The sequence below is a fragment of the Paenibacillus sp. AK121 genome (assembly GCF_019042715.1).
GTDB classification, from domain to species: Bacteria; Bacillota; Bacilli; order Paenibacillales; family Paenibacillaceae; genus Paenibacillus; species Paenibacillus polymyxa_C.
Map to the genome: position 1 here is coordinate 115,344 of NZ_JAHPJM010000011.1, position 89,040 is coordinate 204,383.

Below are 89,040 nucleotides of genomic sequence, written 5' to 3' on the forward strand. Positions count from 1 at the left end.
ACAGTCCTTGCAGTGTGCGCTGGATATCTGTAATGGATTGTTGCATGCGCAGGCGTTCGGTCACCTTTTGGATAACTGCGATAATTTCCAGTCGATTCAAGGGCTTGGCAATATAATATTCAATACCTAGCGAGTACGCCTCACCGATCATGTTTTTGGATTCAATCCGAGAAATCATAATGATTTTTCCGCTAAATTGATCACCAAGTGCACGCACGGTCTGAATGCCGTCACGAAGCGGCATCAGCAGGTCAATCAGTAACACATCAATTCGGTTCAACTCCAGCAGGCTGCTATTCACGTAGGAACCGTCCTCCGCTTCCCCAACGACCTCCCCTAAACCCTCGTCTTCAATAATGTCTGCCAGCATAGAACGAATCCCCTGATCGTCATCTACTATATAAAAACGCATCCGGGCTATCTTCCTTTCTCCGTCAGTTTCCGTAAAGGCAATATGACTCTAAAAGTGGTCTGTGATCTATCTGTGTGCTCATCTTCATTTTGTAGTAGTTCAAGCGTTCCATCAAGGCTCTCCGCGACTTCACGCACATAAAATAAACCCATGCCGGTCGAAGGTTGTCCTCCCTCATCATACTTGGTCGTGTATCCCGGTGTGAAGATCATTTCCCGTTTACGCTGAGGAATACCTGGACCGTTATCGGTGACACTAAAGGATATTATATCCTCTTGTCCCGGTAGAAAATGAATGGAAACGTCAATCCTTCCACTGTCCTTCATCGCTTCCACTGAATTGGATGTCAGGTTGTTAATCAGCGTGAGAACTGTATAAACATGCAGTTTGGGCAACAAAGGATCGAAATTCAGTGTGAAACGGATAGACTTGCCTAGCGATTGGGCGTATTTGCTGTTCGTTCGGACGATCAGCTCGCCAAGTTCCTGTGAAGTCATGTAATGCACGTCGCTTTCCGAATCAATGAGCTTGGACAAACCGGCAAAGATCCGCTGGCTGTCTTTTTTAATCTCATGGACCTGTCCGGAAATACGTAGCGCCTGTCTGGCGTAATGCTCTCTATCTTTCAGAGATTCATCCTGCTGCAGTTCACGGTAGAGCTCATAGCTTTCACGGGTAATTTGCTCTGCGTGCGATAGAGTTTTGCCTAACTGGACTGACTCCTCGTACAGGTCCGACACCAGAAGTAAAATTCGCTCTGTCTGCTGTCTTTGTGCCTCTTCATGCTGAACAGATTGATTTAATCGAATCATATTATAGAACCCAAGCACGAAGAAGCTGCGGATCATGGCCATAAAAGCCACTTTGCTGATCTTCATGATGTCCCAGAAATCGCCGTCAATGCTTCGCCGGACACTAAGTTCCGCCACACTTGCGGCAACCTCAATCCCCACCGAGAGGAGGCCTACGCGCAGTGCGCGGTAAGGCTCGGCATTAATGTTAAGGACCTGAAAGAGCAGGCCATAAACCATGTAATAAAAAAAGGTAGGTCCATGCAAGGTCACCAACGCTTCAAAGGAAGACCCGGGATGGAGATAATGATTGAGTAAAATGCGAAAAGCGACTACTGCGATCCCGACAAGCACACCCGATAGTGCAGGCGGAATTTGACGTATGGATAACAGAAAGAAAAAAAACACAGGCGTACCGAAGCTGAGACGAAATGTATTATCGAACGGGTGAATATTCAACTCACCTGCCAGTGGTACAAAGATAAGCATCAGCAGGAAAAGAAGGGTATTTAGCTTCATCCCAATTCACCTCCGGATATTTGTTTCAGAAAGGCAATGTAAGATAAATTCACAGGCTCAACATTAATGTTTGTGAATTTATAGAAAAAAAGAAATACATATGTAGATAACTGTCGGTTTTTATAGTTCGGATTGTAGTATAAATAACATCATTTGAATATTAAGAGCTGCATACTGCAAAAATATACAAACCAGCCAGGGGGGACATGAAGTGAAAAAGATTAATTTAACAATGCAAATCTTTATCGGTCTGGCTTTAGGTATTATTGTTGGTGCCTTATTTTACGGCAATTCAGGGGTGGAAGTCTACTTAAAGCCGATCGGTGATATTTTCATCCGCTTAATTAAGATGATTGTCGTACCTATTGTGATCTCAACGCTCATTATCGGTGTAGCCGGCGTCGGAGATATGAAGAAACTGGGGAAACTCGGCGGGAAGTCGATTCTGTACTTTGAAATTGTAACAACCATTGCAATCCTGTTTGGTCTGCTTGTTGCCAATCTGGTTCGACCCGGTGAGGGCGTGGACATGTCCCACCTGGCCAAAAGCGATATCCATTCCTATGTGGAGACTGCAGAAAAGTCTGGCCATAACTTTATAGATACAATTGTGCATATTGTACCTACCAATGTTATTCAAGCTCTGGGCGAAGGAGATATGCTGGCTATTATATTCTTCTCCGTGTTGTTTGGACTAGGAGTAGCTGCGATTGGTAACAAGGGCAAGCCTGTGCTGAACTTCTTTGAAGGTGTAGCCGACGCCATGTTCTGGGTAACCAATCAGGTTATGCGCTTGGCTCCGTTTGGCGTATTTGCACTGATTGGAACGACAGTGGCCAAGTTTGGATTAGCTTCGTTATGGCCGTTATTGAAGCTTGTCCTGTCAGTGTACGGCTCCATGTTACTGTTCATTGTGATTGTTTTTGGAATTATCGCCAAGCTTTGCGGTACCCGTCTCTGGACCATGGTTAAAATTTTGAAAAGTGAGCTGTTGCTTGCGTATTCGACGGCCAGCTCGGAAAGTGTCCTGCCTAAGATCATGGAGAAGATGGAGAAATTCGGATGTCCGAAGGGAATCACGTCCTTTGTCATTCCGATCGGATATTCTTTTAATCTGGATGGCTCCACTCTGTATCAGGCACTAGCTGCCATTTTTATTGCCCAAATGTATGGCATTGATATGCCGATCACGACCCAAATCACGCTTGTACTCGTACTGATTATTTCCTCCAAAGGGATTGCTGGTGTGCCGGGTGCTTCCTTTGTCGTGTTGCTCGCTACGCTGGGAGCAGTGAATCTCCCGCTGGAAGGTCTGGCCTTTATCGCTGGTATTGATCGTATTCTGGATATGGCGCGTACGGTAGTCAATGTTTTAGGGAACTCACTTGCGGCTGTAGTCATGTCCAAATGGGAAGGCCAATATGATAAAGAAAAAGGCGAGGAATACGTTGCCTCAATTAAATAAGATACATTGAACCGTATAGTGGATAAAAAGAGCACCTTTGCGAAGTAATGCAGAGGTGTTCTTTTTGTTTCCAGACTTGTTAACACACTTCCTTTTTCGACATTTTTCGATGTTTTTTGTATGGATATATAGGTATATGGGCATGAAAAATAAGCCTTAGTACCTATGTGATTATAGAATTATTTATAATGATTCTTAATAAAATACCGATATTAAATTATACCGTTTTATATATTGGCTTAGAAGGGAAGATCATGCATGTTTCTCAAGAAAAATGAGTCTCAATCACTTGCTCCTTTAGTAGAAGAAAGCCGCAAACTTTCACAGAGAATACAGCAAAAGGATTATGCTGCTGCAATACAAGTCTCCTCAGCATCTCCTGAGGTTCAAGAAATCGCAAACAATGTTAACCAAGCGATAGAGTCCATGAAAAATGATGCTCAGCATGTTGATATCCGTTTGAAGCTTGTTACCAAGGCGATAGAGATTGGATTATGGGACATGGAGGTCATTGCGGGTGATCCTGTCAATCCCAATAATACGTTCACATGGTCGGAAGAGTTCCGTTCTATGCTGGGATACCAGAGCGAAAAGGAATTCCCCAATGTATTGGACAGCTGGTCATCTCGACTGCACCCCGAAGATTATGACAGGTCTTTGGCAGAATTGTCTGATCATTTGCTGGATTTTACGGGAAAGACGCCATATGACGTACAGTATCGTTTGAAGCTGAAGCATGGAGAATACCGCTGGTTCCGGGCTACCGGAACGACGATCCGCGACGAGAAGGGAGTGCCGCTTCGGATTGCGGGCGCTCTGCTGGATGTGCACGATCAGAAGATTAAATCGGAGGAGCTTCAGGCGCTAGTTACAAGATTTGATCTCATCAATCGTGTTTTGGTGGAGGCACCCTATGACGTCATTCTGGTGGATGGAGACATTGAGCACCCGGATAATGTATTTTGGTGGTCCCAGCAATTCCGCAACACCTTGGGCTTTACAGACGAGAAGGACTTTCCGAGTGTATTAAGCAGCTGGAGTTCGCGTATACATCCTGACGATGCCGAACATGCAGTTAAGGCTGTAGTCGATCATTTAAATGACTATTCAGATCGTACGCCATATGACATGGTATGTCGCTTACAAAGTAAAAATGGAGAATATCGCTGGTATCAAAACAGTGGAAGAAGCATACGCGATAGCAGAGGAGTACCTATTCGCATTGCCGGAACAATCCGTGATATCACAGTAGAAAAGGAAAAGCAGGCTGTGGCGGATGAGCTTACGCTCAAAATCCAGCATCTCTCTGATTCCATTACAGAAATGGTGAACGGTGTTAACTCGGTTAGTAACCAGGCACAGGAATTGGCTACGGCTCAAGAGCAATCGACAGAGGCAGCGAACCAAGCCAAAGTCAGTGCAGAAGAGACGCAAAATATTTCGAACTTCATTAAAGAGATTGCAAATCAAACGAATCTGCTGGGTCTGAATGCTGCAATCGAGGCATCGCGAGCAGGCGAGCAGGGACGTGGTTTTGCAGTCGTTGCAGATGAAGTGAGAAAACTTGCCATCCATAGTGCTGATGCGACCGGGAATATCGAGACCAGCCTGGACGAAATGAAAACACTCATTGAGCGAATTCTGCACAACATCGGGAACATGTCTACGCTGACACAAACACAAGCCGCGCTAACGCAGCAAGTGAATGCATCTACGGACGAGATCAACAGTATGTCCAAAGCTTTGTTGGATTTTGCGAGAACGATGTAAGATCTCGTGCTAATAACTAGGCCGAGCCATAGGCTCGGTCTCTTTACTGTTTTTGGTAGATGAACTATACTTTTTGACGATCGATCTAAAAATGACCTCATAGTAACTTCATGTGGAAAAGAGGAAACGATTTGAGCCTACTTAGTTCAATATTGGTTGGAATTGTAGCGCTGGAGCACGTGTACATTTTAGTGTTGGAAATGTTTCTGTGGACGACTCCACGCGCGATTCGTACGTTCGGTACCTCAAAGGAACTGGCAGGGGTGACCAAATCCCTGGCAGCCAATCAGGGGCTGTATAACGGATTTCTGGCTGCTGGATTGGTGTGGGGCTTGGTCTATCCCGATCCTGTGATCGGGCGGCAAATCCAATTATTTTTTGTCATTTGCGTGGTAGTGGCTGCGGTGTATGGTGCATTAACGGCCAATAAGTCTATTTTATTAAAGCAAGGCCTGCCTGCCATTCTGGCATTGATCAGTTTGCTGGTCTTCTAAATGACACTCTTAACGGGTGTCTTTTTTGCTCATTCGATCACATTTCGTTCACTAAAATGGGCATGGGACAAGGATAGCAGCGATACCGGCGAGCTGAAAGAAATTAGTCCCGGCCATTATGTGGCGTACCCGGTTGGCCGTTAGGTTAAGATCGATGGTACGGTGTACATAACCCATAGGAGGTAAAAAATGATGACTGAATCGACGAAAAGAGTACGTATTTCCCAGTGGGACGCGCTCATGCTGGAATCTTTACGTTCATTAGGCTGGTCCCATGAGGAACTCATCCATCGGGCGCAGCAAAATGAGCTGCCAACGGACGGACAGTTTGATTATACGGAACTGGCCACCGGGCTGGCGTCCAAAGAGCCGGAGGTGTTTGTCAACGCGGTAACAGACGGGTATCAGATCAAATATAATACGATCCGTGGCATTCGTTCGTGGATTGCCGTGGCGCTCGGGCGTGAGCCTGAGCTGTCTCTGGAAGAAGGAAGCGAAGCTGTAACATCCGAACTGACGCAGGCTGAGTATGATCGGCTGGAGCAGGTGCTGTCGTTAGGCTGGGTCATTCAGGAAGCACGTCCCGCGACTGGCGATACTGCAGGATTGTACCGAATTGTGCCTGCTGCAAAGACGAATTAAATCGTGGGGAGGGAGTAACCCACTTTACCAGAAATTGAAACGGGCTGGCCAGGGAGGCCAGCTCGTTTTTTAATGCGATTCTTCTTCATCATTTTCATACTTGAGAAGATACGGTTACGGCTTGGCGCCTCATTCACAACCTTTCCATCTTTTCTCATACGGATATCATCGATTGAAATGATTAAAAAGGTTACATTTTTCACCATATATGACCGATAAAAGTATAGTAGTATTTATATTTTATGGAAAGTGAGGAAAGGGGATATTTTAAAACTGATGAGTGAACAAGAAATACATAGGAGTGAATATGGAGGTGGGACGATCGTCGCTGAACCGAACGCAATTTCACCACGTCCACAAAGAATTGTTTTGACCCTGGTTGCAGGATTGGCTTTCTTGATCTTTAGTTTCTCCCTTTCTCTAATCACAGGCATATTCCCTATCAGCTATGCGGAGTTATGGGAAGTTTTGTGTTCTTCCAATCCCGATCCCATATTAAAGGAAGTTGTATACCAAACTCGTATGCCATTTGCCTTGGATATGTTGTTGCTCGGAGGATGTCTGGCCGTATCAGGAACTCTTTTACAATTACGAACAGTTAATCGATTTGCATCACCAACCTTAACCGGACTTATGCCTGGGGCAATGGTGGGGCTATGTGTTGTCCTTTTATTGGGATTAGACATAGACTCTTTTGGTAGTATGGCCCTTTGTATTGCAGGAGCGGTATTTGGGGGATTCATTGTATTTAAATTAAATAGAATCCGTTTCATTCGAGGGCGGTCTGCGGGAATTCATTTATTCATGATTGGTTTCATTATGGATGTAGCCCTTCGTTCAATCTCTGGGTTTATTGTGCTACTTGGAGAAAATCAGCAAGAGTGGGCAATTTCTGTGGGAGGCTGGGGAATAAGGGAAGGATCATTCACGTTTTGGCTTGCCTTGGTTACACTTCTCGTTGCAGGATCTGTCTCCGCATTCCCCAAGCAGCTTAGACCACTGTACATTCCCTTTGCAATGGTGTTGACCGCCGCTACGGTGTGGGCGTGTGGTGCCATCGGATATATAGGACTTATTGTGCCTTATTTCATGCGTTGTATGATAGGAAACCGTCCGCGGCTTCTCATTTTAGGCTCCGTCCTTTGGGGTGGCGGGTTGTTGATGCTGGCCAAAGTCATTTCCGCTAGAATCCATGAGCCGGTTGGGTTGCCCTTAACCCCGGTGCTGGCCTGCGTTGGCATACCCTTCTTGGTCTTTATGGTGTGGGGCGAATGGAAAAGAAGCTCTCTGCTTGAGAAGTACTAGATTTTCAAACGTAATATTTACCGGACAGCTAGACTGTTATCATACTGCTCTGCCAGCTCATCATACTCTCTTTTTTATGCTATATTTTATACATAAATAAAATAATCAGAGGGTTGAGGTGCAGCATGACATCAATGACTATTGTCGAATCATCCGTCAAACCAGGATTAACAGCTTTTCAGGCAAGTGCCGAAGATCAGGCTGAGGTTCACGAGTTAATTTTAAAGACGGCTAGATGGCTGCACAGCAAGGGTTCCGCGCAATGGGGCAAATTACTAAGAGGAGAAGATGACCACAATCTGGGAGGCGCTATTGCACGCGGAGAAGTGGTTATTTTCCGAACGTCAGAGGATCATCGCTTGGCAGGTGCAGTAATTTTGCAGCAGCAGCCCAGTGCTTGGGATAGTAGATTGTGGGGATTAGAGGAGACAGATTCTGAGGAAGGAACTTCCGTATATCTGCATCGTTTGGTTGTAGATCGAGATAATAGTGGGAAGGGACTGGGCCGTGAGCTCATGCAGTGGATTGAGCAAGGCATCCGTTTTGCAGGCAAGGATCGAATCCGTCTAGATTGTATTGCAGGCAATGACAAGCTTAGCGGGTTTTACAAACAATGCGGCTATACTTATATGGGCGAAACGAATGGCTATAACACTTTTGAAAAGATGCTAATAAAGTCATAGAAAAACGAATCCTAATTGAAGGAATACAAAAGAAGGAAGCAGGTGATCTGCATTCTTCTTTTTTTGTTGTGCAGACCTTTACGTCCTCGTGATGTCTTTCTTCTGGGTTGCTGTCATGTCAGAGCCACTCAAAAGAAAAAAAATTATATAAAAATGAAAATGGGGATATCGCGCTTTCTCCTTCTACATATGATGATAGGGAAAGTTTTGTAAGCGCTTCAAAAAAAGGGTGATATACAACCATGCGAAGCTACAGGAGGCGGTTAAGGTGGATAATTACATGAGCTGGATAAAGATTGGATTTTTCCTCAGCGTTCTGTTTTTACTTGCAGCGGCATGCAGCACTTCTCCCAAGATAGAGAACACAGCTGGGCAAAAAGTGCGGCTTACGATGCAGGTTTGGGGTAATCCTGCGGAGGTGAAGGTGTATCAGCGGGCACTGGATGCATTTGAAAAAGAGAATCCGAATATCGAGGTTAAGCTGGTACCTGTACCAGGAGACCAATATGAGCAAAAGCTGTTGACACAGCTACAGGGAAGTCGCGGACCAGATGTCTTTTATTCCTATGAATCGACGATGGCGCGTTTGATCGGAGCAAAACAGGTGCAGCCTTTGGGTGAATTTTTAAAAAGTGACGCAAGTGACGTGAAGGCCGAGGATTTTCCGGAAGGATTATGGGGGCCGGCCAAGCGTGATGGGGAAATCTATGGAGTCACTCCTGACTCCAACCCGATGGTCATGTACTACAACAAAAAGGTATTTAAGGAAGCAGGTGTGAAGACACCGCAGGAATACTATGATGAGGGTAAGTGGAACTGGGACGCCTTTGAGGAGGTTACATCCAAGCTGAAGGCCGCCGGAAAGCAGGGCTATATTGCGGAAAACTGGTGGGCTCACTGGTATTCATGGGTGTGGTCGAATGGTGGCCGGATCTTTGATGAACAAGGCAAATATGTGCTGGACCACAATGAAAAGGGTAAGGAAGCCTTCGCTTTCATGCACGATATGGTGAAAAAGGGAAATGCGGTATACCTTGGTTCGCTTCCGAAGGGGCAGGGGGCAGATGCCATGTTCATGTCCAACCAGGTCGGCATGCTGGCGGCGGGAAGATGGCTGGAGCCCTTATTTAGCCAAAATAAAAGCCTTGACTTTGATTATATCTACTGGCCCTCCAACACTGGTAAAAATGAGCCTGTCGCCATCCCGGTTGCATATGTAGCTGTAAACAAAAATAGTCCGCATGTGCAAGAGGCCATGAAACTGGCAGCCTTCTATGTCTCTGTGAAAGGGCAGGAGGAGCGGCTGGTTGAAGGTGGCAATGCCATGGGTACGCTTGCTGCCGCAGACGAGAGCATCATGAAAAAGGCGACGATTGAGCACTCAGGCTATCTGACTGAGGGACGAAATAAAGGGCATGCGTATGGTTCTGCGTTGGCGTATGATGCACAGGTGCCGGGGTTGAACTCCGATATCACGGAAACCATTGACCTGATGTTCCTGGGCAAGCAGGATGCTGCGACAACCATTGAAAAGTTGAATCAGATCATATCCGAGGCGGTCAAGTAAACACGGGATCGGCCGTGACCAGGGAGGAAGGTGACAAGATGCAGAAAAAGCATCAAGCGCTGTGGGGCTATCTGTTCATTGGCCCCCAGTTTCTTGGTCTGTTATGTTTTTCGCTGCTGCCCTTGCTGTATGCGTTTTACTTAAGTTTTGTCAATTGGGATGGTTTCGGGGTACCTTTGTTTGTCGGCTTGGACAATTTTAAAGGTCAATTATCTGATCCTGATTTTTGGAAGGCACTTATCAATACGGTGTACTATATGGTGCTGGTCATCCCGGTGGGGATTGTGTTGGCTCTGCTCGTAGCCATCGTGCTCAATAAAGTAAAGGGCAGGGAAATCTATCGCTTGTTTTTTTTCATGCCTGTCGTAACCAGCTCGGTATCGGTTGGGGTCATCTGGATGTGGATACTGAACGGCGAATTCGGCATTTTAAACCACTTGCTGCGAGCGATTGGGATTACAGGCCCAATGTGGCTTACCGATACGCATTGGGTGATCCCATCGATTGCTCTACTTAGCATATGGCTGGGACTGGGATACAACATGGTCATTTTTTTGGCAGGCCTCCAGGGCATCTCCAAAAGCTATTACGAGGCAGCCGAAATTGACGGGGCCAGCAAGTTCCAGCAGCTAAGGTATATTACATTGCCGCTATTGTCACCAACGACCTTTTTTGTCACCATCATGATGGTTATTAGCTCTTTTCAGGTGTTCGATCAGGCGTTCGTCATGACAAACGGTGGGCCGGCCAAAGCAAGCTATACGCTTGTATATCACATTTACGATCAGGCATTCATAGATTTCACGATGGGAGAAAGTGCGGCAGCGGCGATGATTTTATTCGTGATCATTCTCATATTTACACTGCTGCAATTTAAAATGCAAAAGAGGTGGGTGCACTATGGAGATTAGTTGCAGAGGCAGGATGTTCCTGCGCCATGTGCTGCTCGCTGTCGGCTCTTTAATCATGTTTTTTCCATTTCTGTGGACCATCCTCAGTTCTCTAAAGGATATCTCTCAAATTTTTGTCGTTCCGCCGCAATGGATTCCTGATCCGTTTGTATGGAGTAACTATCCGGCTTCGCTGGAGGCCATGCCCTTCGTGCAGGCGTACATGAATAGCTTTTACATTACGTTTATCATCGTGACAGCAACGTTGATTAGCGCTTCTATGGCGGCGTATGCTTTTGCTAAAATCCGTTTTCCAGGTTCGGATATATTGTTTATTTTGTTCCTCGCTACGATGATGGTGCCTAGGCAGGTAACGATGATTCCGTTATACTTGGTGATGGATCGTATCGGTTGGCTGGATACGCATTGGTCGCTGATCGTACCTGGAGCCTTGTTTAATGCATTCGCGGTGTTTTTGCTCCGTCAATTCGTCATGGGTATTCCACGTGATCTGGAGGAAGCAGCAGTCATGGACGGGGCGGGATACATTCGCATTTACTGGAGTGTCATTCTGCCACTCGTTCGTCCAGCATTGGCGGCGATCGGAATTTTCACCTTTTTGGGTGCCTGGAATAGCTTTCTTGATCCACTGATCTATCTCAATACACCGGAGAAATTTACAGTTCCGCTTTTGCTCAACAATTTCAAAGGACTATATACCGCCGATTGGTCACTGATGATGGCAGGCACCACCATCTCTGTCGTTCCAGTGCTCATCGTCTACATCATTGCCCAAAAGCAAATTATTGAAGGCATTACCTTAACAGGCATCAAGGGGTAGGGGCGTTTCCCTACTCCTTTTTGTGCGATTTCCGATACTGTAACGGAGTACGCCCGGTGAAATGCTTGAATACACGGCCAAAGTGAGCAATGCTGTCAAAGCCCGTTTTTTCAGCAATGGCGGTCACTTTCCAGTTCGTTTCCTTCAAATACGCCCGAGCCTGCTGGACCCGTACATCTTGAAGATACTCGACCAGGGTAAAGCCTGTGGTCTGCTTGAAAATACGGCACAGATATGTGCTGCTAATATAAAAATGTCCTGCCAGTTGCTCCAACGACAGCTTCTCGGCATAGTGGGCATGCAGGTACTCAATCACCGAGTACACACGTTGCTGCTGCTCGCTGCGTTCCGGCGCTATGGTGTCAGGAGCCGCTGATTGTATGCGGCGGATTCGGATCAGTAGCTGTAGCAACAGGCTTTGAAGATACATATGACGGTATGCATGCTCTTGATGGTATTCATCCAGCATTTGCTGGAACAGATGCTCCAGCTCGCGTTGTTCTTCCGCGGAGGGGCGAAGCAAAAAGCTTTTTTCAGGCAAAAGCAGGTGGCTCTGATCGCTGGATGGAGTAACAGACGTGGACGAGGCTACAAACGCTTCATCAAAGTTGATTAAAATTCGCTCATGGCTGCCGCTCCCCTTGTTACTCGTACGGTGAAAATCATGTTTGCTAATCCAGATCAGATCGCCCTTTTGTAGCGCGTATACACGTTGATTAATGTAATAGTAGCGCTCTCCTGCCAGCAGATAATAGATTTCATGCGCTTGATGGACATGGTCGGCAGACATGCTAAAAGGCACCATCCGAAGCGCTTGCTCGATGGCAAAAAGGGGTGTAGCGATCATAGCAGCGTTCTCCTTTATGAAAGCATTCATGAGAATAATATATGCATACTTTTTGGATGAATTCACAATAAAAGCGAAGATTTTGCTCTTTCTTATACTATAAAATATAAGTAATTCATGTAAAGGGTGTGAACCAATTGGCTAAAATCAAATATGCGCTTGTGGGCACCGGAGGAAGAGCTGAATTTTTTTACGGTGAGGTTGTTACCGTTTTTAAAGATACATCAGAGCTGGTCGCGTTCTGTGACGTCAATCAGACGAGAATGGATTATGCCAATCGGCTGTTGCAGGAGAAATACGAACACCATCCGATTTCAACCTATAAAGCCCACGAATTTGACCGAATGATCGCGGAGACGAAGCCGGATATCGTCATCGTCACCACCATTGACCGGGTGCATCATCGGTATATTATCCGGGCGATGGAGTTGGGCTGTGATGTCATTTCCGAGAAGCCGATGACGGTCGACGAAGACAAATGCCAAGACATTCTGGATGCCATAGACCGCACGGGACGGAAGCTGCGCGTCACCTTTAACTATCGCTATGCCCCGCATAATACGAAAATCCGTGAGGTTATCATGGATGGGACGCTGGGTGACATCTTGTCAGTCAATTTTGAATGGCTGCTGAATACCCAGCATGGCGCAGATTATTTCCGCCGCTGGCACCGGGACAAGCGCAATAGCGGCGGTCTGCTGGTGCATAAATCGACGCATCATTTTGATCTGATGAACTTCTGGCTTGGCTCAAAGCCGGAGACGGTATATGCGATGGGCGACTTGAAATTTTACGGCCGGGAGAATGCGGAGCAGCGTGGCGTGACGGAGTTCTATCAACGCGCTTACGGCAGCAAGGCGGCGGAAAATGACCCATTTGCCTTACACCTGGATCGTAACGAACATCTAAAAAACATGTATCTGGATGCGGAGCATGAGGATGGGTACGTGCGGGACCAAAGCGTATTTGGCGACAATATCAGTATCGAGGATACGCTGAGTGTCATGGTGAAGTATCAGAATAAAACGGTAATGAACTACTCACTCAACGCTTATATGCCTTGGGAGGGCTTTATCATCGTATTTAACGGCACCAAAGGACGGATGGAAGTTCGGGTATCCGAGCAATCCTATGTTAATTCCGGTGGCAGCAAGGCAGATGAGGGGGCGTTAAAAGAGAAAACCATCACGATTTATCCTCACTTTGCAGCACCTTACGAGGTCGAAGTAGAGGAAGGCGTGGGGGGACATGGCGGAGGAGATCCAGTCATGCTGCGGGATATTTTCGATAAGCCGGCAGAGGATCGGTTTCATCGTGCGGCCTCTCATATCGATGGCGCGTGGTCCATTTTAACAGGCATCGCCGCCAACCGCTCTATGCGTACAGGCCAGCCGGTGAAGGTGGAGCAACTGGTGCGATTATAACGATTGTAAGCTAGGAAGCACCTTTAATAACAAGAAGCCCCTCTATTCAGATGAACAGAGGAGGCTTCTTGTTTGTATTATATATAAATGCACTTTACATCGTAGGGCACTATATTTTATTATTTATCGGCCTTCAGCTCACGGGTTCCCAGTTGTTGTACAGGACGATGGTTATCGGGAAAAATGGCAGCAAACTGTTTAATTTGGTCTGCCGACATTTCAATAGGCTGTTCCAATACCGTCCAATTCACATGTTCTGTGCATGGCGGGGTAGTCAGCGACCCGTTGTAGCGAACGGAGTGTAGGTCTTTTGGCAGCAGCGTAGCAAGGTTTATTTCTCCCTCCAAGTTCGTTTCTTGAGAGATACCTTTTGGCAGTTTGGACCAGATGCGATTGAAAGCCTTGTTTTCTTTGCCGCTTTGAATAAGAACGCCTAAGACGGCTGTGCTTCCGGTGTCGCTTTGATGAACAAAATGAAGCTCCATTTCAGCATTTTTACCATCTATTTGGTGTTCACTTGGATGATGAAAATGAAACTGCTTTAGAGTGAATTTTGTGCCGTCCACGACAATATCATTGCTGGGACTAGCTGCATTGACTTGGACGGTGTGTCCATTATTCAGTATGGATACTTTAGTGGTTGAATAATGAACCTGTAGCGGTTGCTGCGTATGCGAAGCTTCCAGATGGGAATGCTCTATGTTGATGGGAGATTGTTCCTGACCATTACCACAAGCGACAAAATCCTTTTCCAGCTCCCCCCAATGCTCGGGTCCTTCATCCCCTTCGTAGGACCAGTGCGGGCTTTTCTGAACAACTGCATGTACGTTGTTAGCGGATGATGATGATGTTGCGCTAGTAGTACTAGAAGTGGCGGATGGTGTACATCCTGTTACCGACAATGCCAAGATGATGGAAAATATGCTGAACAAGCAACCTCTCCAGTGTTTTTTCATGTTTCTTTATCCTTCTTCCAAATAGATTATGTGAAACTTTTTACATTGTAAATTATTGTACAAAGTTCCTGCAAGGGTACAAGGACTTAGGAAAAAGGTAGAACTGGTTGCTTATTATTACCGGGTGTAGAGAGAATAATGGAGTGGTGAAATATTTGTTTGTCCTCTTTGGGGGAAGTAACTATAATAGTGGGGTGTGCATTACAAAATAATTCCATATCCACTCAAAGGAGAGATCTACATGAAAGCAGCGATTGTTACAAAAGACAAGAAAGTTAGTGTAGAAGAGAAACCTTTGCGCTCCCTGAAACATGGGGAAGCGTTAGTCCAAGTTGAATATTGCGGGGTTTGCCACACAGATTTACACGTAAAAAATGCAGATTTCGGTGATGTCACAGGCAGAGTTCTGGGACATGAAGGTATTGGGAAAGTCATTGAATTAGGTGAAGGAGTAACCAGCCTTAAAGTTGGCGATCGCGTAAGTATTGCCTGGATGTTCGAAAGCTGCGGTCACTGCGAATATTGTTTAACCGGACGAGAAACTTTGTGTCGTGAAGTTAAAAATGCCGGATACACGGTAGATGGTGCAATGGCAGAACAATGTATTGTCACAGCTGACTATGCGGTCAAAGTACCAGATAATCTTGATCCTGCTGCTGCAAGCAGTGTAACTTGCGCAGGGGTTACAACCTATAAAGCTGTTAAAGTGAGTGATATCAGACCAGGACAATGGATCGGTATCTTTGGTATTGGCGGTTTGGGTAACCTGGCTGTACAATACGCAAAAAATGTGTTCAATGCTAAAGTTGTAGCCTTTGACATCAGTGATGAAAAACTCGAACTGGCCAAAAAAATTGGTGCTGACTATATTGTTAACAGCATGAAAGAAGATCCAGTCGCCCGAGCTAAGGAATTAACCAACGGTGCTGGTCTGGATGCAACCGTAGTTACTGCTGTTGCCAAAACACCTTTCAACCAAGCCATTGACGTTGTAAAGGCTGGCGCGCGTGTCGTAGCTGTAGGTCTTCCAACCGATAAGATGGATCTCGACATTCCGCGTCTGGTTCTGGACGGCATTCAAGTAATCGGCTCCTTGGTCGGTACTCGTGAAGACCTTAAAGAAGCATTCCAGTTCGCTGCAGAAGGTAAAGTTGTACCTCTTGTACAAAAACGTCCGCTTGAAGACATCAACGAGATCTTCGAAGAGATGGAGCATGGCAAAATCCAAGGACGTATGGTCATTGATTTCACAAAATAAAATGATGTCCAATTCGTAACTCTTGAGAATTCTAAGAGAGAGAAAGCGCCTGCTGATCTATTGCAGACGCTTTTTTTTGCTTTACAGCTTATTCAGAATATTATCCTCCAAAACCGCGGATTTATCCCCGTATTCTTTAATAATATGTCTTTCTCCCCAGGCACAAAGTGAATCCAAAATGCTTTTCAAACTACATCCATATTCACTAAGCTCGTACTCCACTTTGGGTGGAACCTGATTATAGCTAATTCGATTGACAATGCCGTCTTCCTCTAATTCACGAAGCTGTTGAGTCAGCATTTTTTGTGTTATAGAAGGCATCATTCGCTTTAATTCACTTGTCCGCATTTTTCCATGGGTCAAATGACACAGAATCACACACTTCCATTTTCCCCCGATTACCTCTAATGTCGCCTCAACAGAGATATTGTATTTTTTCTTTCCCAATGCCGATCCCTCCGTGTATGTCAGCAGTAGGGTACTTTTTGGTACCTATATCACTAAAAAGTACGTACTGTTCATAATTGATTGAATAACTCATAATAACATCTGCTGGTCGAAGATTACTACAGATAGGAGTGAAAAACATGTCGCCAGAATCCAAGCGAAGTATCTGGCCATTACTGGCTTTAGCCGTAAGCGCCTTTGCCATTGGGACAACCGAGTTCATCAGTGTAGGACTGCTTCCCCTGATCGCTGAAGACTTGCACATATCCGTAACGATGTCCGCACTAACCGTAACGCTGTATGCATTAGGGGTTACCATTGGGGCACCTGTGTTGACCTCATTAACATCGAGTGTTCCTCGTAAAACGCTGCTGCTGTGGATCATGATTGTATTTATAGCAGGCAACAGCCTTGCAGCGGTTTCTAGCGGAATCACCCTGCTGCTGATTGCACGTGTAATCTCGGCGTTCTCCCATGGGGTGTTCATGTCCATCGGGTCCACCATCGCGGCCGACCTTGTTCCCGATGATCGGCGGGCGAGTGCTATTTCTATTATGTTCTCTGGCTTGACCGTTGCCACCGTCACAGGGGTACCGTTGGGCACCTACGTTGGGCAACAATGGGGTTGGCGGGCTGCATTTATGGCCATTGTGGTCGTCGGTGTTGTGGCCCTCATTGCCAATCTGATTCTGCTGCCCTCTACGCTTCGAAAAGGAAATAAGACTCCTTTCAGCGAGCAGGTCAAACTGGTTACGAATGGTCGCTTGCTACTTGCATTTATCATTACTGCCTTGGGATATGGTGGCACATTCGTCGTGTTTACTTATTTATCTCCATTACTTCATGACATAACCGGTTTTGGACAAAATACGGTAACGCTCATTCTCTTATTGTATGGAATCGCCATTGCTATCGGGAATGTTATTGGTGGAAAAGCTGCGAATCGCAGACCGCTTTCAGCTTTATTTTACATGTTTCTCATTCAAGCTGTAATTCTGTTTCTGCTGTGGTTTACCGTGCCATTTCAAACAGCAGGCCTGATAACGATTTTCTTTATGGGATTGCTTGCGTTTATGAATGTGCCTGGTCTACAGGTATATGTAGTCATGTTAGCCGAACGTTTTGCACCCAAGGCTGTCGATGTCGCCTCTGCTGTTAATATTGCGGCCTTCAACGCAGGGATCGCAATTGGAGCATATGTGGGAGGAATGGTGACGGATTCACTGGGTCTCATGCATACGACTTGGGTCGGTGGGGTAATGGTTTTTGTTGCGGTTCTACTGACAGCCTGGAGTCGTATGCTCGAAAAAAGGGATACAACCGCCTTGGTAGGCTAAAACTTTTAAAAAATAGAGAGGAAGATATACAATGACACAAAACCTACAAAGCACAACAACATTGCACAACGGAGTTCGTATGCCTTGGTTTGGCATCGGGGTATTTAAAGTGGAGGAAGGTTCAGAGCTGGTTAATGCTGTAAAGGCTGCTGTAAAGCATGGCTACCGCAGTATAGATACAGCGGCAATCTATGCGAATGAAAACAGTGTAGGACAGGCTATTCAGGAAGCCCTCTCGGAGAATAATCTATCCAGAGAAGATCTGTTCGTCACGTCCAAAGTGTGGAATGCAGATTTAGGCTATGAAGAGACACGAGCCGCTTATGAAGCAAGCCTAGACAAGTTGGGACTGGACTATCTGGATCTATATCTGATTCATTGGCCGGTTCAAGGGAAGTACAAAGAAGCATGGAGAGCTTTGGAGTCCTTGTATAAAGAAGGACGGATTAAGGCAATTGGAGTCAGCAACTTCCAAATTCATCATTTGGAAGATCTCATGAAGGATGCAGAAATCAAGCCAATGGTCAATCAGGTGGAATTCCACCCGCAATTAACTCAAGCCGAGCTGCTGCAATTCTGTCAAAAGAACAACATCCAAATGGAAGCCTGGTCCCCGCTCATGCAAGGCCAATTGCTCGATCATCCGGTACTGCAAGACATAGCAAACAAGTACGGTAAATCGGTGGCCCAAGTGATTTTACGCTGGGATGTACAGCAAGGAGTCGTCACTATTCCCAAGTCCACCAAGGCACATCGAATCGTTGAAAATGCCGATATTTTTGACTTTGAATTGACGCGTGAGGATATGGATCAAATTCAGGCGTTAAATGCCAATCTTCGGGTAGGTCCTGATCCGGATAACTTCGATTTTTAAATTCAGTTCAACATGAACCGCCGTTTCCTTCTTCATGGAAGGGACGGCTTTTTTGTATGATGAGTTTGGAGCTACAGCAATCCAATCCCGCCATATGGTATTATAGATTTATGTAAAATGAGAAGTTTTGGACACTTATGAAAATGAAAATCTCCGGGGGACCTCATGAATAAGACGATTGCAGATATAGCCCAAATGGCTGGTGTATCCAAGAGCACGGTATCCCGTTTTTTGAACGGTGGGTCTGTCAGCCTGGATACGAGACGTAAAATTGAAAAGGTGGTCAAAGCCACGGGGTATGTGCCCAATACCTTTGCCCAGAGTCTAAAGGCAAAACGAACCAACATTATCGGAACCGTCGTGCCACGGCTGGATTCTTTTGCCACATCCCATACGTTAATGGGGATTGACGAGGAGCTGCGTTCCCAGCATTACCAGATGTTGATCTCTAATACGAGTCAGGATGTAAAACGTGAAATCGAAGCGATCTATGAGTTCGCACGGCAAAAAATTTCAGGTATCATTCTGCTGGCTGCTCAAATTACAGACGACCATCTGACCGCGATTCGTGACATCAGTATTCCGGTATTGCTGGTGGGCCAACAACATGAGCAGATCCATAGCCTTATCCATGATGATTATCGTGCCGGATATGATATCGGTGCATATGTCCTGTCACAAGGCCACCGTGAAATTGCCTATGTCGGTGTGACTGAAAGGGATGTTGCTGTCGGTGTGCAACGCAAAGAGGGCTTTAGGCAGGCTGTTCGCGATGCATTACCTGCTGCGTGTTATACGGACGAGGCGATGCGAGCCGCAGGATATGATATCAGATACTATGAAACCGGGTTTAAAATGTCCGATGCACGGATTGCTGCATCCGCCATTTTGGACCAATTCAAACCATCGTTAATGGTGTGTGCTACAGATAATATCGCGCTTGGGGTAATCAACGCGGCTTATTCCAGAGGAATTACCATTCCGTCGGATTTGTCGGTAACTGGCTTTGGGGGATACGATATTACGGAGGTCATTCACCCTGCGCTAACGACTGTTCAATATCCGTATATGGAGGCTGGACGTGTAGCAGCACAAAATATTGTACGGCTGGTAGAACATAAAACGGTAGAGCGAGTAACAGTCATGGATTATTCCCTGATTGAAAGAGAAAGCGTTGACAAACGTTAAACAGGTGGATTATAATTTCTTCGAAACCGGTTCCATTTTACTCTTGCACAATTGGAATCGGTTGCAACTCCATGGATGAGTATTTTTTTAATCGTATAGGAACCGGTTCCGTTATAATATTTTTTCGTTAATTTGGAACCGGTTCCCTAAATCTAAGTTTTTAAAAAATGAGGTACACCTATGAAAATGACAAAAGAACAAAAGTATCGATTGATCGAGCAGGCAGAGCCCGGTGAAATAGCGAGCTTGCAGAAAAAGGTGGAGCAATGTCAGTGGCGACAGTCGTTTCATATCCAGCCACCGACAGGTTTACTCAATGATCCGAATGGATTTTCATATTATCAAGGTGAATACCATTTATTTTATCAGTGGTTCCCGCTCGGAACCGATCATGGGATGAAATATTGGTATCATTTGAAATCCAAAGATTTGGTCACATGGCATAGTGCAGGCATTGGCATCACACCTGGGGACGATTTCGACTCGCATGGGGCTTATTCCGGCAGCGCGCTAGAGCATGAGGACAAGTTATACATGATGTATACAGGAAATACAAGAGACGAAAACTGGATTAGACATCCTTATCAATGCATGGCTGTGATGGATGAGAGCGGTCGCATTACCAAGTGGGAGCATCCTGTTATTGACCATGTACCAGAAGGCTATACAGATCATTTTCGTGATCCCAAGCTGTGGAAGGACGGCGATAGTTTCTATTGTGTGATTGGTGCCCAGAGAACGAATTCAACAGGCTGCGTTGTCCTTTATCGTTCAACCGATCTTCATACTTGGCAGTTCGAGGGGGAACTGAACACCGGGCTGGAATCGTTTGGATATATGTGGGAATGTCCGGATTATTTTGAACTGAACGGAGCAGGGGTCTTGGTCTTTTCTCCACAGGGCTTGGAGCCTTCAGGGGACGAAAACCACAACATTTATCAATCGGGCTACGTCATCGGCAAACTGCTGAATACAGAGACAAGAACACTGGAGCATGGCGCATTCCACGAGCTCGATAGAGGCTTTGATTTCTATGCACCACAGACGATGATTGACCCGCAGGGGCGGCGTATTATGGTGGCCTGGATGGGGCTGCCGGATATCGAATACCCGACAGATCCGAACGGATGGGCCCATTGTCTGACGTTACCGAGAGAACTTACGCTTCATGAGGGGAAACTCTTGCAGCGGCCAATCCCAGAACTAACCACATTGCGTAGAAATAGTGAGGATCGGGTAGCTGATACGTTATCTTCAGAGAGCAAAACCTATGAAGGATTTAAAGGTACAGCGTATGAGCTGATCTGTGAAGTAGATCTTTTGGATGCGAAGGCATTTGGTATCGAATTCCGTGCGAGTGAGACGGAGAAAACGGTGATAAAATATAACGCCGTCAGCCGCAAACTTGTATTGGACCGTTCGCAATCGGGTGAGCCTGTAGCCGCTGAGTATGGTGAAGTGCGGCAGTGTGCATGGGATAAGGATCATATCAAACTTCATCTGTTTGTGGATACATCTTCGGTTGAGATTTTCATCAATGATGGGGAAGAAGTGTTCACCAGTCGTATTTTTCCGCACCCAGAGAGTGACGAAATACGCTTTTTTGCCGACAAGGGAGAGGCTCTCTTCCAAGCGGTAAAATGGAATTTTACATGAGTAGGCTAATTCATCAAGTGGATCGTTAATCATCAAACATAACGGAATGAACGAGGGGATGAACATCATGGCGGAAAACAGAGAGATAGCTAAAGAAGTGATCGAGGCGATCGGTGGAAAGGAAAATATCGCTTCGTTTGCTCACTGTGCAACGCGCTTACGAATTATGGTGCATGATAAGGAGAAGATTGATCAGAAAAAAGTTGAAGAGATCGACAAGGTTAAGGGTGCTTTCTTCAATTCAGGTCAATATCAGATTATTTTTGGTACAGGAACGGTAAATCGGATTTTTGAAGAGGTTGAGAAGCTTGGCGTGACGGGTTCATCTAAAGAAGAGGTGAAGAGTCAGGCGAAAAAGGAGGGCAACGTCTTCCAGCGGTCCATTCGTACCTTTGGCGATGTGTTTGTACCGATTATTCCAGTGCTGGTCGCTACGGGGTTGTTCATGGGACTGCGCGGTTTGCTTACTCAGCCGCAAATTCTCGCTCTGCTCGGTATGACGCCGCAGGATATTTCACCTAACTTTTTATTATATACACAGGTATTAACGGATACGGCTTTTGCCTTTCTGCCTGCGTTAGTCGCATGGTCAGCCTTTAGAGTATTCGGCGGTAGTCCGGTGCTGGGTATCGTTCTCGGTCTGATGCTGGTAAACCCGGCTCTCCCTAACGCGTATAGTGTTGCGGACGGCTCAGCTCATCCGTTGACGATGTTCGGATTCATTCCAGTGGTGGGCTATCAGGGCTCAGTATTGCCAGCCTTCTTCGTGGGTTTGATCGGAGCCAAACTGGAGCGGGCGCTGCGTAAACGGGTGCCTGAAGCGCTGGATCTGATTCTGACACCGTTTTTAACACTGTTGATTATGATCACTTTGGGACTGTTTGCTATCGGTCCAGTGTTCCATTCACTTGAAGAATGGGTGCTGCACGGAACAATATTTGTACTTGATTTGCCTTTCGGTATTGCAGGGATCGTCATCGGCTTTTTGCATCAGATTATCGTCGTTACAGGTGTGCATCATATATTTAATTTTCTGGAGATCCAACTGCTTGAAAAGAACGGCGTAAATGCCTTCAATGCTATTATTACCTGCGCAATGGCTGCACAGGGAGCTGCCTGCCTGGCGGTTGGTCTGAAAACGAAGGACAGCAAGCTGAAAGCGTTGGCGCTTCCTTCTTCGTTCTCTGCTTTCCTGGGGATTACAGAGCCGGCTATCTTCGGAGTCAATCTGAGATATATGAAGCCTTTTGTCATGGGTCTCATCGGCGGAGCGGTTGGTGGTTTTATTGCTTCAGTCTTCCATTTGGCGGCTACAGGGATGGCGGTTACAGTTATTCCGGGTACGTTGCTCTACATGAACCATCAGCTTCCGCTTTACATTTTGGCGAACTTGGCTGCTATGGCTGTATCTTTTGTCCTGACTTGGATGTTTGGCTTTAGCGATAAAATGCTGGATAAAGTCAAAACAGCGGGTTCCTCCAAATAATATCATCCAGTCAGCCCAAATACACGCAGATTTATCGCGTAAGTATAATGATAATGGTCGCTTTTACATGAATTCCATGTAGGGCGACCATTTTTTTATCTATGATATTCCGCTTCAGGCTATCAGATTAGACGATGGAGGAACGTTCATCCAGAAATTCGGACGGCGAGCAGCCTGTTAAGCGTTTGAAGATCCGATGAAAATAGGAAACATCGCTATAGCCCACATACTCCGAAATTTCACGAATCGATAGCCGCGACTCGGTTAGCATGTAGATGGCGGTTTTAATACGTTGCGTATGTACATGCTCGCTAATCGTTTGGCGTGTGACCTCACGCAGCAGTGTCGCCGCATAGTTGGGGGTTTTGCGGATGGCGTCGCCAAGCTCTTCTTTGGTTACCTTTTCCCTGTAGTGATTCTGAATATACTGTTTCATGTGTTCCACATGCCGCTCTTTATCGCAAGAAATGGCGCCTTTGTCCCATTCCTGGTTCACATAAATCATGGCCTCGGTCAGCAGACAGTCAGCCATCAGAGTATAGTAGCTTGGGTGTTCTGTCCATTGATAATACATCGATTTGATCCGTTCATGCAGCATATCGTAGCATCCTGGTTTGATTAATAACGGCTTGTTTGTGTTCAGTATAGGAAGTGTACTGTTCGTACATGTTTTGCGGCAATGTATCACATACTTGGTATGGAAAAGCGTAGGAATACTCTTTCCATAGTAGTTCAGATGAGCGGGTAAAAGCAGTGCTTCACCCTTGCCAAGAATGAACTTGCAATCGTTCACCCAATATACACATTTGCCAAAGGTGACCAAGATGAACAGTAAGTCATCGTGGCTGCTATTTGTGCCAGCCTTTTCATACCAGTCCACACCGTTGTCCTGCCGTATATCCATCAATGTAATCACGAAACTCACTCCCCGATGTCTTCAACATTCACTATACTGTAGTACATTCATCATACTATAGTTCATAGTCTTGGTGCACGGGTACAGGTAGAATAGAAGCATATAAGTTTAATGTAGATAGAGAAGCAAAGTGGAATAGAAACCATACAGTAAAGACATTCAGGAGGATGACATTACTATGCTTAAAACGAAAATTATTTGTACTATGGGACCTGCCTGTGACTCCATTGATTTGTTAAAAGAAATGATCCAGGCTGGTATGACGGTAGCTCGCTTAAACATGGCTCATGGGGAGCTGGAGGATCATGTTAAACGTATTGAAAATGTAAGACAGGCAGCGAAGGAAATGAATACCTGTATCCCTGTCATGATGGATATTAAAGGACCGGAAATACGGATTGGCAAGCTGAAAGAGGCATCTGTTCTACTGAAGCCAGGCAGCCAGCTCATTCTGACCACGGAAGAGATTTTGGGGGACGAGCATCGTATTTCGGTGAATTACCCAGATATGCCGAAGGATATCAAAACAGGTGACCGCATTCTCATCGACGACGGTTTGGTTGATTTGACTGTAACCTCCATCGAAGGAACCGAGATGATTTGTAATATCGTAAGCGGCGGTATTTTGAAGCCGAGAAAAGGTGTGAATCTGCCAGGGATTCATACAACTCTTCCAGGCGTAACAGAGCGCGACGTGAAGCACATTCAATTTGGGGTGGAGCAGCGTATCGAGCTTATTGCGGCTTCTTTTGTGCGTAAAGGCGACGACATCCGTGAAATCCGTGAGATTTTGAAGGGACATCATGCCGAGCATGTACAGATTTATTCCAAAATTGAAAATGCCGAAGGCATGGAAAACCTGGATGATATCATCGAAGCTTCGGACGGTATTATGGTAGCTCGTGGCGACCTGGGCGTGGAAGTGCCGATTCAAGACGTGCCTGTGATGCAAAAAGAAATGATCGACAAGTGTAATCTGGTCGGTAAGCCCGTTATTGTCGCTACTCACATGTTGGAGTCCATGCAGGTGAACCCGCGTCCGACGAGAGCTGAAGTTAGTGACGTGTTCAATGCCGTTATGCAGGGAGCTGACGTAGTGATGCTGTCGGGCGAATCTGCTGCAGGTAAATACCCTGTTGAATCCGTACGGACCATGGCTGCGGTAGCTGCCAGTGCAGAATCCCAATTGGATTACCAGGAGCAGTTCGATAAGCGCAGAGCACGCCAAAGCACCAACATTACTGAAGTCATTAGTCAGGGTGCGGTGAGTTCGTCTCTGGAGCTGGATGCCAAAGCGATTATTACCTCGACTGCCAGTGGATTCACGGCTCGTATGGTGTCCAAATATCGTCCGAAGGCACCGATCATTGCGGTTACTCCGAATAACACAGTATTCGCTAAAATTTGCCTCTTGTCCGGTGTATTCCCGATTAAAGGGGATAAGGTAGCCACAACGGATGAAATGTTCGAATCTTCCATCCGTAACGCGCTGAATGCAGGCTATATCCAAAAAGGAGATACTGTAGTCCTGTCAGCAGGTGTTCCTGTAGCTGAGGCGGGCACTACCAATCTGATTCGGGTATATCAAGCGTAAGTTACATCAAATACAGAAAAGGCGCTGATCCTCTATGGGTTCAGCGCCTTTTTGATGTTCGGTCGTGTCCTAGGCTTATAGCCCGAACACACTTTTGGCAACGACTTGTGTCAGTTCTGCCTTATGGGCTTGGTATTGCTCTAGGGTAATGCTCTTATTGGCCAGTCGTTGATCCAACTGCTCCGTCAACTGAGCTACCTGTAGATCAACGATAGCCTGAGCATCCTGATTATGGGTTTGTGCAATATCAGCCAAGGTTTGACCATTATATAACGCATCATATAATTGCTCATCAGAGGATATACCCAGTGTTTTCAACAAGTCATCATCCTTGGAAGCTTCATTGTCCTGTACATGAAGGGCTCTCTCTGGAGCCAGTGCAGCAGCATTAGTCCGACTTCCCCAAGTGGATGACTGCCCAATAGATAACGCCAGCAACAGTGTGCAGATGACCAACATTCGTTTTCGATTCATAAGTGTAAATCTCCTTTTGTGTTTCATTAAATTTCTGACGGGGTGGAACGGTATATGGATATCCAACGGGAGTGATGTTTATGCCTTTAGCCCATCCGGCCTATGTAGTTACCAGATTCTTAAATACATCATACACGCCCAATCTTAGCGCCAGCTTAATACTCGTTTAAAATAAACTAAAAGAGAAGATTGTAAACAGGTAGCGCTAAAAAAATTCGCAGATGACAAAAAGAGGATATGAAAAAAACCTCCTTCACAAAAGTGAAAGAGGTTTTAGACAACTACATCAAATTACAATTTAGGGTTTTGCCCATACTTATTGTCGCCAGGCTGACTGTCTAGACATGTGAATACAAGCAGCACAATGCTCCCAAAAGGAACCAAAGCGATCAGAATCCACCACCCGGTTTTGCCCGTGTCGTGTAGTCTGCGGAAAAGAACTGCCAGAGACGGTAACAAAACAGCCAAGCCATAGATAAATGACAATACGAAAGGAAGTCCTAAGAGGAAATCCAACAAGTATAATACCAGGCCAGCTATCGCATTGAACAAAGTAAACATCCAGTATTCTGTACGTCTTGCTCTACCTTGGAATCCTACATAGTTTTGCAGCACTTTTAAATACCATTGCATAAATTTTCACCTCCTCATAAAATGTAAATATTTGTATTACAATTATCATAAAACAGTTATTTTTAAATATATCGGCAGGTAACACATAGGATTTTACTTGTCAAATTATAACTTTAAACTAGGAATTAAAGCAACACATTTATTAATGTTAATAATTAAATGAATTATTTATAAAAATATAAAATTACATATTGAATTTTCTATACCCATTGAATAATATAGAGATACGATTACCATCTGGTTTGAATCGTCCTTCTTAATAGAAGGAGGTTTTATTTTTCGAATTATTTGAAAGCGCTTTAATACAAAGGAGGAGATGATCAACATTTAATTTGAGAGTGAGGAAGTTAATACAAACATAATCCTGACCGTCTTATTCATTATTGTTTTATGTTATCAGGAATGTTCAAAACGAGAGGAGATTGATTTATGAAGCAATTATTTGTTCGTAAAGTAACGGCCGCTTCTCTGGCAGGTGCGCTGTTGTTGCCTGCTTCTCTGGTGGGCGCCGAGTCAACACTCAATTCAGATACAGCTGGGATTCAAAGTGTGGAGCAAACTTCCCTTCAAGCTCAAGGTCTGGAAAATGTTTTAAGCCAAAGTAAAAAGGCCGTCTCCTTCAAGGAGACTTCCGTACATGATCCATCCATCCTGAAAGTGAAAGACACATTTTACATTTTTGGCTCACATCTGGCGGCTGCCAAGTCCAAGGACCTTATGAATTGGGATACAATTGCGACAGGTGTGGCAAATGGTAATGCATTGATTCCCAACGTCAAAGAGGAATTAAAGGAAGCGCTGGATTGGGCGCAGACAGACACGCTGTGGGCAGCGGATGTTATTCAACTGGCGGATGGCAAGTTCTATATGTACTATAACGCTTGTAAAGGCGACTCCCCGCGTTCAGCGATGGGCCTAGCGGTTGCTGATAAAATTGAAGGACCTTATAAGAATAAAGGGATTTTTCTGAAATCGGGCATGTGGGGGCAACCGAGTGAAGATGGGACGATCTATGATGCAACCAAGCATCCCAATGCCGTAGACCCTGACACTTTCTATGATAAGAACGGCAAGCTGTGGATGGTATATGGCTCCTATTCCGGAGGCATTTTCATTTTGCAGATGGATGAAAAAACAGGGAAGCCTCTGCCAGGCCAAAGCTACGGGAAAAAGCTGACGGGCGGTAACCATGCTCGTATGGAGGGGCCGTACATACAATACAGTCCACAAACGGACTACTATTACTTGTTCCTGTCCTATGGCGGATTGTCAGCGGATGGCGGATACAACCTGCGTGTGGCTCGGTCCAAAACACCGGATGGCCCTTTCTACGATGCTGAGGGCAACGACATGATCAAGGTTAAAGCGAATCCTGATAAACCTCTTTTTGATGACGCTTCCATTGAGCCATATGGTGTCAAGTTAATAGGTAATTACTTGATTCCAAGAGAAATTGGCGATCCGGGAACAGGGCTGGGTATGGGCTATGTGTCGCCTGGACACAACTCGGCTTATTATGATCCCAAGACGAAAAAGCATTTTGTCATTTTTCACTCCCGTTTTCCGGGGAGAGGCGAGCAGTTTGAAGTGCGTGTACATGAAATGTTCATGAACGCCGACGGTTGGCCTGTAGTTGCTCCTTATCGCTATACAGGAGATGAGGATTCACTGAAAAAGCTGTCAGAGAAGGATGTCATCGGTCAATACTCGTATGTAGATCACGGGAAGGAAATTTCGGCCAATATTAAGCAAGCCGTTACCGTCAGTCTGGATCGCGGTGGCAAACTGTCTGGCGGAGTGAACGGTACATGGAAGCTGGGGGCAGACAATCAGCTGGAAATTACAGCAGATGGTGCGAAATACAAAGGGGTATTCCTGCGGCACCGGGATCCAGACACGGGAGCCAAGACGCTTGCTTTTACCGCATTGTCCTCCAAGGGTGTTGCGGTATGGGGTTCGCTAAAGCCTGACCTGAAGGCCAGCAAGATTGTAGCTGCGGTGCAGAAGGATTTGAGTCTAGGCGATACGAGCAACGTTTTTTATGATCTCACGTTACCTACTCAAGCTGCACAAGATACTACTATTTCGTGGGAATCTTCCCGTCCCGAGATTATTTCTGTCACTGGTGAAGTGTACCGTCCAGAAGCCGGTTCTCAGCCTGCAGCAGTTACATTGACAGCGACTATTAAAAAGGACAAAGCTACTGCAAAGAAAAGCTTTACAGCCATTGTTCCTGAACAGGCTCAGGGTCCTCAACTCGCACGTTACTCGTGGAGTGAGGATCAAGGAACCTCGGTTGTCGACAGCACATACAACCAACTCGACGGTAAGACCTATGGCGGTGCCACATGGGACAAAGACGGGAAGCTTGGCGGTGCTCTTAGCCTGAACGGCAAAGATGGTTACGTGCAGCTGCCCAATACGGTAACCGATGCGAAGGACTTTACCTTTTCCGCTTGGGTGAACTGGAAGGGCGGAGCAGCTTGGCAACGGATTTTTGACTTCGGCAACGGCCAGGCTCGCCATATGTTCCTCACCCCTTCCCAAGGAAGCGGTGTACTCCAGTTTACAATCCATGAAGGTACGGATCAGAGCTTGCTTTCCAAATCATCATTACCGCTAAACCAGTGGACCCATGTGGCGGTTACACTGGAGGGGAATACAGGGAAGCTGTATGTAAATGGTGAAGAAGTAGCTGTAAATGACGGTATTACCTTTAACCCCAATGAGTTGCTGACGAACGAGGCGTATCTCGGTAAAAGCCGCTTTGTTGCCGATGCCTACTTTAACGGTAGCCTGGATGAGGTACAGTTATATAACAAAGCGCTGACAGCAGAGGAAATTAAAGCACTGGCGGATTTGTAATTAAAATGAGCAAATAAAGCAGAAGATGAACTTTTTCTCAAGAAGTTCATCTTCTGCGCAACGTTGTGTATATTTATTTCTTGATTACTGGTATAATAGGAGGTAATTGCGGATATAATGTTTTAAGTAGGCGTTGATGATTCACTCTTGTCTGATGAAGACAGGTTGAAGCAGCAATAGATGACATGAGCACTCTGCATAAATTAAATTCTCCAGTGCTTGCGTTTTCAATACACTTATGGTAATATGAGTATATTGAAATTGTGACCTGAGATTCACATATTGTAGAGGGTTATTGTTTTAGGTTGAAATAACCTTGTGCAATATGTGAATTTTTATTTGTAAAAAATAAAGGTCATATAAATATATTTTGGAGGTAATTCCATGCAAACAGGTACAGTTAAATGGTTTAACGCAGAAAAAGGTTTCGGTTTCATCGAAGTTGAAGGTGGAAGCGATGTATTCGTACACTTCTCCGCAATCCAAGGCGAAGGTTTCAAATCTTTGGACGAAGGCCAACGCGTAGAATTCAACGTAGTTGAAGGAAACCGTGGACCACAAGCTGAGAACGTTGTAAAACTGTAATTTTAAATTACAGCCTACTTCAGATGCCCCGAACATAGCGTTTGGGGCATTTGTTTTTATCTGTTCACAAGACCGTTTTTGAACTGATTACATCTTATCGCTTTATAAATCATGAAGAAAGAGGGATGTTTATGTACAATTCACGGAAAAAGCCAATGGATGAGATTCCTGAGGAAATAACAACAGTTTGGAATTGCGCCAGTGATACATGCAACGGCTGGATGCGGGATAACTTCGCTTTTTCTGTCGAGCCGACATGCCCCATTTGCGGTTCTGCCATGGTGAAGGGCGAGAAAAAGCTGGCTGTTTTGAATAATACGAGCTTTAATCATACCAAACAATCCTAAGCGGATACATGTTTGTAGTGAAAGATGCCCCATAGCCATAACGGCGCTGAGGCGTCTTTTTTGTTTTTCTGAAAACAGGCTTTCAATTAGGGTGTAAAGAGGATGGGGATAGTATGCTCAGTAAGGTGGAATTAAATTCAGGTAGTGCTTCATAAAATACACCGTGACCACTTCGTTCGAAAGGAATAAGCCTGGAACCGGCAATTCCTTTTTGAGTTTGGATCGCTAGGGGGAAGGGGCAGACCCGATCCAGCTTGCCGTGCAGAATCCACGTAGGCACGTGTATACATGGCAAATCGGGCCGTAAATCAGAGTCACGCAGTGAATACAAAGTACAAGCCATGCTATGAACCGACGCTGCGAAGCCCTGATCACGTAACCAGTCACGTAAACTCTGGCTGACAGGATTGGCGAATAACATTTCGCCAAATGATGTTACCAGTTGCGGGCGATCTGTATAGGCTTGTTTGATGAGTTTATCTACCTCAGCGACAGGAGTACCGTAAGGAAAGTCGCTGGTAGGGGTAAACCGAGGCGTGGCAGCTCCGATCAAAATCAGCTGGTCAACACCCCATCCCCGGTGCCTACTCATGTAGCGCGTAACAATAGCTCCCCCCATGGAAAAGCCGATCAGTCGTATATGGCTTAATTGAAGGGCCTGTATAACAGCCAGGAGATCGTCTGCCAGTCGATCATAATGGTAGCCATGCCATGGTCGATCAGACTTCCCGAACCCCCTAAGATCTACTTGAATACAGCGGTATCCGTAAGCAGGCAACAGGGCAACCTGGTATTCGTACATTCGATGGTCCAGCGGCCAGCCGTGCACCATCAGAACAGGGATGCCTTCTCCTATATCTTCTACATACAGCTTAACGCCACGTTCCACTTCAATATAATATCCCATGATGCTCCCCCCCTTTAAAAATCACGAAATTTTGTTCTCTCTCACATATATGTAGCCAGGGCTTAGCTCATTCGAAAAAGGGGTTAGCTCGTCGCTATGTAGGTATAAAATTAGTAAAATATGTATGTCATCCTGCATGGGGATAGGATATACTTATGGAATGAAACAGCATTGGGAGAGTGGAACAATGACACCATCAAAAACATTAAAATGGATTACGGGCGGATTGGAGCTATTTTTTGCTATTCCTGTTTTAGGCGGGCTGCTCGTCATAAATTCTGCGTATACTGTATTGTTCTTTATGTTGATTTTCCACATTGTTACGTTGGTGCTATCGGTGACTAATAAAGAGGCTTATTATGGATCTATTTTAGGGATCGTGACCTCAGTTGTTGGGTGGATTCCATTTGTGGGCTGGTTAATGCACTTGCTCTCAGGCATATTTTTGATGATTACCGCAGCCCAACAGCCGCGAGATCACTATCGTAATCGCAATCCCTACGATGATTATCGCTACTAGGGTCAATATCGCGCCGAAATGATGAAAGATCCTGTGGAACAGGATCTTTTTTAGTTATGAAATCTTCCCATGATTATGGTGTTGTAGTAATGACCATCTGAGAGAATCTTGTCGTTTTTTAATAACCCTTCGATTTCAAACCCATGCTTTTTATAAAGCTCAATAGCTTTATTATTGGTTTCCAAAACTTGTAGAGTCATTTTCTGGATACCGTTGGAGTCTGCCCAGGAAATAGATTTTTTCAAAAGATTCGTACCGATTCCATAACCCCAGAAATCCTTTAGTACACACACACCGAATTCAACTTTATGAGCGAATCGACGCAGAAGATGACCTTCACATCTTGAAAATCCAACGACTTTATCATGAACGACCGCAACTAAAAATAGATTTTTGGCATGCTCTGTATCGGCTTTAATAAGCTGTTCAAAACCGGATGTACTTATGAATGCTTCTCCCTTCTCTCTGTCTAAATTTTCAGTCTCTCCATCAATTAGCACGCGGATTTCCGACAAGTTCATCGCATCCTGAATCATAGCCGATCTGATGGTATAGCTTACTCCTTGTACATTAAATTCCTGTTTATTTATTTTCATTACATACTCCCTTTACCTGAATCAGGATAAAAAATGTGATCTCTGGTTTATGTTAGTTTACCACATATTGTATGTAATGCATGAAAAATAAGCCTGTCCTCTTCTGTTGTATCGCAGTAGAGGACAGGCTTATTCATTCTCGATCCGTACAGGGAAGCCGGATGGAGATTTTATTATTATGGAGTGGCTGTATCAGATTAACAAATGGTTTTTACGAATATGACTTATCGAGCTACAGCTTTTGGAAAACAGAAGCTGTAGCTATTCTTGCTTAGCAGAGGCTTTAGCTGTATTTGTTTTGGCGGGAGCCTTGGCCGCCGCATCTGTTTTAGCAGGAGCTTTACCTGTTTCTCCTTTAGCCCCGTCTACTGGTGGCTTAGAGGGCTTAACGCCATTCACCATATCGGTAATCATTTGCTTCAGGTTGGAAACACGTTGATTATATTCGCTTGCGGTAATCTTGCCGTTTTGTTTTTCCGTAGCGAGTTTTGACTTCATATCCGAAACCATCACATCAATCACGGAGTTTACGCTCACGCCTTGTGCTTTGGCGATCGTAGCAAGGGATTTACCGGCTTTCAGCTGTGTATCCAACTGACTGGAGGACAATTTTAATAGTTTCAGGAGAGCCTTTTTCTCAGCATAGTTTCCTCCTGCGATTTGTGGACCGTTAGCATCGCCGGGGTTTCCCTTAGGTGCCTGTGCTTTGTTTGCAGTGGAAGCCTTATCAGGTGTAGTTGAAGCAGCATGGGCTGCGCTTGTGGAGTACAGCGCTCCGCCTCCTAAAAATGCCAACGCCAACGTTCCGGCCAAAATTGCTTTCTTGGTGCTCTTCATCTTCATTTTCCACCTTTCGGTTATGGTTTGTTTGGTACGTGATACATCATAAGGGATTAACTTGAATGCTATCTGAGCGCAAGCTGAGCATTTACTGAATGAAATTTGGATGGCAGGACTAACTAACATTTTAACGAATTGTACTTGTATTAAGTGTATTAAGTGATATAATACACTACAGGCACGATAGATACAGCCTAATTAGGGGGAAACACCCATGGAAGAACAACGGGTTGGCTCGTTCCGATTTTTAATTGACTTTAGCCAGCCATTATATGAACAAATATTAAATCAAGTACGAAGCTCCATTGCTAAAGGGGAGATCGAAATGGGAAGCAAAATGCCATCTGTTCGTGATCTGGCGCAGGAATTGCGTATGAATCCGAATACTGTGATGCGGGCGTATCAGGAGTTGGAGCGGGACGGATTGACTGAGAAGCGGCGCGGCCTGGGTACGTATGTAACTTCGTCCAGTGAACGGATTGCCAGCTTTCGCGAACAATTGGCTATGACGTATATAGACCAGTTTCTCGGACAGATGAGCAGCCTGGGATTATCCTGGGAAGATGTACAGCATTATATAGAAAGCCGACAGGACGAAGATCACGAGGAAGGAGGCAAAAAGGCATGACAGAGTCTGTGGTAACCGCAAAGAAGCTGATAAAGCAATATGGAAATAAAAAAGCATTAGACCAACTGGATGTCGTCATTCCGACAGGACGTATTGTAGGTGTGCTTGGGCCCAATGGATGCGGGAAGTCCAGCTTCTTTCGAGCCATCACGGGGTTGATTCAGCCGGACGGGGGCGAGCTTCAGGTGCTGGGCCAACAGCCAGGCTGGGAAACCAACCGGAATATATCCTATCTTCCTGACCGGGCACGCTGGTATCCCAATCATACAGTTCAGCAGACGCTGGAATGGGGGAAGTCCTTTTTGCCTGGCTTCAATATAAAGGATGCCTATAAACTTGCTGACCATATGGATGTGGAATTGGAGCTAAAGATGGCCGGGTTGAGTCGCGGACAGGAGGCACGTGTGCTGCTGATTCTGTGCCTGGCACGAGAAGTACCGCTTATGATCCTGGATGAACCTTTTGTAGGCATAGATGTTCTCTCTAGAGAAGCGATCGTAGCTGGGATTATTGATTATTTGGAGGATCGGCAACAATCCATACTCATTAGCACACATGATATTCAGGAAGTGGAAGGCTTGTTTGATTACACGGTCATGATGGACCGCGGGCGAGTAATATGGTCTGGTGAATCGGATGATCTGCGTGCAGAGCATGGCTCGCTGAATCAGGTGTTCCGCAATTTGTACAAAAGGGAGTGGAAGGCGTGAATTCATCCGGGCTGTTCAAAGATTTAATACGCCATGAATTTCGGAATAAAGGAAGTTGGAGAAAGCAAAGCCGTAATCGACTGCCCAGATCGTGGAGACTTGTATATTTCTCACTATTTCTAATTGCGGCGTTCGCGATTTCCTTGTACTTCGCTCTTCACAACCAACTCGAATTGACAAGGCTGTGGTATGTCACCCTGGGCCTGCCGTACATGATCGTTTTTATGGGTGTGGGAACACTCAGAAGAGAATGGGAAAATGATACCTACGGCTGGTGGCTGACCCTTCCTTATCCGCGTATGTGGTTGATTAGCGCCAAATGGATTGCTGCTATTTTACAAACCATTGTCGTGATATTGATCCTGTTTGTGGTAGGTTCTCTATACGCGCTGTTTATCTCATCGACCATACAGGCTTATACGTTTGCGGATGCAGCGTCTTTTATGATAGTCGGCTTGAACTGGTTTGTGATGATTATTGGTTTTACTCCGTTGGTTATTGCGGTGGGTCTGCTGACGGCTAGTACCAAATACAGCACTTTGCGGCCACTTAGCCCGATTCTGTGGATTCTTTTGATGGGTGGAGGGAGTATCTTTTATTGGTCAGGCGATCAGCGGATTTATGAGCAGTTTGATCGTGTCCAAAACGGACATTGGTTTCCTTTTACCTGGCATTTCCCGGTTGCGGTGTTGATTAGTTGGGTTGCTGCATATGCATTGATTCGCTTGAACGCTTATTTGCTGGAGAAAAAGCTGTCGATTTAACTTTGGATAAATGACTATATATTAGAAAGGAATTTCACCATGACGACAATCTTTATTTATGCGTTGATGGCTGTTCTGGTGGGGCTAATGATCTGGTTGAGAACCAAGAGACGAAGGGGCCCGGTAAAAGGAAATGGATTCCGGATTTTGCTTCCCATGTTTATTGCTTTCCCAGCTATGATGATATCGGTATATCAATTGATGCATATTCCTGGTCAAACGTACGCGCTCCCCGCCTTTTGGGAACTGTTGGTTGCTGGGTTATTAGGGGCTCTGTTTGGCTACGTTATTTTGCTGCATACGGCCTATGAAAGACGGGATGACGGTCTCATCTATCCCAAGCCGAACCAATATTTTAAATATATTATTATCGCTATTATTTTGATTCGCGTTGTTCTGACCCAATACCTCAGTAGTCTGGGTACGACCGAAATTAGCATGCTGGCTATTACGATGGCGCTGGTATATATCTCAATCTGGCGAATTGGGAGCTTTATCAAGTTCCGGAGAACGTTGTCCGTATAACAATATTAATGAGGTTAATAGCGGCTTTCTATTCAAAAAGCGTCTATTCGCTTGGTGATAGGAGCCGTTTTTTTGAGCTAACTTTATTAGTGCATGTTATTCATAATAAAATTATGGAGAGTATCATACATTGTTATTGCTTTCCATATCCTTTATTCTAAGGTTTGTGGTTTGCGTGGCAACAGTCATAAGTATAAAAATTCAAAGGAGGGTTATTAAGGTTTCAAATGATTTAAATGGGGTTTAAAGTTAGATAGGGGGGAATGTTTATACTTCCGCGGTTAACTGCAACTATATTGGTTACATAAAATTTCATTTCATACTCTATTTTACAGGTTGAGAGGGGCTTACATTCATGAAAAAACATACGGTTACTGCTGCGCTTGCTGGCTTGCTTGTTCTGTCTTCTGCTGTACCGGCTTTAGCAGCCGACGTAAAACCTGCCACGGGTATTCAGGTTTGGGTAGATGGCAAGAAGGAGGCTTACAAAATTGCGCCTATCGTGAGAAACAAGCAGGTGTTGATCCCCCTGAGACAGTTGGCCACCAGTTTAGGAATTCCACTGGACGCCAAGCATATTACATTCAATACGGCGCGTCAAAGTACGACGATTCGTTATGATCAAGCGACGGTTGTACTAGTATCCGGCAGTCCGGAAGCACAAATCAACGGGATTAAGGTACCACTGTCCACCTCGACCATCTTGACCAAGCAAGGGGTAACCTATGTGCCGGTCGATGTCGTCAAAGAAGCGTGGGGCAAGCAAGTGATTTGGGATCCGGCCAGCCAAACCTTGCAAATCGGGGTGAGTAATAAGGATAAGGTTGTAGAGATTCTGAAAAGCTTTGAAACGGGTAATACGAAAGCAGCTGAGGCTTGGATCAGCAAAGATCAGTACATTCAGCATAATCCGAGCTTTGCTAGCGGGAGAGATGCCTTTTTGCAAGGGATTAGCCAATCGAAGGGAGCCAACGTACTGGTTGAAGTCCAACGGGTTATTCAGGACGGCAATGATGTAGCAGTACATTATAAAAAGTCTATTGCAGGGAAAACGAGTATTGGTTTTGATATTTTCCGCTTCGATAGCAATGGTAAAATTGTTGAGCATTGGGACAACATGCAGGACTCAGCTCCAACCAATCCAAGTGGACATACCATGATTGACGGAACAACACAAATCACGGATCTCAACCAAACCGAGACGAACAAAACGCTGATCCGCAAGTTTGTAGATGATGTGCTGGTTGGCAAAAATCGTGCAGCATTGGAAAGCTATTATAGTGGGGATCAGTATATTCAGCATAATCCTCTTTTTGGTGATGGTGTATCCAGTCTGAAGCAAGCATTATCGGCAGCAGGTCAGGGAGCTTCTATTGGATATGATCAGGTGCATATGGTTCTTGGAGAAGGCAACTTCGTGCTGGTTGTAAGTGAATTGAAATCTCCTAAGGGGACTTCAGCCGCTGTCTATGATCTGTTCCGTGTAGAGAACGGCAAAATAGCCGAGCATTGGGATGTAGTTCAGGAGATTCCAGCTAAAACAGAGTGGAAAAATACGAACGGTAAATTTTAAAAAATGCACATATAGTGCGATCTGATTGGCACTGTCCAGACCGTCCGGTTCCTGTTAAAATGGTGCAAACATAGATCAGGGGGATGACGGTGAAAGACTTGAAGCAACGTGTGGGTTGCCTGCATGCGCATCACTCGAATATAGCTTATGTGGAACGGGCTTTTGCTTCTTATGAGGTGGAACTGGTACATTTTGTGGAACCGGGACTTATGCGCCGGGTCTCATCGGACCGGCACTTTTCTGCGGATGATGCCAGTCGCAAGGTAGAAGAGCAACTGAGTTGGATGTCTCAAAGCGATCTAGACGTTATTTTGATAACGTGCACGAATTATATTGCTTTGGCGGAGAAAGCTCTAGGGGCCGTGTCTACACCAATAGTCGCACTGGATGAACCCTTTTTTCATGAGATGTGCGATGATTTGCTGCCACGAACCTTGGTATTTACGAATCCAGCTACTGTAGAGGGCACGATGAAGCGTCTTTATCATACGGCCACTCTATTAGGCAAGCCGGAACTCTCTTCACTGATAGAGGTCAAGGTGGTGGAGAGCGCTTTTGAACTGATTATGCAGGGACGTAAAGATGAGTATGAGGAATTGCTGGTTCGCTCATTGCATGAGCTGAGGAATGCTGATCCAGGCAGAGAGCTGGCTGTCGCACAGTTATCCATGGTTGATGCTGCTTTGCAGGTGGAGCTGGAGACAGGGCGGACGATTGCCAATCCCTTACGGTCGTTGGCGAATTTAATTAAGGTTTTGTTAGGTTAAATAAGCACAGCTAAAAGAACTTCCAACCCATTTTTGGGACAGTGGAAGTTCTTTTTTTGGAGTGGGTGGGGCACCTTTGGCTGTTCATCAGAGATTCTGTTGGTCCTGGAAGATGAATGCTGCGCCTGCCGATTCTCTTTGAACAAGCGTAACGTATAACCGTTCATGCTCCACGTCTTCCCCGGCAATGATTTTGAGAACCTGTTCGGCGGCTACAGCGCCCCATTTTCGTTTGGAATAGTCAATCGTTGTCAGCCGGGGCTGAATATATTGCGCCAGCTCGATATTATCAAAGCCGACGATATGAACATCCTTGCCAATGGTAAGCTCTGACTGAGCCATTCGATTATAAAAGCCTACGGCCATTTCATCATTGAGACAAAATACGGCTACAGGCTCCGAATCCTGGTCAGCCTGCTGCTGTAAAATGATCTCAGCCGCATGCTCGCCGCCGGATTTCTCGAAATTGCCGCCTATTTCGACCATCTCGGCGACACCGCTGCGTTCAATGGTCTGCTTGACCGCCTGCATCCGCTGCCAGGAATCATAAGAACCTTCTGGTCCGGTCACAACATATAACTTGCGGTGTCCCAATTCCAATAGATGCTCTATTGCAAGCGCGGCACCTGCTTTGTTATCCAGCAGCACCTGATTAATGTTAGGATGATTCAGTTCACGGTCCAATACGACAATTTTATGTCCCCGCTCGGCGTAGTTCAGTAGCTCCTGACTATCAAACGTCTGATCCAGTACAATGGCTCCGTCAATCATGCGTTCTGGCAGCATTCGATGTGATTGCTTTCCGCTGCATACAATGAGGTCATAGCCCTTGCGGTTCAAAATTTCCTTGATGCCGTACAGCAAATCTCCATAAACATCTCCGCGAAAATCAGTCAGGAATACGCCAATAATTTTGGTTTGCCTTTTTTTGAGATTCCGTGCGGCGGCATTTGGCACATAGTTAAGCTCTTTGGCAATGGCCAAAATACGTGCGCAAGTCTCTTCTGTTACCTTATCGCTACCGTTCAAAGCATATGAAACGGTAGATATGGAAACGCCCGCCTGTTTGGCGATATCTTTAATGCTGACCACAGCGTCACCTCCTTGTGTCCGTCTTATATCTGCTATTGTATATTCATTATTAACCACATATCTATTCCAAATGTCGTAGTTCTACATGTAAGCAGCAAAGGGCGATCCCGCAAGATCGCCATCCCTTTGTTGCTTATACCTGATTTCGCTTATGCATCATTCGATTTTATAAAATAATCTCGAGGCGGTGTATACCATCATGTTCTGCTAACGCCTGCTCGAAAGTCTCGCGTTTGATGCGTAAGGCACCGGAACGATAGCGATTATCATTGGCTGGCTCACTTTCCAGAGGAACACCGTTCAATACTGTACGGCCTTGCTCACCGCTCGTATGCTCTTGCAGCATGCGGTAGACGAAGGTGATTGGCTTTCCTGCAAAGGAAAATTTAAATTCCAATCCGTCGAGATCGTCCGGCAGCACAGGGTCCAGGATCAGGTCCTCGCCTGACTGACGAATACCAAGGACATTGGATATGAGCTGATTCATGTAGATTCCCGGACCACTGGAATAGATTCTCCAGCCACCCTTGACGGGCACGGCTCCTTCCCGCAGTTCACCAAAACGTTCCTGTGCTTCATAGCGGGTGTTAAATTTACCGTCCGAGCTGCTGAAATACGCGTTGCTTTGGCGCCATTCGGCATTCGGTACGGTCGCACGGATGCCGACCGGATTGATGAGCTTCAGGCTATGCCAAGCGTCATCCTTGCGTCCTAATTTGGCCATAGCTTCCACAAAGCGGATATGAGCATGCACATATTGCAGCCCCACTTCACGTCCGAAGTTGGCCGCTTGCTCTGCGCGCTTGAAGTGCGAACTCACACCGCCGTCATATTGTGCAGGGCGGTTCATCAGACGCACACCATCCGGGCAGAGGAACTGCTCGCGGATGAGCTGCTCGTGAGCCAATGCTTGCTCAGGCGTGAGCAACTGGCTAATCATGCTGCGTGTCATCGGCAGCAAGCGGTAGTGGATTCCCGTCTCGGTGTCGGACGGATGGAGCATCAGCTTGGGTTGACCGGGCTCTTCCATATATACGAAGCCTGGAATAATTCCACTCTCCAGCATGTAGCGATTGAAGTCTTTACGGATGCCGTTCGCCATCTGATGTAGATCTTGTGCGATCTTATCAGCTTCGCTTACTACATCTGCAGGTGCTTGCTCCAACGCAGCAGCAAAATTACGAACCACTTGGTAGGTGAGGGCAACCGTCCAGCTGCTCGCCATGTATTGCTTCAGCTGCGCATTGGCTGGCTGGAGCGTGTCGTCCCAATCGCCATCGCCATAAGCCGATAAGTACGTGTCATGCAGGAAATTTTCCCGAATATATTCGATTTCCTTCAGGGCATGTTCCATAAGGGTCGCAGTCTGCTTGGTATATTCGAAAGTATGCCGATGAGTGTAAGGCACATTTTCTCCCAGAATACTGTAATCACGGGTAGCGGTCAAATAATCGCCCAGTACCTTGAGTGGCCAAACGATAATATCCCCATGGCTTTCTTCTTGCTGCACGTGAGTATAGTTGTCAAACATAAACCATTGCGGCCAGTTTCCGCTGTCTACATACTGATGGCTGAATACAGTTAGCAAAATGGAACGAACCTCATCAAACTTTTGCACCGCCGAAAAATATTCCACAGGCCCCTGACATACATCGCGTGTTCCCCAGGCTGCTCCGCCGTATTGCTCCAGACCGTGAGGCACAGAGTAGTGGACGAGCATATTGTGGGTGTACCACCAGGCCACTGCGTTCACACGGAATAGCTCGCTGGTTTCCTGCTGGCCAAGCGTCAGATGGAAGCCATTCATAAGCTCGGCAAAATATTCCCGGTAGCGCTCGCGCTCACCTTCAAAGGAGACGTGAAGCTCCTTGTGTGCTCGGTCCTTTCCGGTCGAGCGGCCATGCAGCCAGCCCTGTACAGTGCAGGTCCATTCGCTGCTGTCGCCCAGTTCCAAAACGACCAGCGATGCATCAGGAGAGGCCCCACCCTGTAGCATCGCTTGAGCATCGCTCACTTGCTGTAACGAAGCGCCTGCTACATGCATTCGGTACAAAAGATCCGGGTAAGCCTCGGCGCTTAGGGAAGCGGAATCAGCTCTAAAGAGCAGCTCGTCACCTTCGCGTTCCATATGAAACGGAAGCTCGTATTCGTTCACATGCATAGACATTTGCTGAGTGATCAGGAATGGGTAAGCTTTGCCGCTTGCCGAGCGCATGTGAAGCCGCACTTCTGGGCGATCGGCATTCGTATGGTTTGTAATAATGAATGTATCGTCAGCCGTTTTGTAATACCAGCGCACATAATTAAAGCCAATCTCGAACAGGGAAGGCATGGTGAGCAGGCGGTATTTTCCTTGAATTCCGACGTAGATACGTTGACCGGATGTCTTGGGAATATTGAGCGCATTACGCACGTTGGTGATCATTTTGTTGAAATTGGTATTACCGATCACGAGTTGGGAATTGAATACCCCGTACATATAGGAAGTGGTTGTAATGGTTTCTTCCTTACCTCCAGAGTAATGCCCACCCATTAAAATGTGTCCGTGAGGACGCTCTACACGAAGCTCTTTGGATTTGAGTACGACATGCTCATAGCTATCCGTGAAAAAGGAAAGTAGTGTATCGCCATCCCGTTCTTCTTCCTGGCGTTTCGGGAAAAGCTGATTCACTTCGGCATCGGTCAAGTCCAGTGTGCGCAGCGGTTCACCGATGGTTTGAGCTGGGGCCACACGCCCTGCCTGAAGATCACTTGCCGCGTGTGCTGGTATGCTGGTCTCAGAAGCGTCCGCTAGAACGGTAGCTACTTCATCGCGTGCTTTGGTTACCAGGTCCTGATACTCCAGCTTCGTCACTGCAGCCGGATGGCTCGGCTGGAACAGACCATAAAACGTAAAGCGAGCTTCCCCAGCGAGTTTTACCCGCTCAGATTGCAGCGCCGTATAAGCGAATTCGTATTGATACACTTCATTGGCGAGCGTGTCGCGGCGCAGTGCTTCCGGCTCATTCGTTTCCTTGTAAGAAAGTCCAAAGAACTGAAATCCGTCTGTCGAGTAACCAACAGTGCGGGTTAACGAGCCTTGTTGAATGTATGGGAATGCCTGACTTTGAGGCTGGTTTTGACGTGAGCAAACGGTATAGCCTCTTTGTTCATCATGATAGACAGTATGGTCAATATATTGAGACAAATAAGCTTCATTACTGCGCACAGCAGCGGTATCGGCAATGCCGATATCCTGACCGTACACAATATCTGCTTCAACATCATCGCCCTGTAGGGTTACATCCCAGAACCATACTCCCAGGCGGCTGAGTGTGAAGGTCACCTGATAGCCTACACCGGCAGTGAACCCTTCCCATATAATCTGCTGATCCGTTTGTCGGATTACGCCGGGCGAACGAACTCCCAGCAGAGGAGTGATGCTTACGCCGGAAGGACGATACAGTCTCAAGTACAGATTGTTCAGGGAACCATCGACTGAATTGGTCAACAGTTGGTTGATCATCGTTGAGCCGTGAGCGATCTTGTACACATCACCGCTGCTTAAGAAGGTAAAAGACAGGTCTCCGGCCCGCAGCAAAATATTTTGGTCTAGACTTGTATTCATCAAAGGGAACGCCTCACTTTCCTGTTTCTTTTACTAACCGAAAACGGCCTTCAGTAGTATCTCGGCTGTTAGGTCCTGTAAAGACGGCGAATTCACCGCTGTCACTGTCAAAGCTCAAATCTGCATGATGATAGCGCAGCTGAGGCTCGGTCACTGTAAACTCCACTTCCCGGCTTTCGCCTGGGGCAAGCAGGATTTTGCAGAAATCTTTCAGTTCCTTCATTGGGCGAACCGTATCACCGCTGATATCACGGACATAGAACTGAACGGTCTCCTCGACTGGACGTGTTCCTGTGTTCGTTACCTGCACTCTAACGGTCAGTTCTTGACCGGGAATTAGAGTATCGCCTGAAAGTTGTAAGCTGTCATAGGCTACATCGGTGTAGCTCAGGCCATAGCCGAACGGGAATAAAGGTTCGTTCGGTACGTCTAGATATTGAGACACGTAGCGTTCTGTTGTGTTCGGATCTAACTGCGGACGTCCAGTATTAAAATGATTGTAATACACTGGCACCTGTCCGACCGATTGCGGGAAGGACATCGTCAGACGACCCGTAGGTTCAGCATCACCGTATAACAAATCGGCAATTGCCGCGCCGCCTTCGCCACCAGGGAACCAGGCTTCCAGTACAGCGTCTGCTTCTTCGATGACACCGTGCAGATCCAATGGACGACCATTAAACAGTACGGCTACCATTGGCTTATTCAGTGTCTTCAGGCGCTTCACCAATTCCAATTGGGCCTGTGGCAGGCGAATATCCGAACGGCTGCCTGCTTCACCACTCATATCCGAGCGCTCACCAAGCGCTAATACGATGACCTCTGCTTGACTGGCAGCATGCAGAGCTTCTGCATATTGCTCCTCTGTTATGTCGTCTACAGAGCATCCTGCCGCTACCGTGAGCAGCGAGGAGGATATTTTCGATTGGAATCCATCAACAACACGAATGGCTTCCTCTTGTGAACCGCTCCATGACCAAGAGCCCAGAATATCGCCGCTCTCTGCAAAAGGACCGATCAATGCAATACGTTGATTGCGATTCAATGGAAGCACAGAATCATTTTTAAGCAGCACGCATGATTTAATGGCTAGTTCTTTGGCAACCGCACGATGGGCTTCGCAGAATACAACTTCACGTTCACGCTCAGGGTCTGCGCCGCGTAGCGGATTCTCGAACAAGCCCAGCTTTTGCTTGAGCTTCAATATACGCATCACTGCTTCATCAACGAGGGCTTCATCCAGCTGTCCGCTGCGAATCAGCTCAGGCAGGTGTCCATTATAGCAGGAGGTCATCATTTCAATATCTACGCCTGCCAGCAATGCTTTCTTTGCTGCCTCCCGCTCATCTTCGGCGATGCCATGAGGAATAAGCTCTTTGATCGCGGCCCAATCCGAAATGAGTACACCGTCAAATCCCCATTCATCACGAAGCAGATCACGCATCAGGCGCTTATTGCCCGTTGCCGCTACGCCTTCTACGGTATTGAAGGACGTCATCACCATTTCGCAGCCTTCATCTAAAGCAGCTTTGTAGGAGGGGAGATAATACTCTCGCAGCTGCCATGCGGATACATCTACGGTATTGTAATCTCGTCCGCCTTCACCGGCTCCATATGCAGCAAGGTGCTTCACGCATGCGGCTACCCGCTCGGTATCATTCGTCAGATCTTTACCCTGAAATCCGCGCACAAACGCACGGGCAAATTGACTGTTGAGATAAGGGTCTTCCCCAGTGGATTCCATTACACGACCCCAGCGGGGGTCACGTACCAGATCGACCATAGGAGCGAATGTGACGTGAACACCAGATACGGCTGCTTCCCGGGCAGCGATAGTAGCGCTCTCTTCTGCAAGTTCCATATCCCATGAGCAACCAATAGCCAGCGGGATCGGAAAAATCGTTTTGAAGCCGTGTACAATATCTGCCATAATTAAAAGCGGAATACCCAGACGATTTTTACTCAAATGAGCCTGCTGAACACGAATCGCTTCCTGAGCTCCTGCAAGGCCGAGCACGGAACCAACATTGTGAACCGTTTTCTCGGTAATGCCGAGAGAAGCCATAGGACCAGTAATTTGGCCCTCTGTACTCGCTTCTTCAAAAAAGCCACCCACAAGCTGTAGCAGTTGGTCAACTTTTTCTTCAAGCGTCATGTTTTGTAGATAGGAATTCAGGTGTTGTTCCATCATAATCCTCCATAAGCTGTATGGTTGGTAGAACAGCTCTCTTTTTCAGATTCATGAGATTTTTTGGATAAGTTGATTCAAAAAAGTGCTGAACAGGCTAATAGCTAGTATAGAAGCATAATATTCTGTTGTATTATTAATCGAAACGTTTCTATTATTGAACTCAGTTGGATTATATACGCTTTCAAATGGAGAGTCAAATGCAAAACGGAGGTCTTTTTATAGGATTAATAGCGTAATAAAGATAAAATAAATAAAAAAAGATGCGATTCTAAGTAAATAAAAAATAATATCCCTATTGAATACGGTTTCAATTTGTTCTATAATGACTATCGAAACGTTTCTATTGATGAGTATGGTCCTTAGGCTTTAAACATAATTGTTATAACGGTATGCTTTAACTGCTATGTATTTGCATGTATCAGAATTTTGCAAAACTCATGTACTTGAATCCGTTATTATATTGCATGATCGGTAAACAGATCATCTCGGGAGGAATTCGTATGATGAAAAGAACATTGGGGATCATTTTGGCAAGCACCTTATTACTGGGGGGGGCGTTGGCAGGCTGTTCATCCAAGGATGATTCGTCAGGCAAAGATGCAAATGGCAAGACGACCATCACCATGTGGGGCATGGGAGCGGAAGGAAAGCTGCTGCCTGAAATTGTAAAAGATTTTGAGAAAGAAAATCCGGATATCCACGTTGATGTACAGGCGTTGCCTTGGGATAACGCTCACGATAAGCTGCTGACAGCAGTTGCTTCAAAATCCGGTCCGGACGTGGTTCAGTTAGGTACATCATGGGTTCCCGAACTTGCGTCTGCGGGTGCACTAACAGACATCACACCTTATATCAGCAAATACCCTGAGCTTGAAGCGAAAAATTTCTTCGAGGGCGCTGTGGGTACGGCCCAATTTGAAGGTAAGCCAGTCGCTGTACCTTGGTACACTGAAACGAGAGTCTTATTCTATCGTTCGGACCTACTGAAACAAGTCGGATATAATGAAGCACCTAAAACGTGGGAGGAACTTTCCGATGCTGCTCAAAAGCTAGCGGCTCGGGGTAAAGGCAAATATGGTATCTCCTTTAGTGCAAAGGAGCAGTCCATGGGCTTTATGTTTGCTCTCCAGAACGGTTCCAAACTGGTTGACGAGCAGGGCAATCCGCTGTTCAACCAAACACCGTTTGTAGATGCTGTGAAGTATGTGAATACCTTTTTCCAAAATGGCTCTAACGCAGTGGATATTGGAATTGATTCCGTTCAAGGTTTGCAAGGCGAGGGTATCGTTCCAATGTTTATCAGCGGTCCTTTCATGATTAAAGAAATCAAGAGCAAGGCACCAGAATTGGAAGGTAAGTGGAATATAGCGGAGCTTCCTGGCAAAGTAAACAATCTGTCCGTTTTGGGTGGAGCCAACCTTTCAATTATGAAATTCAGCAAGCACCCAGAGGAGTCGGCCAAATTCCTGGCTTACATGAGCAAACCAGAAACACAGCTGAAATGGATGGATCTGTCCAGTAACTTGCCTGCGACTACTAAATCGTGGGAAGATGCCAAACTGAAGAGTGATCCGATGCTTCGGACGATTCGCAAACAGTTGGATCATTCCGCAGCATTGCCGCAACTGGCCGCATGGGAAGAGGTTTCTCAACAATTCATCAAGAGCTTCGAACGTATTTACCGCGGTCATGCCGATGTACAGAAGGAAATGGATGACTTTAATCAGCAGGCTGCAAGTATAATGAAAAAATAATGATCCATATCCGTCATTGTCAAAGGGAGTGAAGGCATGAAAGGAAGCTCGCAGAAGCTTGCGCCATACTTGTTTATCGGTCCCTCCATCATCCTGTTAACGCTGTTTTCGTTGTTGCCGATACTACTGGCGCTCGTGATCAGCTTCACGGATATGGATCTGTCCGGACTCGTTAATTATGAAAGTATTCGCTTTATAGGATTGGAAAATTATACGAACGTGCTTTTGGACCCTTCCTTTTTGAAGTCCATTGGTAATACGTTGTTCTTTGTCATCATTGGTGTTCCGTTGGTGCTGATATTTTCGCTCAGCATCGCGATCCTGATTAACATGGGTAAATCACGTGCTTTCAAAATATTCCGCGTCGTGTTCTATCTGCCGTCCGTAACGAATGTAGTTGCGGTCGCAGTCGTTTGGAGCTATCTGTATAATCCGACGCTTGGATTATTCAACTACGTACTTGGTCTGATGAATTTAGGTCCCGTCCCATGGCTGACCGATCCAACAGTAGCGAAAATTTCGCTGATTGTGTTAGCGGTTTGGCGGGGCATCGGCTTAAACATGATTATTTTTATTGCGGCTATTAAAGGGATTCCGGGCTCTTATTATGAAGCGGCACAGCTTGACGGGGCCAATACATGGCAGCAAATTCGTTATATTACGCTTCCGCAGCTTCGTTATGCTATTTTCTTCGTGTCCATCACAACGATGATCGGCTGGCTGCAATTTTTCGAGGAACCTTTTGTCATGACCAAAGGGAAACCGCTGGACGGCACGCTAACGGCATCCTTGTTCATTTACAATAACGGCTTCCAATTTAGTAAATTCGGGTATGCCGCGGCGGGATCGTTCATTCTGTTCTTCGCGATCATCGCGGTGACGCTGATTCAGTTCCGTTTGCAAAATAAAGCGGAGTCCTGATAGAGAGAGGTGATGAACGTGAAAACAGCTGTTCAGCAAGCCCGCGCCAATACGCGCAGTGGTGAAAAAACATTTCAATGGTTCGTGGCGATTCTCCTGACTGTGGGAGGTCTGTTGATGGTGCTGCCTTTTGCGTGGATGATTTTATCCTCCTTTAAGACAGAGGGCGAGGTAACCAAAATTCCTCCAACCATCTGGCCGGAGCATTTTACACTGGATAATTTTAAAATCCTATTCGATAGCATGGCGTTTGGAACCTATCTGACGAATACGCTGATCATTGTCCTAGCTTCCTTCTTCGGATTATTCCTTAACGCCATGGCGGGTTATGGTTTTGCTAAATTCCAGTTTAAGGGCAAGGGCATCCTGTTCTATTTGGTGCTGGCAACCATGATGATTCCAGGTCAAGTGACGATGATTCCCGTCTATTTGATTCTGAACCAGATGGGGTTGACCAATTCTATGCTGGGGATTGTCCTTCCTGGATTGGTGGGCGCGTTTGCGATCTTCCTCTTCCGGCAGTTCATGTCCGATATCCCAGAAGAACTGCTGGAGGCGACCCGTCTTGATGGAGCAGGTGAGTTCCGCACTTTTTTACAAATCGTGCTACCCATTTCGACGCCGATTATCGCGGTACAGGCCATCCTGACCTTCATCGGTGGCTGGAACAGCTTCTTATGGCCGCTCATTATTGCGAACGATGAAAAGCTGTACACCTTGTCCGTCGGTCTGTCACTGCTCAAGGGACAGAACGAAAGTCAATTTGCCCTGCAAATGGCGGGCTCGACCTTCATGGTCGTTCCGATCATGATTTTTTTCATTATTTTCCAAAAGTATATTATTGAGAATTATACGATTTCGGGGATTAAGTAGGTGGATAATACGTGAATTGATAAAAACACAAAAACGGAGGACTTCCTAGTTTGAGCAAAAGAAGCCCTCCGTTTTTTGTGTATAAAAAAACAAAAATTCCTGGTCAGCTCATGTTCATTCTTAGAGAAGCTGCATCAGGATTTTGTTTATATATGGGGAACGGAAATATGAAAAAGTTAGAATTCAGATTGAGTGTTACGAAGGTGAATGAAAGTTTCGGTCTCCAGAATCATTAGGGTAGCATTACATTAACAACGACCGGCTTTTTTTAGCAAAGTGAACTATACTTTTATTATATTTATTTGAAAATATTTTAAAATAATAGGTTAACAAATTTTACATAATTACTTCAAAAAAAGTATAGAGGGTAACGAATACATATAGTATGACAACGAACGGCACCTTGATTTCCAAAGAAATTGAAAACTTCTTATTAGATCATCATGTTTCTATTCAGATAGGTCTACATGGTGATCAAATGACGCACGATTTCAATCGATATTATCAGAACAGAAAAGGTGTGGAGCGGTCTCGCATATGCTTGCCGTTGATGTGCATGGTAATCTTTATCCTTGTCAACGATTTGTTAATGAAAAGGATTACTCTTTAGGAAATGTAAGGGAAGGGATGGATGTAAGAAAGAAGAGTGGCATGCTTAGTGAGATGCGTTTAGAGAAGAGAACTGTATGCGGAGAATGTTGGGCTAAGAATCTATGTGGTGGAGGTTGTCCTCAAGAAAATATGGTGCTTAGTGGTTCAATTAATGAGCCAGTGGATAAATACTGTAACTTTACTCGTAGTGCAATAATGGATTGTATGAAATTGTATTTACGATTAACTAAAGAAGACAAGAAAAACCTGTTCTCTGCTAAGCGGCAGCGAGAGCAACTATTGGAGGATGCCTCATTTGACAATTGATATTCAAGCTTTAAGTAGGTCATATGGTTCTCACCAAGTACTTAACGAGCTTCATTTTCACATTGATAATGGTATATTCGGACTGCTCGGAGACAATGGAGCGGGTAAGACCACTTTAATGAAAATTCTTGCCACTTTACTTAGATTCGACCGAGGGGAAGTTGAAATATTCGGACATTCTTTGAAAAAAGAACCTGATGCTATTCGTTCTTTACTAGGTTACTTGCCACAGTATTTTGATTTTTTTCCAAATGTGACTATTTTGGAATCCATGAATTATTTTGCGGCTTTAAAAGGTATTCAAGGTAAACATCATATTCAAGAGGAGACATCACAGCGATTAATTGAGGTGGGACTTATCGATCAAGTTGATAAAAAAATAAAACAGCTGTCTGGGGGAATGAAGCAGCGCTTAGGAATTGCTCAAGCTATGTTAGGACAGCCTAAGTTGTTAATTGTTGATGAGCCTACGGTTGGACTGGACCCCAAAGAACGAATTGCTTTTCGAAACTTGCTTCAAAATTATGGAGAAGACAGGATTATATTGTTATCTACTCATATTGTTCCTGACGTTTCAAGCACATGTGACAAACTACTCGTTTTAAAAGAAGGCCGTTGTCTGTACCAAGGGGCTATAGACGATATGATTCGAACTGTCGAGGGTAAAGTGTGGTTGGTTGATGTTGGCAAGCGTCAATTGGAACAATTAAGCCAACAAGCTCGAATCACTTCCATTGTGCGGAAGGAAGGAAGAGTTCAGGCTCGATTATTGTGTAACTACCCTCCAGATTGTTGTACAGAAGTCACACCCGAAACGGCTAATCTTGAGGATGCGTATCTGTACATTTCCGATCCGGAGGAGAGTTAGCAGAATGGGACAAGTAATCAGAGCCCTAGTTCAATTTGAAGTTTTGCTTATGAAAAAAAGTGTAGTATTTTTTATAGCACTAACGTTCTCTTGTTTTTTAATTCCTTTATTTTTATATCTAGGAGCAGGGAATAAGAATAACGCGTTATGGATATTTTTGCATCATGGACAAATGTTCTTTACCATATTACTTATGCCGTTAATGTATTCTGTTCTTTATGATGGCGAGAAGCAAAAAATGATTTCTTCTGTTATTATGCCTAAATTGCCTAAAGGAGCCCAATATTTTTATTGTAAGAGTTGTGTATTATGGGGAGTGGTTTGCTTATTTCAATTTGTCGCTTTAGCTATATTTTGTGTGGTTCAATGGACGACTCATGGGAAGGCTCCATTCTTGATACTGCTTCATCTAACAGTAGCAGGTGTAGCAACTACTGGATATTCTGTTCAAATTACCGTCATATTGAACTTGCTCTTACGTAAACAACTGTATGTGAACATTGTAGTGCTCGTTTACCTTTTAATCAGTATTACTATCAACTTGCCTTACATTTCAATCTGGTTTAATCCAGATTGGATTATTTCCAATTTCTTCACACAGTCGTTTGCTTTTGGGCGAGTATTCCTATTTTTGCTTATGTGGGTATTGATGAAAGTCAGTAATCATCTATGGATGGCGAGGGTACAAGAATGAATGGAATTATAGTTCGTTTCTGGCTGCAGCTTTTACTTCGAAGAGAACAAGCAGTAACCTTGCTGGTTTCCTTTAGTGTGGTTCTTTTATTCAATTTAATAATGAATGAAGGTATTGCAATAACTTATAGTGTTAACTTGTTATTTGTAGCTTTTTTTTCTTTACAGACTGCGAGTATACACAATCGTAATCATACAGAACCGTATATATATATTTCTGTCTTTCCTAATTATCGTCTAATCGCTTACCAGCTTTATGTTTCTTTAATTCTTTCGTTTCCTCTCTTGCTCATGATGGTAGGACTTTTATGGAAATCATTCGCTGATGTATCATTATGGAATTTGGTTATCATTGTATTTTTTTCTAGTGTTTTTTCATCGATGTTGGGTCTCTTCCTGGGGCAGGTAGTAAAGCATTATGGGTTGGCCTTCACTTTTCTCATTGCTTTTTACCTTCCTATAGGTTTAGTTTCCTGGTCTTTTAATGAAAAGTTACGTTACATATCTCCTGTAGTGAATATATTCAACCCCTATATGATCAACTGGCGAAATCTCTTTGGACTCTTAGGCTGTAGTTTATTATTTTACGGATTAGGCACATTGTTATCCAGTCGGCGCGGAGGCGGCAAAAAGTCTATAATCCCTTGGATTAGTACGGTCCTTGCTTGTAGTATATTGATGGGCGTATGGGGATATGAGAGGCTATTTAATGAGAATGTACAGACATCGTCGTTTCAAAAAATAACTGTGGGACAAACACAAGTAGAGTATAAGGGGATTAGTTCGTATCAGGCTAGGCAATTTGCCACCCTTTTTGAAACGCTGTATCAAGTGGCTAAGAAAAAGGAGACACACCCGATTCACTATACCTTGGAAATCACCCGAATACACTCCATGTCATCGTTCGAGCCGAAAATAATAGTGCAAAATCATAATAAACTTCAAATCAATATTTATTCAAATAAGCTTTTAGAGTTTAATTTCGGAATGGATTGGGCGAGTAAGTGGATTGATTACATTTTGCCACAATTGACCCACTTGTCCAATGAGCAAGTTGACGCTTTTAAACGCCTCAAAAATGAAATTATTTTGGAAGTTAGAGAAAAAAATCCCGAAAATATCTATACAATTCAGGGTGACTGAGAGCTAAAATAGTGAGATTTCATGAAGAACGAATAATAGTAGATAAAAAGAAAGGGATGGATGCATGGAACGTTCGGAAAAACAAGTATTTAAACAATTTCAAAAATTCGTTGATAATAGACTGTGCCTCTACATATCTCATCGCTATACCTCTGTTTTATATGCAGATAAAATTTTAGTTATGGAAAAGGGTCAGATAGTAGAAGAAGGAACCCACCAAGAACTAATTGAAAGTAGAGGGTTTTACTATAATTTATTTTCTGACGAAATTCATACATTCCAGAAAGCGCTAGTTATTAATGATGTACGCTAACTGTGTATTGAGATTCAGGCAAATAGTGGGACTGCGAACAGAATTGTTTTTTACCTTATGAGAAGTAGACTATAACAAAAAAAAGCGGAGCTTCCCTTTGAGAGGCCCTGCTTTTGGGCTTCACATTGGACATTTTCTATACGAGTTAGCCAATATTGATGGGATAGTGCACGAATCTTTCTTTTCAGTCTGTAAATGCGGGTCGTTATCGCCGTAACTGAAATATTATATTTGTCAGCGAGGAAGGACATAGACAGCGGAGGTTGCTTACATATAACAAGTTGATAGACGATAAAGGACTGCTTAACAGTGAAAAAGGAATGAAGAATTTGTGAAAAGCGATGATAAAATATACAAAAACATACAAAAAAACCGATATACCTCTAGAATTACTATTTAGAAGAGAAATGGAGGTTTTAAGATGAATGTATCTTTTACATCATCTCACCAATCGTCGTTCCACACCACAGATAACAACCGACTTGAACTACGGCATCCCCTTTCCCCTCAGGCTGAAAGGAAGAGTATAGGCAAGCCGCAAAACAAGATTATTCAGCAATTGATAGAGCAGAAGCAAAATCTGATGGAGAGGCGTTCGGACTATATAAGTAATGCTCTAAAACGTGGCCTCGGTTCGGAAGCTGTAAAAGACGAAATGGAAAAGATAGATAAGCAGATTCAACAAATTGACGAGAATATTCAGAAGCAATCAATAGAAGAACAAAAAAAAGCATTTGGAATGGATGAGGAAAGTAAAAAAGAAGCCCAGGAAGATAAAAAGGAACAATATACGCACAAGACTGCAGAGGAGCAGAAGCAAAGTCTCATGACTTATACGATGCATAGTATTGTATCAGCAAACAACCAGCTGAAGAATTCCAAAATCACTAAAAGGGCACAAATTACATTAGAAAGCGAAGCTAAAGGTTGGGAAAACACTAACCCTTCAAGATCAACTACTTTGCGTGAGAAGGCAGAAGGCCTTAATGGGAAAATTATGGAGATTGCCTCAAATATCAATGAGTGCATTAGAAAAGCAGTGAATGAGGAAGCGACGATAATAGATCGAGATGAACCAAAGGATGAGAAAGAATCAAGTATAGAGGTTGGTAGGGTGTGGACTGAACAAGAGATCAATGCCTATGTGGATTCGGCTAAAGACAAAGCTAAGAATGCAGGTGTGAAGATTAATATTGCAGTTTAATCGGACTATTATTGCTATTTAGTAAAGAGGCTATTTGCTAACTAGGTTTGTTTATAAAATGAAGTGTTCAAAAATACGTAACCAAATGCTTATCGTTTATTATTAAATACTTAATACATATATTAAGTATTTAATAATAATATTGACTATGCTAATTACGGTGTGTTATATTGGAAGCGTTAATAAAATGGCTTGTTAATTTTAGGTACAACAAATTTTATTTTCGCATTCAGAGAGGATGGTTTAGGTGGCAGCAGCTGTAAAAGCAAAGATGATTGTAGACAAATCTTTTCGTATTGCTGAAGTCGATAAACGCATTTATGGTTCTTTTGTAGAGCATCTCGGGCGTGCTGTATATGGTGGAATTTATGAGCCTACTCATTCGACTAGTGATGAAAGCGGTTTCCGCAATGATGTTAAAGAACTGGTAAAAGAGCTGGATGTTCCTATTATACGCTATCCGGGCGGCAATTTTGTATCCGGTTACAATTGGGAGGATGGTGTCGGCCCTGTTGCATCCAGACCTAGACAGTTGGAGCTGGCGTGGAGAACAGTGGAGCCGAATGAAGTAGGAACGAATGAATTTTTTAAATGGGCCAAGGATGTTGGCTCTGAAGTAATGATGGCGGTAAATCTGGGTACGCGTGGAATTGATGCGGCGCGTAATCTGGTGGAATATTGCAATCATCCAGGAGGCTCCTATTGGAGTGATTTACGTCGTAGTCACGGTATAGAGCAGCCACATAAGATTAAAACCTGGTGTCTTGGCAATGAGATGGACGGACCGTGGCAGATTGGGCACAAGACAGCGGAGGAATATGGTCGTCTGGCTGTAGAATCTGCAAAAGCCATGAGGCTGATTGATCCTGACATTGAACTTGTATCCTGTGGAAGCTCCAGCTCCACGATGCCGACGTTCCCGGAATGGGAGGCAACCACACTGGATCATACGTACGAGGTAGCCGACTATATTTCCCTGCACCAATACTACGGCAACCATGACAATGATACGGCTAATTATCTGGCACGTTCCATGGACATGGATCATTTTATTCATACTGTCATTTCGACTTGTGATTATATCAAAGCGAAGAAACGTAGCAAGAAAAAAATGATGCTCAGCTTTGACGAATGGAACGTATGGTACCACTCCAATGATGCAGACAAAAAAATCGATCCATGGTCTGTGGCACCACCGCAGCTTGAGGATATTTACAACTTTGAGGATGCATTGTTGGTGGGCAGCATGTTGATTACGTTCTTGCGTCACGCGGACCGTGTAAAAATGGCTTGCCTGGCTCAACTGGTCAACGTTATTGCGCCAATCATGACCGAGAATAACGGAAAAGCGTGGAAGCAAACGATCTTCTATCCGTATCTGCATGCTTCCCGTTATGGTCGCGGGGTATCACTGATGCCTGTAGTGGATTCCGAAAAATACGATTCCAAGGACTTTACGGACATTCCTTATCTGGATAGCGCTGTGGTTTATGATGAAGAGGGAGACGCGCTGACTGTCTTTGCAGTGAACCGTCACTTGTCTGAATCGCTGGAGCTGACGGTAGATGTACGCAGTTTCGAAGGCTACCGTATTGTCGAGCATACCGTGCTGGAGCATGATGATCTCAAAGCGACCAATAGCCCAGCTGGAGAAAAGGTTACGCCTCATAACGGTGGCAATGCCAAGCTTGAAGACGGAATTGTAAAAGCTCGTTTGGGCAAAGCCTCGTGGAATGTTATCCGTCTTGCTAAGTCTCATTAATTCTTTTATATAAAAGGAACGGACTGGGTTATACCTAAAAAGCCCGCATTCTCTCTTGTAAGGCTACTACAAGAGCAGGAATGCGGGTTTTTGTATAAAAATGAGCCATTTGTCCCTCCATCGATATAGTGCTCAAAAGGAAGAGGTAATTCCAATAAATATTATATTTATTCCTAAATTTAACTAGGCAAAGATGATCCTTAATCACTAAGTGTTCGTGCCTCGTACATTTTTATGAAGTTAATTAGACCCAGTGCCCACCCTCCTGGGTGAAAAAAGACCCTGTTGTACCGTTGTCAATGAATTGATATCTGAAATGAAGGTGTGTAATCCGTCTTAAATCCACGTTATACTTTAAAAGATAGCTATTTTAAATAAAAGATGGCTGTAGCATTTCGTGAAAGGAATGATCTCTATGAGTCAAACAGACGAATATCGTTTTCAAGTAAATTTGGGCGGCATGATTGATATTTTGGCCAATCATTTATATAGCAGTCCACGGGTGTTTATACGTGAAATACTACAAAATGCAACAGATGCGATCACGGCTCGCAAAGAGCTACGGAAGACTGAAGCTGAAAGTAGATCATTGAAAGAAGACAATAACCTTGAAGATACAGCTTCTGAGAGTAACGACTATGAAGGCAAAGTCATCGTAGAGCTATCCGGTGCCGGGGATCAGCAGGTATTGATGATTCAGGATAACGGTATTGGATTGTCTGAAGAAGACATTCACCGGTTTCTGTCGATCATCGGGCAGTCTTCCAAGAAGGGGGCTGATTTGCTAACCTCGGAGACTTCATTTATCGGGCGTTTTGGGATTGGCTTGCTGTCTTGTTTTATGGTGAGCGATGAAATTGTAGTACTGACCCGTTCGGCGAAGGAAGGCATCTCTATGGAGTGGAGAGGGAAGCCAGATGGGACGTATACGATTCGTCGGTTAGAGACTGAGCTGCCTATAGGGACGCAAATTTATTTGCGCTGTAAGCCGGGGAGCGAGTTTTATTATGAGCCAGCGCAGGTGAAAGACTCCTTATTTTATTATGGAGCCTTGCTGCCATATCCTGTCCTGCTGTCTGTAGACGGGGAGACTAAGCAGGTCAATCTTCCATCGACAAGCTGGATGCAGGACCCGGAACAATTACGGAGTCGACGCGGTGAGGTGCTGGATTTAGGTTATCGCCTAATGGGTGAGCGCTTCAGTGATTTTATACCGCTACGAACAGCATCGGGCAGAACCGGCGGGATTGCATTCATTTTGCCTCGCAGTGTTAATCTGAACAGCAAGCGGCTGCATCGGGTGTATCTGAAGCATATGCTCGTGTCCGACAAAGCGGAAAATGTATTGCCAGAATGGGCATTTTTCATTAAAAGCCTGATTTGGACAGACGAATTGCAACCAACGGCATCTCGTGAATACTTTTATGAAAATGAGCAGCTTGATGCGGTTCGTTCCGAATTGGGAACCTGTATTCGGGAAGAACTGCTTCGCATGGCGCAATATGAGCCAGACCGCTTGCAGCACTGGATTCGTTTGCACGAGCTATCCATGAAGGCGCTCGCGGTCGAGGATGATGAATTTCTGCGGATTATGCACCGCTGGTTTTCCTTCGAAAGTACTTTTGGGCGGCGCGAGCTGAGTGAACTGATCCGAGAGGCGGGCGGGCGTCCGCTCCATTACACGGCGACCGTGGATGAGTATCGCCAGATTACGCATGTGGCGGCAGCGCAATCGATGCTGGTGATCAACGGCGGATATATCTATGATTCAGAAATTTTGGATAAGCTGCACTGGATCGACGCTACCCTGCAAACAGAGCGACTCAGCCCTGAGGATGTATCTTTATCATTTACCGGGTTGACGCAGGAAGAGCACACCAAGTATTACAATGTGCTACGTGTGATGGATGCTGCTTTGCAGCCGATGCGCTGCCGTGCTGAGTTGAAGCGTTTTGAGCCTGCGAGCTTGCCTGTGCTGTACACCATTTCACAGGATGCACTAACCTTGCGCTCCATGGAACACACAGTTGAAGAGACCACTTCGCTTTTTTCCAATGTGCTCGATAGTCTAAAAGCGGGAGTCCAGCAGAACGCGGGCTATTCGACCTTGTATTTTAATTTAAACAACCCGGTAGTGGCGCGGATTTTTGAAGCTACCGATACACAGATGATTACGGCTGCAACAGAAATGATGTATGTGAATGCGCTTATGATGGGTCACTATCCGATGAACCGCAGTGAGCTAGGGCTGATGAACCGGAGTGTGCTGCATTTTATCAATTGGGGATTAGGGAACGGACAGAATACGTAATTGCGTAATTAAAGGAGGATTCAAATGGAAGAGACGATATATGAAATGATGGAGCAGGCGCAGGATATGCCCGGAGGGGCGGCAAAGCTGGCGATTCTGGAAGAGGCTGTTCGCCTGGCGGATACTTCAGGTTTGAAGGAGCTCGCTTATGAAATTCGGGGAGAGATTGTAGACTGTGCTATTTTTAACGGATATCCATTGAAGTCGCTGATTGCTTTTTCATGGCAGCTGGGTCAATTTGACCAAAATCCAGAGGAATACGACCCCGTTGAGCTGTTGTGGAACTATAAATGGATACTTGGAAAGGTGTGCAGTTTTCCGAATATATCAAAAACTCAAATCGAGGATCTGGTAGAGGATATGCGCAGACGTTATGCTGAATACGGGTATAATGAGCGACCATATTACTATTATAAGTTTCGCATCGCGATGGACATGGGTGAACTGGATGAAGCACGGCGGTATCTGGATATGTTCCGCGTAATTGAGCCAGACAGTATGAGTGATTGTGAAGCCTGTGAGCAGAGCCAGATGGTGCGATTCTATTACTTGACCGGAGAAGACGAGCAGGCGCTTGCCGTGGCAAAACCGATTTTATCGGGACGGATGAGATGTGCAGAAGTGCCGCATGTGACGCTCTCGCAGGTGCTATTGCCGCTGTATCGTCAAGGCGAGGTTGATCAGGCGAAGGAGCAGTATCGCAAAGGCTATCGCCTGGTTCGTGATGACCGTGACTTCCTGAAAACGATAGCAGAGCATATTGAGTATTTGACGGTTGCAAATCCGATTGAAGGAATCGGAGTGGTGGAACGTCATTTGCACATCGCATTGGACTATGAGAGCGGATTGGAGCAAATGTATTTTTACGCAGCGATGGTAGGGCTGCTGCAAAAGCTGGATACTTCGAGAAAACTTCGTTTGATTCGGATGCCTGCATCTTTTGAATGGGGCAAACAGGAACGTACGTTAGAAGAGATCATTGCGTACTTCAGACCACTGGCAGAGTCTGCGGCAGCTGAATTTGATCGACGGAATGGGAATGCATTTTATTCGGAATGGATCGGAAAGATCGTTCAACCGGCGTAGAAGAACAGGCGACTGTGGCGAATATTTTATACAGCCCAAACAATGAACGAGTACAATATTCTTGTTAGAAATGACAGGAGGGATTATATCGTGACTATAACCCAGAAGGTGATTAATTTTGCACATCGCGGAGCTTCCGGGGTATGTCCTGAAAATACGATGGCGGCTTTCCGCCACGCGTTGGAACTGGGAGCAACAGGCATTGAAACGGATGTGCAGCGTACCCAAGATGGGTATTTGGTGCTGATTCACGATGAGTCGCTGGAGCGCACGACAGGTTGCCCGCTGGATGTAAGAGATACCACGCTGGAAGAATTAAATAAACTGGATGCAGGCAGTTGGTTTGATGAGAAATTTCGAGGCGAGCGGGTACCGATGCTGGGTGAGTTACTGGAACTGGCACAGTCCTCGGATACCATTATTAATCTGGAACTGAAAAATAGCATTCATCTCTATCCGGGGATGGAGGAAGAGGTCATTGCCGCTGTGAAGCGCTTTGGATTGGAAGAGCGGGTGATCTTATCCAGCTTCAATCATGAATCGCTCGCGCTCTGTGCGCAGATTGCCCCCGAGATCAAGACGGGAGCGCTCTATATTGAGATTATGGTTCGCCCATCGGAGTATGCAACCCAATTCGGGGCTACAGCACTTCATGCCTACAAGCAAGTGGTTACACCGGAAGCGGTGTCCGAGGCTTTGGCATTAGGCGTCGTCTACCACCCATGGACGGTGAATGAGCCGGAGGAAATGGAGCGTCTGCTGGAGGCCGGAGTGAACGGCATCATCACAGACTATCCTGATCGGTTGGCGCATATTCTAGCTGTCCACTCTTCCTAAGAGGAAGACGCAGTAAACCTACAGCTAAGGATTGTAGGGAAGTAGATGTAGCTATGTATTAAAAGAAAAAAGACTCTCCTACGTACTCGCTTTCACGAGACAAGGAGAGTCTTTTTTTTTGGCTTGAGCCGAAGTGAATATCATCACGACGATTTTGATTCCGTTCTACTTGATGCCGATTCTCATACGATAGCTAAACAGGATATCCAGTGTTCTGCCTTCAAAATGATTCTCAACCAGCTTCACGAAGCGGGCTATATCGTCGTCAAGCGTTCGATTGCCAAGTTTGAACAGGCTCTGAATTCCTCCCTGGCTAAGAGCGAGCCCAGTATAACGAGCAGCGTCACATTGCTCACGATTGTGGAAGACAATCTCCCGAATATAGCGGAATTGCCCGCTATGGTGCAGATTAGCTAGATGCTGATCCTTGCTCCATTTATGAGCCTGTTGCTCTACAGGAGCTTCCTGTTCCAAAACGGTATCAGCTTTGGTGATAAGCTCTGTATAAGCTTGCTCTATCTGCCATTGCAGCACAGGAGGCCAGTCACAGTCAAAGGCTGCGAACACGCCGCCTTGTGCCAAGACCCTGCCTGCTTCCTGGAGTGTGCTCTCGGGGTCCATCCAGTGAAAGGACTGAGAACAGGTGATGACATCTACAGTGCCGTCCTCAAAGGGCAGGTTGTTAGAGAACCCGCTTTCGAAGGAAATGGTACCTGTCATTGTCGTTCCTGCTTTCTCCAGCTTGCGCTGCGCTATTCCTCTCATGTCCGGGTTAGGCTCGATGCCGACGATTCGACGAGCGGTGTCTTTCCATATGAAAGTAGAGAGCCCAGTACCGCAGCCAATATCGGCAACTAGCGCTACATTCCGATCCAGATAGCGGCTGATGATTTCCACGACGAGTGATGGCGCTTCTGGACGGTGTTGATCATAGTTGTCGGCAAAGCCATTGAAACGATCCACATTACTTTGCAGATTTCCCTCAGGTATCATAGGGGCTTTTCCTCCTTAGTTTCGGCCGGGCGACCGCGTAAATTCCGATGCTCTGTACTTTTACATTGTACAAGCTTATGTGCTTAACCAGCTACATTCGTGATTTCACAACATGATCGGATTTCGGTAGGAGGAAATTTGTCTATTTAATCATTGAAGCAAGCGCCCACTCACGCATCATGGAGTCAAGCATTGGACGCAAATCTTCGCGCTGCATGCCCATGTGGAGCACTGCTTCCAGATAGCCAGCTTTATCACCAATATCGTAGCGTGTGCCCTCCAGTTCCAATGCAAGCAGCTGGTTTTGCAATGCTACTTGATGCAGAGCATCTGTCAATTGGTATTCACCGCCCGCTCCAGTGGACATGTTCTCCAATATGGAGAAAATAGAAGGCTCCAATACATAGCGACCAATGACAGCCTGCCGCGAAGGAGCATCTGCCGGCGATGGTTTTTCAACAAGTCCGCCGACTTCATGAATAAGGCCATTTTGGTGAGTGGAGTCAATAATGCCGTATTTACTTACATCCTGTTCTTCTACCGTGCGCACGCCGACCACTTGCTTGCCAGTGGCTTCGTATACATCCATCATTTGACGAATCGCCGGAGTGGAGGAATTCATTATATCATCGCCCAATAACACGGCGAAGGGCTCATCGCCAATGAACTGACGGGCACAGCGTACCGCATGTCCCAAGCCGAGCGGTTCTTTTTGACGGATATAGTGAATGACTGCTTTGCCTCCGATGCTTTGAACTTCACGCAGAAGATCATATTTTCCCTTGCTCTCCAGTACTTGCTCCAGCTCTACAGACTTGTCAAAATGGTCTTCGATGGCTTTTTTATTACGCCCCGTAACGATAATGATGCTCTCAATTCCAGATTTGATGGCTTCTTCAACGATATATTGAATGGCTGGTTTATCTACGATTGGAAGCATCTCTTTTGGTAAAGCTTTCGTAGCTGGCAAAAAACGGGTTCCCAAACCGGCGGCAGGGATAACGGCTTTTGTAATTTTTCTCATAGAGATTCACTTTCCTTTCGGGATGGGGAACCGAACACCCAGTATCGGCTCCCGATATAATTGATGATCATTCCGGCTGCGGTGGCGATCAGCTTGCCTAAAGCAAGCGGCAGCTCGGTTTCAGTGTGAAGCACTTGCAGCAATAAGGAGGTTATCCCCAATACGATGAGGTTGATGACGATAAATTTGAGTAACTGACCTTTGCTTGTGTTGTTTGCTTGTTGTTTGCTGAATGTCCATTTGCTGTTCAAAATATAACTGTTGGCTGTGCCGCAGCTGTACGAAATGATCTGCGCCACCACGACCGGCACTCCGGTCCAAGCCAGTAGCATAAAAATGATATAATCTACTCCTGTATTCACCAGACCTACGATGCCAAATCGGATCATAGGAAGCAGCTGGGCCATGCGACTTTTCATAGATTAGGCCCCATGACCGGATTTGGGTCCAGTATATACCGCGCTGTTGTCGCGTACTGTACGTCCGCCCGAAATCAGACTGTCACGGGCTCCTTTCATGTACAGGGACTCGCGTTGTTCAGGAACCTTCATAGCATGTGTCGGACCGTTATCGTATTGTCCACCCAGACGCTCACGGACAATGTAGAGTGGACGTGCTTTGGTTTCGTCATAAATCCGTCCAATATATTCACCCATAATACCGAGAATAATCAGAATCACTCCGTCGAAGATCAGGCTGATGCTAATCATGGATGACCAGCCTTTCATCACATAGGAATCGGTGAAAAAGTTAAGAAACAACACATACATCAGATACAGGAAGCCGGACATGGACAAAAGTGCGCCGATATAACCTGCCAGCTTGAGCGGCTTAATCGAAAAGGATGTGATCCCGTCGAGACTGAGCTTGATCATGCGTTTTAGCGGATACTTGGTTTCGCCTGCGAGCCGCTCATCGCGCTCATATTCAACAGCAGTTTGTTTAAAACCGATCCAACTGACCAGACCGCGTACGAATCGGTTATTTTCCGGCAGACGTTTCAATTCATCTATGACCTTACGATCCATTAGGCGGAAGTCCCCGGTGTCGACCGGGATATTAATATCCGTTGATGCTTTAAGTACGCGGTAAAAGAGGCTGGCAGACCATTTCTTGAAGCGAGTTTCGCCATTGCGTTTGAGCCGTTTGGCGTAAACGACTTCATAGCCTTCCTTCCACTTGTTAGCCATCTCAATAATTAGTTCCGGCGGGTCCTGGAGGTCAGCGTCAATGACGACGACCGCCTCTCCCACCGCATAATCCATCCCAGCGGTAATTGCTAGCTGATGACCAAAGTTGCGAGAGAAATCAATCAATACAATCGTGTCATCTCTGAGACTGAATTCCTTGATGAGTTGGACGCTGCGGTCCGAACTTCCATCATTTACGAAGATCAGCTCGTAGGGCTCGCCCATTGAGCCCATGACTTGTTTCAGTCTCCGATAGGTTTCTGTAATAACGGCTTCCTCGTTGTACATCGGGATAACTATGGAATAACGGATAGGTTCACTCATTCGTAGTTCCTCCTCATTTATAATGTGATTTCGTATAAAGTACCGCTTCCGCCACGCTCGTCTCCGCCAAATCCACCTTGACCATCCTGAACGCTTGCGTTGGTGTTCGTGGTGTCGTTTCCGCTGTTCGTTGCTTTCACTGCTGTACTTGTTTCTGCTGTTGTTGTTTTCCATTCATCTGTAGGGATTACTTTGCCGTGTTCTTTAATCCATGCAGTGACTTCGGAGTTGCCGCCGTCCGGTCCACCGCCGCCACCAGAAATCATAAAGTATTTCACTTGCCCACTTTCGACCAGCGCCTTGATTTTATCGACGGTATAGACCGGATCGGAAGACACAAAACCGTTCATAATAATTACTTTTTGTCCGGCCTCGACCAGGTAAGGAGCGGCTGTTGAATAATTGCTTGCTGCGAAAAGATAGGTTTCACCTGTGTTATTTTTTTGCAAGTAGTTCAATGTTTTTTGATCTAAACTTTGGCTGCCGTTCGGGCCCCCCATTCCTCTGGAACGGGTAGAAGCTTTTTGTTCCGAGTCTGCACTTGTTTGTGTGCTTGAGGTATTTCCATCAGAGTTGGAATTCTCTGCATTTTGAGTCTGGTTATTCATTTGAGTTCCTTCGGCTTGTTGACCATTGAAGCTTGCATCTCTATTGCCATCATTGCGGTCTGGCATTCCGCCACCGCCGCCGCCAAATTGAGTCGGTCCAGCTTGCGGAATCATGCTGTTCCCCCCGTAGACGATTGGTGTCAATGCCCAGTACACAGGGCCGATAAACATAGCGAGTACACTTGCGATAATAGCGTATCTTGTGAACTTCTCGGATTTCCTTCGTGCTACCACCAGGAGTGCTGTGCCGATGATCCCTAGGATCAATACCGCGATGGACCAGCCACTGCCGATGGTATCGTTGTAATTTTGTAGAATGAACCAGCTAAATACCGATGTTGCTAATACTGCCACGGGTAACAGCCAGGAGAGCCAGTTGGAACGCTCACGATACTGCTGCCACAATTCTACGAATCCTGCTCCGAAGAGCGCTGCAATCGGTGGTGCGAGCATAATTAGGTAATAATGATGGAAGAAACCTGCTACGCTGAAAAATGCAGCTACGGGAATCAACCAGGCGAGCCAGAAGATAACTTCTTTATGTTTCTGTGTGATATTACGGCGTCGAATACTGGCAAGCAGGCCGATGGAAGCAATGATTGCGAACGGAAGCAGCCAGCTGGCTTGGCCTGACAGGGAAGATTGGAACAACCGCAAAGGTCCCTTTTCACCAGTACCGAACATGCCGCCACCGGAATTTCCACCCGGGCCACCGCCTGGACCACCCTGGCCGTCTCCACCAGGAACGCCTTGCCCGTTCCCCCCGAATCCGCCGGGTGGTATTTGACCACCTGCACCGGGTCCGCCTGCTGCCATATTGTTGGCACCAGAGTCATCCGTAGTGGTAGTGCTGTCAGATGATGTAGTCGTCTGGACCTGATCCGTGTTCGTAATGTTGCTATTCGTTGCAGCGTTATTGTTTTGCTCTGAGCGTTGACCGCCACGATTGCCACCTGTTCCCTGATCTCCTGTCAGGCGAGACAGGCCGTTATAACCGAAGGCCAAATTCAGTACAGAGTTGGTTCCGCTACTCCCCATATAAGGACGTTCATCGGCCGGAGTGGAATCCACTACGACTGCCCAAGAGAGCGATACAATCAGGAGAACCACTGCCGATCCTGCCAACGTTATTGCTTTTCGTTTCCAGTTATACTTGGAAGCCAGCAGATAGAACAGGCCCAACGCAGGAACGATCATATAGGCTTGCAACATTTTTTCGTTAAAGGCAATGCCGACGACTGCGAAAGCAGCCAGGATCCGCCCGGTTTTGCTATTTTTAAGGCCTCTGAACAATAGCCAAGTTGCGAACAATAATGTGAAGACCAACATAGCGTCAATGTTATTCGTGCGGCTAACCGCTACGGCTATCGGTGTTGTTGCCATGGCGAAGGCAGCCAAACGTGCGGCCAGTGTACCAAAGCTCGGTTTGACGAGTAAGTAAACGAGCAAGACCGATCCGACCTGAGCCAGTGCCTGCGGCAGGATCACGCTCCATCCGTGAAGTCCGAATATATAGGCGCTCAACGTCTGAATCCAGAACACCACAGGCGGTTTGTCTACCGTTACCGATCCTGCAGAATCAAGTGAGGCGAAAAAGAAATTGTGAAAACTCTGCAGCATGCTTGCTACTGCTGTCGTGTAGTAAGTGTTTACGTACTTGTCTTGCCAGATGTTGTATCCGTTCAAAAATGCGGATATCAGCATAATGATGATCAGGGGGATGTCCGCCCTGGTCTTAAACCATTTCTTAATCATGTTCATTCCACTCCCTGTGAAAGTTTCTTTGTATTTATTCCGATCTTGGCCCGGTGAACTACCGGCTTGCTATTATCATGCCAGACGTACCTTAATGGGTTCTGAGCGCTCCCTGAACGTTAGCTGAAAGCTGGGGTGAGGTGCTTTTTTTACGGCAGGATTCAGGTATATTAGATACAGGTAAAAATGAATCGACTTTTAATATGATAAAAATGAAGCAATATGAAAGGGAAGATTAATAATGAATCCAATACACGGAGTTAAGATTATGCTGGCGGACGACGAGCCTCATATTTTGCAATTTTTAGAGCTTGGACTGATTAATGAAGGATATGAAGTCAGAACCGCCGAGAACGGGAGTGATGCACTCGATCTGGCAAGAGAGTTTCGTCCGCATGTAGCGGTGCTGGATGTAATGATGCCTGAAATGAACGGATTTGAGGTATGCCAAAGTCTCAAGGAGACAGAGGATAACATCGCAGTTATTATGCTGACCGCCAAGGATGATGTGGACGATCGGGTAAAAGGGCTCAAGCTCGGCGCGGATGATTATATCGTTAAGCCCTTCAGTTTTAATGAGCTGCTGGCTCGTATTGAAGCGCGTTTGCGAAATCAGTTCCCTGACCTGTTGGGGGAAGTGGTTCACGGACCCTTTCAAGTGGATGACCGACGAAAGGAGATTCGCTATCAGAGTCAGGTGCTGGAGCTATCGCCTACCGAATACGAACTATTGAAGTTTTTGGTGTTAAACCATGGAATCGTGCTGAGTAAAAGTCGTATTCTAGACCGAGTCTGGGGGTATGACTTTGGGGGAGAGGATAATATTGTGGAAGTGTACATTCGCTCCTTGCGAGAAAAACTCAAAGATAAGGAGCATCGGGTCATTCGGACGCTGCGTGGTGTTGGGTACCGAGTGGATCTGTTATGAAGGCGGGGAGGAAAAAACGGAGAAAATATGCGCTTCGCTCTCTCCGGTCCCAGCTTTTGGCCAGAACCTTACTCATTTTGGCATTGCTGCTCGTGTTGATCGGTTTTCTCCAATACTTTCTAATGAAAGATTTTCTGTATCGCAGTCGAGCAGACGCTATGAATACACAGCTGAATTCAATTCCTGTCGACTTATTGATTAAGGATTCACGGGATAATAGTGGGGATGGGATCGCCGCTCCCCAAGATGATACCAATCGGAGAGGTAATCGACCGGGGCCGTTTCTGTTTTGGCCGGATATGTCGCTTGCTTCTATAGGTATAGACGGCACCTTCCAGAGCTTGTCCAACGAAAATGGGCTTAAACCGCCGCGCCTCACCACTCAGCAGTATCAAGCAATGCAGCAGAGCAAGCGCATGCGTCACGGCTATCAATTAATTACGGATGCACAGGGAAAAGAGCAGCTAGTTGTATTTCGTCCGCTCGGTCCACCAGACCGTTCGTCAGGGTTACTGCAAATGGGCGTATCCACGAATTCCATGCAAGAGCAGCTGATTAATCAACTCCGCACCTTTATTTTATTGTCTCTGATTGCACTTGCGATTGGTTTGGCGCTTATGCTTCCTGTGCTTCGCCGTACATTGGTGCCCCTTTCCAGAATGGTCGAGGCAGTCAAACGTATTGATGCGGGCAATTTGGACGAGCGCTTTGACGCAGAGCAGGGTCAGTATGAAGTAGATCGCCTGGCAGTTTCATTTAATGGCATGCTGGAGCGGCTGGAGCATTCTTTTGCTGCCGAGCGGGAATTGCAGATGCAAATGCGACGATTTATTGCGGATGCTTCTCATGAACTGCGTACCCCGCTCACATCCATCCACGGGTTTTTGGAAGTGCTGCTTCGTGGAGCAGCATCCAATCCGAAGCAGCTCCAATCAGCACTAGAAAGTATGTATGGTGAATCCAAGCGCATGAACAAGCTTGTCTCTGATTTGCTATTGTTGGCTAAGCTGGACCGAACACCGGAGTTGAAGCTGGAAGATATATCGCTAGATGCATTGCTGCTGGAAATGAAGCCACAGCTCCTTATGCTGGCAGGCATACGTAAGGTATTTTTTGATATGACGGCAGGTGTTCGGGTATTGGCAGAAGGCGATAAGATCAAACAGGTCGTACTTAACCTGTTTCACAATGCTGTTCAACATACCGATATGGAGCAGGGCGTGATCCATGTCAACCTATCGGTTGGTAAAAAGCTGGCAGATATTCAAATTCGTGATAATGGACCCGGCATGGGGAAGGAACAACTGGAGCGGATATTTGAGCGATTTTATCGTGGAGATGAATCGCGTACACGCAGCTCAGGCGGAGCGGGCCTTGGTCTGGCTATTACACAATCGATCGTGGAAGCACACGGCGGGAGCATTACAGCTGAAAGCACACTGGGAACGGGAAGTATATTTAAAGTAACGCTGCCTTTAGCAGGAACAGTATAGTATCGCAGATTATGGTCTAACATAAGAATAGCCCCCCGAACCGCGACTTTGGTTAAATAACGGCTCGGGGGGCTTTGTAATTGTTAGTTAATGAGTGCAGCTTTTTGTAAGAGCACATGCAGCACTTTGGCAGATGCCTCACGTGTTGTAGGTGCATTCGGTTGGAAGTAGGAAGAGCCTTTAATCGTGGCTCCTTTAATAATACCTGCCGCACTTACTTTTTCAATACTGTCCTTGGCATAGCCTGCAAAGGATGAAGTATCATGGTACGGTGTGCGTGCAGGACCATCGGCTGCTGTTTTGATTTGAAGCAGGTCTACTGCTTTGCCCAGCACAACAGCAATTTCTTGACGACTGATATTTGCTTGCGGATCAAACTTGTCGTTGTTGCGACCTGTAATCAATCCGGCCTCATAAGCGGCCGCCACATCCCCGGCATACCAGCTACCTGCCGGAATATCACTAAATGGTGCAGCAGTACCTGGTGTCAGGCCAAGTGCCCGGGTGACCAAGGCTGCAAATTCTGCACGCGTCACGTTTTGCTTCGGTGAGAATTTCGTGTCGGTTGTGCCGTTAATGAGCAATTTATTTGCAAGCGATTGAATTTCGGATTGGGCATACGACGATGAAATATCTTCAAAGCTAGCAGGTCGTGTCGCCGCTGCATACGTCGAGAAGCCCGGACGGCTTACCTTAACGACGGTAGATCCATCAACTTGCTTGGTGAAGACGGATGGGACGGGATAGACATTTCCGTTCGCTGTATAGAGCACACCGGCTGTATTAGGATCAATTTGACCAGATACGGTAAAGGATCGGCTAATAAATTGTCCTGGCGCAACTTTGAGTGGTTGGCTCTTACCGCCAGTGATTACGTTGGCCTCAAACCCTACCGGGGTGCCGATTACATTCGAGCCTTTAAGCTTGCCTGTAAATGTGCCGCTCGCCTCTGCTTGGCTACTGATGACCACTTCAATGCCCGCACCTTCAGGTGCATTTTTTAGAACAGATACTGGCAATGCCAGGGAAGAACCTGTATTACTCACAACCAGGCTGCTTCCTGCTGCGGCTCTGCCCAGCGTTGCCAGCTGTGACGAAGTGAGTGATGCTTTAGTCGTTTGGCCTGCTTGGCTAGTAGCCGACAATACGATAGCTGTCGGGCTGGAACCAGCTGCTGTCACGGCAGCCTGCAGGTCTGCATCAGCTACTGTCAGTGACTGTACATTATTGTTTAACGCAACGGCTGTAGGCACAGCTTTTACAGCTTGTCCTTGCTTCACTACGCTTTGCAGTGAAGGTGCAGATGTAGCGACAGGGGTGGATGTATTCGTTGCAGCAGAAGGTGTAGTATTGCTTCTGCCGCCACCGCCGCCACCTCCACCGCCGCCACTATTACCGCCCGATGGGGCACTATTATCCACACGGATCGATTTAGTGGCAGTGAACAGTTTAGGACCATCGGTATTGCGTTCGACTTCTCCCTTTTCATTCAGTTCTGGAGAGCTGACTTCCAGCTTGTACACGCCATCCTTCAAGTGCTGAATAACAGGCTGACCGTTAGCATCCAGAACAGGCTTGCCATTGTCATCAAATTCAACGTAACTTCCGTCAATCCCCTTGAAGGAATATGCGCCTTGTTTGAGGCGAGCGTTAGCACCTTGTTCCTTGGTAGTGGCAATCCCATCAATCAGACCGATCAGCTTATCATCTAATCCGTATACATAGAGCGAGATCAGATTGGTTTTATCTGTGGTCAGACGGAAAGTCAAATCCGTTGTGCGCTGCGCACCTGTACGATTTGGGTAAATAATCGGGTTCGTGAAACTCAGGTCTTGCAAGCCGAAGCCTGTCGTTGGATTTTCTTTGCCGACATGCACAACGAATGGAAGATGGAGTGTTGGCTGTCCAGCGCTTTTAAGAATAACCTCTCCTTCATATACACCAGTAGCTGCATTCGCATTTGGTTGTACAGACAGGAAGAATGGTTGCGATTTGCCTGGTTCTGCCGAGATAGATCCATTCGCGCCAACCCCCTGCAACTGAACGGCAATGTTGCTCACGTCAGGTGTTGCAATAGGCTTAGTTGGATCAGAGGTAACCTTATCATGTAAAACATAGCTAGCTTCATACTGCACAGGGTTAGCAGACAAGTTTTTGAGTTGAAGCTGAATCTGCTTCGCATCGCTACCAGGTCGTAACACCCCGAAGCTGGCGGAAGGATTATAATTCACAACCTCCTGCCGATTAAAGTTCTTGTCAAGAATCGTAATCTTTTCAACGGTTTCCAGCAGGGCTGGAGTCTGAATCGCATTCGCAATGTTTACAAGACCTGCACCTTGGGAATACACATCATATTGGATTTTATCCTCATCAAAGAGTGTAACCGAAGTGTTTGCCAGAGCAGCGCGGATATCAAACGGTGTCCAGTTCGGATGCTGCTGCTTCAGCAGCACAGCCAGTCCAGCTACATGTGGGGATGCCATACTCGTTCCGTTGCTACGTTTGTAAGCTTGCGCATAAGATGCATCCGGATAGAACTTGGCAAAGGCAGGGTACGTTGACATAATGCCAACCCCTGGTGCGCTCACGTCCGGCTTGATGCTCAGCAGTTCATCGCCATTTGGTCCGCGGGAGCTAAATCCGGCCATGGTATTACCAGGATTGTCAGTACGACGATACTCTTCACCAAAAGTAATAAAGAATTTTTGTTTGTGGTTTTGGCTTTCAATGATTTGTCTTGCCAGTGCTCTACCTTCTTTTCCTATCATGTCAAAGGTAGGAATATAATCTACATTGTCTCCTTGATTCGAATTAATGTAACCGTCGTAACCAGGGATAGCTTCACTCAGATTGGCTTGTGTACTGTCGCTAGATTTCGCTTGACCATTAAAAATAATAATAGCCTTTGCACCATTTAGTTGTGCGTTCGCGATTTTATCTACGAAGCCCAAGACGCCACGCGATACGACTACAACCTTACCTTTTACATCTTTAGAAGTGAAATCATCTGGATATCCCAAGTTGGCATAAACTAATTCCAATGGTTCTGTCCCCAAAATAGAAGAAAAATCCTCGTGAAATGTTTGCCAACCCATCATGTTAAAATTGTAATAGGTATCTGAAGTAACTGTTATCGGCTTTTCATCATCACCATAGGTTACAAGATTGACGGATGCTTTATTGGAATAGCTGTGGCTGGGGGAAGTGGCTGCACCAACGGAAATCGCCAGCTGGGATGTTGCGGGAGAACCCATGGAGTAAAAATAGGGCCCTTGTTGTGCAGCGTTACCGTTTGCGATGACCGCGACTACCCCGGAAAGTACCGCATTATTGATGGCAATGGCATCCGGGGAGTTAGGATCTTTTTCAGAATCCGAGCCTAGCGACAGGTTGATGACATTCATGCCATCTTTGACAGCACGTTCTATACCGTCAATGACCTGTGCCGAGGAACCGGAGGAACGACCGGTCTTGGTATTGCGTCCAAGCACCTTATATACGTATAAGTCCGATTTATAGGCAATCCCTTTTTGTACAATATCTGAGGATTTATTCGCGGCTTTCCCGGCAATTGTACCGGAGACGTGAGTACCATGTGTCGTTCCACTAAAACCTGTGCCGTATGGATCATTCTCTTTTTCAAGGAACGGTTCCTCGTAAGGGTCGTTGTCCTGTTCAAAAGAGTCATAACCGCCTTTGTAGGCTTCTTTCAAATCCGGATGCTCATAATCGATACCGGTATCAATAACCCCGACCTTGATTCCCTCGCCATTCAATCCTTTGGCCCAGGCTTCAGGAACACCAATTTGGTCCAGTGGCGCATTGTCATAAGTGGCTTCGTTGGCTGTAAGTGTTGGCGGGTCCTGCACGGGGATGGAATAATACGTTTTGTTTTCGTGAATGGATTTAACGCCTGGCAGTTTAGCCAACTCTGGAATTTTATTGGCTGGCACCGTAACCTCCAGTCCGTTAAGCACCGTGTTGTACTGGTAATTTACTTGAAGAGAAATACCGTGCTCAGCGGCTTGGTCTACGAACGTGGTTTGCTCGGTGGCGATCGCAGATTCGGCTTTTTGCTCGGATTGAGCGGTGAAAGCTTTGGCGCTTGAACGTGCTGCATATTTGTCCACTGCTAGGGGCTCACCATCAAGCTGCACGATGACTCTGACCTGACGGGAGGAGTCTGTACTCAGCTCAGGTGAGATAAAGGCCGGAGCCGCCTCAATAGTTAATGCTTCCTGAGCTTTTAAAAATGAATTGATTTGTAGATCTGCAGTAGCGGCAGAACTGAAAGACGGCAGAGATAAGCTTACCGTCAAGGCAAGAGCGAGTGATACGACAGGTATTTTTTGCAAAATGATCGGCTTTTTCAAAGATTTCCCTCTTTTCAATCAAAATATGATATCTCTACATACTAGGATTTGAAGCCACTGCCGTTGTTCTCACGCCTCCCTTAATATCTAAAATAATAGAATTGACCACTGGTGACTAACTTGCCAGTTTTGAGGCATATATTACCATATTGGTGGGATATATTACTATATGTTTTTTATATTTTTAGAAAAAATAAGGTTAACTTCACATGTAGATTCCATGGAAATGTTATGAATTTACTAGATTATTTTTGAAATCAATCGAAGGGGAATGGGAGAATGCAAGATTTAATGATATAATCTGCATTGGAATTGTTGAGGTTACACAATCACGTAAAATGCTTAAGGTGAAGGAGTCGATTATGTTGGCAAAAACATTGATTTTCGGGCATAAAAATCCGGATACGGATACCATTTGCTCAGCTATTGCTTATGCAGACTTGAAAACCAAACTGGGTGCGGACGTAGAGCCGGTTCGTCTGGGAGAGGTTAACGGAGAAACGCAGTATGCGCTGGATTATTTCAAAGTGAGCGCGCCGCGTCTGGTTGAGCAGGTTGCTGCTGAAACAGACAGCGTCATTCTGGTCGATCATAATGAACGCCAGCAAAGCGCAACAGACATTGACAAGGTGCGCGTAACTGAAGTCATCGATCACCATCGGATCGCTAACTTTGAAACAAGCCAGCCGCTGTACTTCCGCGCTGAGCCAGTAGGTTGTACAGCCACCATTTTGAACAAGCTCTACAAGGAAAACGGTGTAGCCATTCCCAAAGAAATCGCAGGTCTGATGTTGTCCGCGATTATTTCCGATTCCCTGTTGTTCAAATCCCCGACCTGCACAGATCAGGACGTAGCCGCTGCCCGCGAACTGGCCGAAATTGCTGGTGTAGATGCAGATCGTTACGGTTTTGACTTGCTTAAAGCGGGTGCTGATTTGAGTGGTCACACGATTGAGCAGTTAGTAAGCTTGGACGCAAAAGAATTCCAGATGAATGGACGCAAAGTGGAAATTGCACAAGTGAACGCAGTAGACGTAAACGATGTGCTGTCCCGTCAAGCTGATTTGGAAGCTGCATTGGCCCAAACCATTGCAGCTAAAAATCTTGATCTGTTCTTGTTCGTCGTAACAGACATTGTGAACAGTGATTCCATTGGTATTGCGCTGGGAAGCCAAGCCCAAGCAGTTGAAAAAGCCTACAATGTACAGTTGGATGACAACAAAGCTGTTCTGAAAGGCGTCGTATCGCGCAAATCGCAAATTGTGCCTGTATTGACAGAAGCTTTTAACAGTTTGTAATGATATAAAATAAGCCTCCTGAACCCGACTGCATGAAGGCAGTGGTAGCAGGAGGCTTATTTTTATTTCCTCAGATCTTCCAGAGTGTCCTCGATACCAAATTCAAATGCCAATTTCAACTGGTCGCTCATCAGGTGCCAGGCACTTTCAGCTACAGCGAGATCCCCGCTATGAGTAAAAGCATGTGCGGCACCCATGTATTTCTTATACATTACGGGTACATCCGCTTCAATCAGCCGCTTGGCATACAACTCAGCTTCATCAGCCAAGGAGTCCAGCTCGGCCGTTATGATCAGCGCAGGAGGGAGATCATGTAGCGATTCTGCATAAATAGGAGAAGCCAACGGATTTCGCGCCTCATCTGGCGAGCGCAAATAGCTTTCATTGAAGATTTTTGCCACGCGAGGCGGAATCGCCCTCTCAAATTGGGGCTTCAGCTTGGGATCTGTAGCGATATCCAGTGATGGGTAATCCAGCACCTGATACACAATCGGGAATTCCTTGCGATCTCGGGCCATAAGACACAGTGCTGCTGCAAGATTACCTCCTGCGCTATGTCCGCCGACCGCAATGCGTTGAGGATCGATGTTCAGCACGTTAGGATGCTTGTACACCCATTGGGTCACATCATAGCTTTCCTGTAGCGGAATAGGGAATTTGTGCTCCGGGGCCAAGCGATAATCAACATTAACGACGACACAATTCGCACGTTCGGCAATGACCGGGCACCAGGGGTCATCCATTTCAGCGCTGCCCATAATGAATCCGCTACCATGAAAATTGACGAATACGGGGAGTGGATCAGCAGACCTGAGGGAAGGCTCATATACAATCACCCTGGAATCACCTACAGAGGTGGGAATCATCCTCTCTGTCCGATGTACTTTGGGAGAATGCGAAGGTTTAAAATCGGATGCTGTTATCATCCGGCCAGCCGATCTGCGGGCAAGTTTGACGAACAGATTTTGTCTCAGTCTTCGCACTATTTGTCTTTCTCCTCTCTGAGGGCGCTGGGGGTGGTTAGACGCGAACCTTTAACATCTTCAAAAGCATCTCGTACGCGTGACAAATAGGTCTGAAACTGGCAGAGTTCCGATTCAGTAAAGTCTGACATCAGACGTGAAGCCAGCCCTATAAAAAAAGGGTCCATCTGCTGAATTTTACTTCTTCCTTTATCATTCAGGGAAACAAACACTCCCCGCTTGTCATTGGGATCGTCGTATTTATTAATGAATCCTTCTTGTTCAAGAGAAATGACCATAGAACTGATTGCTGCTCGGCTGACACCCATCTTTTCAGCCAAAGCAGAAGGAGAGGACATTTCATCTCTTTGCGCAGAAAGTACACAAAGTGCAATATATTGCCCGTAGGAGAGACCAAATTCACGCGAACGTTTTTCCATATTTTTTCTTATTTCGTACGTTATAGAAAATAAATCTACCAAAACACCAATCGGCTTATTGCCACCTGGAAATAGATTATAGGCCAGTTGACGAATTTCGGAGTCCAAAAAAAAGAACATGCGATCCACCTCGATGTAGTTAATTAGTTAACTGTAATTTAATTAACCACTGGTTGCAATGATTTATACAAACTTTGTTCTGCATTTTTTTGAAAAAGTATCGGGAAAACGTCACTTCCAAGGTCCGATGCACTGTTCAATACCTTGATCCACAAGAGCTTGGATGGAGGGCTGACGCAAGGTACGTCCTTCTTGCCAGCGCCACTCACTATATTGAATCTTGGCGGTAAACATGGGCTTTACCCAAAATGCGTCTTGATGCCGATCCGGTTTATTAATAAAAGGTCGCTCCGATATGGTATGTGGCAAGAGGCGCTCGGTTAGCTGACGCCAATCTCCACGAGTCAGCTTACCTGTACCCACGTGCCCGATATAGCGCAGCATTCCTTGTCTATCATACTGGCCCAGCAATACAGCGTTGATAACGCCTCCGTTTAGGGTATAGCCACCGATAACGGCAATGATATCACCATAATTTTTGACCTTGACCCATCGTCTGTCCTGTCCGCCCAATGTGTACGGACTATCCAGTTTTTTGCACACAATACCTTCCATTCCTTGGCTGCACATAACCTGAAATAGAGCTTGTCCATCAGGATGAGCAGGAGCCAGTTGGATCCGTTCACTCGGTATGATGATCTGATGCAGCAGTTCAAGCCTTTCCTGTAATGGTTTACGATGAACCCATTCCCCATTTAGATAAACAATATCGAACAACATGTAAGTAGCGGGTACGGCTTTATAGGCTGCCTGAATTCGATCCGTCCGGCGAATCAGATCCCGGCGCATAATTTCATGGAACGAGGGTTTGCCGTCGGCACCAAGTGCGATCATCTCCCCGTCCAGTATGACTGAATCTGCCCTGCAGTAGGAGGAGAAGCGAGCAAGCTCCGGGTACAATAGCGTTCGTTCATGCTGCTTGCGATTGAACAGGCGCGTGCTGCCCTGATCGTGATACGTTAAAATTCTTGTACCGTCCCATTTTATTTCGTAACGCCAAAGGCCTGCATCTACAGGGACTTTTTCGCTCAGTTCTGGTTCAAACGGGATGACAGGCTTCATTTCCGTACCCAACACAGCACCTTCCTTTACCTTAATTGGAATAAATATAGTGTCGACGATAGTTCCTTTTTTATGTATGTGATGTTTCGCCGTCCCCTAAATAGGGGAATGATAAGGATATCTAGCGTGGGCATCAAGTGATTGCAGTACTCGTTCGCATGGAGTTGTACCGGCATTTTCTTCAGTCAGAAAGGGGATTGGTCTCATGAGACAAATTCGCGAGGAAGACCATGCAGTAGTCATGGTGGATGATGGACAGGTAGTTGCAGAAGTAGGTTATAAATCCGTAGATGACCACTCTTTGGTCATTGACCATACATTTGTATCCGAGCAGTTACGGGGTCAAAAAATTGGCAAGGAGCTTATCGACAAAGTTGTTGCTATGGCAAGGGAACAGCATAAAAAGGTGATCCCTGCTTGCTCGTACGCGCTGGCTCTGTTCAAGCGTCATCAGGAATACAGTGACGTCTGGCAGCAATAGATATGATATCATGGCAGCATATTGCATAGCCGACACAACACCGGAGTGGGGAACGATCCCTTTTCGGTGTTTTTTGTGTGCATAAAGCTTGTAAAATGAATGCATTCTACCGTTGATATGGGGAGATAAGAGCGATTCCCAAATGATGAAGCATATTTTCAGGAGAATCGCTGTGAAATTGTTCATACTGTTGTCACTTCACAGGCTATCTATGAGTTCTATATAATATATTATGGTTATGACCGCAAAAATAACGAAAACCTGAATTTAAACGAAGGAGACGTTCATGATGAATAAAGCGAGTGAGGACAAGCAGTACGTTCCAACGAGCAATCGTAATTTTACAGCCTTGATTATCACCGTTTCCATTATAGCCAATGTGATTATTTTGCTGCTGTTCTTTTCGCCGATCGGATACCAGGGGAGTGTTAGTTTTGATCTCACTATTTTCCCAAGGTTGAATGCGATTTTTAACAGCTTCACATTTATTTTCCTGGTGGCTGCATTGGTTGCGATTTTCAAGAAAAACATTAAGGTGCATAAAACCTTTATTCTGCTGGCCTTCGCCAGTACCGTTTTGTTTTTATTTTCCTACCTAACCTTCCATTACATTTCGCCGGAAACTGCAAAATATGGTGGTGTGGGTATCCTGCGGCCGATTTACTTTACGCTGTTGATTTCGCACAGTATACTGGCTGCGATTATCGTACCGCTGGCGCTATTCACAGTTGTATGGGGATGGACGATGCAGGTAGCAAAACATCGTAAAATTGCCCGTTGGACGATGCCTATTTGGCTATATGTGAGCTTGACTGGGGTTTTGGTGTACGTTTTCATGGCTCCATATTATTAATAGATGTCAATCCTCTGTAGGTTGATTTGGAAAACATGGCGTCTCTGTTGAAGAGGCGTCTTTTTTGTATCCAATAAAAGAAAAATTATTCCTTCTAAATTTATTTTATTGAAAAAATGTTCCTTCTATAACGGTATTTCTGTTATAATTTACCTTAATCAACTAAGAATAAGGGGGTCACCATGTGACAAAGAAAGCGAAAGGCAGGTTACGGTTGCTTGTATCTATGCTGGCACTGGTTGTACTGCTGAGCGGCTGCGGTGGCGGAGGCTCAAAGCCGGAAAAGGTAGACGGAGGGAAAGTGACACTGCAATTTTGGACCATTGCGCTACAACCTACATTTACCCCGTATTTTAATCGGGTCATTGCCGATTATGAGCAGAAGAACCCTAATGTCAAAATTGATTGGAAGGATTACCCGTATGATGCAGTGACCAATAAGTTATTGACGAGTATTGCTAGCAACAGCAGCCCGGATGTAGTGAATCTCAATACGGAATTTGCTAGCCAAATGGGTTCTAAGGGTGCTGTTGTTGATATGAATGAACACTTGTCGCCCGAGGAAAAGGCTGCTTATTTCGAGGGTATTTATAATTCTACGGTTATTAACGGTAAAGCTTATGCACTACCCTGGTATACCGGCACGGAAGTACTTTACATGAATACAAAGCTGGTTAAAGCTGCTGGATTGGACCCTGCTCATCCGCCCAAAACGCGGGAGGAATTGTCAGAATGGGGCCGCCAAATCAATAGAAAAATCGGTAAGGCTGGCTATGCTCAGCAGCTCGTATCCAAGCTTTTTGCGGTTGACGGTATTCCCATTCTAAATAAAGAGAAGACAGCAGCTGCATTCAACACTCCAGACGCAGTCACCATGATTGATAATCTAAAAAAACAGATGGAAGATGGTGTCGTGCTCAAGGAAGATGCTGATTTTTCACAGCAAGTGAAATATTATGCCGGCGAGCAGGTTGCCTTTGAGCTGGCAGGTCCGACGTTCATCAATTTTATCAAAACGGCGGCGCCGGACGTATATAAGAATACGATTGCTGTTCCCGTCCCAACCGGCAAAGCTGATGTGCGGCTCTCCAACTCTATGGACCTGGTCGTACCTACTAAGTCTGCACATATAGACGAGGCGGTGAAATTTGCTGTTTTCTTAACAAATGCTGAGAGTCAAACGGCTTTTTCTAAAGAGGCCAATACCCTACCTTCCACGAAAGAATCCATTAAAGACCCGTATTTTACTCAGTCTGACCAATCATTAGAAGCACAAGCCAAGGTAGTATCTGCACAAAGCTTGGATAAGGCGACAGATTATATGGTCGGTGTGCCTAATGCCAAGGATGTGAACAGCGCGATCGCGCGAGCCTTGCAAAATATTTTACTGAACGGAAGAGATACGAAGGAGACGCTTACTGCCCTGGAGCAGGAAGTAAACGATATTTTAAAGCAATAGGTATGACAGGGGAGTAATGCGAATACTCCCCTGTTCATTTATCAAAATCAGGTGGTGATGCAGCATGATCAAATGGTTGAGGTCGGAGTCCTTTACGGCCTGGGCCTTTATGACGCCGGGACTGTTATTGCTTGCCGTCTTTGTATTTTGGCCTATTATTTACAGCATTCCGCTGGCATTGACGGACTACTCTGTCATATCAGATACCCATTTTGTCGGCTTGGATAATTTTGAAGCAGCGTTTAAGGATCGTAACTTTCTTATTTCGATTTGGAACTCATTGTTGTACGTGCTCATTGTCCCCTTTCTTCAAATATTCTCTATCCTGATGGCTGTGCTGGTGAACAGCCGTATCCCTGGAATTAAAATATTTCGTACGACCTACTACATCCCTGTTGTGACTTCGATGGTAGCTGTGGCCTTAATTTGGAGTTGGCTGTTGGGCAATAACAGCGTAGTGAACTATTTGCTTATACAAGCAGGTTTGATAAGCAAAGACATACACTGGCTATCGGACAGTAATTTAGCCTTGTATGTACTGATGTTCATCACGATGTGGAAGGGACTCGGGTATTATATGATGCTCTATCTGGCAGGATTACAAAACATTCCTCATGATCTATACGAAGCCGCTAGGGTGGACGGAGCAAGTCGATGGCGTTTGATTATTCATATTACGCTTCCGCTGCTAAAACCTTACGTTTTATTCTGTACCCTCATATCGCTTATGGCAGCTATTCGTGTTTTTGATGAGGTATATGTGTTAACCAAGGGTGGACCGGGAACGGCCACGTTGACATCCAGCTTGTATATTTTTCAAAAGGGGATGGAGCAGTTTAATTTTGGGTACGCTTCGGCACTTGGCTTAATTGTCGGTGCAATGATTGCAGTACTTAGTATTATCGTATTCCGATTCAATAGGAAAGGCGGTGTCAATCCCTATTGATGAATCTACAGAATGATAAAATGCTACACTCGTCTCTTCCTAAAAAGGAGAGCAGTCGCATCATGCGTAGTCTTGGTCGAGTGCTCAGAATGACGATAATGTATTTGCTTTTAGTGCTGCTAGCCCTCTTTTTAATGGGACCGTTTCTATGGCTGCTTAGTGTATCCCTCATGCCAGGCCGTAATATTTTCTCAACGCCGCCTGCAATCTTCCCGACCTTTATTGATTTCGACAACTATGTTCAGGTGTGGCAGTTCATGGATTTTCCTAAATATATGCTGAATACAGTCATCATTACGGTATTGGGCGTTGTGCTCAATGTGATACTGGCCAGTTTGACGGGATATCCCCTGGCTGTATTTCGTTTTAAGGGTAAAAATGTGGTGTTTACGTTGCTGATTGCTACAATGATTATTCCTTCTTATACGGCATTTATTGTGCATTATCTGACCATTCAAGGACTTCACCTGGGCAATACATATATGGGTGTAGTGTTGCCTGGGGCAGTCTCTGTGTTCAACATTTTTCTAATGCGGCAGACGTTTATTCATATCCCCGCCGACGTGCGTGATTCGGGTAAAATGGACGGCGCTTCGGAGTTTCGAATCTGGTGGCAGTTGGTGCTTCCGCTGGTCAAACCGGCGCTTGCTGTGATTTCTCTGTTGGAGGCCATGTCGTTCTGGAACAGCTTCCTGTGGCCTATCGTTATTCTGAACGATACGGAGCTATACCCGCTGGCAGCTGCACTTACGTATCTCAATGGTCAGTTTGCTTATAATTTTGGCTGGATTGCTGCAGGCACAATGATTTCGGTATTGCCGATCATTATATTGTTCCTGTTCACACAGCGCTATTATATGGAAGGCTTGGCGGGAGCGGTAAAAGGATAATTAAGAAGTCTCGGCTACGGAGAGTCCTTAAATGGAAGGAGACGATTGCGATGGAACTGTCCAAAGGAATGCGGCCTAATTCGGGTGTAGGGCTAACACCGCAGGAGATTCAATATTATTTTCGTGATGTGTATGACAGTGGGGACAAACTGGTTATCTCTGAACCGAACCTGATCTGTGAACTGTCCTCGCGCTTCGCAATGAACCAGGAATATGAAGGTGCACTGGATCCCGAGGGACCGATCAGGCTCATTGCACCTCCGGGACCCGGTGTTCCGACTGAAACAAGGGGAAGCGTGCAGTTGGTACTTGAGTATGACAGAACGCTTACTGCAGATGGATATCGTTTGGACATTCAGAAGGAAGGTAGAATTGAAATCCATGCGTCCAATAAAAGAGGGCTCAAGTACGGCATGGATGCCCTGCATCTCCTGCTTCAAGTAGAACAGGAACGATGTACGCTACCGGTGATATCTATTCGAGATGAGCCTTCCTTTCCGGTCAGAGGAATCATTGAAGGCTTCTACGGAAAACCGTGGAGTTTCGCGGATCGGTTGGATGCCGTCCATTTTATGGCTGCGCATCGGATGAACACGTTCATGTACGCTCCCAAGGACGATCCATATCATCGTGAGCTATGGAGGGAACCGTACCCTGAGGAGACGTTTGCCCAAATCCGCGAATTAAAGGAAGACTGTGAACGGCACGAGGTTGATTTTCATTATTGTATCAGTCCAGGGAATGACCTGAGTTTTGGCAGCGATGAAGATTTCCTCAAATTAACGGAAAAGCTGGCGGCCATGATGGCGATTGGCGTGCGCCATTTTTCTATATTAATGGATGACATTGATTATGTCCTTAAAGGAGAAAATCGACATTTACTGGGCCGCTCGGGCCACGCCCATGTCTTTTTAACGAATAAGGTTCATACATGGTTGGCTGAACGGCTGCCTGAATTTACGCTGACAGTCTGTCCTTCGGAATATTGGTCCTATTGGGATACCGAATACAAAAAGGATTTCCGGGAGCGATTGCATCCGGAGATTAAGGTGTTCTGGACGGGATACTTTGTTTTTGCTCCACAGATTAGTCGCCAGCATGCTGCCGATAATCATGCGTTCTATGGGCATGAGCTGTGGTTGTGGGATAACATCCCGGTGAATGATTGTGACCATGATCGGTTATTCCTCGATCCACTGCGCGGACGGTATTCCGGTCTTCCAGATTGCGGACATACCGGCATGGTAGCCAACCCGATGAACCAGTGGGAGTGCTCCAAAGTGACGCTCATTACGATGTCCCACTATATGTGGAACAGTGAGCGGTATATGCCAGAGCTGTCCTGGGAATGGGCTGTGCGAGAGTTGGCGGGGGAGCATACAGATGAACTGATGTTTTTCTGTCGCCAAAACAAGAACAGCCGACTGGGCGGAAGCACGTATGAGGATGTGGACCTTGCCTTGCAAATGCGCGATATCCCTGCGCTGGATATATACTTCGAGCGACTGCTTTACGTCGTGAGCGTCCTACAGAATATATCTGCCGATGATCCGGCGGCAGGCTTCGTGGCACAGGCTGCGCCTTGGCTGGAACGTGCCAAGTTGGACGTGAGCCTGTGGCAAGTGCTGCGCCAAGCTGCGCTCGGTAGCGAGCGCCAGAACGATGTGCAGTCGCTAGGAAATCTCATGCAGAGCGAAGCAACTGACGGACAAGAGCCGCCGCCTCTGACGGACGAGGTCGTGGACGAACTACGACGCAGTATTACGGCTTGCCTGGAAGCGGAGGCTCGGCTGGGAAGCAATCCGGCGATCCGTGCCGCCGTGCAGTGGGGCTATGTCGATCAGGATGAACAAGGCAAACATCGACTGATCTTGTGAGAATTTGTATGGAATAAAGAACCAAGGCAGCATAGCTGCCCTGAAAATAACCATTTGCCGTTAGGATAACGGTAATTTTCAGGAGAGGTGGAGCGTATGGTGAAGCCAAATACTCGATTACTTTTTGTGCCGCTGGATGAGCGGCCCTGTAATTATCAATTTCCTTACTTACTGGCACAGGGCACAGACCTTGAAATGGAGCGCCCTCCATTGGAATGGATGGGACAAAAGAAAACCCCTGGCGATACGACCAGATTATGGGCATGGCTCGAAGAACGTGCGGCGAGTGCTGATGGAGCTATTATTGCGATGGATACGCTGCTGTACGGGGGGATCGTACCCTCTCGGCTGCACGGAATGTCGAGTGGGCAGGTCAGGAACAGGGCTAATCGTCTTCGCAGGTTAAAGCAACTATACCCGCAACTGACTCTGTATGCATTTCAATTGATTATGCGTTGTCCGCAGTACTCTTTAGCTGATGAGGAACCAGACTACTATGCTGATTGGGGCCGTGAGATATTCAGAAAGGGTTTCATTGAGCATCGTCAGGAGCTAGCGATCGCTACCGCAGAAGAGTTGCTGGAATTAGCGGACATCGATGAACGTTTGCCTATAGAGATTTTGGATGATTATCTAGGGCGTCGCCGTGTGAATTTGGAAGCCAATCAAGTAGCACTGGAACTGGTAGCAGAAGGCGTGATTGATTTTATGATCATCCCACAGGATGATTCGGCTCCCTACGGCTATACCGCCAAGGATCAACAACGGCTAAGAAGTCGTATTTCCGAGCTTGGGTTAGATTTGAAAGTATATATGTACCCAGGGGCAGACGAAGTGGGTTGTACGTTGCTAGCTCGTTGGGTGAATCAGACGAATCATGTAGTTCCACTGGTGTATCCTCGATTGTCTGCTTTGCAGGGAGCATTTGTAGTCCCGCTTTTTGAGGATCGTTATTTTTACGAGACGTTAAAGTATCAGATTATAGCGGCAGGTGGGCTGATTGCTTCCTCAGCAGCGGAGGCTGATTTGATTTTGCTGGCGAACACGCCCGGCGACACGATGGCAGAAGCTTCATCCCAGCAGCATGCGATGGCCGGATATGATGTACATCGGAATCTGGTAGAGCTAGTTGAGTACGGTGCTCATATGCAGCATGATGCCAATAAAAATATTGCAATTGCTGATGTAGCCTACGCCAACGGCGCCGATCTCAAGCTACTTAGACTATTGAGGCAAAAGGGATTGCTATTTAAGCTGGCAGGCTATGCAGGCTGGAATACTAGTTCTAACACGCTCGGTACTGTCATTGCTCAGTCTATGCTTTATGTCCGCTATGGTCCTACGGAGGAACACCTGGATTTTCTGGGGCTACGCTACGCTGAGGATGCCTGTTATTGCGCCGTGGTACGTACAGCTATGAATAATGGAATTGTGGAGCAGATGGGTTTTAACAAGTTTATGCTCGATGGCTCTAGAGGGTCGGTAGCTGCAGTCATTCGCGGACGGCTGGAGCAGGCACTCGATGAATATGTAAACGGGCCGGAAGGTCGCGTGGAAATTACAGATTGCTACATGCCGTGGAACCGTACCTTTGAAGTTGGATTGACTGTACGGCATTATGCCGAGGGGAGGGAGTGAATCCTATGGGAATGGAAGGTGTATTATCCAAGGTTCGGCATGGACTGATCGTTTCCTGTCAGGCGCTACCAGGCGAACCGTTGCATGGAGCAGATTCTATGGTCAAAATGGCGCGTGCTGCACAGGAGGGTGGAGCTGTAGCGATTCGTGCCAATGGTGCATCGGATGTACGTGCGATTAAACAGGCGATCCCTCTACCAGTCATTGGTTTGATTAAACGGGATTATAATGATTCTGATATTTACATTACGCCTACCCTCCGTGAAATGGAGGAACTGGTGGAGGCAGGTGCGGATATCATTGCGCTGGATGCCACATTGAGACCGCGCCCAGCGGGGTGTAAGTTGAAACACCTCATAGATTACGCCCATGAGCACGGAGTCGCTTCCATGGCGGATATATCGACACTAGAGGAAGCACTTCATGCGGCTTCCCTTGGTATAGGCTGCGTATCCACGACGTTATCCGGTTATACGCCATATTCTACTCAGATAGAGGGTCCGGATCTGGAATTAGTTCGGAGAGCATCAGAGCTGGTTCCTGTTCCTGTCATTGCAGAGGGCAGAATCCATGATCCGGCACAAGTAGAGGAAGCGTTTCGGCTGGGTGCACATGCAGTGGTTGTAGGCTCGGCGATTACTAGACCCCAATTGATTACGCAGCGGTTTGCCGATGCCGCAAGGAAGGCAGTGAAATGCATCTATGGAGATGAACGACCGAATTAACACGTATTATCCTTCATTAACGAAATCGGAGCAAAAGGTCGCTTTGTGCGTACTGGAGTGCCCCGCTGACATCATATATTTCTCCGTGACGGAGCTGGCTGACTTTGCAGGTACAGGCGAAACGACTGTTATGCGTTTTTGCCGGAAAATTGGTTTTAAAGGGTATCAGGATTTCCGACTGTCGTTGGCACAAAACCAGACTTATCGCAAAACCGATATGAGCGAGGAGAACATCGACCCAGATAACGAACATGATATTACCCGCACGGTGTATCACAATATGCTCGATATATTGCATTCCAGTATGGGGCTCTTGGATCGTTCGGAGCTTAGTCGTGCGATAGCGTGTCTCGATCAAGCGGGTTATGTTCAATTTTTCGGTGTAGGTGCATCGGGCATTTCCGCGCAGGATGCTAAAAACCGCTTCTTGCGGATTGGGCGGCGCGCCGAGGCTGTGGCAGACGGACATATTCAGTCGATGATGGCGGTGTCCATGAGTCCTGGTGATGTCGCTATTGGTATCAGTGTATCAGGAAGTACGCTGGATACGAACGACATGCTGCACAAGGCCAAGCAGAACGGTGCAACAGTTATCGCAATTACGAATTATGCAAAATCACCTATTACCTCCATTGCAGATATTGTTTTACTGACCGCAGGGAAGGAAGCTCCGATAGAAGGCGGTTCAATCGGCGCCAAAATCTCACAGCTATTCGTGATTGACCTCATCTGTGAAGGACTTGCTCGCAAGCACACGAGTCACACCAAACAAATGAAGGAAAAAACAGCGAGAGCGGTGATTGAACGAAGTTATTGAAATTCTGCGATTGTGGATTGGAATACGGCACGCTCCGACAGTTCATCATGTTTTTCTATCTATAGAAGGTTTGTGCTAAGAGCTCGTAAGCTTTTATGTGGGGGAACAAGGAGGATATGGTGGTGGCAGTTGCATTGAACAAAGTCATTGGGATTGACATTGGAGGGACTTCCGTAAAGGCCGCCATAGTGGCACGGGATGGATCGGTACTTGATGAAATTCGAATGGATACAGATGCCTCCCGTGGGCGTGAATGGGTGTTGTCGCGTGTGTCTGAGTCTGTATTCAGACTGATGCGTTCTTTTGGAGATACCAGTGTGAGTACCCCTGTAGGTATAGGCGCTTTAGGTATTGCTACTGCTGGCAGAGTGAATGTGGAGAGCGGTGAAGTTGTGTACGCTACAGATAACCTACCTGGCTGGCAGGGTACATCCTTGGTGAGGTGGGCTAGAGAAAAGCTGGCTTTACGTGCGGTTGCTGATAATGATGCGAACGCTGCGTTACTTGGAGAAGCTTGGCAGGGGGCCGGGAAGGGTAAGCAGCGCCTAGCCATGCTCACCTTGGGAACAGGGGTCGGAGGCGCGTATATGGAAAATGGCCTCTTGTGTAGAGGTGCTCATTGGAGCGGCGGCGATTGGGGGCACAGTATTTTGTTTCCTGGAGGTCACCCCTGCAATTGCGGGAAAAAGGGATGTGCTGAGCAATACGTATCAGGTAGCGCCCTGTTACGTCGAGGTAGTGAATGCACCGGAAAACTGTATTGTTCTGGGAACGAGATTGTGGAAGAGGCCGCTCACGGCAACCTGAAGACAATTCAGGCGCTAGATGACTACACAGCAGATTTAGCTGTTCTTCTGGCTAATATATCGGTGACTCTTGATCCTGAGTTGATCATTGTTGGGGGAGGAGTAACGGACGCGGGAGATGTCTGGTGGCCCTTGCTGGAAAAGCATCTGGACCGACTGGGAGTTCAAACAGAAGTAAGTCGGGCAATGTTGGGAAACCGCGCTGGATTCATTGGCGCTGCCAGGCTTGCTTTTGAGATGACGGAATCTTAGTAAAAATGAAAGGGGAACGAACCATGACGCAAAAACGGCTTGATGCCGATATTGTTGTGATTGGCGGAGGTCTGGGTGGGACATCGGCAGCCCTAGCAGCGGCGAAAGCTGGTATGAGAGTCATCATGACAGAGGAGACGGACTGGCTGGGAGGGCAATTAACTTCACAGGCTGTTCCTCCGGATGAGCACCGCTGGATCGAACAGTTTGGTTGCACAGCAACGTATCGTGAGTTCCGCAATCGTGTACGCGACTACTACCGTCAGAACTATCCATTAACTGAAGAAGCCTACAATGATCCGATTCTTAATCCTGGGAACGGCTGGGTAAGTCGTCTGGCTCATGAACCACGGGTAGCTCTACAGGTGCTTGAGGATATGCTTGCTCCTTATTTAAATACGGGACGTGTTCGTGTATATTATCACACCGTGCCTATTGCTGCTCAGACAGATGGAGATTCTATCACTTCTGTTACCGTCCGCACCTCGTATAATCCTGATCATAAGAGTGGCCTCAGAGTGCTGCATGGAACGTTTTATCTGGATGCCACAGAGTGTGGTGATCTCCTTCCCATGGCGGGTGTGGAGCATACGAGTGGAGCGGAGTCCCGAGCTGCAACGGGGGAGCCTCATGCACTGGAGTATGCTAATCCTCTTGATATGCAATCTATCACGCATGTGGCTGCTGTAGACTACATTCCTCAGGAAAGCTTCATTATAGAGCGACCGCAACAATACGATTTCTGGAGAAATTATATCCCGTCCTTTTCCCGTTTTCCGATTTTGAGCTGGTTTGCAACAGATGCAGATGATACCAGTAAGCTAAAACAGTTCACATTATTCCCTAACGATCAGGGTATTGTATCCTTATGGGATTATCGTCGTATCGTAGATCCTTCCATATGGAGCGAACCGCTAAACGATGGTGAGGTTACTCTTTTAAACTGGGCTCAAAATGATTATTACCTGGGACCATTGATTGGTGTCACCGCTCAGGAGCAGGCAAGGCATCGAGAAGGAGCGCGTGAGTTGACTCGTTCATTAATATATTGGCTTCAAACTGAGGCTCCCCGATTAGATGGAGGTTTCGGCTATCCAGGAATTCGACCACGGGGTGATTTTCTTGGCACTTCTGACGGTCTGGCTAAAACGGCTTATATTCGCGAGTCGCGCCGGATTAAGGCCAAGTATACGATTTCGGAGTTTGATGTAAGTCGTGAGCTTCGGGGGAAGGAGGGACCCAAACGGTATTCAGACAGTGTAGGTGTGGGCAGCTATCATTTAGATCTTCATCCGACTACGGTATCTCAGCGAACCTTTTACATCCCTAACTATCCTTATGAAATTCCATTGGGTTCACTGATTCCTGTGAGAGTACGTAATTTGCTTCCTGCATGCAAAAATATAGGGATGACTCAAATAGCCAATGGTTGCTATCGGCTACATCCTACAGAATGGAATATAGGAGAATCATCGGGAAGCTTGGCGGCTTACTGTGTCTCCAACGGAGTATATCCTATTGAAGTGAGCCGGTCAGAAGAACATCTTGGACGTTTTCAAAATGTTCTCCTTCGTCAAGGTGTGGAGCTGCATTGGCCAGTAGAGGTGTTCGAACCAGAAGGAGTGACCAGTTAATGAAGGGGCACTAGCCCCTTGACTGATTTATCGGAGCAGAAAATGAGTAGATGTATTCAAAAAATAAAAATAATAAAAAAATACTTGCTAAGTTGCTTAGGTATATGATATATTATTTGAGCTGACAACAAAACAGCCGTTTCGAAAGAGAATAACTAGGGCGAAACAAACTTCGAAAAGAAGAAAAAAATAACCCTTGCATTTTTGAAATGAACATGATATGATCTTATAGCTGCTGAAAAACGCAGCGAAAAAGAATTTGATCTTTGAAAACTGAACAACGAGTGAGTAAATGATTTTGTTCGCAAAATCAAACAATGAGATATTTTATATCGTCAGTTTCAACATGAGCTAATCGCTCTTTCTATAAACCAACTTCGGTTGGTCTTTAATGGAGAGTTTGATCCTGGCTCAGGACGAACG

78 protein-coding genes (1 of these 78 cut by a window edge) are annotated in these 89,040 nt (G+C 46.0%); 55 read left to right on the forward strand and 23 right to left on the reverse strand.

Annotated features, from left to right (window positions below; all coding sequences use genetic code 11):
- Together KSP24_RS18850 and KSP24_RS18855 are read right to left on the reverse strand one after the other, a co-directional pair.
- Positions 1 to 412: the 5' end (the start) of a response regulator gene (locus KSP24_RS18850; RefSeq protein WP_013368942.1), read on the reverse strand. It extends 518 nt beyond the left edge of the window; the window shows 412 of its 930 coding nt (coding positions 1-412); it begins with the start codon at positions 410 to 412; its stop codon lies off the left edge, out of view.
- Positions 413 to 417: 5 nt separating this feature from the next.
- On the reverse strand, positions 418 to 1,722 hold the full coding sequence (locus KSP24_RS18855; RefSeq protein ID WP_216976222.1) for a sensor histidine kinase: 1,305 nt from the start codon (positions 1,720 to 1,722) through the stop codon (positions 418 to 420).
- Between the two features lie 211 nt (positions 1,723 to 1,933).
- Between KSP24_RS18855 and KSP24_RS18860 the strand changes: the two genes are divergently transcribed.
- The 10 genes from KSP24_RS18860 to KSP24_RS18905 all read left to right on the forward strand — a co-directional run bounded on the left by KSP24_RS18860 (position 1,934) and on the right by KSP24_RS18905 (position 11,379).
- Positions 1,934 to 3,187: a cation:dicarboxylate symporter family transporter gene (locus KSP24_RS18860; protein WP_040102351.1), complete on the forward strand. Its 1,254-nt coding sequence runs from the start codon at positions 1,934 to 1,936 to the stop codon at positions 3,185 to 3,187.
- A gap of 258 nt (positions 3,188 to 3,445) precedes the next feature.
- Complete coding sequence (locus KSP24_RS25500) at positions 3,446 to 4,957, forward strand: methyl-accepting chemotaxis protein (RefSeq protein ID WP_216976224.1); 1,512 nt, start codon at positions 3,446 to 3,448, stop codon at positions 4,955 to 4,957.
- Positions 4,958 to 5,088: 131 nt separating this feature from the next.
- Positions 5,089 to 5,451, forward strand: a complete 363-nt coding sequence (locus KSP24_RS18870) for a DUF1304 domain-containing protein (RefSeq protein WP_025674330.1) — start codon at positions 5,089 to 5,091, stop codon at positions 5,449 to 5,451.
- Complete coding sequence (locus KSP24_RS18875) at positions 5,452 to 5,595, forward strand: hypothetical protein (RefSeq protein WP_013368947.1); 144 nt, start codon at positions 5,452 to 5,454, stop codon at positions 5,593 to 5,595. It begins immediately after the preceding gene.
- 48 nt (positions 5,596 to 5,643) lie between these two features.
- Positions 5,644 to 6,093: a hypothetical protein gene (locus tag KSP24_RS18880; protein ID WP_216976226.1), complete on the forward strand. Its 450-nt coding sequence runs from the start codon at positions 5,644 to 5,646 to the stop codon at positions 6,091 to 6,093.
- A 276-nt stretch (positions 6,094 to 6,369) separates the two neighbouring features.
- Positions 6,370 to 7,398 carry an iron chelate uptake ABC transporter family permease subunit gene (locus KSP24_RS18885; protein ID WP_216976228.1) on the forward strand — a complete coding sequence of 343 codons (1,029 nt, stop codon included), beginning with the start codon at positions 6,370 to 6,372 and terminating at the stop codon, positions 7,396 to 7,398.
- Positions 7,399 to 7,523: 125 nt separating this feature from the next.
- Positions 7,524 to 8,081, forward strand: a complete 558-nt coding sequence (locus KSP24_RS18890) for a GNAT family N-acetyltransferase (RefSeq protein ID WP_216976230.1) — start codon at positions 7,524 to 7,526, stop codon at positions 8,079 to 8,081.
- Between the two features lie 268 nt (positions 8,082 to 8,349).
- Positions 8,350 to 9,648 (forward strand): ABC transporter substrate-binding protein, encoded by a 1,299-nt coding sequence (locus KSP24_RS18895; protein ID WP_216976232.1) that lies wholly within the window; start codon positions 8,350 to 8,352, stop codon positions 9,646 to 9,648.
- Between the two features lie 38 nt (positions 9,649 to 9,686).
- Complete coding sequence (locus KSP24_RS18900; protein WP_013368953.1) at positions 9,687 to 10,559, forward strand: carbohydrate ABC transporter permease; 873 nt, start codon at positions 9,687 to 9,689, stop codon at positions 10,557 to 10,559.
- Positions 10,549 to 11,379, forward strand: coding sequence for a carbohydrate ABC transporter permease (locus KSP24_RS18905; protein ID WP_216976234.1), 831 nt, complete (start codon positions 10,549 to 10,551; stop codon positions 11,377 to 11,379). Before KSP24_RS18900 ends, KSP24_RS18905 begins: the two co-directional genes overlap by 11 nt.
- Positions 11,380 to 11,389: 10 nt before the next feature.
- On the opposite strand, the gene KSP24_RS18910 is transcribed toward KSP24_RS18905, so the two are convergent.
- Positions 11,390 to 12,226 carry a helix-turn-helix transcriptional regulator gene (locus KSP24_RS18910; RefSeq protein WP_013368955.1) on the reverse strand — a complete coding sequence of 279 codons (837 nt, stop codon included), beginning with the start codon at positions 12,224 to 12,226 and terminating at the stop codon, positions 11,390 to 11,392.
- A 137-nt stretch (positions 12,227 to 12,363) separates the two neighbouring features.
- On the opposite strand from KSP24_RS18910, the gene KSP24_RS18915 reads away from it, so the two are divergent.
- On the forward strand, positions 12,364 to 13,650 hold the full coding sequence (locus KSP24_RS18915; protein WP_025674341.1) for a Gfo/Idh/MocA family protein: 1,287 nt from the start codon (positions 12,364 to 12,366) through the stop codon (positions 13,648 to 13,650).
- 119 nt (positions 13,651 to 13,769) lie between these two features.
- Here the strand turns inward: KSP24_RS18915 and KSP24_RS18920 are convergent, their stop codons facing one another.
- A complete protein-coding gene (locus KSP24_RS18920) occupies positions 13,770 to 14,606 on the reverse strand; it encodes a carbonic anhydrase (RefSeq protein ID WP_165083245.1) in 837 nt (278 codons plus the stop codon).
- Between the two features lie 241 nt (positions 14,607 to 14,847).
- Between KSP24_RS18920 and adhP the strand changes: the two genes are divergently transcribed.
- On the forward strand, positions 14,848 to 15,864 hold the full coding sequence (gene adhP, locus KSP24_RS18925) for an alcohol dehydrogenase AdhP (protein ID WP_013368958.1): 1,017 nt from the start codon (positions 14,848 to 14,850) through the stop codon (positions 15,862 to 15,864).
- An 81-nt stretch (positions 15,865 to 15,945) separates the two neighbouring features.
- Here the strand turns inward: adhP and KSP24_RS18930 are convergent, their stop codons facing one another.
- Complete coding sequence (locus tag KSP24_RS18930; RefSeq protein WP_013368959.1) at positions 15,946 to 16,311, reverse strand: winged helix-turn-helix transcriptional regulator; 366 nt, start codon at positions 16,309 to 16,311, stop codon at positions 15,946 to 15,948.
- Positions 16,312 to 16,451: 140 nt separating this feature from the next.
- Here KSP24_RS18930 and KSP24_RS18935 point away from each other — a divergent pair, with 140 nt between their 5' ends.
- From KSP24_RS18935 to KSP24_RS18955, 5 genes are all read left to right on the forward strand, one after another.
- Positions 16,452 to 17,648: an MFS transporter gene (locus KSP24_RS18935; RefSeq protein ID WP_025674346.1), complete on the forward strand. Its 1,197-nt coding sequence runs from the start codon at positions 16,452 to 16,454 to the stop codon at positions 17,646 to 17,648.
- A 31-nt stretch (positions 17,649 to 17,679) separates the two neighbouring features.
- Positions 17,680 to 18,522, forward strand: a complete 843-nt coding sequence (locus KSP24_RS18940; protein WP_025674348.1) for an aldo/keto reductase — start codon at positions 17,680 to 17,682, stop codon at positions 18,520 to 18,522.
- A 165-nt stretch (positions 18,523 to 18,687) separates the two neighbouring features.
- Positions 18,688 to 19,710: a LacI family DNA-binding transcriptional regulator gene (locus tag KSP24_RS18945; protein WP_216976236.1), complete on the forward strand. Its 1,023-nt coding sequence runs from the start codon at positions 18,688 to 18,690 to the stop codon at positions 19,708 to 19,710.
- A 180-nt stretch (positions 19,711 to 19,890) separates the two neighbouring features.
- Positions 19,891 to 21,366 carry a glycoside hydrolase family 32 protein gene (locus tag KSP24_RS18950; RefSeq protein ID WP_058712125.1) on the forward strand — a complete coding sequence of 492 codons (1,476 nt, stop codon included), beginning with the start codon at positions 19,891 to 19,893 and terminating at the stop codon, positions 21,364 to 21,366.
- Between the two features lie 67 nt (positions 21,367 to 21,433).
- Positions 21,434 to 22,852, forward strand: coding sequence for a sucrose-specific PTS transporter subunit IIBC (locus tag KSP24_RS18955; protein ID WP_013368965.1), 1,419 nt, complete (start codon positions 21,434 to 21,436; stop codon positions 22,850 to 22,852).
- Positions 22,853 to 22,979: 127 nt separating this feature from the next.
- Here the strand turns inward: KSP24_RS18955 and KSP24_RS18960 are convergent, their stop codons facing one another.
- Entirely contained in the window at positions 22,980 to 23,768 is a 789-nt protein-coding gene (locus tag KSP24_RS18960) for an AraC family transcriptional regulator (RefSeq protein WP_216976238.1), read from the reverse strand.
- 178 nt (positions 23,769 to 23,946) lie between these two features.
- Here KSP24_RS18960 and pyk point away from each other — a divergent pair, with 178 nt between their 5' ends.
- A complete protein-coding gene (gene pyk, locus KSP24_RS18965) occupies positions 23,947 to 25,362 on the forward strand; it encodes a pyruvate kinase (protein WP_013368967.1) in 1,416 nt (471 codons plus the stop codon).
- 75 nt (positions 25,363 to 25,437) lie between these two features.
- Here the strand turns inward: pyk and KSP24_RS18970 are convergent, their stop codons facing one another.
- The gene (locus KSP24_RS18970; RefSeq protein WP_013368968.1) at positions 25,438 to 25,836 is read right to left on the reverse strand and encodes a hypothetical protein; all 399 of its coding nucleotides are present in this window, start codon (positions 25,834 to 25,836) and stop codon (positions 25,438 to 25,440) included.
- 291 nt (positions 25,837 to 26,127) lie between these two features.
- Entirely contained in the window at positions 26,128 to 26,469 is a 342-nt protein-coding gene (locus KSP24_RS18975) for a DUF805 domain-containing protein (RefSeq protein WP_013368969.1), read from the reverse strand.
- 429 nt (positions 26,470 to 26,898) lie between these two features.
- On the opposite strand from KSP24_RS18975, the gene abnB reads away from it, so the two are divergent.
- From abnB to KSP24_RS18990, 3 genes are all read left to right on the forward strand, one after another.
- Positions 26,899 to 29,334: an arabinan endo-1,5-alpha-L-arabinosidase AbnB gene (abnB, locus tag KSP24_RS18980; protein ID WP_216976239.1), complete on the forward strand. Its 2,436-nt coding sequence runs from the start codon at positions 26,899 to 26,901 to the stop codon at positions 29,332 to 29,334.
- 384 nt (positions 29,335 to 29,718) lie between these two features.
- Positions 29,719 to 29,919: a cold-shock protein gene (locus tag KSP24_RS18985; protein WP_007428290.1), complete on the forward strand. Its 201-nt coding sequence runs from the start codon at positions 29,719 to 29,721 to the stop codon at positions 29,917 to 29,919.
- Positions 29,920 to 30,050: 131 nt separating this feature from the next.
- Positions 30,051 to 30,266: a cold-shock protein gene (locus KSP24_RS18990; protein ID WP_013308357.1), complete on the forward strand. Its 216-nt coding sequence runs from the start codon at positions 30,051 to 30,053 to the stop codon at positions 30,264 to 30,266.
- 82 nt (positions 30,267 to 30,348) lie between these two features.
- Here the strand turns inward: KSP24_RS18990 and KSP24_RS18995 are convergent, their stop codons facing one another.
- Entirely contained in the window at positions 30,349 to 31,173 is an 825-nt protein-coding gene (locus KSP24_RS18995) for an alpha/beta fold hydrolase (protein WP_058711935.1), read from the reverse strand.
- A 187-nt stretch (positions 31,174 to 31,360) separates the two neighbouring features.
- Here KSP24_RS18995 and KSP24_RS19000 point away from each other — a divergent pair, with 187 nt between their 5' ends.
- On the forward strand, positions 31,361 to 31,693 hold the full coding sequence (locus KSP24_RS19000) for a hypothetical protein (RefSeq protein WP_025674377.1): 333 nt from the start codon (positions 31,361 to 31,363) through the stop codon (positions 31,691 to 31,693).
- Between the two features lie 50 nt (positions 31,694 to 31,743).
- Here the strand turns inward: KSP24_RS19000 and KSP24_RS19005 are convergent, their stop codons facing one another.
- Complete coding sequence (locus KSP24_RS19005; RefSeq protein ID WP_216976241.1) at positions 31,744 to 32,289, reverse strand: GNAT family N-acetyltransferase; 546 nt, start codon at positions 32,287 to 32,289, stop codon at positions 31,744 to 31,746.
- Between the two features lie 261 nt (positions 32,290 to 32,550).
- A complete protein-coding gene (locus KSP24_RS19010; protein ID WP_129548564.1) occupies positions 32,551 to 33,126 on the reverse strand; it encodes a hypothetical protein in 576 nt (191 codons plus the stop codon).
- A 217-nt stretch (positions 33,127 to 33,343) separates the two neighbouring features.
- On the opposite strand from KSP24_RS19010, the gene KSP24_RS19015 reads away from it, so the two are divergent.
- The 6 genes from KSP24_RS19015 (at position 33,344) to KSP24_RS19040 (ending at position 38,096) form a co-directional block, all read left to right on the forward strand.
- Positions 33,344 to 33,757, forward strand: a complete 414-nt coding sequence (locus tag KSP24_RS19015; RefSeq protein ID WP_064795640.1) for a GntR family transcriptional regulator — start codon at positions 33,344 to 33,346, stop codon at positions 33,755 to 33,757.
- On the forward strand, positions 33,754 to 34,467 hold the full coding sequence (locus KSP24_RS19020) for an ABC transporter ATP-binding protein (RefSeq protein WP_025674383.1): 714 nt from the start codon (positions 33,754 to 33,756) through the stop codon (positions 34,465 to 34,467). Before KSP24_RS19015 ends, KSP24_RS19020 begins: the two co-directional genes overlap by 4 nt.
- The gene (locus KSP24_RS19025; RefSeq protein WP_216976243.1) at positions 34,464 to 35,231 is read left to right on the forward strand and encodes an ABC transporter permease subunit; all 768 of its coding nucleotides are present in this window, start codon (positions 34,464 to 34,466) and stop codon (positions 35,229 to 35,231) included. The genes KSP24_RS19020 and KSP24_RS19025 overlap by 4 nt, the downstream gene beginning before the upstream one ends.
- A gap of 39 nt (positions 35,232 to 35,270) precedes the next feature.
- Positions 35,271 to 35,756: a CcdC protein domain-containing protein gene (locus tag KSP24_RS19030; RefSeq protein ID WP_025674386.1), complete on the forward strand. Its 486-nt coding sequence runs from the start codon at positions 35,271 to 35,273 to the stop codon at positions 35,754 to 35,756.
- Between the two features lie 355 nt (positions 35,757 to 36,111).
- A complete protein-coding gene (locus KSP24_RS19035) occupies positions 36,112 to 37,329 on the forward strand; it encodes a stalk domain-containing protein (RefSeq protein WP_216976245.1) in 1,218 nt (405 codons plus the stop codon).
- An 83-nt stretch (positions 37,330 to 37,412) separates the two neighbouring features.
- Complete coding sequence (locus tag KSP24_RS19040) at positions 37,413 to 38,096, forward strand: hypothetical protein (RefSeq protein ID WP_216976246.1); 684 nt, start codon at positions 37,413 to 37,415, stop codon at positions 38,094 to 38,096.
- A gap of 87 nt (positions 38,097 to 38,183) precedes the next feature.
- On the opposite strand, the gene KSP24_RS19045 is transcribed toward KSP24_RS19040, so the two are convergent.
- The 3 genes from KSP24_RS19045 to bglX all read right to left on the reverse strand — a co-directional run bounded on the left by KSP24_RS19045 (position 38,184) and on the right by bglX (position 44,983).
- On the reverse strand, positions 38,184 to 39,188 hold the full coding sequence (locus KSP24_RS19045; RefSeq protein ID WP_058711939.1) for a LacI family DNA-binding transcriptional regulator: 1,005 nt from the start codon (positions 39,186 to 39,188) through the stop codon (positions 38,184 to 38,186).
- A gap of 166 nt (positions 39,189 to 39,354) precedes the next feature.
- The gene (locus KSP24_RS19050) at positions 39,355 to 42,795 is read right to left on the reverse strand and encodes a GH36-type glycosyl hydrolase domain-containing protein (RefSeq protein WP_216976249.1); all 3,441 of its coding nucleotides are present in this window, start codon (positions 42,793 to 42,795) and stop codon (positions 39,355 to 39,357) included.
- A gap of 13 nt (positions 42,796 to 42,808) precedes the next feature.
- Complete coding sequence (gene bglX / locus KSP24_RS19055; protein WP_216976251.1) at positions 42,809 to 44,983, reverse strand: beta-glucosidase BglX; 2,175 nt, start codon at positions 44,981 to 44,983, stop codon at positions 42,809 to 42,811.
- Positions 44,984 to 45,486: 503 nt separating this feature from the next.
- Here bglX and KSP24_RS19060 point away from each other — a divergent pair.
- The 13 genes from KSP24_RS19060 (at position 45,487) to KSP24_RS19125 (ending at position 59,669) form a co-directional block, all read left to right on the forward strand.
- A complete protein-coding gene (locus KSP24_RS19060) occupies positions 45,487 to 46,740 on the forward strand; it encodes a sugar ABC transporter substrate-binding protein (protein ID WP_058831183.1) in 1,254 nt (417 codons plus the stop codon).
- A 36-nt stretch (positions 46,741 to 46,776) separates the two neighbouring features.
- Positions 46,777 to 47,661, forward strand: a complete 885-nt coding sequence (locus KSP24_RS19065; RefSeq protein ID WP_013368986.1) for a carbohydrate ABC transporter permease — start codon at positions 46,777 to 46,779, stop codon at positions 47,659 to 47,661.
- Between the two features lie 18 nt (positions 47,662 to 47,679).
- Entirely contained in the window at positions 47,680 to 48,534 is an 855-nt protein-coding gene (locus tag KSP24_RS19070; protein ID WP_216976253.1) for a carbohydrate ABC transporter permease, read from the forward strand.
- A 537-nt stretch (positions 48,535 to 49,071) separates the two neighbouring features.
- Entirely contained in the window at positions 49,072 to 49,452 is a 381-nt protein-coding gene (locus KSP24_RS19075) for an SPASM domain-containing protein (protein ID WP_051507720.1), read from the forward strand.
- Positions 49,433 to 50,320: an ABC transporter ATP-binding protein gene (locus tag KSP24_RS19080; protein WP_254207882.1), complete on the forward strand. Its 888-nt coding sequence runs from the start codon at positions 49,433 to 49,435 to the stop codon at positions 50,318 to 50,320. The genes KSP24_RS19075 and KSP24_RS19080 overlap by 20 nt, the downstream gene beginning before the upstream one ends.
- Before the next feature lie 4 nt (positions 50,321 to 50,324).
- A complete protein-coding gene (locus KSP24_RS19085; RefSeq protein WP_025674410.1) occupies positions 50,325 to 51,014 on the forward strand; it encodes an ABC transporter permease in 690 nt (229 codons plus the stop codon).
- On the forward strand, positions 51,011 to 52,156 hold the full coding sequence (locus KSP24_RS19090) for a hypothetical protein (RefSeq protein WP_025674411.1): 1,146 nt from the start codon (positions 51,011 to 51,013) through the stop codon (positions 52,154 to 52,156). The genes KSP24_RS19085 and KSP24_RS19090 overlap by 4 nt, the downstream gene beginning before the upstream one ends.
- A gap of 64 nt (positions 52,157 to 52,220) precedes the next feature.
- On the forward strand, positions 52,221 to 52,469 hold the full coding sequence (locus tag KSP24_RS19095) for a hypothetical protein (protein ID WP_240664119.1): 249 nt from the start codon (positions 52,221 to 52,223) through the stop codon (positions 52,467 to 52,469).
- Between the two features lie 421 nt (positions 52,470 to 52,890).
- Positions 52,891 to 53,673 (forward strand): muscle M-line assembly protein unc-89 Uncoordinated protein 89, encoded by a 783-nt coding sequence (locus KSP24_RS19105; protein WP_216976259.1) that lies wholly within the window; start codon positions 52,891 to 52,893, stop codon positions 53,671 to 53,673.
- A gap of 247 nt (positions 53,674 to 53,920) precedes the next feature.
- Positions 53,921 to 55,435, forward strand: coding sequence for an arabinosylfuranosidase ArfA (gene arfA, locus KSP24_RS19110; protein ID WP_330706672.1), 1,515 nt, complete (start codon positions 53,921 to 53,923; stop codon positions 55,433 to 55,435).
- Between the two features lie 415 nt (positions 55,436 to 55,850).
- Positions 55,851 to 57,746, forward strand: coding sequence for an HSP90 family protein (locus tag KSP24_RS19115; protein WP_064961828.1), 1,896 nt, complete (start codon positions 55,851 to 55,853; stop codon positions 57,744 to 57,746).
- Positions 57,747 to 57,770: 24 nt separating this feature from the next.
- Entirely contained in the window at positions 57,771 to 58,832 is a 1,062-nt protein-coding gene (locus KSP24_RS19120; protein WP_216976261.1) for a hypothetical protein, read from the forward strand.
- Positions 58,833 to 58,922: 90 nt separating this feature from the next.
- On the forward strand, positions 58,923 to 59,669 hold the full coding sequence (locus KSP24_RS19125; protein WP_216976263.1) for a glycerophosphodiester phosphodiesterase: 747 nt from the start codon (positions 58,923 to 58,925) through the stop codon (positions 59,667 to 59,669).
- 165 nt (positions 59,670 to 59,834) lie between these two features.
- Here KSP24_RS19125 and KSP24_RS19130 read toward each other — a convergent pair whose 3' ends face one another.
- The 5 genes from KSP24_RS19130 to KSP24_RS19150 form a co-directional block, all read right to left on the reverse strand.
- The gene (locus tag KSP24_RS19130) at positions 59,835 to 60,662 is read right to left on the reverse strand and encodes a class I SAM-dependent methyltransferase (RefSeq protein WP_064961831.1); all 828 of its coding nucleotides are present in this window, start codon (positions 60,660 to 60,662) and stop codon (positions 59,835 to 59,837) included.
- Positions 60,663 to 60,804: 142 nt separating this feature from the next.
- A complete protein-coding gene (gene galU / locus KSP24_RS19135; RefSeq protein ID WP_040102337.1) occupies positions 60,805 to 61,686 on the reverse strand; it encodes a UTP--glucose-1-phosphate uridylyltransferase GalU in 882 nt (293 codons plus the stop codon).
- A complete protein-coding gene (locus KSP24_RS19140; protein ID WP_025674426.1) occupies positions 61,683 to 62,105 on the reverse strand; it encodes a GtrA family protein in 423 nt (140 codons plus the stop codon). The genes galU and KSP24_RS19140 overlap by 4 nt, the downstream gene beginning before the upstream one ends.
- A gap of 3 nt (positions 62,106 to 62,108) precedes the next feature.
- Entirely contained in the window at positions 62,109 to 63,200 is a 1,092-nt protein-coding gene (locus KSP24_RS19145; protein WP_137077664.1) for a glycosyltransferase family 2 protein, read from the reverse strand.
- A 17-nt stretch (positions 63,201 to 63,217) separates the two neighbouring features.
- Entirely contained in the window at positions 63,218 to 65,563 is a 2,346-nt protein-coding gene (locus tag KSP24_RS19150) for an ArnT family glycosyltransferase (RefSeq protein WP_216976265.1), read from the reverse strand.
- Between the two features lie 241 nt (positions 65,564 to 65,804).
- On the opposite strand from KSP24_RS19150, the gene KSP24_RS19155 reads away from it, so the two are divergent.
- Together KSP24_RS19155 and KSP24_RS19160 are read left to right on the forward strand one after the other, a co-directional pair.
- Positions 65,805 to 66,491, forward strand: coding sequence for a response regulator transcription factor (locus tag KSP24_RS19155; protein ID WP_014599406.1), 687 nt, complete (start codon positions 65,805 to 65,807; stop codon positions 66,489 to 66,491).
- Positions 66,488 to 67,984, forward strand: a complete 1,497-nt coding sequence (locus KSP24_RS19160) for a sensor histidine kinase (protein ID WP_216976267.1) — start codon at positions 66,488 to 66,490, stop codon at positions 67,982 to 67,984. The genes KSP24_RS19155 and KSP24_RS19160 overlap by 4 nt, the downstream gene beginning before the upstream one ends.
- 83 nt (positions 67,985 to 68,067) lie before the next feature.
- On the opposite strand, the gene KSP24_RS19165 is transcribed toward KSP24_RS19160, so the two are convergent.
- Positions 68,068 to 72,357, reverse strand: coding sequence for a S8 family serine peptidase (locus KSP24_RS19165; protein ID WP_216976269.1), 4,290 nt, complete (start codon positions 72,355 to 72,357; stop codon positions 68,068 to 68,070).
- Positions 72,358 to 72,719: 362 nt separating this feature from the next.
- On the opposite strand from KSP24_RS19165, the gene KSP24_RS19170 reads away from it, so the two are divergent.
- Positions 72,720 to 73,655, forward strand: a complete 936-nt coding sequence (locus tag KSP24_RS19170) for a manganese-dependent inorganic pyrophosphatase (protein ID WP_269203392.1) — start codon at positions 72,720 to 72,722, stop codon at positions 73,653 to 73,655.
- A 62-nt stretch (positions 73,656 to 73,717) separates the two neighbouring features.
- On the opposite strand, the gene KSP24_RS19175 is transcribed toward KSP24_RS19170, so the two are convergent.
- From KSP24_RS19175 to KSP24_RS19185, 3 genes are all read right to left on the reverse strand, one after another.
- Positions 73,718 to 74,641, reverse strand: a complete 924-nt coding sequence (locus KSP24_RS19175) for an alpha/beta hydrolase (RefSeq protein ID WP_216976278.1) — start codon at positions 74,639 to 74,641, stop codon at positions 73,718 to 73,720.
- A complete protein-coding gene (locus tag KSP24_RS19180; protein WP_064961837.1) occupies positions 74,638 to 75,177 on the reverse strand; it encodes a MarR family winged helix-turn-helix transcriptional regulator in 540 nt (179 codons plus the stop codon). Before KSP24_RS19180 ends, KSP24_RS19175 begins: the two co-directional genes overlap by 4 nt.
- Before the next feature lie 111 nt (positions 75,178 to 75,288).
- The gene (locus tag KSP24_RS19185) at positions 75,289 to 76,251 is read right to left on the reverse strand and encodes an ATP-dependent DNA ligase (RefSeq protein WP_216976271.1); all 963 of its coding nucleotides are present in this window, start codon (positions 76,249 to 76,251) and stop codon (positions 75,289 to 75,291) included.
- A 193-nt stretch (positions 76,252 to 76,444) separates the two neighbouring features.
- Here KSP24_RS19185 and KSP24_RS19190 point away from each other — a divergent pair, with 193 nt between their 5' ends.
- The 11 genes from KSP24_RS19190 to KSP24_RS19240 all read left to right on the forward strand — a co-directional run bounded on the left by KSP24_RS19190 (position 76,445) and on the right by KSP24_RS19240 (position 88,617).
- Positions 76,445 to 76,720: a GNAT family N-acetyltransferase gene (locus KSP24_RS19190; protein WP_013369011.1), complete on the forward strand. Its 276-nt coding sequence runs from the start codon at positions 76,445 to 76,447 to the stop codon at positions 76,718 to 76,720.
- 289 nt (positions 76,721 to 77,009) lie between these two features.
- Positions 77,010 to 77,573: a DUF420 domain-containing protein gene (locus KSP24_RS19195; RefSeq protein WP_017425709.1), complete on the forward strand. Its 564-nt coding sequence runs from the start codon at positions 77,010 to 77,012 to the stop codon at positions 77,571 to 77,573.
- A gap of 184 nt (positions 77,574 to 77,757) precedes the next feature.
- Positions 77,758 to 79,032: an ABC transporter substrate-binding protein gene (locus KSP24_RS19200; protein WP_058831199.1), complete on the forward strand. Its 1,275-nt coding sequence runs from the start codon at positions 77,758 to 77,760 to the stop codon at positions 79,030 to 79,032.
- Positions 79,033 to 79,096: 64 nt separating this feature from the next.
- Positions 79,097 to 79,978, forward strand: coding sequence for a carbohydrate ABC transporter permease (locus tag KSP24_RS19205; RefSeq protein ID WP_064961839.1), 882 nt, complete (start codon positions 79,097 to 79,099; stop codon positions 79,976 to 79,978).
- Positions 79,978 to 80,868 carry a carbohydrate ABC transporter permease gene (locus KSP24_RS19210; protein WP_025674445.1) on the forward strand — a complete coding sequence of 297 codons (891 nt, stop codon included), beginning with the start codon at positions 79,978 to 79,980 and terminating at the stop codon, positions 80,866 to 80,868. Before KSP24_RS19205 ends, KSP24_RS19210 begins: the two co-directional genes overlap by 1 nt.
- Positions 80,869 to 80,918: 50 nt before the next feature.
- Positions 80,919 to 82,745 (forward strand): protein O-GlcNAcase, encoded by a 1,827-nt coding sequence (locus tag KSP24_RS19215; protein WP_058710653.1) that lies wholly within the window; start codon positions 80,919 to 80,921, stop codon positions 82,743 to 82,745.
- A 96-nt stretch (positions 82,746 to 82,841) separates the two neighbouring features.
- Entirely contained in the window at positions 82,842 to 84,383 is a 1,542-nt protein-coding gene (locus KSP24_RS19220; protein ID WP_058710652.1) for a DUF4127 family protein, read from the forward strand.
- 5 nt (positions 84,384 to 84,388) lie between these two features.
- Positions 84,389 to 85,108, forward strand: coding sequence for an N-acetylmannosamine-6-phosphate 2-epimerase (locus KSP24_RS19225; protein ID WP_013369018.1), 720 nt, complete (start codon positions 84,389 to 84,391; stop codon positions 85,106 to 85,108).
- The gene (locus KSP24_RS19230) at positions 85,086 to 85,925 is read left to right on the forward strand and encodes a MurR/RpiR family transcriptional regulator (protein ID WP_013369019.1); all 840 of its coding nucleotides are present in this window, start codon (positions 85,086 to 85,088) and stop codon (positions 85,923 to 85,925) included. The genes KSP24_RS19225 and KSP24_RS19230 overlap by 23 nt, the downstream gene beginning before the upstream one ends.
- Before the next feature lie 116 nt (positions 85,926 to 86,041).
- Positions 86,042 to 86,983 (forward strand): ROK family protein, encoded by a 942-nt coding sequence (locus KSP24_RS19235; protein ID WP_254207892.1) that lies wholly within the window; start codon positions 86,042 to 86,044, stop codon positions 86,981 to 86,983.
- Positions 86,984 to 87,006: 23 nt separating this feature from the next.
- Positions 87,007 to 88,617, forward strand: a complete 1,611-nt coding sequence (locus tag KSP24_RS19240; protein WP_013369021.1) for an FAD-dependent oxidoreductase — start codon at positions 87,007 to 87,009, stop codon at positions 88,615 to 88,617.
- The last annotated feature ends 423 nt before the right edge of the window (positions 88,618 to 89,040 follow it).

Bases quoted from the DNA above. Each gene is read 5' to 3' on its own strand.
- KSP24_RS18855 (WP_216976222.1), bottom strand. From the start codon at position 1,722: ATGAAGCTAAATACCCTTCTTTTCCTGCTGATGCTTATCTTTGTACCA.
- KSP24_RS25500 (WP_216976224.1), top strand. From the start codon at position 3,446: ATGTTTCTCAAGAAAAATGAGTCTCAATCACTTGCTCCTTTAGTAGAA.
- KSP24_RS18875 (WP_013368947.1), top strand. From the start codon at position 5,452: ATGACACTCTTAACGGGTGTCTTTTTTGCTCATTCGATCACATTTCGT.
- KSP24_RS18880 (WP_216976226.1), top strand. From the start codon at position 5,644: ATGACTGAATCGACGAAAAGAGTACGTATTTCCCAGTGGGACGCGCTC.
- KSP24_RS18885 (WP_216976228.1), top strand. From the start codon at position 6,370: ATGAGTGAACAAGAAATACATAGGAGTGAATATGGAGGTGGGACGATC.
- KSP24_RS18890 (WP_216976230.1), top strand. From the start codon at position 7,524: ATGACATCAATGACTATTGTCGAATCATCCGTCAAACCAGGATTAACA.
- KSP24_RS18900 (WP_013368953.1), top strand. From the start codon at position 9,687: ATGCAGAAAAAGCATCAAGCGCTGTGGGGCTATCTGTTCATTGGCCCC.
- KSP24_RS18905 (WP_216976234.1), top strand. From the start codon at position 10,549: ATGGAGATTAGTTGCAGAGGCAGGATGTTCCTGCGCCATGTGCTGCTC.
- KSP24_RS18910 (WP_013368955.1), bottom strand. From the start codon at position 12,226: ATGATCGCTACACCCCTTTTTGCCATCGAGCAAGCGCTTCGGATGGTG.
- KSP24_RS18920 (WP_165083245.1), bottom strand. From the start codon at position 14,606: ATGAAAAAACACTGGAGAGGTTGCTTGTTCAGCATATTTTCCATCATC.
- adhP (WP_013368958.1), top strand. From the start codon at position 14,848: ATGAAAGCAGCGATTGTTACAAAAGACAAGAAAGTTAGTGTAGAAGAG.
- KSP24_RS18935 (WP_025674346.1), top strand. From the start codon at position 16,452: ATGTCGCCAGAATCCAAGCGAAGTATCTGGCCATTACTGGCTTTAGCC.
- KSP24_RS18940 (WP_025674348.1), top strand. From the start codon at position 17,680: ATGACACAAAACCTACAAAGCACAACAACATTGCACAACGGAGTTCGT.
- KSP24_RS18945 (WP_216976236.1), top strand. From the start codon at position 18,688: ATGAATAAGACGATTGCAGATATAGCCCAAATGGCTGGTGTATCCAAG.
- KSP24_RS18950 (WP_058712125.1), top strand. From the start codon at position 19,891: ATGAAAATGACAAAAGAACAAAAGTATCGATTGATCGAGCAGGCAGAG.
- KSP24_RS18955 (WP_013368965.1), top strand. From the start codon at position 21,434: ATGGCGGAAAACAGAGAGATAGCTAAAGAAGTGATCGAGGCGATCGGT.
- pyk (WP_013368967.1), top strand. From the start codon at position 23,947: ATGCTTAAAACGAAAATTATTTGTACTATGGGACCTGCCTGTGACTCC.
- KSP24_RS18970 (WP_013368968.1), bottom strand. From the start codon at position 25,836: ATGAATCGAAAACGAATGTTGGTCATCTGCACACTGTTGCTGGCGTTA.
- KSP24_RS18975 (WP_013368969.1), bottom strand. From the start codon at position 26,469: ATGCAATGGTATTTAAAAGTGCTGCAAAACTATGTAGGATTCCAAGGT.
- abnB (WP_216976239.1), top strand. From the start codon at position 26,899: ATGAAGCAATTATTTGTTCGTAAAGTAACGGCCGCTTCTCTGGCAGGT.
- KSP24_RS18985 (WP_007428290.1), top strand. From the start codon at position 29,719: ATGCAAACAGGTACAGTTAAATGGTTTAACGCAGAAAAAGGTTTCGGT.
- KSP24_RS18990 (WP_013308357.1), top strand. From the start codon at position 30,051: ATGTACAATTCACGGAAAAAGCCAATGGATGAGATTCCTGAGGAAATA.
- KSP24_RS18995 (WP_058711935.1), bottom strand. From the start codon at position 31,173: ATGGGATATTATATTGAAGTGGAACGTGGCGTTAAGCTGTATGTAGAA.
- KSP24_RS19000 (WP_025674377.1), top strand. From the start codon at position 31,361: ATGACACCATCAAAAACATTAAAATGGATTACGGGCGGATTGGAGCTA.
- KSP24_RS19005 (WP_216976241.1), bottom strand. From the start codon at position 32,289: ATGAAAATAAATAAACAGGAATTTAATGTACAAGGAGTAAGCTATACC.
- KSP24_RS19010 (WP_129548564.1), bottom strand. From the start codon at position 33,126: ATGAAGAGCACCAAGAAAGCAATTTTGGCCGGAACGTTGGCGTTGGCA.
- KSP24_RS19015 (WP_064795640.1), top strand. From the start codon at position 33,344: ATGGAAGAACAACGGGTTGGCTCGTTCCGATTTTTAATTGACTTTAGC.
- KSP24_RS19020 (WP_025674383.1), top strand. From the start codon at position 33,754: ATGACAGAGTCTGTGGTAACCGCAAAGAAGCTGATAAAGCAATATGGA.
- KSP24_RS19030 (WP_025674386.1), top strand. From the start codon at position 35,271: ATGACGACAATCTTTATTTATGCGTTGATGGCTGTTCTGGTGGGGCTA.
- KSP24_RS19035 (WP_216976245.1), top strand. From the start codon at position 36,112: ATGAAAAAACATACGGTTACTGCTGCGCTTGCTGGCTTGCTTGTTCTG.
- KSP24_RS19040 (WP_216976246.1), top strand. From the start codon at position 37,413: ATGACGGTGAAAGACTTGAAGCAACGTGTGGGTTGCCTGCATGCGCAT.
- KSP24_RS19050 (WP_216976249.1), bottom strand. From the start codon at position 42,795: ATGAATACAAGTCTAGACCAAAATATTTTGCTGCGGGCCGGAGACCTG.
- bglX (WP_216976251.1), bottom strand. From the start codon at position 44,983: ATGGAACAACACCTGAATTCCTATCTACAAAACATGACGCTTGAAGAA.
- KSP24_RS19060 (WP_058831183.1), top strand. From the start codon at position 45,487: ATGATGAAAAGAACATTGGGGATCATTTTGGCAAGCACCTTATTACTG.
- KSP24_RS19065 (WP_013368986.1), top strand. From the start codon at position 46,777: ATGAAAGGAAGCTCGCAGAAGCTTGCGCCATACTTGTTTATCGGTCCC.
- KSP24_RS19075 (WP_051507720.1), top strand. From the start codon at position 49,072: ATGCTTGCCGTTGATGTGCATGGTAATCTTTATCCTTGTCAACGATTT.
- KSP24_RS19080 (WP_254207882.1), top strand. From the start codon at position 49,433: ATGCCTCATTTGACAATTGATATTCAAGCTTTAAGTAGGTCATATGGT.
- KSP24_RS19085 (WP_025674410.1), top strand. From the start codon at position 50,325: ATGGGACAAGTAATCAGAGCCCTAGTTCAATTTGAAGTTTTGCTTATG.
- KSP24_RS19090 (WP_025674411.1), top strand. From the start codon at position 51,011: ATGAATGGAATTATAGTTCGTTTCTGGCTGCAGCTTTTACTTCGAAGA.
- KSP24_RS19095 (WP_240664119.1), top strand. From the start codon at position 52,221: ATGGAACGTTCGGAAAAACAAGTATTTAAACAATTTCAAAAATTCGTT.
- KSP24_RS19105 (WP_216976259.1), top strand. From the start codon at position 52,891: ATGAATGTATCTTTTACATCATCTCACCAATCGTCGTTCCACACCACA.
- KSP24_RS19115 (WP_064961828.1), top strand. From the start codon at position 55,851: ATGAGTCAAACAGACGAATATCGTTTTCAAGTAAATTTGGGCGGCATG.
- KSP24_RS19120 (WP_216976261.1), top strand. From the start codon at position 57,771: ATGGAAGAGACGATATATGAAATGATGGAGCAGGCGCAGGATATGCCC.
- KSP24_RS19130 (WP_064961831.1), bottom strand. From the start codon at position 60,662: ATGATACCTGAGGGAAATCTGCAAAGTAATGTGGATCGTTTCAATGGC.
- galU (WP_040102337.1), bottom strand. From the start codon at position 61,686: ATGAGAAAAATTACAAAAGCCGTTATCCCTGCCGCCGGTTTGGGAACC.
- KSP24_RS19140 (WP_025674426.1), bottom strand. From the start codon at position 62,105: ATGAAAAGTCGCATGGCCCAGCTGCTTCCTATGATCCGATTTGGCATC.
- KSP24_RS19145 (WP_137077664.1), bottom strand. From the start codon at position 63,200: ATGAGTGAACCTATCCGTTATTCCATAGTTATCCCGATGTACAACGAG.
- KSP24_RS19150 (WP_216976265.1), bottom strand. From the start codon at position 65,563: ATGATTAAGAAATGGTTTAAGACCAGGGCGGACATCCCCCTGATCATC.
- KSP24_RS19155 (WP_014599406.1), top strand. From the start codon at position 65,805: ATGAATCCAATACACGGAGTTAAGATTATGCTGGCGGACGACGAGCCT.
- KSP24_RS19160 (WP_216976267.1), top strand. From the start codon at position 66,488: ATGAAGGCGGGGAGGAAAAAACGGAGAAAATATGCGCTTCGCTCTCTC.
- KSP24_RS19170 (WP_269203392.1), top strand. From the start codon at position 72,720: ATGTTGGCAAAAACATTGATTTTCGGGCATAAAAATCCGGATACGGAT.
- KSP24_RS19180 (WP_064961837.1), bottom strand. From the start codon at position 75,177: ATGTTCTTTTTTTTGGACTCCGAAATTCGTCAACTGGCCTATAATCTA.
- KSP24_RS19190 (WP_013369011.1), top strand. From the start codon at position 76,445: ATGAGACAAATTCGCGAGGAAGACCATGCAGTAGTCATGGTGGATGAT.
- KSP24_RS19195 (WP_017425709.1), top strand. From the start codon at position 77,010: ATGAATAAAGCGAGTGAGGACAAGCAGTACGTTCCAACGAGCAATCGT.
- KSP24_RS19205 (WP_064961839.1), top strand. From the start codon at position 79,097: ATGATCAAATGGTTGAGGTCGGAGTCCTTTACGGCCTGGGCCTTTATG.
- KSP24_RS19210 (WP_025674445.1), top strand. From the start codon at position 79,978: ATGAATCTACAGAATGATAAAATGCTACACTCGTCTCTTCCTAAAAAG.
- KSP24_RS19215 (WP_058710653.1), top strand. From the start codon at position 80,919: ATGGAACTGTCCAAAGGAATGCGGCCTAATTCGGGTGTAGGGCTAACA.
- KSP24_RS19220 (WP_058710652.1), top strand. From the start codon at position 82,842: ATGGTGAAGCCAAATACTCGATTACTTTTTGTGCCGCTGGATGAGCGG.
- KSP24_RS19225 (WP_013369018.1), top strand. From the start codon at position 84,389: ATGGGAATGGAAGGTGTATTATCCAAGGTTCGGCATGGACTGATCGTT.
- KSP24_RS19230 (WP_013369019.1), top strand. From the start codon at position 85,086: ATGGAGATGAACGACCGAATTAACACGTATTATCCTTCATTAACGAAA.
- KSP24_RS19235 (WP_254207892.1), top strand. From the start codon at position 86,042: ATGGTGGTGGCAGTTGCATTGAACAAAGTCATTGGGATTGACATTGGA.
- KSP24_RS19240 (WP_013369021.1), top strand. From the start codon at position 87,007: ATGACGCAAAAACGGCTTGATGCCGATATTGTTGTGATTGGCGGAGGT.